A 115,343-nucleotide genomic window follows, 5' to 3' on the forward strand; every position below is an offset into this window, starting at 1 on the left:
AGTGTAATCGGTCCTTCATACACAACGCTGCTTTCTTCAGCTTGCTTCTTCGCCATTTCTTCCATAGCTTGTATAACACGCTCGCGGTCTTCTTGCTGCGTTTGTTCACGAAACTTTTGCATTTCTTCTGTATTTTGCTGTATATGTGTGTCTAACTGAAAACGCGGGAATCCAAAAACTTCGTATTGATCCCCTACTGGTTTCGCAACGTTTTTCTTTAAAGCAGTAGACTCCAACTCGTTATTCACATTTATTAGCAACTTCACTCCATTCACCTGTGGAAGCTGCTTCTTTAAGTATGCGAACATAGGTGAAAATGTAATTCGTTCCGTACAAAGCGGCCAATACGCCCTCACTTCTTCTTCTGTAAATTGTTTATTCTCTGTTTCTAATGCAAATGTTGTTCTTGCAATATGAGAAAATGATTGCTTAAGCTTTGTTTCTAGCAATTCATATAATTCTGTAGGCAAAATACGTGGCACTTGTAAATCAAAATGCCAACTTTTATTCGCTTTATCAATAACGAGCCTTTCAATACCACCGCCTTGTAAATATTGATTTATAAGGTCGTCTGGTATTTGCAACTGCTGGAGCAAAATTTGAAATCGCTCTTGTTGTTCATTTGTTAAAGACATAAGCACTCTCCTTCCATTTGCTATTATAAATTGAAACGTACCACAAAGAAAGATTTCTCACCTCTTCTTTTACAAAATACGTTTACAAAGAAAGAGAAGGTACCCCATTACGAGGTACCTCTTCTTATTTTAAAATATTTGCAATATATGTTTGAAGTTCTTCTACTTTTACTTCTTCAGACTCACCTGTAGCACGTACTTTCACTTCTACAATACCTTCGTCTGCTTTTTTACCAACTGTAATACGAACTGGAAGACCGAATAAATCTGCATCTGCAAATTTAACACCTGCACGTTCTGCACGATCGTCTAATAACACTTCATAGCCTTGTTCTTGTAATGAGTTGTAGATATTTTCACCCATTTCACGTTGTGCATCCGATTTCATATTTACTGGAATTACATGCACATGGAACGGTGCTACAGCTTTTGGCCAAACTAAGCCGTTCTCATCGTTAAACTGCTCTGCAATTGCTGCCACTGTACGAGATACCCCGATACCGTAACAACCCATAATAAGTGGTTGTGTTTTTCCGTTTTCATCCAGGAATGTTGCGTTCATTGCTTCACTATAACGAGTTCCTAATTTGAATACATGACCAACTTCAATTCCGCGTGCAAAAAGAATTGTTCCGTTTCCATCTGGAGATTGGTCTCCTTCTTGGATGAAGCGTAAATCTGTATATTGACTTACTTTAAAGTCACGTTCTGGATTTACATTTACATAATGGAATCCTTCTTCATTCGCTCCTGAACATCCGTTAACAATTGATGCTACAGCATGATCAGCAATAATTTCGATATCACCTGTTACATTAATCGGTCCTAATGAACCAACTTCACAATTTAATAATGCTTTTACTTCTTCATGAGAAGCAAGCTCAACAACTGAAGCGCCGTATACATTTTTCACTTTCACATCGTTTACTTCGTGATCACCACGAACAAGTACCACTACTAATTTCTCATCTACTTTAAACACCATAGACTTAATGCACTTGTCAGCTGCAATGTTTAAGAATGCGGATACTTCTTCAATTGCTTTTTGGTCTGGTGTTGCTACTTTTTCAAGTGCTTTTTCTGCTTCGTCACTCTTCGTATACGTAGCTACAACAGGAGCCATTTCGATGTTTGCTGCATAATCAGATGTGTCAGAGTATGCAATTGTATCTTCACCAACATCAGATAATACCATAAATTCATGTGTATCTTTTCCGCCCATTGCTCCAGAATCAGCAATAACTGCACGGAAATTCAAGCCACAGCGAGCAAAAATGTTAGAGTATGCTTTATATAAACGATCGTATACTTCATCTAAGCTCTCTTGTGTAGCATGGAAAGAGTATGCATCTTTCATTAGAAACTCTCTTCCACGTAATAAGCCGAAACGAGGTCTTTGCTCATCACGAAATTTTGTTTGAATTTGGTATAATGTTAACGGTAATTTTTTATATGATTTCACTTCATCACGCACAAGATCCGTAATTACTTCCTCATGTGTCGCTCCTAATGCGAATTCACGAGCATTACGATCTTTCATACGCATTAATTCAGATCCGTAAGAATACCAACGACCTGATTCTTGCCATAATTCCGCAGCTTGCATAGCTGGCATTAATAATTCTACAGCTCCTGCGCGCTCCATTTCTTCTCGAACGATACGTTCTACTTTGTGTAATACTTTTAATCCAAATGGTAGAAAGCTATAAATACCAGAAGCATTTTGACGCATAAAACCTGCACGAAGTAATAGCTGATGACTCTTAATTTCAGCATCAGCTGGAACTTCACGTAATGTAGGACTGAATACCATACTTTGTTTCATTTATTTGCACCTCTTCATTTTACTCTTACACGCAGTAAAACCCCTCACCTCGAGTTAGGTGAGGGATTTTATTCTACGAGCTCTATTTCATTATAAGTTTCACTTTATTTTACAAGAAAAACTTACGAATGTCATTCCAAGTTACAACTAACATAAGTAACATTAATAATGCAAAACCAATAAAGTGAACCATTCCTTCTTTTTGGCGATCAATTGGTTTCCCTCGTAACGCTTCAATTAAGAAGAAGAATAAACGGCCACCATCTAAAGCAGGAACTGGTAATAAATTAAATAAACCAAGATTAATGCTTAGAACTGCAGCTAAACTTAGTACACGCGTAAACCCATAATCTACAACTTGATCTGTTAGATTATAAATTCCTACTGGACCTGATAACTCATTAATAGAAAATTGACCAGTTACTAATTTAACAAGAGATTCAAAAATTAGTTTCGTCCATTGGTACGTTTGTTCAAATCCTGATTTAATAGAACCCATTACTGTTTTCTCTACAGGAGAATACACACCGATTCTACCAACTTCGTCTTTTCCTTCTTTATCGAGTGTTGGCGTTACTTTCACATTAAACTGTTCATTATCACGCTTTACTTGTAACGTAATTTCTTTATTTGGGTTTTCACGTACAATAGTAACAACATCTTTCCATGTACTTGTGTTTTTCCCATCAATAGCTTGAATTGTATCATTCTCTTTCAATCCAGCTTGCTGTGCTGCACTGTTATCCATCACTTTTCCGACCATTGGTTTGTCAATAGGAACCCCTTGTACAAATCCAAGAATCACAAAAATAACAAATGCTAAAATGAAGTTCATTGCAGGACCCGCAAAGATTGTTAAAGCGCGTTGCCCTAGTTTTTTCGAGCCAAATTGTCTATTATACGGAGCAATTTGAATTTCTTCCCCCGCAGTAATAATACGAGCCTTTTCATTCACTCGGAATGTTTGAAGCTCTTCCTCGTACTCTTCATAGCCCGAAATTGTTAAATTATGCTCCAAATCAGCTTGTTCGACTTCAATAACACGAACATTTGGATACTTTTCATATCCATCAAAAACTAATTTCACAACTTCGTCTTTTTCATTTAATACAAGGCCAACCTTTTTCCCAGGCTTTAACTCAACTGTGTCCGCATCCTCGCCGGCCATTCTTACATAGCCACCAAGGGGCAGTAATCGAATCGTATACACCGTTTCATTCTTTTCAAATGAGAATATTTTCGGACCAAAACCAATCGCAAACTCGCGGCATAAAATACCTGCTCTTTTTGCGAAATATAGATGCCCTAGCTCATGGAAAAATACGAGTGCACCGAAAATTAATATAAAGGCAATCGCTGTATTCAATTCCATAACCACCTTTGCTAAATTTGTTCCATCACAAACCGTCTTGTGGCCGCATCAATTTCCAAAATTTCCTCTAAGCTCGGTCGTGCAATGACATTGTGATGGTTCATTGCTTTTTCAATGAGGTCTTCCACTGTTAAGAAACCAATTCTCTTTTGTAAAAAGGCTTCAACCGCTACTTCATTCGCTGCGTTCATTACAGCTGGCATACTTCCACCTGCTTTTCCAGCTTCATACGCAAAACGTAAACAACGGAATCGTTCTTGGTCCATTTTCTCAAAATGCAACGTCCCTATTTCCCATAAGTTTAACTGTTTTGTGTCTGAAAGAGGCAATCTATCAGGATATGTAAGTGCGTATTGAATTGGTACTCGCATATCAGGTGAACCAAGCTGCGCCATTACACTACGATCTTCAAATTCAACCATAGAATGGATAATACTTTCTTTATGTAAAACAACATCGATTTGCTCATAAGGGATACCAAAAAGCCAATGTGCTTCAATTACTTCTAGTCCCTTATTCATCATTGTAGCAGAATCAATTGTAATTTTCGAACCCATTGACCAGTTTGGATGTCGAAGCGCATCTTCTACGGTCACATGATGCAATTCATCCCTCGTTTTATCACGGAAACTTCCACCAGAAGCCGTTATAATAAGACGAGAAATTCTTTTTTCATTTTCACCATTCAAGCACTGAAAAATAGCCGAATGTTCACTATCTACTGGAAGTAACGAAACATTATGTTTTCGTGCTGCTTCCATTACAAGATGTCCTGCAGTTACTAACGTTTCTTTATTTGCAATTCCAATTGTTTTTTTCGCCTCAATTGCACGAAGTGTTGGTAACAACCCTACGCTACCTACAACAGCATTTACTACAATCTCCGCATCTGGATGTAATGCTACTTCTAAAAGTCCTTCACTACCATATACAATTTTTGTATTACCAGAAACAGATTGTAATTTTAAAACATCTTCCTCTCTTTGCACAGAGACGATTTGCGGAGAAAATTCTTGAATTACCTTTACTGCGTAGTCAATATTTTTCCCTACAGAAAAAGCAACGAGACGGAATTGGTCTGGGTGCGAGCGTAATACATCTAAAGTTTGTGTACCAATTGATCCGCTTGCACCTAATAAACTAATGTTTTTCATGACTCCAACCCCTCGTTCATTTATTAATTGTATTGTAATAAGAAGTAGAGAATTGGTAAAACGAATAACCAACTATCTGTTCGGTCTAATATACCACCATGCCCAGGTAAAATTGTACCTGAATCCTTTACGCCATAATGACGTTTAAAAGCAGATTGTACTAAATCACCAATTTGTCCAAAAATAGAAATGATAATTGTCAGCACAATTAAAATTACTACATTCGATTCGACTGGGAAGAACACGTTGTAAACAAGTGCCACAATAATTCCACAAACGATACCGCCTAATGAACCTTCAATCGTTTTATTCGGACTAATTTCTGGCCACAATTTTCTCTTGCCCAATGCTTTTCCTACGAAATATGCGCCTGAATCAGTAGCCCATATAACAAATAATGCGCAAAATACATATTTAATTCCTAATATTCTCGTTTCATTTAAATATAAGAATCCCATTGCCACATATGTCGTTGCCATCAGTAAAAATGAAGCATTATCAAAAGTAAATGTATTCTTAGAAAGGACTGTATATGATAAAAGTAATAAAACAATCACAAATGTGATTTCCAATTTACCTAATCCAATCCATGTAAACAGTTCTGATGCACTACTTGGAATTAAAAGAATCCACAATAATACTGCAGCTAAAACTGTCGGTACTGAAATAAGCGTAAGCTTATTCATACGAATTAATTCATATAAACCTATAGAAGCAAGTGCATACACTAAAACCGTAAAAGGCACGCCACCGTATATTACGATGGGAATGAATAGCGCGGCAGCAACCACTCCAGTAATAATTCTCTGTTTCACTACCAAACCCTCTCTTTCTACACGCCTCCGAATCTGCGCCCTCTATGTTGAAAGTCAGTAATCGCATTTAGCAAATGTTCTTCTTTGAAGTCTGGCCAATACACGTCTGTAAACCAAAACTCCGAATATGCAATTTGCCATAACATGAAATTACTAATACGTAGCTCTCCGCTTGTTCGGATTAACAACTCTGGATCAGGTAAAGAACTCGTCATTAAGTAGGAGGAAAGCATTTCTTCACTTACCTCTTCAGAACGAATTTTTCCTTCCTCATTATCTTTCATCATATGTTGCACAGCAGAAACGATTTCATCTCGACTTCCATAGTTTAACGCGAAATTAAGAATTAATCCCGTATTCTCTTTCGTATCTTCCATGGCTTTCTCCATCGCTCTGCGTGTATGCGTAGGAAGACGATCTTTTTGCCCTATTACTCGGACTTGTACGTTTTCTTCAATCAATTCTGGTAAAAATGTACCTAGAAATTCTTCTGGAAGCTTCATTAAATAATCAACTTCCTTTTTCGGTCTTTTCCAGTTCTCAGTTGAAAAAGCATAGAGAGTTAACACTTTCACATTAAGTTTACTTGCAAATTTTGTAATTTTCTTTACAACTTGCATACCTTCATGATGTCCCGCAATACGAGGCATTGCTCTCCTCTTTGCCCATCTTCCATTCCCATCCATAATGATGGCAATATGTTCTGGGATATATCCTTTTTTCACTTCTTCAACGAGATGATCAAACGATGTGTCCTTTTTACCTTTAAAAAAAGGAAAGTTTTTAAACATCATTCATACCCTCCAGCAAGCAGACGTATGCCTAAAAGTGTAAAAAGACCCCCTTAAGAAGAGGGTCATATTTGCGAAGTTATCGCTATTACACTTCCATGATTTCTTTTTCTTTGTTTTTTGCGATTTCGTCAACTTTTGCAATATATTTATCTGTTTCTTTTTGGATATCTTCAGTATATCCTCTTAAATCATCTTCTGTAATCTCGCCAGCTTTTTCAAGCTTCTTAAGATCATCATTTCCGTCACGACGTACGTTACGAACAGCAACTTTTGCTTCTTCAGCATATTTTTTCACAACTTTTACAAGATCACGACGACGCTCTTCTGTTAGTGCAGGGAATGCAATACGAATTACAGTTCCATCATTAGAAGGGTTTAAGCCTAAATCTGCTTTTAAAATTGCTTTTTCAATATCACCGATAGAAGTTTTATCATAAGGTTGAATTACTAGTAAACGCGCTTCTGGAACTGTAATGTTCGCTAATTGCACAACTGGTGTTGGTGCACCATAGTAATCAACTTGTACCTTATCTAATACAGACGCGTTTGCACGACCAGCACGAACTGTTGCTAATTCACGAGAATAAGCAGCAACTGCTTTTTCCATTTTTTCATTTGAAGACTTCAATACTTGTTGTCCCATATTTATTTCCCCCTTACCACTGTTCCGATATTTTCGCCTAAAACGGCACGTTTAATATTACCTTTTTCCATAACTGAGAATACAATTAGTGGAATATCATTATCCATACATAGAGAAGAAGCTGTAGAATCCATTACACCTAAACCTTCTTTTAATACATCTAAGTAAGTAAGCGTTTCGTATTTTGTAGCCGTTGGATCAATAGATGGATCCGCATTATATACACCATCTACATTGTTTTTCGCCATTAAAATTACATCTGCTTCAATTTCTGCCGCACGTAATGCTGCTGTTGTATCTGTAGAGAAGTATGGATTACCTGTACCTGCTGCAAAAATAACAACACGTTTTTTCTCTAAGTGACGAACTGCTTTACGACGAATGTAAGGTTCTGCAACTTGACGCATCTCAATTGAAGTTTGTACACGAGTTTGAATTCCGATATTCTCCAAGCTATCTTGAAGAGCTAATGAATTCATAACTGTCGCTAACATGCCCATGTAATCTGCCCCTGCACGATCCATGCCCATTTCACTTCCAATTTTTCCACGCCAAATGTTACCGCCACCAACAACAACAGCAACCTCTACATCAAGTTCTGCAATTTCTTTTACTTGTTCCGCAACTGACTTAATAACAGTTGGGTTAATTCCAAATCCTTGCTCTCCAGCTAAAGCTTCTCCACTTAGCTTTAAAACGACACGATTATATTTCGGTTTACTCATAATGAACCTCCAATTGCTTACATCTTTATTTTAAAAAAGGGAACACAATGTGTTCCCTAATCTGTATTAGTTACTACCTTTTACTTGGTTCATTACTTCTTCAGCAAAGTTGTCTTCGCGTTTTTCGATACCTTCACCAACAGCATAGCGAACGAATCCTTTTAATGTTCCGCCTTTAGACTCAACGAACTGACGAACTTTCATATCAGGGTTTTTAACGAATGCTTGGTCAAGTAAGCAAATCTCTTCGAAGAATTTGCCTAGACGGCCTTCAACCATTTTCGCAACGATTTTCTCAGGCTTGCCTTCGTTTAATGCTTGTTGTGTTAATACTTGACGCTCATGCTCAACTTCTTCAGCTGTTACAGCATCGCGGTCGATGTATTTAGGGTTAACTGCAGCGATGTGCATTGCAACATCTTTAGCAGCAGCTTCATCAGTAGAACCTTCAAGAACTGTTAATACACCAATGCGTCCACCCATGTGTAGGTAAGCGCCGAATGCATCTGCATCAGTTTTTGATACGATTTCGAAACGACGAAGTGTAAGTTTTTCACCAATTTTAGCGATTGCTTCGTTGATGTGCTCTTCAACTTTTTTACCGTTTTCCATTGTTTGAGCCATAGCTTCTTCAACGTTAGCTGGTTTGTTAGTTAATAAGTGAGCAGCTAATTCTTTAATTAGTGTTTGGAAACCTTCGTTTTTCGCAACGAAATCAGTTTCAGAGTTTAATTCTAAGATTAAAGCGTCGTTACCGTTTGTTTCGATGAAAGTTAAACCTTCAGCAGCAATGCGGTCTGCTTTTTTAGCAGCTTTCGCAATACCTTTTTCACGTAAGAAGTCAATTGCCTTCTCCATGTCGCCGTTAGTTTCTGTTAAAGCTTTTTTGCAGTCCATCATACCTGCGCCAGTTTTTTCACGTAATTCTTTTACCATTTGAGCAGTGATTGCCATACTTTTCATCCTCCTAAAATATGTATTTATACCTTTTATAAAGGTGTTTATACCTTAAAAAAGGTGATAAAAGGCCGAACCCCTTATCACCTTTCCAACTTTGTTACGCAGTAACAGTTTCTTCACCTTGTTTTGCTTCAAGGATCGCGTCTGCCATTTTAGATGTAAGAAGTTTTACAGCACGAATTGCATCATCGTTTGCTGGGATAACGTGATCGATTTCGTCTGGATCACAGTTTGTATCAACGATACCGATGATTGGAATGTGTAATTTGCGTGCTTCAGCAACTGCAATACGCTCTTTACGAGGGTCTACTACGAATAATGCACTTGGAAGACCTTTCATATCTTTAATACCGCCTAAGAATTTCTCAAGACGCTCTAACTCTTTTTTAAGTTGAACAACTTCTTTCTTAGGAAGTACTTCGAAAGTACCATCTTCTTGCATTCTTTCGATGTCTTTAAGACGCTTGATACGCTTTTGGATTGTTTGGAAGTTTGTTAAAGTTCCACCTAACCAACGTTGGTTAACGAAGTACATACCAGCACGAGTTGCTTCTTCTTTAATAGCTTCTTGTGCTTGTTTTTTAGTACCTACGAATAAGATGTCTCCGCCTTCAGCAGCGATGTCGCGCATCGTTCTGTAAGCTTCCTCAACTTTTTTCACAGTTTTTTGTAAGTCGATGATGTAGATACCGTTACGCTCTGTGAAAATGTAACGCTTCATTTTTGGGTTCCAACGACGAGTTTGATGTCCGAAATGAACACCAGCTTCAAGCAATTGCTTCATAGAAATTACTGACATAATATAGTTCCTCCTAAATGGTTTTTGATATCCTCCGTTTACTTCATCTCTAAGCGAAACTACAAACGTAGCACCAACACTTAAATCAGTAAACGTGTGTACTTTGTACTGACACCACTGCTTACTATATCATACTGAAATATTACAATCAAGTCGAAAATGCGAACAATGTAAAACTTTCTTTGTTCATACTCGAATTCTAGTATTACCAACCTTCTTTTCTTTTAAGCAAAAAAGTAAATACAATTGATAGTTTTCCCAGAAAACACGCTTATGACACTTTTCACAAGCATCTTCTATCCATTGCACAAAAAAAACTCTCCTCAATTGAGGAGAGTTTTTTATAAATTAGTTTGTTTTTAATTTAGCAAGTTCTTGTAGAAACTTGTCGTTTAGCACTTTAATGTATGTTCCTTTCATACCTAAAGAGCGAGACTCAATAACACCAGCACTTTCTAATTTACGTAGTGCATTTACGATTACAGAGCGAGTAATTCCTACGCGATCAGCAATTTTACTTGCAACAAGTAAACCTTCTGTTCCATTTAATTCTTCGAAGATATGCTCAATTGCTTCTAACTCACTGTAAGATAATGAGCTGATTGCCATTTGAACAACAGCTTTACTACGCGCTTCCTCTTCGATTTCTTCTGCTTTTTCACGTAAGATTTCCATACCTACAACAGTTGAGCTGTACTCAGCAAGGATTAAATCATCATCTAAGAACTCTTGACCAAGACGAGCTAATACTAATGTACCTAGACGCTCACCGCCACCAACGATTGGTACGATTGTAGTTAAACCTTGACCGAATAATTCTCTGTTTTCTACTGGGAATGCTGTGTAAGCACTGTTCACATCTAAGTTTGAAGATGTTTCTGTAATGTTGAATAAGCTTTGTGTATATTCTTCTGGGAATTGACGTTCTGCAAGCATTTGCTTCATGCGTTCGTTTTCGATTTGTTGGTGAATTGCATAACCTAGTAATTTACCACGACGGCTAACTACGAATACGTTTGCTTCGATTACTTCACACATTGTGTCAGACATTTCTCTAAAGTTTACAGGCTTCCCTGCTGCGCTCTGTAATAACGCATTTAATTTTCTCGTTTTTGCTAATAATTCCATTTCAAAAGTTCCTCCTACATGTTACTCACATATTTTTTCATCACTTGGAAACTAGGGCGAGTCACCTGATGACACTATTACAAAATAAACTGGCTCACATCTTTATTTTTAGCAATTGTTGCTAATTTCTCCTCAACGTATTGAGGTGTTATCGTTATTTTCTCTAACGTAATTTCAGATGCTTCAAACGATAAATCTTCAAGGAGCTTCTCCATAATCGTATGAAGTCTTCTTGCTCCAATATTATCTGTATCCTGATTAACTTGATAAGCAATCTCAGCAATCTTACGAATAGCTTCGTCTGAAAATTCAATTTCTATACCTTCAGTCGCTAATAATGCCATATATTGTTTAATTAACGCATTGTCAGGCTCGATTAATATTTTAACAAAATCGTCTGTCGATAATTTTGTTAATTCTACTCGAATCGGAAATCTCCCTTGCAATTCCGGAATTAAATCCGACGGTTTAGACATATGGAACGCTCCAGCTGCAACGAATAAAATATAATCCGTTTTTACTGATCCGTATTTTGTCGCAACATTCGACCCTTCTACAATTGGCAGAATGTCACGTTGCACACCTTCACGTGATACATCTACGCTATTCGACTGCTTACCAGCAATTTTGTCAATTTCATCGATAAAAATAATCCCGAGCTGTTCAGCACGATAAACAGCCTCTTGTGTAACTTCATCCATATCAATTAAGCGCTGTGCCTCTTCATTTGTCAAGAGTTTTCTTGCTTCTTTTACAGAAAGTTTACGTTTTTTCGTTTTTTTCGGCATAAAACTTCCTAGCGCATCTTGGAAATTCATTCCCATTTGTTCCATGCCAGTTCCTTGTAACATATCAAACATGGAAGACTGTTGTTCAGTCACTTCAATCGATACAATTTCTTCTTCAAGAAGCCCTGCAGCAAGCTTTCTCTCCACATCTTGACGTTTCTTTTCGATTTCAACATCTTCTTGTGTATCAGACGTTTGATTCGAATTTTGAGCGCCTCCAAAAAGCATCTCTAATGGATTTTTGAATCCAGATTGCTTCTCCGGACTCGGCACTAAAATTTCAACAAGACGTTGATTCGCTTGCTCTTCTGCTTTATCTTGAACTTTCACTACCATTTCTTCTTTTACGATACGAACCGATGTTTCCACCAAGTCACGTACCATCGACTCTACATCTCTACCCACATATCCAACTTCTGTGAATTTTGTAGCCTCAACCTTAATAAAAGGTGCTCCAACGAGTTTCGCCATTCGTCGTGCTACCTCTGTTTTCCCAACACCTGTCGGTCCAATCATTAAAATATTTTTAGGCGCAATTTCGTCACGTAAATTTTCAGCTAATTTACTGCGGCGATATCGATTTCTCAACGCTACAGCAACCGCTTTCTTTGCGTCTTTTTGACCGATGATGTATTGATCTAATTTTTCCACAATTTGGCGCGGAGTAAAATGTAAATGCATATAAAATGCCTCCCTTACGATTCTACAATTCTTCAACAATTATGTTGTGATTCGTATAAACACAAATATCGCCAGCAATCTCTAAACTCGCTTTCGCAATTTGCTTCGCTGTTAAGTGTTCACTTGCATATTGCTTTAAAGCACGACCTGCAGAAAGTGCATAATTCCCACCAGATCCAATTGCTAAAATACCATCATCCGGTTCAATCACTTCTCCTGTACCTGAAACAAGGAGCATAGTTGTTTTATCCATGACAATGAGCATCGCTTCTAGCTGACGTAACATTTTATCGCCACGCCATTGTTTTGCCATTTCAACAGCAGCACGCTGCAAGTTGCCATTATACTCTTCTAATTTCCCTTCAAACATTTCAAAAAGAGTAAATGCGTCAGCAACTGATCCTGCGAAACCAGCTAAAACTTTACCTTGGAAAAGTTTACGAACTTTACGAGCTGTATGTTTCATTACAACAGCATTTCCCATTGTCACTTGGCCATCTCCAGCCATTGCACATTCTCCATTATGATGAACTGCAAATATCGTTGTAGCGTGGAAATTTCCCATAGAAAAAACTCCTTTATTTGTTTTTATAGCTTTTAAAGCAATTTATGCCCGCGGGTGATGCTTCATGTAAACAGAACGCAATCTTTCTTTAGAGACATGCGTATAAATTTGTGTCGTCGACAAATTTTCATGGCCTAATAGCTCCTGTACAGTACGTAAATCCGCCCCTTCATCTAGCATATGTGTAGCAAATGTATGCCTTAACATATGGGGACTTATCCGCATTGTCAGCGAAGCCTTTTTAATGAGTTCATTTAAAACATAACGAACCCCACGACTTGTTAGCGGTGTACCTTTCGCATTTAAAAATACCATATGAGAATCTTCGTCAGTCTTATTAACTAACTGTTTTCTCCCATTCTCTATATAAGTAATTAAAGAATCTTGCGCATAGCTTCCGAACGGAATATACCTTTGTTTTTTTCCTTTTCCCATTACTAAAATTGTTCCCACCGCAAAGTCAATATCGGTAAGTTGTAAATTGACACATTCACTCACACGGATCCCAGTCGCATACATCAACTCTAATAAAGCTTGATTCCTTTGACCTAATGGCGTTTCCGTGTCAGAAACTTCAAATAATTCCTCTAACTCTTCAGCATATAAAAACTTTGGGATTGACAATTCTTTTTTGGGGAGTGACGCAAGTGCAAACGGATTATCCTTTCGATAACCTTCACGCATCAAAAAACGATATAAACTTCGTAAGCTTGATACTTTTCTTGCGACAGATTTACGGGCTAACTTTTCATCGTGCAACGTCGTTAAGTACAAACGAACATCCGCGTATGTAACGTCTAAAAAAGAGGATATGCCTTCTCGTTCCATAAATTGCACAAAATGTTCTAAATCATTTTGATAACTTGCAATTGTATATTTTGAATAATTTCTTTCAATTTGTAAATATCCAACGAATAATTGTAACAATTTCTTCACATTCACACAACTCACCTCAATAAAGGCTACTAAATCGTATCACAACTTAGTAGCCTTTGCAAGAAATTTAACTAAATATTTACAAAATTTCGAATCGTTTCTAAAGCGCGTGCTGCGTACGCTTCATTTCGTTCTACTTTCTTTTTAATCTTCTTCTCTAACGGTGCAAATAGACCGAAGTTTGCATTCATCGGCTGGAAGTTTTTAGCGTTCGTTGCCGTAATGTAATTTGCCATGCTACCCATCGCAGTTACTGGCGGTAATACAACTGGCTCTTCACCTTGCACAAGACGCGCAGCATTAATTCCTGCTAATAATCCTGATGCTGCTGATTCAACATATCCCTCTACTCCAGTCATTTGACCAGCGAAGAATAAATCATCACGTTGTTTATATTGATATGTTGGACGAAGCAAATTAGGTGAATTAATAAACGTATTACGATGCATTACACCATAACGTACAATCTCTGCATTTTCCAATCCCGGAATTAACTGTAGCACTTCTTTTTGCGGTCCCCACTTTAAATGAGTTTGGAAACCTACGATATTGTATAAAGTTCCCGCTGCATCATCTTGACGTAACTGAACAACAGCATATGGCGTTTTCCCTGTTTTGGGATCTTCCAATCCAACAGGTTTCATAGGTCCAAATACTAACGTCTGTCTCCCTCTACTTGCCATAACTTCTACTGGCATACAACCTTCAAAGAAAATTTCTTTTTCAAACTCTTTTAAAGGCACTGTCTCAGCAGCAATTAGAGCCTCATAAAAACGATCAAACTCTTCTTCTGTCATTGGGCAATTTAAATATGCAGCTTCACCTTTGTCATAACGCGATTTTAAATACACTTTATTCATGTCAATGCTGTCTTTTTCTACGATTGGGGCTGCAGCATCATAGAAGTAGAAATAATCTTCTCCTGTTAATTCTTTCAATTTTGCAGAAAGATCAGGAGATGTTAATGGACCTGTAGCAATAATTGTCGGTCCCTCTGGAATATCTGTAATTTCTTCATTCATTACAGTTACATTTGGATGGTTCTTTACGTATTCTGTTACTTTAGCTGCGAACTCATGACGATCTACAGCTAAAGCACCTCCAGCTGGTACAGAGCACTCATCCGCCGCACGAATAATTACAGAATCCATTAAGCGCATTTCCTCTTTAATAACTCCAACTGCATTTGTTAAAGTGTTTGCACGAAGTGAGTTACTACATACTAATTCAGCGAATTTATCTGTGTGATGAGCTGGCGTTTGCCTTACCGGTCTCATTTCATATAATCTAACTTGGACACCACGTTTTGCAATTTGGTAAGCTGCTTCACTTCCTGCAAGACCTGCGCCAATGACGTTTACTACTTGTGTTGTCATTTATATCACCTTTCCTTTTCTTCCCGAAAAAAATGTGAGCAGTTACGCTCACATTTGTTGTTCTTCTTCATAATCGCACGAAATACATTGTACTTGCACGCCTTTTTTCAACTTTTTCTCTACAAGCATGCCTTCGCACTTCGGACACTTACGACCAATTGGCTTATCCCAAGATACAAAGTCGCATTCCGGATACGTACCGCACCCATAGAAAAGACGTTTCTTTTTATTACTACGGCGTTCAATAATTTGACCCTTATCACACTTTGGACAAGTAACACCGATTTCTTTCACAATCGGCTTTGTATTACGACAATCTGGGAAATTCGAGCAAGCCATAAATTTCCCGTATTTACCCATTTTAAAGACCATTGGGTGATTACATAATTCACAATCTTCCCCAGCTGGTTCATCTTTAATTTCCACTTCACGCATTTCTTTTTCCGCTTTTTCTAAACGCGGTTCAAAACCTACGTAGAAATCATCAACAATTTTTACCCAATTCGCATTTCCTTCTTCTACTTCATCAAGGCTTTGCTCCATATTGGCAGTAAATTCAATGTTAATAATTTCTGGGAAAAACTCTAAAATAAGTTCAATTACTATTTCACCAAGTTCAGTCGGAACGAAGCGTTTATTATCCAAACCTACATACCCACGCTTTTGAATTGTTTCAAGTGTAGGTACATATGTTGACGGTCTTCCAATTCCAAGTTCTTCAAGTGTTCTTACTAGGCGAGCCTCTGTATAACGCGGAGGAGGTTGTGTAAAATGTTGCTTTGGTTCTAAATCCTTTGAAAATACAGTTTCCCCTACTTCTAAAGGTGGCAACATCTTATCCTTTTCTTCAGCACCATCATCTTTTGACTCTACATACACTTTCATAAATCCTGGGAACTTTACAACCGATCCACTTGCACGGAACTGAACATTGTTATTAATGAGTCTCGCTGTCACAGTATCCATTATAGCAGACGCCATTTGACTTGCAACAAATCGCTCCCAAATCAATTTATATAATCGAAGTTGATCACGACCTAAGAAACTTTTTAGTTCCTCTGGCTTTCTCATTACTGAAGTAGGACGAATTGCCTCATGCGCATCTTGTGCATTTGACTTTTTCGTTTCTTTCTTCTTTTCTGTTCCTATGTATTCCGTACCATACGCTTCAGTGATGTAAGTACGAGCCTCTGTTTGAGCTGTTTCTGAGATACGTGTTGAATCAGTTCTCATATACGTAATAAGACCTACAGTTCCTTGTTTTCCAAGATCTATCCCTTCATACAATTGCTGTGCAAGCATCATTGTTTTCTTTGCTCGCATGTTTAACTTACGTGCTGCTTCTTGTTGCAAGGAAGATGTTGTAAACGGTAATGCAGGATTACGTTTTCGCTCTTTGCGCGTTACATTTTCAACTGAAAACGCATTGTCTTTCATCTGTTCAATTATTTCATTCACTTGCGTTTCATTTGTTAATTGAACTTTTTCACCATCTATACCGTAAAAGCTTGCTTCAAATGTGTCTTTTCCTTTTACAAATTCTGTTTTAATTGTCCAGAATTCTTCAGGTTCAAAGTTTTGAATTTCCCTTTCACGCTCGATGATTAAACGAACTGCTACAGATTGTACACGCCCTGCACTTAATCCTTTTTTTACTTTCTTCCATAATAAAGGACTAATATTGTAACCAACAAGACGATCAAGTATACGTCTTGCTTGTTGTGCATCCACTAAATCCATATTAATTGCACGAGGATGTTTAAATGATTCTTTGATTGCATCTTTCGTAATCTCATTAAACACAACCCGACAATCTGATTCAACGTCCACATTTAACGTATTCGCTAAATGCCAAGCAATCGCTTCCCCTTCACGGTCTGGATCGGCCGCGAGATAGACTTTCTTTGCTTTTTTCGCCGCTGATTTTAAGTCTTTTAAGACGGGACCTTTACCACGAATGGTAATATACTTCGGGGTGAAGTTGTTCTTTACTTCTATCCCCATTTGACTTTTTGGCAAATCGCGAACATGTCCCATAGACGCGACAACTTTGTATTTTTTCCCTAAATATTTCTCAATGGTCTTCGCCTTAGAAGGCGACTCCACGATTACGAGGTAATCTGACATGCTAGTGCCTCCTTAAGAGGTGGATTCAAGTCTTCATTAATCTTATTGATTTCTCTTGTTTTTGTCAATCAAGAATGAATATACCATACAGTGCCAATCTACCATTTGTCAATAATTGTTTAATAAAAACATAAAAATATAAGGTTAATTTAAAATCTCTTCCAAGATATCTTCTGCATTTCTTACTAGTTTTGCTCCTTGCTGAATAAGATGATTCGTTCCCGATGCCCCCTCTACAAATATAGGTCCAGGAAGCGCAAACACCTCTCTATTTTGCTCTAACGCAAGGTCTGCAGTAATAAGTGTTCCACTTCTCGATTTCGATTCTACAACTAAAACACCTTTACTTATACCACTAATAATCCGGTTCCTTTTTGGAAAATACCATTTTTTCGGTGCATAGTGCGGCGGATACTCTGTCAATAACAATATATATTCCTTCCACATTTCATATAAATGTCTATTTTCTTTCGGGTACATAAAAGACAATCCATGCCCTAATATCGCAATAGTCGGGCAATGATGCCTTACTGTAATCTCATGAGACATTGTATCTATCCCTTTTGCAAACCCACTGACAATAAGCCACTCTCTTTCTAATAAGGGGTGTAAAATAAACTTCAAACTCTCATAACCATATAATGATGGTTCTCTCGTTCCAACAACTGCTAATTTATTTACTTTATTCAGGAAATCTTTCTCTCCTTTTCCATATAAAACGAAGGGAGGGTCTTGTATTTCACGTAATAATTGCGGATAATCTTCATCCCATATCGTTATATAAAAAATACGATTTCTCTCTAAATAAGATATATATTGCGGAAGATTTGAATTTTGAAGAAATTTTACTAGTTCTGAAGATTTTTTCGAGGATATTCCAGTGTAGTGTTCCATTTGTTTTTCGTTAAAATTATATATGTTCTTTAATTCTGGATCGACATATAGTAGCCTCTCCATCGCTTTCCAATAATCTGCTAGCAAGTAATGAACATGTAATAATCTCTCTCTTTTCATCTTGATTCTACTTACCCATAATTTTTATTATGTAAACAGAAAAAAGTGTAAAAAGACACCCTCAAGTAAGAAGGTGTCTTTCAACAGATTAATAGTTTTTACAAGTCTCAAATAAACCTTTTTCTTTTAAAACAGAGATTAGCGTTTCTCCCATAACTGCTGGAGTTTCAGCTACTTTAATGCCACAAGCTTCCATTGTTTTAATCTTTTCAGCAGCAGTTCCTTTACCGCCAGAAATGATTGCACCAGCATGGCCCATACGTTTGCCAGCAGGCGCTGTTTGACCACCAATGAAGCCTACGACAGGTTTTGTCATATTAGCTTTTACCCATTCAGCTGCCTCTTCTTCTGCTGTACCGCCGATTTCACCAATCATAATTACAGCATGTGTTTCTTCATCTTCATTAAATGCTTTTAACGCATCAATAAAGTCTGTACCGTTAACAGGGTCTCCGCCGATACCTACAGCAGTAGATTGGCCAATACCTTCTTGTGTTAACTGATGTACAGCTTCATAAGTTAATGTACCAGAGCGAGATACGATACCAACATGACCTTTTTTATGAATATATCCTGGCATAATACCAATCTTACATTCATCTGGTGTGATTACACCTGGGCAGTTTGGTCCAAGTAAACGTGTATGTTTACCCGCCATATATCTCTTTACGTTTACCATATCTAATACAGGAATCCCTTCAGTAATACATACTACTAAATCAATTTCTGCATCAACAGCTTCCATAATTGCATCTGCCGCAAAAGCGGGTGGAACGTATACAACTGAAGCGTTTGCGCCTGTTGCTTTCACTGCATCTTCTACTGTATCAAATACTGGTACACCTTCAATATCAGTGCCGCCCTTACCTGGTGTTACACCACCGACAATTTTCGTACCGTATTCAATCATTTGTTTTGTATGGAATAAACCTTGAGAACCTGTAATACCTTGAACAATAACTTTTGTATCTTTATTAACTAATACGCTCATTTTTCTCCCCCGCTTTCTATTAGCCCACTAGTGAAACAATTTTTTGTGCACCGTCTGCCATAGATTCTGCTGCAACAATATTTAAGCCAGACTCATTTAAAATTTTCTTACCTAGTTCTACGTTTGTGCCTTCAAGACGTACAACTAAAGGTAACTCAAGACCTACTTGTTTCGTTGCTTCAATAACACCTTCTGCAATAACATCACACTTCATAATGCCACCAAAAATGTTAACGAAGATACCTTTTACATTTTTGTCAGAAAGGATAATTTTGAATGCTTCTGTAACTTTTTCTGCAGTTGCACCGCCACCAACATCTAAGAAGTTAGCTGGGTCACCGTGGTAATGTTTAATGATATCCATTGTAGCCATCGCTAAACCTGCACCATTAACCATACAACCGATATTTCCATCTAAAGGAATGTAGTTTAAGTCGTATTTTGAAGCTTCAATTTCTTTTGAATCCTCTTCATCAAGATCACGAAGCTCTAAAATGTCTTTATGGCGATATAACGCATTAGAATCAAAGTTTAATTTTGCATCTAATGCCATAACTTTACCTTCGCCTGTTGTAACAAGTGGGTTAATCTCAGCGATAGAGCAATCTTTTTCGATAAACGCACGATATAAGCCCATCATAAACTTCACAGCTTGTCCTACAAGCTCTTTTGGAATATTGATGTTAAATGCAATTCGGCGCGCTTGGAAACCTTGCAAGCCTACTGCTGGATCAATATATTCTTTAAAGATTTTTTCAGGTGTTTTTTCTGCTACTTCTTCAATTTCTGTTCCGCCTTCTTCAGACGCCATTAAAACAACTTGAGAAGTTGCACGATCTAAAACTAGACCTACATAATATTCTTTTTTAATATCGCAACCTTCTTCGATAAGTAAGCGTTTTACTTCCTTACCTTCAGGACCTGTTTGATGTGTCACAAGTGTAGTTCCTAAAATGCTTTCTGCATATGTACGAACTTCATCTAAATTTTTCGCAACTTTTACTCCGCCAGCTTTGCCGCGTCCACCAGCGTGAATTTGTGCTTTCACTACACATACATCTGTTCCTAATTCTTTCGCTGCTTCTACAGCTTCTTCTACTGTAAACGCAACCTTCCCGTTCGGAACGCTAACCCCATAGCTTCTAAGGACTGCCTTACCTTGGTACTCATGGATATTCATGGTCCCATCCTCCCCTGTTTTCCTGTTTTACTCGAAAAGTTTTTTAATGTTTAAAAAACATTACATTGCCATTGTATAAGATGATTGGCACGCTGTCTACAATAAAGTGTCAGAAAACTGAAATCGCTTTATTCTTTTTCGAAAATAGTAATGTTTATATGCCAAAATAAAAAAATAAGCTGTATATTTACAGCTTATTTTTGAATCATATCTTTAATTGGTGCGAATGACTTGCGGTGTTCATCTAGTACTCCATGCACTTCAATTGCCTCTAAATGTTGCTTTGTGCCATATCCCATATGTTGCTCAAATCCATATTCAGGATACTTCTCTCCCAGTTCTTTCATCATACGATCTCTCGTTACTTTTGCTATAATGGATGCTGCTGAAATCGAAACACTTTTCGCATCACCTTTAATAATTGATGTTTGCGGAATTGGTGTAGGAAGCTTCATCGCATCAATTAATAAATGTTGAGGTGTACAAGATAAATTTGCAACTGCATCTAACATCGCTTGTTTCGTTGCTTGGTAAATATTAATGTCATCAATAACTTGCGGTGATACAATTCCTACTCCAATTGCAATTGCTTGTACTTTTATTTCATCATAAAAACGCTCACGTTTCGCTTCACTCAACTTTTTCGAGTCATTTAACCCTGGAATATAAAAATCCTCAGGAAGAACGACAGCTGCCGTCACAACAGGCCCAGCCAATGGCCCGCGCCCTACTTCATCAATACCCGCGATATATGTGACCCCTTTTTCACGCAAAGCATTTTCATACTTGGACATTTCAAAAAACTTCTCTTTTTCTTTCTGTTCTAACTCTTTTTGTTTATACCACTTCAAAACGAGCTTTTGAACACCTTTTCGATCATCTTTCATTAACAGTTGAAAGCGATCATCTTCTTCATTCATAATTTCTTTCAATACATTTTCCGCTTCTTTTATCGTCATAGTTTGCATTTATACAAGCTCCTTTTTAAACATATCCAAAAAGAAAAGACGCACAAACGCACGTCTTATACTTCTTCTATTTTTTCCACATCTTCCACTTGCTCTCCAAACTCTTCCGGTGTTTCAAACGTCATTTTTCCAAGTTTGCCACCACGAAGCTCACGAAGCACAAGCTCAGATGTCTTATCATAATCAATCATTCCGCCGCCCATTAAGCATCCTCTATTTTTTCCAATTGCATCGAATAATTCCACAATATCTTCTGGAATCTCATTTAAATTATAGCGTTCTTTCAAGCGTTCTGGATAATGTTTCTCCATAAAACGTAATGCGTAAACAGCTACATCTTGTAAATTTAAAATTGAATCTTTAATTGCACCCGTTGTCGCTAAACGAAGACCCACTAATTGATCTTCAAATTTAGGCCACAGAATACCTGGTGTATCTAACAATTCCATTTCCTTCCCAACTTTAATCCATTGTTGAGCTGTTGTCACACCTGGACGATCTCCTGTTTTAGCAATATTTTTCTTTGCCAATTTATTAATCAATGTAGATTTACCAACATTTGGTATACCTACAATTAATGCACGAATCGCTCTCGGTCTAATACCTTTTGCAACCATTTTATCAAATTTTTCTTTAACAAGCACTTTACAAGCTGCTGCAATTTCCTTCATACCTTGTCCAGCTTGCGCGTTAATCGAAATTGCCATATGGCCTTTTTCTTTAAAATATGCGATCCATTGTTTTGTTAAACGATCATCCGCCATATCCGCTTTATTTAAAACAACAAGCCTTGGCTTATGTGTAATGATTTCATCAATCATTGGGTTTCGAGATGATAATGGTAATCGAGCATCTACAAGTTCAATTACAACATCAATTAATTTTAATTTCTCCGTTACTTGGCGTCTAGCCTTCGCCATATGCCCTGGAAACCATTGAATTACCATGTTGCCACCTTCTTTTTCATTTATTTCACAATACGTGCGTCTTCTAACGGCCAATATAACATATTAGCTTTACCAATTACTTGATCCATTGAAATCGTACCGATTGAACGGCTATCTTTACTAAAACGACGATTATCACCTAAAACAAATAATTGATCTTTTGGAACGGTTTTCTTGCCTGTCATTTCTTCAAGATTAAAATCATATGTAAGCGGTCCGTCAGCAATTTGCTTTTTCTGCTTGTCTAAATACGGCTCCTCATAAGCCTTTCCGTTAACATACAGTTTATCATTACGATACTCTATTTCATCGCCTGGCAGGCCTATAATGCGCTTAATGTAATCTTTATCTTCTGTTGCTCGAAATACGATAATATCAAAGCGTTTTGGATCTCCAATGTGATAACCAATTTTATTCACAATCATTCGATCACGATCATGTAAAGTAGGTGCCATCGATACCCCGTCTACGAGAATTGGCGCAAAGAAAAACTGTCTAATAACACCAGCTAATACAACAGCAATCAAAATTGCCTTAATCCATTCCCAAAGTGAACTCTTCTCTTTTTTCATGCATTTCCCCTCCACGGTTATGTAAACTGCTCGTATTATACCAAAATTTCATATAGATTGGAAAAAGGGAGCTTGTGCATTTACAAGCTCCCATACATGTCTTATCGAATTTCTTTAATACGTGCTTTTTTACCGCGAAGGTTACGTAAGTAGTATAACTTAGCACGACGTACTTTACCACGGCGAAGTACTTCGATTTTCGCGATTCTTGGCGTGTGAACTGGGAATGTACGCTCAACACCTACACCGTAAGAAATCTTACGAACTGTGAATGTTTCACTGATTCCGCCACCACGACGTTTAATTACAACACCTTCGAAAAGCTGAATTCTTTCACGAGTTCCCTCAACAACTTTTACGTGTACACGTAAAGTGTCACCAGGACGGAATGAAGGAAGGTCAGTTTTTAATTGGCCTTTTGTAATTTCTGCGATTAATTGTTGCATATTAAATTCTCTCCTTTAAACAGATGCTCTTATAAAGTCTTAATAAATTACAGCGGAACATCGTTAATACGGCTACTGATTTCAGTAGCACAAATGTTATAATAGCATATTACTAGGCCTGTTGCAATAGCAAATATATGAAGTTATTACTGCTCTCGCTTTATTTCCTCAAGCCATTTTTTCTCTTGTTTAGATAACTCTCTCTCATCTAACAAATCCGGTCTACGCGTATACGTTCGACGCAAAGATTCCTTATGTCGCCATTCATCAATGTTTTTATGATTCCCTGACATTAATACATCCGGTACCTTCATACCACGAAAATCAGCCGGACGTGTATAATGAGGATGCTCTAATAAACCTGTACTAAACGAATCCTCTACTTGTGAAGCATGATTTCCTAGCACACCTGGCAAGAGACGTACAACACTATCAGTAATAACCATAGAGGCTAATTCTCCGCCCGTTAATACATAGTCACCAATAGAAATCTCATCCGTTACGAGATGCTCACGAATTCGTTCGTCATACCCTTCATAATGCCCACATACGAAGATCAAATGTTCTTCCCCTGCAAGCTCTTCCGCTTTCTTCTGCGTAAATCTTTCGCCCTGCGGACACATTAAGACAACTCTAGGCTTACGCTCTGTCTCTTTCGTCAAATCTTCTACAGCATCAAAAATAGGCTGAGGAGTAAGCACCATACCAGCTCCTCCGCCGTAAGGATAATCGTCTACACTATTATGCTTACTTGTTGTATAATCACGAAAGTTAACAACACGAAGGTTTACCGCTTCTTTTTCTTGTGCCTTCTTTAATATAGAAGATCCAAATACACCGGTAAACATGTCTGGGAACAACGTTAAAATATCAATTTTCATTATAGCAGCCCTTCCATTACATGAATGGTTACTAATTTATTTTCAATATTAACTTGAAGTACAACGTCATCGATATAAGGAATTAAGAGATCTTGACCCTTCGGGCGTTTAATTACCCAAACATCATTTGCACCAGGAGATAGAATCTCTTTGATTGTCCCTAGCGCTTCTCCTTCTTCCGTTACAACACTGCAACCAATAATTTCATGATAGTAGTATTCACCTTCAGCAAGTTCACCTAACTGCTCTTCTGGTACTTTTATTAAAGAACCTTTAAACTTCTCTACTTCATCTACATTGTTATATCCTTCAAATGTTAATAAATCGAATGTCTTATGTTGGCGATGAGAAGTTACCTTCACCGGAAGGTAGTCTGTGCCTTTCTCATTCGATATGTATAACGTGTTTCCTACTTTATATCGCTCTTCTGGAAAATCAGTACGAGAAATAACACGGATTTCTCCTCTTACGCCATGAGTATTTACAATTTTCCCTACGTTAAACCATTTTGTCATAAATAGTATGTCACCCCTGGTTTCTATATAAATTAAGCATCTCCATTTCACAGATGGAACATGCACTCTCTATTTAAATGTTAAAAAAGGGAGAGGAATAACTCCTCGCCCTTTTTTACGTTTATTGAATTTCCAGTGTTACTTTTTCATCATTATGATGTCCCACTGAATACAAGAGCATTCGAATCGCTTTCGCAACTCTCCCTTGCTTTCCAATGACTTTTCCAACATCCTCAGGATGTACAGTTAATCGATACTTTATCTCTCCGTTGCAAAGTTCCTGTGTAACTTTTACATCTTCAGGATAATCGACAAGAGGCTTGACAATCGTCTCGACTAACTTCTTCATAGTCATTACCTCAATTACTTACCTTGTTTAGATAAGTGGAATTTCTCCATGATACCTTGGTTAGAGAATAAGTTACGAACTGTATCAGATGGTTTAGCACCATTTCCTAACCATTTTAATGCTGCTTCTTCGTTGATCTTAACTTCAGCTGGTTGAGCAACTGGATTGTAAGTTCCGATTTCCTCAATGAAACGTCCGTCACGAGGAGAACGAGAATCTGCAACAACTACACGATAGAAAGGAGTTTTTTTAGCTCCCATACGTTTTAAACGAATTTTAACTGCCATTTATAAAGCACCTCCGAATTTATTTCACACAGATAATTATATTAGCAAAAAGACTATTGCTTTGTAAAGTATTTTTTCTTAACAGAGCCATCTTTTTTTCCTTACATGAATGGAAACTTCAATCCACCTAGTCCTTTTTTCTTACCTTTTTGCATTCCCGTCATCGTCTTCATCATTTTTTTCATGTCATCGAATTGTTTAATTAGACGATTGATTTCTTGTACAGTTGTACCGCTACCTTTGGCAATGCGCTTTTTGCGACTAGCATTGATTATTTCCGGTTGTTCTCGTTCTAATTTAGTCATAGAACGAATAATTGCCTCAATATGCCCAATTTGTTTTTCATCAACTTGTGCATTTTTCAGCCCTTTAATTTTATTTGCACCAGGAAGCATTCCTAACAATTCATCAAGCGGCCCAAGTTGACGCACTTGTCCAAGTTGTTCTAGGAAATCGTCAAGCGTAAACGAAAGCGTACGCATTTTTTGCTCAAGTTCTTTCGCTTTCTCTTCATCAACTGTAGCTTGCGCTTTTTCAATCAATGTTAAGACATCGCCCATCCCTAAAATACGGGATGCCATACGCTCTGGATGGAACGCTTCAATTGCATCTAGTTTTTCACCCATACCAGCAAATTTAATCGGCGTGTTTGTTACAGCCTTAATAGATAATGCAGCACCACCGCGCGTATCACCATCTAATTTCGTTAATACAACACCTGTTAAACCTAACTGTTCATGGAAACTTTGCGCAACATTTACCGCGTCTTGTCCCGTCATCGCATCGACAACAAGGAAAATTTCATCCGGTTTCGCAACTTCTTTAACTTTCGCTAATTCATCCATTAGTTCTTCATCAATATGCAGGCGACCCGCTGTATCGATTAAAACATAATCGTGATGATCTTCTTTTGCTTTTGCAATCGCTTGTTTCGCAATTTCAACAGGACTTACTTGATCTCCTAAAGAGAATACAGGCATGTCCAATTGCTTCCCTAATGTTTCAAGCTGTTTAATCGCTGCTGGACGGTAAATATCCGCTGCAACAAGCATCGGTTTACGGTTATGCTTTTTACGAAGCAAATTCGCAAGCTTACCTGTCGTCGTTGTTTTACCCGCACCTTGCAGACCAACCATCATAATAACAGTCGGTGGCTTATTAGCAACAGCAATTTTGCTTTGCTCTCCGCCCATAAGTTCTGTAAGTTCTTCCTGTACAACTTTAATTACTTGTTGTCCAGGTGTCAAACTTTTCATTACATCTTGTCCGACAGCACGTTCAGACACACGCTTCACAAAATCTTTTACTACTTTAAAGTTAACATCTGCTTCTAAAAGAGCTAGACGAACTTCTCTCATCATTTCTTTCACATCGGCTTCAGAAACTTTTCCTTTGCCGCGGATTTTTTGCATTGTCTGTTGAAGTCGGTCGGCTAATCCTTCAAATGCCATATTGCCGCCCTCCTAATCTAATTTTTCGATAGCTTCAACAACTTGTTTCATTTCTTCATTTACATGCTCTTCTTCGCTGATTAGCTGTTTTAGCTTTGCAACAAGTCGCTGTCGCTCTTGAAACTTTTGAAGTAATACTAATTTTTCTTCATATTCTTCAAGCATCGCTTCAGTCCGTTTAATGTTATCATACACGGCTTGGCGACTTACATCAAATTCTTCCGCAATTTCACCAAGAGATAAATCATCTAGATAATAAAGCGACATATAACTTCTTTGTTTTTGCGTTAACAACGATTGATAAAAATCAAATAAATAGTTCATTCTCGTTGTTTTTTCGAGCATGTTGGATCATCCTTTGTTAAGTGATTTCCCTTTACATGAATTAGTTTACATGTAGTCCAAAAGAGTGTCAAGTTTTTTTCTTAACATCATATATTTTTTATAGAAAAAGAAGCGGAAATACCGCTCCTTTCACTTATACTTCTTCTGTTTCTACTAAGTTCGCAAATAAACCATACACATATTGTTCTGGATCAAACTGTTGCAAGTCATCCATTTGCTCTCCTAATCCAACAAACTTCACTGGTACATCCATTTCGTTACGAATCGCTAATACAATACCACCTTTAGCAGTTCCATCTAACTTCGTTAAAACAATACCAGTTACATTCGTTGCTTCACGGAATGTTTTCGCTTGGCTTAAACCGTTTTGTCCTGTTGTTGCATCAATAACAAGTAATACTTCATGAGGAGCACCTGGTACTTCACGCTCAATTACACGCTTCACCTTCTCTAATTCTTTCATTAAATTTACTTTATTTTGCAAGCGTCCTGCTGTGTCACATAGTAATACATCTACCTTACGTGCTTTCGCAGCTTGTACAGCGTCATACATAACCGCCGCTGGATCAGATCCAGATCCTTGTTTAATCACTTCTACACCAACGCGATCGCCCCATACTTCTAATTGTTCAATCGCTCCAGCACGGAATGTGTCTCCTGCCGCTAATAGGACTGACTTACCTTCTGATTTAAACTTATGCGCCAGTTTACCAATTGTCGTCGTTTTTCCTACACCATTAACACCAACAAATAAAACAACCGTTAATTGGTCCTCTTGCATATTAATTTCGTTACTAAAATCGCTGTCGCCTTTGTAAATTCCTACTAGTTTTTCTGAAATAACAGCTTGTACTTCTTTTGGATCTTGAATGTTACGACGTTGTACTTCTTCTTTCAATTGGTCAATTAATTCCATTACCGTCGCAACGCCAACGTCTGCACCGATTAAGATTTCTTCTAACTCTTCGAAAAAATCTTCGTCCACTTTACGGTAACGATAAACTAAATCATTCACTTTATCCGCAAATGAATTTCTCGTTTTTTCTAATCCTTGTTTAAATTTCTCTGTAACTGTATCCGTTTGTTTTGAAATTTTTTCTTTTAGTTTTTTAAAAAAACTCATACTTTCCCATCCTTCCTATTCACTTGCAATAAGTTCTTCTCCGGCGTCTAAACGAACCGAAACAAGTTTAGATACCCCTGATTCTTGCATTGTTACACCGTACAACACATCAGACTCTTCCATTGTACCTTTTCTATGTGTAATTACAATAAACTGCGTCTCATTACTGAATTTCTTTAAATACTGTGCAAAACGAGCTACATTCGCCTCATCAAGGGCTGCCTCTACCTCATCTAGTACACAGAATGGTACTGGGCGTACTTTTAAAATACCAAATAAAAGCGCAATTGCTGTTAAAGCACGCTCTCCACCTGAAAGTAAACCTAAGTTCTGCAGTTTCTTCCCTGGCGGTTGTGCTACAATATCAATACCCGTATTTAGTAAATCCTCTGGATTAGTCATTACTAAATCCGCTCTACCGCCTCCAAATAATTCAGAGAATACCGATTGAAACTCCATTCTAATGCCTTCAAACGTAGTAGAAAAGCGTTTTTTCATTTCTTCATCCATTTCGGTAATAAGCTGGTGCAATGTCGCTTTCGCTTCTTCTAGGTCGTCTCTCTGTTCTAGTAAGAATGTATGACGCTCCGCTACACGTTCATATTCATCAATTGCCCCTAGGTTCACTGTACCTAACTCTTCTATAGATAATTTGATTAATTTTACTTTCTTACGCGCATCTTCTGCAGGCATTGTCATTGTATATTTTAGTTTTGCCGCTTCAAATGAAATCGTATATGTTTCACGTAAATGTTGTAATCTATTTTCCAACTCTACATCAAGTCGATTTATTCTCACTTCTTGATCTTTCAACATTTCAAGAATATATTTATGTTTACCTGTCGTTTCTTTCAAATTGCGCTCTAAATGTTCTACCCTCTCTTGCAACGATACACGTTGTTCACGACGAGAGCGAATTAATTCTGAAGTTTGATTACGATCATATGCTTTCTTCTCAATCATATTCGTAATTTGCTCTTCACCACTTGAATTAGATGTCATTTCTTGTTTTAAGAACGCTAAATCCTCTTTCGTTTTTACAAGTGTCGCATCCGTTTCTTCTTTTTCCTTCGTCAATCGTTCAACTTTTTCTTTTTGATTAAATAAGCGTTGTTGCTTTTCAGCTACCAGCACTTTTAACTCCGTCATTTCTTTTTGAACTTTTTCTTTCGAAGAATGTTGCTCACTTTTTTGTTTTGTTAAAGCTACAATTTTACTATCTAACTTAGTGATATCAGCTTGAAGATTCGTTAAAATCCCTTCTAACTCCTCTTTACGCCCTTGCATTTTTACTCGATCTTGTAAAAACCCTTCAATCTCTAAATCATAAATAGACAATCTATCATTAATACGATGTTCTTCTAATTCTAGACGATTAATCTCTTCTCTTAATTTCTGCTCATCTACACGATCTACTTCTACAGTTTGCCTTAGTTCGCGTATTTTCACTTCTTTTTCTTGAATCTCTTGTTTTACTGCTTTAACAAAGTTTTCTAACTTCATTGTTTTTTCTTCCATATCAGTTAACTTGCGAGTCCACTCTTCCAGTTCACGTTGGCGTCCTAATAAAGAAGATTTCGCTTGCTTTACCGCCCCACCAGTCATAGAACCGCCAGGATTCACTACATCACCTTCGATTGTTACAATGCGATAACGGTATTGCAGTTGTTTCGCCAACTCATTTGCTCCGCGTAAATCTTTCGCAACAATAACCGTACCTAATAAATTTGAAACTACATTTTCATATTTATTGTTGTACTGCACAAGTTCTGCCGCCACACCTACAAACGATGGGTGTTGATTTGCAATGCGTAATTGCTCAAATGATAAAGACCTGCTTTTAATAACAGCTTGCGGTAAAAACGTTGCACGTCCATGTTTATTTTGCTTTAAAAATGCTATCGCATTACGAGCATGCTCCTCTGTTTGTACAACAATATGCTGCATCGCTGCACCTAGAGCAATTTCCATTGCAACTTCGTATTCTTTCGGTACCGTTAACAGTTCCGCAACAGCACCCTCGATACCTTGCAACCTATTTTCTCTAGCTTTCAATACTTCACGTACACCTTGATAGAATCCAGAATAATCTTCTTGCATCTCTTCAAGCATTTCTTTTCGAGAACGTGCCTGTTGCACAAATTGATATGCTTGATACAGTTTTGTTTCATTTTCACTATACTGCGTCTTACATTTCCCAAGCGCCGCCTCTGTCTTCTGTATGTTTGAGAGTATGCCAGCTACTTTTTCTTTCGCTTGTTCGTAACTTTCTACAAGTTTCGTCTTTTTCGCTGTAATTTCCATACGCATTTCTACATATTTCGCATTCTCTTCATCTAGACGCTCGTTTTTAGACGTTTGCTGTTTAGATTGTTCTTCAATCATAGATAATTCATTACGATGACTAGCTTGTTGATTTAAAAGCTCAATATAGTCACCTTTTAAATTCTCAATCTGTTCCTCTAAATTGTCAGCAAAAGTAGCAAGCAGTTGCTCATTATCATGCAATTTTTGCTCCAACTCTTTTACTTCATTCACAAATTGCATTAAAGCTTCTGTACTTGACTCAATCTCACCATCGTAACTTTTAGCTTTCTCTGTTAATTCAACAATTAACTGCTCAAGTTGCGCACAATGCGTCGTAGCATTTTGCTTTCTCTCTTTTAACAACTCGCGCTGCCCTTCAAGTTTTTCTAGCTCTTTACTAGAAAGAAGAAGTACTTCTTGCAACGAGTCTACAGACTCATCTACCGCTTGTAATTGTCCTCGTAATTCCTCAAGCTCTTCTTCACTTTTTTGTAAATTCGTTGACATTTTAGCTTCTTCGTTTTTATTATGCCCAAACTGATTTCGAAGCGCTTCCCATTTCTCGTGCAATTCTTCAATTTCATGGACAATAAGCGCAGCTTCTACTTTCTCTAATTCTTCTTTATTCTCAAGATAATCTTTCGCAATAGAAGCTTGTCTTTCTAAAGGTTCTACTTGACTACTTAATTCATGAATTATATCTTGTACACGATTTAAGTTTTCTTGTGTTTCTGCTAATTTCCCTTCAGCTTTCTTTTTGCGAAGTTTGTATTTTAGTACGCCTGCCGCTTCTTCAAATACACCTCGACGCTCTTCTGACTTACTACTTAAAATCTCTTCCACTTTCCCCTGGCTAATAATTGAAAAAGCTTCTCTTCCCATACCAGAGTCCATAAATAAATCGATAATATCTTTCAATCTACATGATTGTTTATTAATATAAAAATCACTATCACCTGAACGAGATACACGACGTGTTACACACACCTCATTGTATTCAATTGGTAAACGTTGATCTTCATTATTTAAAGTTATTGTTACTTCAGCAACATTAACCGCTCTCCTCGTATCACTGCCTGCAAAAATAATATCCTCCATCTTTGCACCACGTAATGATTTTGCAGATTGTTCACCAAGTACCCAGCGAATTGCATCAGTAATATTACTTTTCCCGCTTCCATTAGGTCCTACTACAGAAGTTACACCTGGGACAAAATCAACAGATACACGCTCAGCAAAAGACTTAAACCCTGCTATTTCTAATCTTTTTAAAAACACGAAAGGCCTTCCTCCTATTCTCCGTCGTTATAAATGTTCTCTATACAAAAACAAGTATTATACGGATTTACCTTCTTTTTCATTATAAACAAAAAGAAAGTTTCATTCTATGCACAAGGAATCCCCCTCATTCAAAGGGGGATTCCTTATAGTTGTTCTTTTAATTTTTTCAATGCTTCTGCAGCAGCTTGTTGCTCTGCTTCTTTTTTCGACTTACCACTACCAAGACCTAAAGCTACGTTATTTAACGTAACACGTGACACAAATTCTCGATTGTGAGCTGGTCCTTTTTCTTGCAAAATTTGATACTCAACATTGCCACTGCCATCACGCTGAATCAATTCTTGCAACTGACTCTTATAATCCATCACATGAGAAAAAGCACCCTCATTAATTTTCGGATATACAATTTCTTTTAAGAATTCCCAAACTGTTTCTAGCCCTTGATCAAGATAAAGGGCACCAATAAACGCTTCAAAGACATCCGCTAATAAAGCTGGTCGTTCACGTCCACCTGTCATTTCTTCACCTTTTCCTAATAAAACAAGGCTACCAAATGACAATTCGTTCGCAAAACGAACAAGAGATGGCTCACATACAATAGCTGCACGTAGTTTTGTTAACTCTCCTTCGCTCATTGTCGGATATTTTTGAAACAGATACTGCGATACAGTCAGTTCCAATACTGCATCTCCAAGAAATTCAAGACGCTCATTATCTTCATGCGGTTTTTTTCGATGCTCATTCACATACGATGAATGCGTAAATGCTTGAATCAATAATTTTTCATCTGTAAACGTAATACCTATCTTTTCTTGAAACACTTTAAATGCTTCACGATATTTTGTTTCGTATTTTTTTTCTCTATATTTTCGGTACGGCATAGGTCCCTCCAGATATAAGCCAGAAAGCCCCGCTAAAAAACGGGACTTCACTTAAGCATTATAGATGACTCTCTATGTAAGTCACAGCATCGCCAACAGTAGCAATCTTTTCAGCATCTTCATCAGAAATTTCCATTTCGAATTCATCTTCTAATTGCATTACAAGTTCTACTACATCTAGGGAGTCTGCTCCTAAATCTTCCTTGAAGCTTGCAGCTGGTACTACCTCAGTCTCTTCTACTCCTAAACGATCAACGATGATTTTTGTTACGCGCTCTAAAACATCTGCCATTCCATTCACCTCCCCTCAAATATTATATTAAATATTGACCAAAAAAACTAGGTGAAATCGATTCTTTTATTACATTACCATACCGCCATCAACATTTAACGTTTGACCTGTAACATATTTGCTTTGATCAGAAGCAAAAAACGTTACAGCATTCGCGATATCTTTCGCTTCACCAAATTGAGCAGCTGGAATAACTTTTAACATTTCGGCTTTAATATTCTCATCTAGTACATCCGTCATATCAGTCGCAATAAATCCCGGCGCAATTGCATTCACTGTAATATTTCGACTTGCTAACTCTTTTGCAGATGTTTTTGTTAATCCAATAACACCCGCTTTAGCAGCAACATAGTTAGCTTGTCCTGGGTTTCCTATAACACCAACAACCGAAGCGATGTTTATAATTCTACCGTGACGTTGACGCATCATATAACGAGATACTGCTTTTGTACATAAGAATACACCTTTTAAGTTTGTATTAATAACTGTATCCCATTCTTCTTCTTTCATACGCATTAATAAATTATCTTTCGTTACACCAGCATTATTTACAAGAATATCAACTTGTCCAAATGTATCTACTGTTTGTTTCACCATATTTGTAACATCATCAGCATTTGCAACATCTGCTCTTACCGCAATTGCATCAGAACCTAATTTTTTAATTTCATCTACTACTTCATTTGCTTTTTGTTCATTACCAGCATAATTTACTACTACATTTGCCCCTTGTTTCGCTAAATCAATCGCAATCGCGCGACCAATTCCACGTGAAGCGCCAGTTACTAATGCTACCTTCCCTTTTAACATCAGTTTTCTCCTCTCAAATTTGAAATGGTATCTTTTAATGTCTCTTCATCGTATATCGCATATGCTTTTACTGATGAATCAATTGACTTCATAAGTCCAGCAAGTACTTTTCCAGGTCCAATTTCAATAAATGTATCTACTCCCTGGTTCACCATATATTCAATAGACGGGTACCATAATACAGGCGAATAAAGCTGTTCGATTAACTTTTCTTGAATGTCTGCACCACGTGTAATAACTTCCGCCGTAACATTTGCAATAACAGGAATATTCGTGTCATGAATTGTAATTTCATTTAAAACACTTTGGAACTTCTCAGCTGCCGGCTTCATAAGTGAAGAATGGAATGGCCCACTTACTTTTAGTGGAATCGCTCTCTTTGCACCATTTTCCTTCGCTCTTTGAGAAGCAACCTCTACGCCTTGCTTCGTTCCAGAAATCACAATTTGCTTCGTACTATTCATATTAGCGATTTGCACTGCATATCCTTCACTTGTTACTTCTTCTGTAACTTGTTTCAGCATATGTGGGTCAGCACCTAATATAGCTGCCATTGCGCCTTCCCCGCCCGGAACAGCTTCTTCCATATATTCGCCACGTTTCCTTACAGCATATACAGCATCTTCAAAAGTTAATGCACCAGCTGCTACAAGAGCACTATATTCACCTAAACTATGACCAGCGACAAAGTCAGGTGTAATGTCATACTCTTTCAAAGCTGTCAAAATAGCAAAACTCGTTGTTAATAATGCAGGCTGCGCATTTGTTGTTAATGTAAGCTTTTCCTGCGGTCCTTCAAAAATCACTTCTGAAAGTGAATCTTCCAACACCTCATCTGCTTTTGCAAACACTTTTGCAACCTCTTTATTATTCTCTGCTAATTGTTTACCCATTCCAACTGCCTGTGAACCTTGGCCCGGAAAAAGAAATGCTATTTTTCCCATTTCAAATCCTCCTCTTATTGGAGTGACTCTTTCTCCATTACGCTTGAAATCGTAGGAATTACTTCTTTCGCTACCATTTCTCTCGTTTGACGAATCGCACTAAATATCGACTGATCATTAGAAGAACCGTGAGCCTTAATGACAGGTGCTTTCAATCCAAATAATGCAGCTCCTCCATACTCCGAATAATCCATTTTATCTTTTAATACCATAAGTTTTGGCTTTAATACCGCCGCTGCTAATTTGCTCGTAAATGAACTCATTAACTGTTCTTTCAACATAGAGAATAGCGCAAGTGCTGTTCCCTCTAATGATTTCAACGCTACATTCCCTGTAAAACCATCACATACAACAACATCTGCTACACCTTGCAATAAATCTCTTGATTCAACGTTCCCCACGAAATTAATTGGCGCATCTTTAAGCATTGCAAATACTTGCTTTGAAAGCTCGTTTCCTTTTCCATCCTCTGTTCCAACGTTTAATAGTCCAACGCGAGGATTTTCAATTCCTCTTACCTTCTCAGCATAAACAGATCCCATTACTGCATATTGATATAAATGAATTGGTTTTGCATCAACATTTGCTCCAACATCTAACATAACAAAACCTTTTCCATCTACAGTTGGCATTGTAGGCGATAAAGCTGGTCTCTCAATTCCTTCCATACGACCGACTACAAATAATCCAGCTGCCATTAAAGCTCCTGTACTACCTGCGGATATACAAGCGTCTGCTTCTCCATCCTTTACTTGTTGTGCCGCAAGCACCATTGAAGCTTGTTTTTTTCGACGAACCGCTCTTACTGGTTCCTCCGTTGATTCTATTTTTTCGTCTGTATGAAGAATAGTAATTCGTTCATCACTCGTTAAGTATTGACGAATTTCCTCTTCTTTCCCTACTAACGTAATATGTAAATCAGAATATTCCTTAATAGCTTTCATTGCCCCTAATACTACAGCCTTTGGAGCGTGATCTCCGCCCATTGCATCTATTGCGATTTTCATAAGTTGTTACCTTCCTCACTATAATTACTAGATCGATACATTTCAAAAGTGCCTGTAAAAACAAGTTCTTCTCCAACGAAGCTACGCACTTTGACAACCGTCCGTCCTTTATCATTCTCTACATCTTCAACGCGCGCTTTTGCAACAACACGCTCTCCTAATTTTACAGGGCGAATGTATCGAATGGTAGACTTTGCAGTTAAAGCTAATTCTTCATCAATAACCGCAACAGCTAGTGAGTTTGCTTGCGCAAACAGATGATGCCCACGAGCGATTTGATTTCTTTTAAATACATGTTCTATCTTTACTTCAAAGATAGAGATTGCATGTCTATCTAATTCAATATCAATAATTTCTCCAACAACCTCTTCTAACGGTAAAGATTTCACATCTTCTTCATGTTGCTTTGTAGCTACATGTTTAATTCTCTCTCTTAATTCAGGAATAGACAATTCCATACGATCAAGTCGTACCGTTTGTATACTCACTTGAAATTTTTCCGCTAAATCTTCATCCGTAATAAAAGGATTTGATTCGATTGTTTGTTGTAATAACTCTTGTCTTTCTTTTTTACTTCTTCTTTTTTTCATACCGCACCATCCATTTTTATGACTAGGTACTAACAGTAGTATATAATCATTAAAAGTAGAATGCAACAAAAACTTTTGTTGACTCCCTTTAATCGAGCTTCTCTCCTTGGAACACACCTGTCCCATCAAGATACGTACGCAAGGCAGCATACTGATCATTGTGCCAAAACGCTTCTGAATCTACTAGTATCGCCGCATCTTGCCTTGCCGTTTCTAACGCTCGATAATCATGTACCATGTCAGCAACCTTAAATTCTGGTAAGCCACTTTGCTTACTCCCAAAGAAATCTCCAGGACCTCGTAATTCTAAATCTTTTTCTGACAATACAAATCCATCATTTGTTTCAGTCATTATGCGCATTCTTTCTTTCCCTGTTTCTGATTTAGGGTCTGCTATTAATAAACAATATGATTGTTCACTACCACGGCCGACACGCCCTCTAAGCTGATGAAGCTGCGATAAACCGAAACGTTCTGCATCATAAATAACCATTACAGTCGCATTCGGTACGTTCACACCTACTTCAACAACTGTTGTCGATACAAGAATTTGTACTTTATTTTCACTAAACTGTCCCATTATCTCTTCTTTTTCCTGAGACGATAATCTCCCATGCATCAATCCAACTTGGCATTTCCCTTGGTAATGATGCGTCAGCATACTATGTAAATCGATAGCATTTTGCACATCAAGTTTCTCAGATTCTTCAATTAGAGGACAAATAACGTATGCCTGTCTTCCTTTTTTTATCTCCTTTTCAACGAAACCGAGAACGCGATCTAACATATCATGTTTTGCCCAGTATGTTTCAATCACCTTTCTACCTGCTGGCATCTCATCGATTATCGAAACATCCATCTCTCCAAATGCAGTAATTGCAAGCGTACGCGGAATTGGTGTCGCTGTCATAAATAATACATCTGGACTTTCACCTTTCTCCCGTAAAACTCGGCGCTGCGCTACACCAAATCGATGCTGTTCATCTGTAATAACGAGACCCAACCTATGAAATATAACTTCATCTTGAATTAAGGCATGCGTTCCAACAAGAATATCTATTTCTCCTTGTTCTAACTTCGCTAAAATTTCTCGACGTCTCGCCCCTTTAACAGAACTTGTTAACAGTTCCACCTTCATACCAAAATGCGAAAACGTTTCAGCAAGCGACTGATAATGTTGCTCAGCTAAAATTTCTGTAGGAACCATTAAAGCACCTTGATAATGAGCTAATTTCGATGCATAAAGACCAATCGCAGCAACAACTGTTTTCCCAGAACCAACATCACCTTGCAATAGTCGGTTCATCCGATAAGGAGATGTCATATCTTTCAAAATTTCATCTACAACTCGGCGCTGCGCACCCGTTAATGGAAACGGCAGTGCATCGATAAATTCTTGTAATTCTGCTGACGGAATCTCTTTCTTCGTCCCTTTTGAATTTTCCCTCTCCATTTTCCGGAGCGTTTGCATTTTCAGCTGAAATAAGAAAAATTCTTCATATACAAAACGGCGACGCGCTTGCTTCAAATCTTCCTGTCCTACCGGAAAATGCAATGCCCTGAGCGCTTCATATCTTGGTAATAATTTATATCGCCCTAACAAACCATCCGGTAACACTTCGACTATAGAATCTCCATATTCCTTTAACGCTTGAGCAATAAAACGACGCATCTGTTTTACTGTAAGTTTCCCCTTTACTGAATAAACAGGTTCCACTTCTTGTTGACGTACAACCGGTCCAAAATGAAGTTCTGATACAGCAATTGTTTGACGATGTTGATCCCATTTACCAGTAATCGTTATCGTTTCATCTAACTTTAATTTTTGCTTATAGTAAGGCCTATTAAAACATACCGCCGTAATTAAATAACGACCGACGAGAACACGAACTGTTAAACGCGATTTCTTCTTACCATAATATTGCAGCAAAGGAGCACTATGAACCTTCCCTTCAACCGTTACACGTTCATCATGCTTTACTTCAGCAAGATCTTTCATCGCATAATCTTCATAACGGTACGGAAAATGTTCTAATAGATGAGAAACTGTATAAATACCCATCTCATGTAGTAACTCAGATGTTTCTCCTCCGATCCCCTTTACATCCGTAACAGGAACTTGTACAACATCATTCAAGATTCTCACACCCCGTCACATTATTTTCTTTATTGCATTTTATTTGAGTACCAATTAGCATCTGTAATCGCTCTCTTTCACCTTATATATTCTATCATAGGCATTCTAAGAGAAACTACTCAAATCCCTTATATAAAACAAGTAAAAAAGAGCCTCACTATTAGCAGCAAGGCTCTTTTCTCTCTTCAATATGCTAGCCTTTTGAATAAAAACTAGTAATAAACTTCATATTACTACTTCTTATCCATTAGCAAGTAAGTAATCCATTTATTTTCAAAACGAATCTTATCTTATTCTACAGAGAAGATGAAAGAATACACTGGTTGGTTTCCAGCATGTACTTCTACTTCTGCATCTTCAAATTTCTCTTCTACAAATTCAACTAACTCCGCTACTTCTTCATCAGTTGCATCTTCCCCTTGTAGAATCGTTACGATTTCAGAATCTTCATCAATAAGCGCTTCTAGTAATTGCTTCGCAGCTCCTACTTTTTCAGCATTTGTAGATACAATTTTCCCATCTGCAATACACATGAAATCATCTTTTTGAATTGCTACACCATCAATTTCCGTATCACGTACAGCATACGTAATTTGACCTGTTTTCACATGAGATAAAGCTTCTTGCATGTTTTCTTCATTCTCTTCTAACGTTCCAACTGGGTTAAATGCTAACATTGCTGCCATACCTTGAGGAACTGTTTTCGAACGAACAACAATAACTTCTTGATCTACAACTGATGCCGCTTGTTCTGCTGCCATTACAATATTTCCGTTATTCGGTAAAATAATGATTTTTTCAGCATTTGCTTCTTCAATTGCCTTCACGATATCCTCCGTACTTGGATTCATCGTTTGACCACCTTCGATAACTTTCGTTGCGCCGATGCTCTCAAATAAAGTTTTAATACCAGATCCCATAGCTACAGTTACGATACCATATGGTTGTTTTTCTTTCGATTGAGCTGGTTGCTCAGGAACCATAGTAGGTTCATCTAACAAAGCAGTATGCTGTTCACGCATATTTTCTACTTTAATCTTAATTAAACTACCGTATTTTTGCCCGTAGTTCATAGCGTCTCCAGGATGTTCTGCATGGATATGAACTTTTACAATTTCATCATCAGACACAACTAGTAGAGAATCACCATATACACTAATATCTTCACGGAATTTTTGTTCAGAGAAATTATGCTCTTTCACCTTTTCAGCCTCTAATTTCACCATGAACTCCGTACAATATCCATACTTAATATCTTCTGTACTCAATTGGCTTTGTACACTACGGTGATGTTCTGCGCGTACCATTTCATTCATAGATGGTTGCGTCGGTGCATCAGAAGAAATCGTTTCTCCTTTTAAGTCAGCTAAAAACCCTTCGTATACCACTACAAGACCTTTACCACCGCTATCTACAACGCCAACTTGTTTTAATACAGGTAATAAATCTGGCGTACGATTTAACGATGCGTTTGCTTCTTTCACAACGTCTTCCATAAACAAAACAAAGTCGCGCTGTTTTTTCGCAACTGTTACTGCATATTTACCCGTTTCTCTTGCAACCGTTAAAATCGTTCCTTCAATCGGTTTCATAACCGCTTTATAAGCCGCCTCTACTCCAGCTTCTAGTGCTGCAGCAAAATCAACTGTTGTTAATTCTTCTTTTTGTTCAATGGATTTAGAGAAACCACGGAACAACTGAGATAAAATAACTCCAGAGTTACCACGAGCTCCCATTAATAATCCTTTGGCTAAACTTACGCCGACTTTACCAGCATGCTGTGAAGGATTTGCTTTCACTTCACGCGCACCTGAAGTCATAGATAAGTTCATGTTTGTACCGGTATCGCCATCTGGAACTGGAAATACGTTTAATGCATCAACAAGCTGAACATTATTTGTTAAATTATTCGCTCCTTGCATGATCATTTGTGATAAACGTTTTCCATCAATTTTTTGAATTGACACAGATTTTCCTCCTTAATGCACATTACAAGTTTATTACTTTAACTCCTTGTACGTAGATGTTTACAGAATCTACTGCTAGTCCTACAGTTTGATCTAATGTATATTTCACTTTCGTCTGCACATTATGTGCCACTTCTGAAATTTTCGTACCATAGCTCACAATAATATACATATCAATATGTACTTCATCTTCATCTTTACGAACAATAACACCTCTAGTGAAGTTTTCTTTTCGTAAAATGTCTGTTAATCCATCTTTTAACTGATTTTTTGATGCCATACCTACGATACCGTAGCAATCTACCGCGGCACCTCCAGCAATTGTTGCAATTACATCTGTACTAATATCAATTTGACCGTACTTCGTTTTAATTTCAATTGACATCTCGTTTCCCCCTTCATAAATGGTGAAAGTGAGCTAGACTACTTTAGTTACTATCATATAATCTTTTTAAAGAAAATTCCATCGTTCTTTCTTTTCACTCTCATATTTTATGTTTTAAATTACACTTTTTTATGATGAGCAAAATAGTCCATTGTTATTATACAACATGTACCACTATAATATGTCAAGCAATTTTTATGGATTTCAACTTTTCTTCATTGACATATAGTGTCAAGTAAATTTTCTTGATTTCTTTTTTCTACGGTGTTGCATTCTCTTTTTAGTTGTGTTAAATTATAGTAGTGTTTTTAGCATCGCATAAAAGACTAACATTGAAAAATTACGTATGGTAAGGTATCAAGGGAGGGAAATATAAATGGCTCGTGTTTGTGCTATTACTGGAAGAAAAGCTCGTTCTGGTAACTCTCGTTCTCACGCAATGAACGCTACAAAACGTAAGTGGGGCGCTAACCTTCAAAAAGTTCGCGTACGCATCGACGGAAAAGTTCAACGTGTTTACGTTTCTGCTAGAGCATTAAAATCTGGCAAAATCGAACGTGTTTAATAATAAAAAAAAGAGCCGATAGGCTCTTTTTTTACTATAACAATGGAAAAAGCACCGGTGATAGGTGCTTTTTTTAATCTTTTTTGAAGGTATTTAACATTGCACGAACAATTCCACCAAGAAATTTAGGTAACTTAATTGTATAAAATCTCATGGTTTCCCTCCTAATCCCCATTACTCCACTTGGTCACTATATGATGTAAGGAGCAAAATTGTTTCTTCAATCAGTGCTTCTTATCAACATTAATATGCCAGAAGTAAATGAAAAAGTACCTTTTTCCTCAACGAGTTCGTTACTAATACAAAGTGTTGATCCCCACTCTATTGTTTTATTAGTAAGCGGGTACTTAAAACCAAACAATGTAATCCCTTCCACTATTTCAGTAACTGGTACAAAAGATACATAAGGAAAATTTTTATTTTCTTCAATTATATGTGTACCCACTTTTTTAACTGTTATTTCATTTTTATTGTCCACAATACACATTTCTATCTCTACTTCTAACCCTTTTAAAAGCATCTGTATATTTGCCAAACCGTGATCAAGCCTTCCACCGGTAGCACCAAAAATACGAATTAGTGCCGGCTTCTGTCCTAATGCCCAGTTAATTGCAATTTCTAAATCCGTTTGATCTTTTTCTCGTGGAACAATATGTAATTCGTTCGTTTGCTGTCCCATCCATACTAATTCTTCTTCGGTAACTGAATCGTAATCTCCAAACGCAACAGCCGGTGTAATCCCTTTCTTTAATAGACGGTATACTCCCCTATCAACCGCTGCCCACACTACTTCCTCATCCTCATATCGAGCAAAATCTGCACAATATTCCGAAGGTCCTCCTGCCAAAATATGAATAATCATTTTTTCTTCCCCTTCCATTGTAAAAAGGCAATCTGCCATTCGGTAGATTGCCTTTTTACATATTTTTACGCTATCCTATGAATACCTTACTAGGATAAAGTTCATCACTACCCACGAATTACGCGAATTGCTTCACCGCGGTCTTTTTGATTGTATACTGCTGATCCAGCTACAAGTACATTTGCTCCTGCTTCCACACAAAGTCTTGCTGTTTCAGCATTTACACCACCATCAACTTCAATTTCTACTTCTAGATTGCGCTCTTTCACCATGTCTGCAACTTGTTTAATTTTCGGTAATACAGAATGGATAAACTTCTGTCCACCAAATCCAGGGTTTACTGTCATAAGTAATACCATATCTATATCTTCTAATACATGCTCAATTACTGAAACTGGCGTATGTGGATTTAATACAACGCCCGCTTTAATACCATGAGATTTAATTAACTGAATTGTACGATGTAGATGTGGACACGCCTCTACGTGAACAGTAATAATATCCGCTCCCGCTTGTGCGAAAGTCGGGATATAGTTATCAGGATTTTCAATCATTAAATGTACATCTAATGGTAATGATGTAATTGGACGGATAGCTTCTACAATTAACGGTCCAATCGTAATATTTGGTACGAAATGTCCATCCATTACGTCAACGTGAATGTAATCCGCTCCGCCCTTTTCTACATCTTTAATCTCTTCCCCTAATTTTGAAAAATCTGCTGATAAAATCGATGGTGCAATTTTAATCATAACTAATACCTCGGCTTTCTCTCTCTAATTTCTTCTACGAATTGTTTATAGTTCTTATAGCGATATTCTGTAATCTTCCCTTCTTCAACCGCAGCTTTCACCGCACATTTCGGTTCAGAAAGATGTGTACACCCTCTAAATTTACAGTATTGGCTCGCTTCTTTCAACTCTGGAAAACAATATGTAAGATCTTCTACTTCTATATCAATGAAATCTAGTGAACTAAAACCCGGTGTATCTGCTACTAGTCCACTCCCAATTGCAATTAATTCTACATGTCTTGTCGTATGCTTCCCGCGTCCTAAATGGGAGGAAATATCATTTGTTTTCAGCTCTAATTCTGGACGTAGCACATTAAGCATTGAAGATTTCCCCACACCAGATTGACCCGCAACGACAGAAACACAATTTTCTAAGTATGGTTTTAATATATCAATACTTTCTGACGTATTAATAGAAGTAAATAAAACATCATAACCCATCTCACGATAATCATTCGCATAAGCTTCAACAGTTGCTTTCATCTTTTCATCTACTAAATCCATCTTGCTAATACAAATAATTGGCTTAATGTTATGATATTCAATCAGCACTAAAAATCGATCTAACAGTCCAGGATTAAAATCTGGTTCTACTGCAGAGAACACAAGGATCGCTTGATCGACATTAGCAATAGGAGGTCTAACAAGTTCATTTTTTCGATCAAACACTTCAAGCACATAACCTTCAGTTGGATTATCTGCCTGAAAAACAACTTGGTCTCCTACAAGTGGTGTAATTTTATTTTTTCTAAATACACCTCGTCCACGACATTGCGTAACCCCTTCTTCATGCTGCACGTAATAAAACCCACTTAAAGCTTTTATAATTTTTCCTTCTGGCATAGAATTCTCCTTTTTTGTATAAGGTGATGCTGAATTTAAAAATGAATGGATTTAAATTTTCTAAATAACGATTTCAAAACCTACCATATATACTTTCGCTAATATACATTAAATTTCCCATTAAATGCAAAAAAATATTTACAGCTGCATCACGTTACTAGCTTTTTGAATCATATATTTTTGCCTGCTATACCGTCCACTTTGTAGACAGCATAACAGGCAATAATAATAAGTAGACTTTCACTATTATTGAGTTGGATATGGTACTTCTTTATCAATAATCGTTACTCCATCTCGTACAATTTTATAGTGTCCCTTTGAACCTTCTTGAATTACAAATTCTAAAGAAATAGTCGCTGATTCAGTAATTGTTCTCGTTTCAACCGGTCTATCCATTTTTTGCTGCATGTCTTCTTTATAAATTTCTATTGTTTGCGGCTTTTTTTCACCTGTTACAGCAGGCTCATATGGGATAGAGATATTGTCCAATTTTACCGTTTTAGTCACTTTAGGCTTTTGACCATCAGAGATAATAATAGTTACTTTATCTCCCTCTTTTAATGGTGTACCTGGTTTTGGAAATTGCGAAATTACAAGTCCTTTTTCGACTGTATCTGAATACTCTCGTTTTATATCTGACGTTAGTTTTCTCTCATTCAAATAACCAGTTACACTATTTTCAGTCCACCCCGAAAAGTCACCTGGTCTAATTTGATAAGGACCTTTACTTACCCAGATTTTCAGTTCTTGCTCCGCTTCTATAACCATTTGATCAGGCGTCGGAATTTGCTCTACAATTTCACCTTTCGGCTTATCATTTTCAATATAATTTACTGTAACTTGTTTATATTTTTCTTCTAACTCAGCTTTTACACTCTCAAAGTTTTGCCCTGTGAAATTCGCCATCTTACTTTTCTTTTTCCCACCTGATTGATAGATAGTAATTTTAGCGTTTTCTTTTACGACTCTTCCTGCTACAGGGTCCGTTTTTATTACATCCCCAACTTCAACATCATCTGTATATACAATATTAGGCTCCGTCACCTCAAAGCCCTTTTCTACTAATGTATTTACAGCTGTCGTGTATTTCATACCAGCCACATCAGGAACTTTCACATCTTTCGGAATAAATAATCCTGGAATAACCGTAAGCGCTAATGTTATTCCTATTGCTAAAAATAAAAATGTTGAAATTAAAACTTTAAGCCACTTGTTACTCCGTTTTTTCTTCTTATCTAACTCAGCTGCTTCTGCTCTTATCGGTTCTTCCACCTTACTCCCTTTTAAAACAATCGTTTCATCACTTACATTTTCAAATAATTGTTCTTGTTGAATAATCGGAATCGCTTTCGTCGCTTCCATATCTTCTGGTATGTAAAACGGTTGCTCATTTATCCTCTCTGGATATAGCGCAGTTTCAATATCTCGCTTCATCGCATTGGCAGATTGATATCGATGGAACGGATCTTTTGCAGTTGCTTTTAATATAATATTTTCAACACTTTGCGGAATATTTTCATTCCATCTTTTTGGTGATGGGATTTCACTTTGTAAATGTTTTAAAGCTATAGCAACAGCAGATTCGCCAGAAAACGGTTGTCTTCCTGTTAACAATTCAAACATAACTATCCCAAGAGAATAGATATCTGATTGTTTATTTGCTATTCCGCCACGTGCCTGTTCTGGTGATAAATAATGGACTGAACCGAGCACTGAATTTGTATGTGTAATTGTTGTTGCACTTGTAGCTGTCGCAATTCCAAAATCTGTTACTTTTATTATTCCATCAGCTCGAATTAAAATATTGTGCGGCTTTATATCACGATGCACAATTTCAAAATGATGGGCGTGTGCCATAGCGGATGTTAACTGCTCCATAATATCAAGAGCTTCTCCTATAGGTAACATCCCTCGCTCAATTATGTATTGCTTCAATGTTTGTCCTGGTACATATTCCATGACAAGATAGTATATACCATCTTCTTCTCCGACATCATACATATTCACAATATTTGGATGCGACAACGTTGTAACAGACTGCGCTTCTCGATGGAAACGTTTAATAAACTCTTCGTTATTTGAGTAGTCGAGTCTTAATATTTTTACCGCTACATCTCGGCCAAGTATATCATCATGAGCTAAATATACATTGGCCATTCCGCCACCACCAATCATTTTCAGCAGCTTATAACGGTCATTTAAGCGTTTTCCAATCAGCACGTTGCACTTCACCTACTTTCGTTTGTCGAACCCGCATAATCAATAAGAACAAGTGTGATATTATCTTCTCCACCGCGATCATTTGCCAATTGAATGAGACACTGCCCTTTACCTTCAAGCTGTTCATTTAACTGTAAAATTTGTCGCATATCATCAATAGAAACTTTGTTTGATAACCCATCAGAGCAAAGAAGTAATTGATCATCTTCCTCAATCACCAACGTTTTAACATCTAACCCAACTTTTTCTTCTGTTCCTAATGCTCTTAATAACACATTCTTTTTCGGATGATACTCTGCGTCTTCCTTTGAAATTTCACCATGTTTCACAAGCTCATTTACAAGCGAATGATCTTCCGTTACTAGCGTCATTTCTCCTTCTGATACCATATAGCAACGACTATCTCCTATATGCCCTATTGTCACAAAGCTTGGTGTACAAACAGCTATTATAAGCGTTGTTCCCATACCATTACATTCTGCATTTTGCTGAGCATATTCATATATACGCTCATTAATAATCCCAACACTAGTATGTAACCATTGTTCTACTTTTTTCGGCTCATTCATATTATGTGTTTGCTTCCAATAATCATGGAATAATTGAATGGCCATCGAGCTAGCTACATCACCAGCTCGATGACCTCCCATTCCATCTGCTACTACCGCTAATACATTTCCATCTAAATTGTGAAAAACTCCTGCACTATCTTCATTATGTTGACGAACTTTTCCTTTATCCGATAGAAATACGGCTTTCATCTCGTCACCTCGTCTCTTCTTTGCGCTCCTTCGCACGCAACTGACCGCAGGCTGCATCAATATCATGACCTTGTTCACGGCGAATCGTTACATTCACTCCACGATCTTTTAACGTTTTTTCGAACAAGAAAATTTGTTCACGTGGCGTACGTACATAATCACGTTCAGGTACGTAGTTTACCGGAATCAAGTTCACATGACATTTTACACCTTTTAAGAGCGCAGCAAGCTCTTCAGCATGCTCTACTTGGTCATTTTCTCCTCCAAATAATCCATATTCAAAAGTAATACGACGCCCTGTTCTATTTACATAGTATTTAATAGCTTCCATTAAATCTGGTAATTTATAAGCACGGTTAATCGGCATTAACTTTGAACGTAATTCTGAGTTTGGAGCATGCAATGAAATCGCAAAATTAATTTGTAGATCTTCTTCAGCAAACTTATAAATTTTCGGGATAATTCCACTCGTCGAAACAGTCATATGTCTCGCACCAATATGAAGTCCTTTTTCATGGTTAATGATGCGTAAGAATCCCATTAAATTATCATAGTTATCAAATGGTTCTCCAATCCCCATAACAACAAGAGAACTTACACGTTCTTCTGTTTCATCAAGCGCACGCTGAACTTCTACTACTTGCGCTACGATTTCTCCAGCTTCTAGGTTTCGCTTTAATCCACCAAGTGTCGAAGCACAGAACGTACACCCAATACGACAACCAACTTGCGTTGTTACACAAATGGAATTTCCATATTCGTGTCGCATTAATACCGTTTCAATAGAATATCCGTCATATAATTGGAATAAGAATTTAATTGTTCCATCCGAAGACGTTTGTTTTACTAACGTTTTTAAAGTAGTAATATCAAAGGAATTCGACAATTTATCACGCAATCCTTTAGAAAGGTTTGACATATCCTCATAATTTTTTACACGTTTTTTATATAACCAATCAAAAATTTGTCCAGCACGGAACTTCGGTTCTCCTTGTTCCTTTAACCAATCTTGCATTTCATGAAGTTGTAAAGAGTAAATTGATGGTTTCTTCGTTTCTAAATTTTTCTTTTGTTTTCTTACAGTCGTTTCCATGATGCTACACCTTCTTCCTTAAACAAGCAATATAAAAGCCATCCGTCGCAAAATAATGCGGTAAAATTTGCACTTGACCTTCATCAATATACGGAGTTAATTTTTCTGGCATACGCTCTTTAAGCGTAGTATCCCATTCAAATTCAGGATGTTCTTGTAAAAATTTCTCTATTACTTGTTCATTTTCTATTTTCTCAATTGTGCACGTACTATAAACAAGACGACCGCCTTGTTTTAATAATGGTGCTATTTTTTCTAGTATTGCAATTTGAATCGTCGATAATCTTTCACTATCGCCTTTATCTTTTCCTAACTTAATATCAGGTTTACGTCTAATTACACCAAATCCAGAACACGGTGCATCTACCAATATTTTATCAAACGTTTCATTTGCAAAGTGCTCTTGCACTTTTCTAGCATCTAGCGCTTTAGTTTCGACATTTTCTAGACCAAGTCGCTCTGCTTGCTGTTTAATTAAACGTACTTTGTGTGCATGTAAATCAAGGGACATGACCTTACCAGTTCCCTTTAATCGTTCCGCGATATGCGTTGTTTTTCCGCCTGGAGCAGCACAACTATCAAGAACTGCATCTCCCGTATTCGGTTCTAAAGCGCGTGCTACAAGCATAGAACTTTCATCTTGAATAGAAAGAAATCCTTTTTTAAACGCTTCTGTATGCGCTACATTTCCTCTTTCAATCTGAATAGCATCATCTGATAAGTCACCACGTTTTGCTTCTATACCTTCACTTGCCAACAACTCAATCGCTTCTTCTACAGTTACCTTATCAACATTCACACGCGCTGTTGGTACAGGGGGTAACATGTTTACTTCGCACATTTTTTCTGCAGTTTCTAAACCGTATTCTGAAGTCCACTCTTGGACAAGCCAAACTGGATGACTTGTTGTAATTGCAAGACGTTCTACTGGATCCTTGATTTCATCTACAGAAGGTACACCTTCTCTCTGAATCGAACGTAATACACCGTTCACCATACCAGCAATTCCTTTATGCCCGCGACGCTTTGCAATCTCAACCGCTTCATGAATAGCCGCTCTTTCTGGCACTCGGTCTAAATAAATCATTTGATATAAAGATAAGCGAAGCAATACTCTTACCCACGCCTCAACCTTCTTTTTTAAAAAAGGCTGTAAATAATAATCTAATGTGTCACGACGTTGAATCGTTCCATATACAATTTCAGTTAATAAACCAATATCTTTTCTATCAATTGCACTTTTTTCAATTAGATTATTTAAAAGTAAGTTGCTATATGCACCACTTTTTTCCACTTGAATTAAACCATCAAGAGCTAATTCACGAACATTTTGTCTCATGCATTTTCTCCTAACTTCGTTCCAATTTCAGGTTTTGTTCCACGTAAAAATTGTGAACAACTCATACGCTTTTTACCAGAAGGTTGCAATTCAGTAATTTTAACACCTGTTTCATTACTCGTTGCTACAACAAAACCATCTTCTTCGATTGCAACAATCGTACCTGCTTCAGCCGGTTCAGTTATAGGCACTTTTTCCCCCCACCATACTTTAACAACTTGTCCTGCTAAAGTTGTATAAGCAACTGGCCATGGATTCAATCCGCGAATGTGATTGTATACTTCTTCACCTGTTTTTGTCCAATCAATTTTCTCTTGCTCACGTTTTATATTGTACGCAAACGTTACTTCTTCTTCGTTTTGTTTAATCGGTTCTAACTTACCTTGAATTAATAAAGGCACTGTTTTAGATAGAAGGTGTGCTCCTGCTTCACTTAATTTATCAAATAATGAGCCTGTCGTTTCACGCTCTTCAATTTCAACTTCCACTTGCGTTAAGATATCACCAGCATCCAATTTTTCTACCATATACATAATTGTAATACCTGTTTTTTCTTTACCTTCCATAATTGCATAATGAATTGGTGCACCACCACGAAGTTCAGGAAGTAAAGAAGCGTGAACATTAATACACCCATACTTTGGTGCTTCTAAAATTTCATTTGGTACAATCTGCCCAAATGCAGCTGTTACAATTAAATCTGGCTCTAATGCCAATACTTTTTCATATTCATCTTTTTCACGAATTTTTAACGGCTGTAACACAGGGATACCATGTTTTTCCGCTTCAACTTTAACAGGTGTAGGTGTTAATACTTTTTTTCTACCTACTGGACGATCAGGTTGCGTCACAACACCTACTACCTCATAGCCATCTTCAATAAGACGACGAAGCACCGGCACTGAAAAGTCCGGTGTTCCCATAAACACTACTTTTATCATTTAAAAACCGCTCCTTTTAACACCTATTCTAGTTCGTTTTCTTCATAATATCTTGTCACTTTCGATGTAAATAAAACACCGTGTAAATGATCAATTTCATGTTGAATTGCACGCGCTAAAAATCCTTCCGCTTCTAATAAGAATACTTTCCCACGGCGATTTTGCGCTCTTACTTTAATATAATCGGCACGTTCTACTTCACCATAAAGTCCCGGGAAGCTTAAACAGCCTTCGGGACCTACTTGTTCACCACGTTTTTCTAATATTGATGGATTGATTAACTCGATTTTCCCAGTATCATCATCGACATCAACAACCGCTACTTGCAAGCTTACACCTACTTGAGGCGCAGCTAAACCGACTCCGTCCGCAATTAACATTGTTTCATGCATATCTTTCAACAATTTCACTAACTTTTTATCAAAGTTAATTACTCTTTCGCATGGTGTTTCTAACACTTCATTTGGATGCTTTATTATTTCTAAAACTGCCATATTTCCCTCCGCTACATTAACATTGTTGGATTAAAATCAATTGAGATTTGTAGCTCTTTTTGCATTTCTGCTTGATAATGTTCATTTACCATTTTGAGCACGTTCTTTAAGTTTGGTTCCCGTTTGTATTTTATCATGCATTGATAACGATATCTATCTTTTATCCTTGGAATCGCTGAAGCAACTGGTCCTAGCACCATTGTTTGCTGTGAGCAATGCGTTCGTAAATACGAGGCAATTTTTTCCGTCACTTGTACCGCTTTTAATAATTCTGGATGAGATACAGTTACGAGTACAACATAGTAATATGGGGGATATTGTCTTGTTCGTCTCATTTGCATTTCTTGGTCAAAAAACACATCATATTGTTGGTTCTTCGCTAACTCTATACTGTAATGTTCTGGCGTATACGTTTGAATCACAACTTCCCCTGGCAATTCATGTCTACCCGCTCGTCCACTTACTTGCGTCAATAACTGATATGTCTTTTCACTCGCCCGAAAATCAGGTAAGTGAAGCATCGTATCTGCAGTTAAAACCCCAACGAGCGTTACTTTCGGAAAATCTAATCCTTTAGCAATCATTTGTGTTCCAAGTAATATATCTGCTTTTTCTTCCCCAAACGCCTTTAATAATTTTTCATGCATTCCTTTTCGACTTGTCGTATCTACATCCATTCGAATGACTCGCGCCTCTGGAAATAGTTTTGTAATTTCTTCTTCTACCTTTTGTGTACCTGTACCAAAGAAACGAATGTATGTACTTTGACAAGCTGGACACTCAGTTGGCATATTCTCTTCGTAACTACAATAATGACATTTTAAACGATGATTCATTTTATGATATGTCAATGAAATATCACAATGCGGACATTGGACAACATACCCACAATCACGGCACATAACAAATGTAGAATGACCTCTTCTATTTAAAAAGAGTACCATTTGTTCTTTCTTTTCTAATCGATCTGCTATTTTTTCATGCAGCGCCTTAGAAAACATTGATCGATTCCCGTCACGAAGTTCTTCTCGCATGTCAACAATCTCTACCGTTGGTAAAGCTTGTTCATTCATACGTTTTTCCATTGTTAATAGTTCATAAACACCTTTTTTCGCCCTTGCAAACGATTCAAGTGTTGGTGTCGCACTACCAAGAACGATAGGACATTTATGATATTGTCCTCTCCAGACAGCTACATCTCTTGCATGATACCTCGGATTATCTTCTTGTTTGTAACTTGATTCATGCTCTTCATCAATAATAATAATCCCTAAATTCTCAAAAGGCGCAAAAACAGCTGAACGCGCACCAACTACAACTTTCACTTCTTTTCTTAAAATCTTACGCCACTCGTCATACTTTTCTCCAACAGACAACGCACTATGAAGAACTGCAACTTGCGAGCCAAACCTACCTTTAAAACGATCCACCATTTGGGGCGTTAGTGCAATTTCAGGAACAAGAACGATAGCTTCTTTTCCTTTCTTGAGCACTGCTGCTATAGATTGTAAATATACTTCTGTCTTTCCACTTCCTGTAACACCATATAGCAAAAATGGATTATAAGTTTCATTTGTAATTGATGATAAAATCGGTGTAATAACTTGTTTTTGTTCCTCCGTAAGTGGAAATGGTTTTGTTTGTTCAAAATCATCATCGTCATACGGATTTCGGTATACTTCCACATACTTTTCTGAAATGAATCCCTTTTTAACAAGTGCTTTTATTGGAGCATCTGTTATTTGTAACTCTTCTGTAATTACTTTCAACGGTGTACTTTTATAATTTTCCACAAAATAACAAAGTACATCTTGTTGTTTTTTACTTTTCAGTTCAAATGCCGCTAATTCCAATTTATCTTCTGGCAACTCCGGCTGAACCACTCTTTGCTTCTTCTTTTGTACTTTATCTTTCACTTGATAAACGACTTCAACCGTACCATTTTTAATTTCTTGCTGAATAGTTCGGTATAAATGTGGCTGTTGCTCGATTACTTCAAAATCAATTGCTTCTTTATCCTGAAATAAATATAGTATTTCTGGTGCTATTTCTTCTTGTTTACAAAGTTGTAGACGTTTTTTATACGTTGCTTTTATCGCAGTTGGAAGCATCACTTGAAAAGCTGAAATCATGTAGCATAACGTTTCACTTGTAAGCCAATATCCAAGCTTTAATAATTCATCATTTAAAACCGGTGTTACATCTAATATTTCATGGATTGTCTTTAACTTCTTACTTTCTACATCCACCGAATCTTTAATCCCAATAATAAAACCTTGCAATTTTCTTGGCCCAAACGGAACTACCACACGCATTCCTGTCTGTACAATATCTTCCCATTTTTTAGGAATAATGTAATCAAATGGTCGATCTGTCTGACGGGCAGGTACATCAACAATTACACTTGCAAATTTCATAAACGATCATCTTCTAACATCATTTCAATTTGCTTCAATATTTCACGAGCTACCTCTTTTTTCATTAAAAGTGGCAACTCAATAACTTTTCCATCTTTTCTATACATTGTTACAATATTCGTATCCGTGCCAAATCCAGCTCCTTGCGCTTTTACGTCATTCGCGACAATCATATCTGCATTTTTCTCACGTAGTTTTTTCGTTGCATATTCCTCTACATTTGTCGTTTCAGCAGCAAAACCGATAAGTAACTGTTTATCCTTTTTCTGACCTAATGTTTTTAAAATATCCACCGTTCTTTCAAGTTCAATGACAGCATCACCATTTTGCTTTTTCATTTTATTCTCATGCACATATTTCGGACGATAATCTGCAACTGCTGCTGTTTTAATGACAACGTCTACGTTTTGATAATGTTGAAGAACTGCTTCTAACATATCTTGTGCAGATTCCACTTGCACTGTCGTTACATGTAACGGTGGATTTAATGCTGTCGGTCCTGAAACGAGTATAACATCAGCGCCTAAATTCGCTGCCACTTCCGCAATCGCATACCCCATTTTCCCAGAAGAAAAATTCGTCATAAAACGAACTGGATCAACCTTTTCACGTGTTGGGCCAGCAGTTATTAATATTCTTTTTCCCTGCAATGGTTTGTGTTCTGAGAAAGCTTCCTCTAACCGTGCAATAATTGCTTCAGGTTCTTCTAGTCGTCCCTTCGCTACATATCCACATGCTAAAAAGCCTTCCCCAGGCTCAATAAATGTATATCCTAGCGTTTTCAATGTCATCATATTTTTTTGAACTATTTTATTTTCATACATATGCACATTCATAGCAGGCGCAATCCATACCGGAGCTGTAGTAGCTAACAAAGTAGTTGTAATCATATCATCTGCAATACCACCAGCTAACTTTCCAATACAATTGGCAGTAGCAGGTGCGACAAGTACAACATCCGCCCAATCTGCTAAATCAATATGAGCAATAACAGCTGAGTCTTTCTCATCGAATGTATCCGTATATACATCATGGCGAGAAAGCGCTTGGAATGTAAGAGGCGTAACAAACTTCATTGCCGACTCACTCATCATTACTTTGACAATCGCGCCAGATTGTGTCAATTTACTCGTTAACGCAGCTGCTTTAAAAACCGCAATGCCTCCTGTTACACATAAAAGTATCTTTTTCCCTTTTAGCATATGACTCGTCCTCTTTCTTTTTCAAACTTATAATACTGAAATAGAATTCTCAGCTCGTCAGTACCGATATTTCATTCCTTTCGTAAAAAAATAACAACCTACTTGTAAATAGGTTGTTACCGTTACATAGAAAATTATAAAGTCTATGTTTTATTTTGTCGAAGGCAAAGGCTTATTCAGCTACTTTATCTTCACTTGGTACGTAGCTTAATGCTTCTGCATCGATTTCTTCTAATGCTTTACCTACACATTTATGAGAAACAGGTTTTTCTACAACACAGTTATTAGCAAGTTGCATTTCACGTGCGCGTTTTGCAGCCACTGTTACTAAAGTGTACTTAGAATCGATTTTTTGTAGTAATGAGTCAATTGATGGATTTAACATAATTATAGACCCTCCGTCATTTCTTTATAATATTTTGCTACCCTTTCGCGGCGGCAATGTTCGCCAACCACAATTGCTTTAATTCTATCACAAGCTAATTCAACTTGATCGTTTTCTACTACATAGTCGTAAGCGTCCATCATCTCGATTTCTTCTTTCGCTACAGTTAAACGATTTTCAATAACATCTTCAGTCTCTGTACCACGTCCGACAATACGGCTCTTTAGTTCAGATAAACTTGGAGGTGCTAAGAAAATAAATACACCTTCTGGGAAAGCTTTCTTAACTTGAATTGCTCCTTGCACTTCAATTTCTAAGAATACATCTTTTCCTTCTTGTAATGTTTTTTCAACATAGTCAATCGGTGTTCCGTAATAATTACCTACGAACTCAGCCCACTCAAGTAATTTTTCATTACGAATCATTTCCTCGAATTCTTCTCTTTCTTTAAAGAAATAATCCACACCATCTACTTCACCTTCACGCGGCTTACGTGTCGTTACTGAAATAGAGTACTGAAAACGTGTATCCTCATGGCTAAACAGCTCTTTACGAACCGTCCCTTTTCCAACCCCAGAAGGCCCTGAAAGAACGATGAGCAATCCTCTTCTACTTCTCATAAATATGTAAAACCTACCCTTCCTCACTTAAATCTTCTTTATTATTCAAACGATGTGCAATCGTCTCTGGTTGAATTGGACTTAATACAACATGCCCATCATCCATAACAATAACCGCCCTTGTTTTTCTCCCATACGTAGCATCAAGCAAAGCATTATGTTCGCGTGCTTCTTGTACTGTTCGTTTAATAGGAGCTGACTCCGGACTTACAATAGCAATAATTCGATGAGCAGATACAATATTTCCGTATCCAATATTTAAAAACCGCATGGCCATAGTTTGCGCCTCCTAGTAAGTCTATCCGATTTCTCCACCACGTATAACTTTATATATTTTTTGAAAGCTACTCAATATTTTGTACTTGTTCACGAATTTTTTCAAGGTTATTTTTCATTTCTACAACATATTTTGAAATTGTTAAGTCATTTGCCTTAGAACCAATCGTATTAATTTCTCTATGCATCTCTTGCACGATGAAATCCATTTTCCTTCCAACAGGCTCTTCAATCTGCAATGTTTCACGAAATTGCTCTAAATGACTTTGCAAACGAACTAACTCTTCATGAATATCACAACGCTCTGCAAAGATTGCGACTTCTGTTAGCAATCTTTGTTCATCTAGATCTTGATTATGTAATTCTTTTAAGCGATTTTCTAATCGTTCACGATATTTTTGTGTAACAATTGGTGCATGTGGAATAATCGCATTTACACAATTGCTAATCTCTTGTAAACGATACGCTATATCTTTATGTAATCGTTCTCCTTCGCCATCTCTCATCGTTTTCAACATATGAGCAGCTTGACGAACAGCCTCATATAAACTGTTCTCAAAATGTTCATTTACATTTTCTATTTCTTCAATTGCTGTTACTTCTGGCATTGCCATTAATTGCTGAAGTGTAATAGAATCTTGTAATTGAAATTTCCCTTTTATATCTTCCATCATCGATTGGTACTGCTCAAGAAGTGACCAATTCACACTTAATTTTCTTTCAACAAGTCCTTCACCTGCTATACTAATAGACACTTCGATGCGCCCACGTCGAACTTGCTGTGCAATTATTTTACGAATTTTGTCCTCAAATACCATCATTTGCTTAGGAAGTCGAATACTCATCTCTAAAAAACGGTGGTTCACCGATTTCATTTCTACTGTAATTTGAAAAGTATCACTTTCTACTTTCGATCTTCCAAACCCTGTCATACTAGAAATCATTTTTATCACATCCAAGCCATAAAATAACTCAATGAAAAAGGTAATAGAGACAAGGCTCTACTACCTTCTGTAAATTATATCACATTTTCATAACATTGACTATTTCAAGTTTAATCCCTTCTTATATAACATCGGCTTTTTCTTCTTAGCCTTTTTCCCTGTTAATAAAGAACCTACTAGTAAGAAAGTCGGAATTGATGACAAACCTCCAATTAATAACCAATCTCTTGCTTGTATCGGCATTGTGCTAAAGATCGGTTGTAACGGTGGATAATATATAACCACTAGCATAAGTAGTAACGAAATAATAACCGCCCCTACTAAATACACGTTCCCAAATGGATTACGGTGAAAGACAGAATGCTCACTACGACAATCAAATACATGAATAAGCTGTGCAAGTACCAACGTCGCGAACGCTACAGTTTGTGCATATTTCAGTTCATTTGGATGTTGGTTATACGCAATAATAAACGCCACTAACGTCACTGCTCCAATTAAAAACCCTCGACTTATTATTTTCCACGCAAGCCCTCTAGCGAATACCCCTTCTTTCGGGTGACGCGGTGTTCTCTTCATCACATCTCCTTCAGCCTTATCCAAACCTAATGCCATCGCTGGTAAACCATCAGTAACTAAGTTCACCCATAAAATTTGAATAGGAACCATCGGCAGTGGTAATGCAAGTAACATCGCAAATAACATAACTAAAATTTCTCCAACATTTGACGCCAATAAGTAGCGAATGAACTTACGTATGTTCTCGTATATATTTCTTCCTTCTTTAATCGCTGACTTAATTGTAGCAAAATTATCATCTAGTAAAACAAGTGAAGAGGCTTCTTTTGCAACATCTGTCCCTGTAATCCCCATCGCTATCCCAATATCCGCTGTTTTTATAGCTGGAGCATCGTTCACTCCATCACCTGTCATCGCTACTATATGTCCTTGATTTTGCAATGCTTTAACAATTTTCAATTTATGCTCAGGTGATACACGAGCGAATACATACGTATCTTCTACAACATTTTCTAATTCCTCCACATCCATATTCGCGAGTTCTACTCCTTCAACAACGCGTCCATCTGGTGGTAAAACTCCTAATTGTTCAGCAATCGCCATTGCTGTCACTTTATGATCACCTGTAATCATTACTGTTCGAATACCAGCTTCTTTACACTCTTTTACCGCCTGCGCGACTTCTGGCCTTGGCGGGTCAATCATACCTTGTATCCCAACCAACATAAAATCTTTTTCAACGTCTCTTTCATGTTCAATAGAATCCGTGACTTTTAAAGGTTTAAACGCAACTGCAATTGTTCGAAGCGCTTGACTACCTAAGCTATGAATAGCCGCTTGTACTTCTTTTCTATATAGCTCACTTAACGGCTGCTGCTTATCCCCCCATAAGATTGTTTGACTCATTTGCAAAAGAACATCCGGTGCTCCTTTCGTAACAATAAACTTTTTCCCCTCTCGATCTCGTACAATAACACTCATCATTTTTCGAGTTGAATCAAATGGAAATTCACGAATAATTTCAAATTTCCCTTTCAATGCCTCACGTGTTATCCCAGCTTTCATTGCTGCAGCTACAAGCGCTCCCTCTGTTGGATCCCCATCTAATACGTACGCCTTTTTCTTTTGAATAATATTTGCATTGTTACATAGTGAACCAAATGTAAGTAGCTGATAAAGTGATTTTGTCTTAGCTGGATTCACTTCTTTTTCACCTTTCATAAAAGAGCCATTAGGTTCATATCCTTGCCCTGTCACTTTCCACAATTCTCCGCCTGACCACATATGTGTTACCATCATTTTGTTTTGTGTCATTGTTCCCGTTTTATCAGAGCATATAACAGAAGCGCAGCCTAACGTTTCTACGGCCGGTAACTTCCTTACAATTGCTCTCTTTTTTATCATACGCTGTACACCAAGTGATAAAGCTACTGTAACAATTGCTGGCAATCCTTCTGGAATAGCCGCAACAGCTAGCGATACGCCAGCTAAAAACATATGATATACTTCATTCCCTTGATACACACCAGCCAATACAACGAGCGCTGTCAAAATAAGAGCTACAATAATTAATATTTTTCCGAGCTGTTCTAACCTTCTTTGCAGTGGCGTTTCCATTTGCTCTGCATTTTGCAACATATTTGCAATTTGCCCCATCGCTGTATTCATACCAGTTGCTACAACGACTCCTGTACCAGATCCTCGCGTAATCATTGTCCCCATAAAAGCCATATTTTTTTGATCCCCAATTGCAACATCTTGCCCTTGCAGTGCTTCTACCTTCTTTTGTACAGGTACGGACTCCCCTGTCAAAGCAGACTCTTCAATATATAAACTTGATGCCTCAACAAGACGCACATCAGCCCCAATACGATCACCACTGGAAAACTTAATAATATCACCTAAAACAAGTGCTTTAGATGGTGCTTTTACCCACTTTCCATTCCGCATTACAGTAACTTGCGGGGCAGCTAGTTCCTTTAAAGCTTCCAATGATTTTTCAGCTTTTCTTTCTTGAAAAAAGCCGAGAATACCATTGATAATAACAATGGCAACAATAGCAATAGAATCAATGTATTCACCTAAAAACGCAGAAACAATTGTTGCTCCAAACAAAACGAGTACCATGAAATCTTTAAACTGTGCTAAAAATACCATTAGTGCAGAAGGCCTTTTTGCTTCTTCTAATTCATTAGTACCAAATTTCTTTACTCGCCCTTCTGCTTCTTTCTCTGTAAGTCCAACCTTTACATTCGTATTCGTTCTCTCTTCCACTTCATGTGCTCGCATTCCATACCAGTTCATCCTGCTATCGACCTCCTGATTCCAGACATACTCTATTGAAAGCTTATTCAGCCTCGTCCAAAAAAATGCTATAATTAACTTTTAGTTAGAAAGGAGTGTTCATTTATGGCATTCGATGGATTATTTACAAGAGCGATTACACATGAAATTGCAAATTCTCTTTACACGGGAAGAATTTCAAAAATATATCAACCTTCAAAATACGAGATTTTATTACATATTCGAGCAAACGGAAAAAATCAAAAACTGATTCTTTCCGCTCATCCGACATATGCACGTTTACACTTAACAAATCAAAATTATGATTCACCTGCACTTCCGCCAATGTTCTGTATGCTTCTTCGTAAGCATTTAGAAGGTGGATTCATTGAAAAAATTGAACAAATTGATTTAGAGCGTATTATTCAAATTACCGTTCGTAGCAGAAATGAAATTGGTGATGAATCGCTAAAAACATTAGTAATTGAAATTATGGGACGACATAGTAACATCATTTTAGTAGACACAAAAACAAACAATATTTTAGATAGCTTAAAACACGTTTCTTTAGCAGTAAACCGACATCGAACTGTATACGCTGGGGCTGAATATATTGCACCACCAGCACAACATAAAATTAACCCACTTCAGATCGAAACAAATGATGAATTTATTAGACCGCTAGACTTTCTATCTGGAAACATGGATAAACAGCTAGTCGGAACTTTTACTGGAATATCACCATTATTCGCAAAAGAAGTCGTGAAAAAAGCAGGTATGGTAAATGAAAAAGCATTAGCTGACGCATTTTTCTCCATACAAAAACCATTATTAACTCATACATATTCACCAACAATGACTACTTCAAATGGGAAAGAATTTTTCTACCTTTTCCCTCTTGCACATTTGCAAGGGGAAAACAAGACGTTCTCATCTGTTAGTGAATTGCTAGACCGTTTCTTTTTCGGAAAAGCAGAGCGCGACCGTGTAAAACAGCAAGCTCATGATTTAGAGCGCTTTATGCAAAACGAAAAAAATAAAAATGAGAAAAAACTCATTAAACTAGAAAAAACATTACAAGATGCTGGAAAAGCAGATAAATATCAACTATTTGGAGAACTACTTACAGCCAATATGTACGCTTTGAAAAAAGGCGATAAAGATATTGAAGTCGTGAACTATTACGATGAAAATGGCGGAACTGTAAAGATCGCATTAGATCCTTTAAAAACACCATCTGAAAATGCACAACGCTATTTCCAAAAGTACCAAAAAGCGAAAAATTCAGTTGTTGTTGTAGAAGAACAAATCGAAAAAACAAAGGAAGAAATTCTTTATTTCGATAGCTTACTTCAACAAATGGAAGCTGCTTCTTCAAAAGATATTGAAGAAATTCGTGAGGAATTAGCTGAAGAAGGTTATATGCGCAATCGTAAAACGAAAAACGGAAAGAAAAAGCCTACTAAACCAGTATTAGATAAATATTTGGCTACTGATGGTACAGAAATTTTCGTCGGTAAAAACAATAAACAAAATGATTATTTAACAACGAAATTTGCCCGCCGTGATGAAATTTGGTTACATACGAAAGACATACCTGGTTCTCACGTTGTCATTCGTTCTTTAGAACCTGCTGAAGAAACTTTACTAGAAGCTGCCAAAATTGCTGCCTATTACAGTAAAGCGAAAGAGTCTAGTTCTGTACCTGTTGATTTCACAAAAATACGCCATGTGAAAAAACCGAGTGGTGCAAAACTTGGTTTTGTTACGTACGACAATCAGCAAACTGTTTATGTAACACCAGATGCTGATACTGTAATGAAATTAAAAGCGTAAATATAAAAAATGCGTTGCTTATAAGCAACGCATTTTTTATATTTTTTCAATTGAATTGCTATATCCATTCAATATTGTCAAAAAAATTGACAGTGTCATTTCACATTTGTATAAATTTTTTTACAGCATATAAATAAAGTACAAGTGTAACTCCAATCAATATTTTTTCATGCCTTGCTATTTCTTGAAGCGATCTGGATTTTATGAACAAACCTTCTCCCACAAATTGCGGGCTATTTTTTTATCTCCCCTAAAATATATGTTTTCCCTACTATCCTTTCTTCAAATATACATTTTGGCACACTATTTGCTTTATTCAATACTGTGAATAGGGGGAATTAACATGACTTTAAAAATTAATAAAATCCAAAATCAACTACAAAACTATGAAATTGACGGATTACTGATTACAAAAAAAGAAAATCGCCAATATGCAACAGGCTTTACAGGTAGTGCCGGCGTCGTCTTAATCTCTGCGGATAAAGCTGTTTTTATAACTGATTTTCGCTATGTAGATCAAGCGAAATCACAAATAAAAGATGCTGAAATTATTATGCATAAAGGAAATTTAGAAAAAGAAATTGCAAATCAAGTATCAAAATTAAACATTCAAAAACTCGGAATTGAAGAAAACAACATGACATTGCAACAATATAAAAACTTACAAAAATACGTACATGTGGAAATGGTTCAAGTGTGCGAAATCATCGAAAATATTCGTATTATTAAAGACACGTCTGAAATAGAAACAATGAAAATTGCTGCTAATATTGCTGACGAAGCATTTCACCACATCATTACGTTTCTAAAGCCTGGAATAAGTGAAAATAATGTACGAGATGAGTTAGAATTTTTCATGCGAAAAAAAGGGGCTACATCCTCATCATTTCAAATTATTGTAGCTTCAGGCGTTCGTTCTTCACTTCCTCATGGAGTTGCATCAAATAAAATAATCGAACGAGGCGACGTTGTTACATTAGATTTCGGTGCACTTTACGACGGGTATTGTTCCGATATTACACGTACTGTAGCAATCGGGGAACCATCAGAAGAATTCAAAAAGATATACAATGTTGTACGAGAAGCATTAAAACGTGGGACTGAAGCAATTAAGCCTGGAGAAACTGCAAAAAGTATCGATGATATAACGAGAGATTACATTACAGAACATGGATACGGTCAATATTTTGGACACTCTACTGGTCATGGTCTTGGATTAGAGATACATGAACCTCTTCGCCTATCCCAAGAAAGTAAGGCTACTTTAGAAGAAGGTATGGTTGTTACAGTTGAACCTGGTATTTACATTCCGAACTGGGGCGGTTGTAGAATTGAAGACGATATCGTCATTACAAAAGACGGATATGAAGTTATTACAAAATCAAATCGAGAACTCATTGTTATTCCTTGTTAAAATTATGACCTTTTTTAAAAGGAGTTTTTCTCTGCACATAGAATTCTTTCTCTGGAGTAATTGTTTTAAAAGGGGGAATTTCAATTGAACTTTGTAATCGACAAGATAGATGGTTTACAGCCTGAATTTTCCAAACTTGTTTCCATGATGAATTACGCTCGCTATACAACAATACAAGCGGTGGAAGGCTTAACAATTGGAGAACTTGATTATTTATATGATGAGGAAGCAAATTCAATTGGCATGCTTTTGTATCATATGGCCGCTATTGAATTTTACTACCAGATTCATACTTTTGAAGACCGTGAACCAACGGAGGCTGAATTAGAACGCTGGTTACCTGGAATTGAATTAGGCGATCTTGGGCGTGAGAAAATAAAAGGAAACGCTATAGAATTTTACATCAATACATTACAAGAAGTACGTTCCAAAACGATTGCAATATTTCAATCATTACCTGATGAATGGTTATTTAAAACGACAGACTTTTGGTATGACAAACCAGCAAATAACTATTTTAAGTGGTTTCACGTTTTTGAAGATGAAATCAATCATCGTGGACAAATTCGTTTAATTAAAAAGATGCAAAAAACTCATGCAGTAAAATGAGGAAATGCCACCGAATAAGGTGGCATTTTCTTTTATTCATTAACGAATAGCTTTTCGTTTACTATTTTAGTGACTACCACTACCAACATTAAAATGCATATTAAATATAGCATTTTCGCAATAAACAACCACCCTTGAAACATTACAATTCCATCTATTATCTCATTTCCTTTCCATAACAAAAACGGAATTGTGCTGATTATAATGACAAATTCGATGCTGAAAACCATTTTCTTTTTTCGACTATATGCTTTCCATTCATTCCAGCGATACATAGGAGCAAAAATCAATACTCCTATACATAATATAACTGGTACCCATTCACTGTTAAGAAATTGTCCTGAAATAATTGATAATAGTAAACAAACTAGCACACCATAATATCCTATTTTTTCTCTCATTCGTACTCCCCCATTCTACTTCTCCTTTAATATGTAACTTGCTATACTTATAACAATTCTTAGAAAAATAACAACTATAATTACAAGATAAAGACCGTTTGCAGAAGACATCCATTCTTGAAAAATAGACATTTTCTCCATTTGTTTCTGACCCTCTATTAAAATAACCCCTGCGAACAATGAGCAAACAACGATGATACCTATCATAATTCCGATACTTTTTACTGTATTGTTTCATACCATCCCAGTTATATAAAAGTATAAATACAAACCCGAAAACAGGTATAATACTTATCCATTCATTGTTTGTAAATAGCTTTAAAATGATTAATAGACTACAAGATATGATAAATCCCAAAAATCCAATTTTTTTGTGCATAAGCCCTCCTTGAATTCCATTTTTAGGATTAATTGTATTGTAACATCCATTTTTTATCCTTACCATTGCAGTACATGAAATTTTACCTTTTTTTCTGTTTCTTATACTCACATACTTTCCCTACTTTCATACAATAAACTACACGATTGCCTAAGGATGTGAATGTTATGGGAGTTGAATTAACGCTATTACACGCTCTCTATGTTATTTGTTTACTCACTATTATTACCTTTTTTATTCTCCGGAAAGATACTACAATTATTTGTATCGTTTTTATCTTTTTATTAGCATTAACTGCTACAAGTTCTATCCCTCTTGCCGTTAGCGGCATTTTTCAAAGTTTTATTTACGCCATTACTGAGCTATTACCAACTATATTAATCATTTCTATTATTGTATCCATGAGCAATTTACTCGTTCATACCGGTATAAATGATACAATGATTTCACCATTTACAAAGATGATCCGTACCCCTACCCTCGCCTACTGGATTATTGGCCTTTTGATGATGACAATTTCTTTCTTCTTTTGGCCTTCTCCCGCTGTCGCCTTAATGGGAGCTATTTTATTACCGGTTGCTGTACGCGTCGGTCTCCCCCCAATTGGAGTAGCAATTGCTATGAACTTATTCGGTCATGGGATTGCTTTATCCGGCGACTTCGTTATACAAGGCGCACCAAAATTAACCGCAGACGCTGCTGGTCTCCCTGTTTCCAGCGTCGTATCTGCAAGTGTTCCACTCGTTATCGTTATGGGCGTTGTGACAACTTCCGTCGCTTTTTTCTTCTTACGAAAAGAGTTTCATACAGGCTTATCTATACAAGAATCTATCCCATCAACTGATTCTTCTAAAACGCTCACTTCATTATCTCCTCGCATAAAAAAATGGCTCGCTATATGTATTCCTATCGTATATATCATTGATATCCTTTGCATGATTCAATTTAAACTACAAGGAAGCGACGCAACTGCACTTATCGGCGGAACGACTGTTATTATGATTATCATCATTTCACTCATCGCCTACAAAGGTAATGGACTAAATAAAACAACCGATTATTTTATAGAAGGGCTCCAATTTGGATTTAAAATCTTTGGTCCAGTTATTCCAATTGCTGCACTCTTTTATTTAGGAGATAGCGGCTTTGTGAAAATTATCGGAGACTATTTACCGAAAGGTTCACATGGAATCATTAACGACTTAGGGATTGCCTTATCTCAAACGGTCCCTTTAAACCAATACGTATCAGCGGGAACATTAACTATCGTTGGTGTCATAACAGGCTTAGATGGATCTGGTTTTTCCGGTATATCGCTTGCTGGTTCCATTGCAAACCTTTTCGGAACAGCTTTAGGTCATGGAACAGCTACATTAACAGCACTCGGACAAATTGCGGCTATATGGACCGGGGGCGGGACGTTAATTCCTTGGGCGCTTATTCCTGCTGCTGCAATTTGCAAGGTAGATCCATTTGAACTGGCACGCCGAAACTTTTTACCGGTTGTTATCGGTTTAATTGTCACCACTATCTTTGCGATGTTTATTTTATAACGTAAGCAAGTGTTCTCTTGCTTACGTTTTTTCTTGTAAAATTCATCATGAATTACTGGTTTTCAACAGGGATTCGTTATCCCTTAGCGAAATTATATTAGGAGAGTAATTTTTTCAAAACGTTTACGAGAAACAGATTACTGCAATTAGAAAAGGGGACATAACTATGAATGAATTGATTTTCGTCTTATTAATTTTTCCGTTACTTATCTTTATCGTTTCTGTTATTGGAACGCGCAAGACGAAAACGTATTACGTAATGCCGATTGTAACGTTTGCTAGTTTTTTAATAATAGGTGTTATCGCCTTTACTCCAAAATTTTTCTTTTGGGTCGGCATGTATAGCATTTTCTCATTTATTGTTTCTTATGTGACTCTATTGTTTGTAAAAGGATATAAGCTTGCAGAAAGCACTAAGTAGTTAAGGAGATTGTAATATGATTTTCTTTGATATTGATGGAACTTTACTTGAATTTTTAACAATAATATAAAAAAACGACCGCGTTCCCCCGCAGTCGTTTTTTTCATGTTACGCTGTGATCCAAGCTTCGTTAGCTGGATTTTTACGCCACTCTTGTAATTTTTTCGTTTCAGCTTGTCCAATCATACCTTTTTCTGCTGCAACTTCAGTTAATGCACTGTAATCACTTAAAGAATATGATGCTACGTTAGCTGCTTCTAGTTTTTCTTTTCCTGCTTCTAACTCATATGTGAAGATTGATACGATTCCTAATACTTCACATCCAGCTTCGCGAAGTGCTTCTACACATGTAATTGCACTACCGCCAGTTGAAATTAAGTCTTCTACTACTACGACTTTTTGACCTTTTTCAGCTTTTCCTTCGATTTGGTTCCCTTTACCGTGACCTTTTGCTTTACTACGTACGTAGCACATTGGTAAATCCATACGATCGCTTACCCATGCAGCGTGCGCAATACCAGCAGTTGCTGTTCCTGCAATAATTTCTACAGTTGGGAAGTGCTCTTTAATTAACTCTTCTAATCCAGCTGCAATCGCTTGACGTACTTTTGGATAAGATAAAGTTAAACGGTTATCACAATAAATTGGTGATTTCATACCTGAAGACCAAGTGAATGGATCATTCGGTTGTAAAAATACTGCTCCAATTTCTAATAAATGCGATGCGATTTCTTTTTTCATACTGTTACACCTTCCCACTGTTGTTTTACTGTTTTATACGCTTCAAGCGGATTTTCTGCTTTTGTAATACTACGTCCCACTACGATGTAGCTTGAGCCAAGTTCCCTCGCACGTTTCGGTGTTGCTACGCGCACTTGGTCATTTACATCATCGCTTGCAAGACGAATCCCCGGTGTTACTGTTACAAATTCATTTCCGCATACTTCACGTAATTTTGGAACTTCAAGTGTTGAACAAACAACGCCATCAAGTCCACTTTCTTTCGTTAATTTTGCATAATGAGCAACCGCTTCTTCTAACGTTTTCTCAATGCCGATCTCTTTTTTCATCATAGCTTCCGAAGTGCTTGTTAGTTGTGTAACTGCAATACAAATCGGTCTCTCTTTTCCTTCTTGCTTACCTTCCTCTAATCCCTCAATCGCAGCTTTCATCATGCTGCTTCCCCCAGCAGCATGAACATTTACCATATCAACATCTAGACTAGCTAGGCTACGCATAGCGCTTTTTACTGTATTCGGAATATCATGAAGTTTTAAATCTAAGAAGATCTTATGTCCCTTTTCTTTTAAGTACGTAATAATCGCAGGGCCTTCTTTGTAAAATAACTCCATACCTACTTTGACAAATAACTCTTCCCCTTCAAAGTGGTGTAAGAATTGTTCTACTTCTTGTTTCCCTGGAAAATCTAGTGCAACGATTAACGACTGTGACATGTTTGCTTCCAGCTCCTTCCTTGACATTCCGAAATGTGATCAAATCCTAATTCATCTAATAATGCTGGTAACTCTTCAATAATTGTCGGACATACGAACGGATCGATAAAGTTCGCTGTACCTACTGCAACTGCGCTTGCGCCAGCATAGAAGAATTCAATTACATCTTCAGCTGTTTCAATACCACCCATTCCGATAATTGGAATGTTAACCGCTTGGCTTACTTCATGTACCATGCGAATTGCTACTGGCTTAATCGCAGGACCTGATAATCCGCCTGTACGGTTTGCTAAAATTGGTTTAGCTGTTTTTAAATCTAGACGCATACCAAGCAATGTATTAATCATCGTTAAACCATCTGCACCTGCATTTTCAATCGCTTTTGCAATTTCTACTATGTTTGCCACGTTCGGTGACAATTTCACGTATACAGGTACTTCAGAAACCTCTTTTACTCGCTTCGTTAAATCAGCAGCAATTTCAGGATTTGTACCAAAGGCGATACCACCTGTTTTTACGTTCGGACAAGAAATGTTTAATTCTAGTGCATGGACATTAGGCGCTTTAGAAATTTCCTTCGCAACCGCTACGTAATCCTCAGCTTTTGAGCCTGCAACGTTTGCAATAATTGGAAGGTCAAATTGTTCTAACCATGGTAATTCCGAATTCATTACTTTGTCTAATCCCGGGTTTTGAAGTCCGATTGCATTTAGCATGCCCCCTGGTGTTTCAGCAACACGAGGCGTTGGATTTCCATAACGTGGTTGTTCTGTCGTCGCTTTAATCATGATTGATCCTAGTACACTTAAATCGTAAAACTGTGCATATTCACGACCAAACCCAAAGCATCCAGATGCCGGTATAATTGGATTTTTTAATGATAATCCTGGTAATTCAACTTGCAATCTGTTCATAGTACAACCTCCCCGATTGGAAATACTGGTCCGTCGCTACACACCTTCTTGTAAGAATGTCCACTTGGATCTTCTTGTAAGTGGCATACACATGCGAAACAAGCTCCAATACCACAGCCCATACGTTCTTCTAATGAAATATAGGCTTTTTTCTCTTTGTAACGTCCTTCTAATGCACGAAGCATCGCTAGCGGACCACATGAATAAAGAATATCAAAGTCAATTCCGTAATTATCAATTACATCTGTGACAAATCCTTTTGTACCGTGTGTACCGTCTACTGTCGCAACGTACGTATCACCAAGTTCTGCAAATTTTTCTTCATAGAAAACTACATCTTTCGTTTGAAAGCCTAAGATGTGAATAACACGTACACCTTTTGCAACGAGGCGCTGTGATAATTCATAAAGTGGTGGTACACCAATTCCCCCACCTACTAGTAAAGCTGTTTGACCAGCTTCTGCTTCTTCTACAGGAAAACCGTGTCCTAATGGTCCTAGTACATCTACCATTTCACCTTGTTTTCTAGTTGCTAATGTTTTTGTCCCTTGTCCTTCGGCACGATATAGCATTGTAAATTCGTTCTTCTCTTGATCTACATTACAAATACTAATTGGGCGGCGCAGAAGGGGCGCAATGCCCTCTGCTACCTTAATGTGTACAAACTGCCCTGGTTCGTTCATTTGCTGTACTAACGTTCCTTGAAGCACTAATTCGTAAATATTTTTTGCGATTTCTTTTTGGTTAACGACGATCATATTTTGCTTTTGCATCATGCATGTACCACCTCGTGACGCTTTGTTTGCGTAATTTCTTTCATTGAATGAGCTGAGAATGTCATAGATTCTAATACTCGTAAGATTGCTCTTGTTGTATCAAGTGATGTTAAGCAAGCCACACCATTTTCTACTGATTCACGGCGAATGCGGAAACCATCACGCGCTGGTTGTTTACCTTTTGTTAATGTGTTAATTACAAACTGTGCTTTTCCTTGACGGATAATATCTAGTAAGTTGTAGTCTTCAGAATCAATTTTGTTTACAACTTGTACTGGGATATTTTGCTCTTCTAATGATTGTGCTGTTCCAGCTGTTGCTAATAAGTTATAGCCGATTTCGTGGAAACGTTTTGCAATTTCCATCGCCTCTTCTTTATCTTTATCCGCTACAGTAATGATTACTGAGCCGTGCGTTGGGATGTTAATTCCAGAAGCAACTAATCCTTTATATAATGCTTTTTCAAGCGTTAAGTCTTTACCCATTACTTCCCCTGTTGATTTCATTTCAGGTCCTAATGTTGTATCAACTGAGCGTAGTTTCGCGAATGAGAATACCGGAGCTTTTACATATACTTCTTTCTCTTCTGGGTGATAGCCAGTTCCGTATCCTTGCTCTACTAGGTCTTGCCCTAAAATAACTTTCGTTGCAACATTCGCCATCGGTACGCCTGTAATTTTACTTAAGAACGGTACTGTACGGCTTGCACGTGGATTTACTTCAATTACGTACACTTGATCTTTGAATACTACAAACTGGATATTTAGTAATCCAACAATGTTTAATCCTTTTCCAAGTGCAATTGTATGTTCAATGATTTGTTCTTTTAGTTTTTCAGATAAACTTTGTGGTGGATATACTCCAATTGAGTCACCAGAGTGAACTCCAGCGCGTTCAATATGTTCCATAATACCTGGAATGAATACATTCTCACCATCGGAAATTGCATCTACTTCAATTTCTTTACCAACCATGTAACGGTCGATTAATACTGGGTGATCTGCATGAACTTTAACTGCATTTTTCATGTAGTGCAGTAGTTCTTCTTGACGATATACGATTTCCATCGCACGTCCACCTAGTACGTAAGATGGTCTTACTAATACTGGGTAACCAATTTCTTCTGCGATTGCTACCGCTTGTTCTACAGTCGTTGCTGTTTTACCAACTGGTTGCGGGATGCCAAGTTTTGTTAAAGCAGCTTCGAATTTATCACGATCTTCTGCACGGTCTAAGTCTTCAAGTGATGTTCCTAAAATTTTCACACCGTGTTCTTCTAGTTTCGCTGCTAAGTTAATTGCCGTTTGTCCACCGAACTGAACGATAACACCTTCTGGTTTTTCTAAATCGATAATATGCATTACATCTTCAATCGTTAATGGTTCAAAGTATAATTTGTCAGAAATACTGAAGTCTGTTGAAACTGTTTCTGGGTTGTTGTTAATGATAATTGCTTCATATCCAGCTTCTTTAATTGCCCATACTGAGTGAACTGTTGCGTAATCAAACTCAACACCTTGACCAATACGGATCGGACCAGATCCTAGAACTACTACACTCTTACGATCTGTTACAATCGATTCATTTTCGTCCGCATATGTGCTGTAGTAATATGGCGTTGCAGATTCAAACTCTGCCGCACAAGTATCTACCATTTTGAATACTGGCATCATATTATTTTCTTTACGCATATCGTAAATTTCGCGCTCCGTTTTGTTCCAAGCTGCTGCAATGTAGTGATCGCTGAAGCCCATTTCTTTTGCAGTTTGTAGTACTTCCATATTTCCTACATTCGCTTTTACTTCACGTTCCATATTTACGATGTTTTCAACTTTTTGTAAGAAGAAGAAGTCCATTTCACACCATTCATTGATTTCTTCTTTCGTTACACCTTGGCGAATTGCTTCTGCTACAATAAACAGTCGTTCATCATCCGCTTTAATGATACGTTTTTTCATCGTTTCTTTATCAAGTTCTTTTAAGTGGTCTAATTCTAAGTGATAAATGCCAAGCTCTAAAGAACGAACTGCTTTTAGTAATGATTCTTCTAAGTTACGTCCGATTGACATAACTTCACCAGTTGCTTTCATTTGTGTTCCAAGCGTTCTGTTCGCTGATTCAAACTTATCAAACGGCCAACGTGGAATTTTTGAAACAACATAGTCTAACGCTGGCTCGAAGCAAGCGTAAGTTTTTTGTGTTACTGGGTTTACGATTTCATCTAACGTTAAGCCGACTGCAATTTTTGCTGCTAATTTCGCAATTGGATATCCAGTTGCTTTAGATGCTAGTGCAGATGAACGACTTACACGTGGATTTACTTCGATTACATAGTATTGGAAGCTATATGGATCTAGTGCAAGCTGAACGTTACATCCACCTTCAATTCCTAGTGCACGAATAATTCGTAATGACGTGTTACGTAACATTTGGTATTCACGGTCGCTTAGCGTTTGGCTCGGTGCTACAACGATTGAATCACCTGTATGAACACCAACTGGATCGATATTTTCCATGTTACACACTACAATCGCGTTATCATTTGAATCACGCATTACTTCGTATTCAATTTCTTTACAGCCAGCAATACTTTTCTCTAATAAACATTGTGTTACTGGGCTATGTTTTAAACCACTTGTTACGATTTCAATTAGCTCTTCTTCGTTATGACAAATTCCACCGCCCGTTCCTCCTAATGTGAACGCTGGTCGAACGATTACTGGGTAACCAATTTCGTTTACAAATCCATATGCTTCATCAAGGTTATGAATAATTTCACTTGGTGGTGTTGGTTCATTTAAATCTTGCATTAATGTACGGAATAAATCACGATCTTCCGCTTGCTCGATTGCTGATAATTTTGTTCCTAAAATTTCAACTCCGCACTCGTCAAGTACGCCTGATTTTGCAAGTTCAACAGCCATGTTTAAACCTGTTTGACCACCTAATGTTGGTAGGATTGCATCAGGACGTTCTTTACGAATAATACGGCTTACGAATTCTAATGTTAATGGCTCGATGTATACTTTATCTGCTGTTGCAGTATCCGTCATAATTGTTGCTGGGTTAGAGTTAACAAGGATTACTTTGTAACCTTCCTCTTTAAGAGATTGACAAGCTTGTGTACCAGAGTAGTCAAACTCCGCTGCTTGCCCAATTACAATTGGTCCTGATCCGATTACTAAAATTGTGTTAATGTCTAGGCGTTTTGGCATAACTCTTCCCCTTCTTTCTTGAAGTTTTCAATCATTGTTAAGAAATCTTCGAATAAATCATTTGCATCTTCTGGTCCCGCTGAAGCTTCTGGATGGTATTGTACTGTAAATGCCGGGAACTTCTTATGACGAAGACCTTCTACCGTTCCATCGTTTAAAGCAACATGTGTAATTTCAAGATCTGTATTTTCAACTGATTCTTCTTCTACTGCGTATCCGTGGTTTTGAGATGTAATTGCTACTTTTCCAGTTGCAAGATTTTTTACTGGATGGTTTAAACCACGGTGACCAAATTTCAACTTACTTGTATTTGCACCTGATGCTAGAGCGAACAATTGATGTCCTAGGCAAATTCCGAATAAAGGAACTTTACCGATAATGTCTTTTAACATTTCAATTGCTTCTGGTACATCTTTCGGATCTCCAGGTCCATTACTTAACATAATTCCATCTGGGCTAAGGCGTAAAATTTCTTCCGCTGTTGTGTTGTAAGGAACTACAATTACATCACAGTCACGCTTATTTAATTCTCGTAAAATACCATGTTTCATACCGAAGTCTACTAGTACAACTCGGTGACCACGACCTGGGCTTGGGTATGGATCTTTCGTTGATACGCGTTTTACATGATCTGTAAATACTGTCGCTTTTAATTGGCTTACAATGTACTCTACATCTGCATCCATGTTACAAAGGCGTCCACGTAATGTACCGTATTGACGAATTTTTCTCGTTAATTTTCTCGTATCAATCCCTGCTAATCCTGGGATATTTCTTTCTTTCAAGTAATCATTTAACGAAATTTCATTACGGAAGTTTGATGGGTGATCACAAATTTCGTTTACGATTAAACCATTTACAGATGGGTGAATGGATTCAAAATCGTCACGGTTAATGCCATAGTTTCCGATTAATGGGTACGTGAATGTTACGATTTGACCGCAATATGATGGATCAGATAATGTTTCTTGATATCCAGTCATTCCTGTTGTAAATACAACCTCACCTGACTTTTCGATTTCGCCTCCGAAACCTGTTCCAATTAATACTGTTCCATCTTCTAAGATAAGTTGTCTTTTCATACTAATGCACTCTCCTTTTGCCATGCGATCTTACCACCAACGATTGTCATTACCGGCCATCCTTGGCATTTCCAACCTGCGAATGGTGTATTTTTTCCTTTTGATAAGAATGTTGTTGGGTCAATCTCTTCTTCTTGTTCTAAATCAATGATTGTAATATCAGCTGCTCTACCTTCTTTTAGGCGACCTGCTTCTAAGCCGAATGTATCAGCTGGCTTTTCTGTTAAGAATTGAATTAACTGTTCTAGCGTAATAACTCCCTTTTTCACAAGGTTTGTGTATAGAAGCGGGAATGCTGTTTCAAAACCAGTAATTCCAAACGGTGCTCTTTCAATTCCTTGTGCTTTCTCTTCCGCTGTATGCGGTGCATGGTCAGTTGCGATCATATCGATCGTTCCATCTAATAAACCTTCAATTAATGCTGCATGGTCTTCTTTTCCACGAAGCGGTGGGTTCATTTTAAAGTTAGGATCAGCTGATGGGATATCATCTTCACATAACACTAGGTGATGCGGTGTTACTTCTGCTGTTACTTTAATTCCAGCGCGTTTCGCATCACGGATTACACGTACAGAACCTTTCGTACTTACATGACATACGTGATAGTGGCAATCTGCTGCTTCAGCAAGCAGTATATCCCTTGCAATATGTACAGATTCACATACTGATGGGATACCGTTTAATCCGTGTTTCTCAGAAAACTTCCCTTCATGTACACAACCTTTATTAATAAGCGTATTCTCTTCACAGTGCGCAACTACTGCCATATCTAATTTTGCTGCACGTTTCATAGCCGCTAACATCATGCTCGCATCTTGTACGCCTACGCCGTCATCTGTGAAAGCAAATGCTCCAAGTTCTTTTAATGTTTCGAAATCTGTCATTTCAGAACCAGCTTGACGTACTGTAATTGCTCCGTATGGTAGTACGTTAACATGAGCTTTTTCTTCAATACGTTTTTGCAAGTCTTCCATATGTTCTCTGCAATCTGGTACCGGGCGTGTATTTGGCATTGCACAAATTGTAGTGAATCCACCTTTTGCCGCTGCTAGTGTACCTGTTTCAATTGTTTCTTTATGTTCACCACCTGGTTCACGAAGATGTACGTGTACATCTACTAATCCAGGTGCGATTAACTTTCCGTTCACATCGATTACTTCAGCATTATCTGCCGTAATATTTTCTGCTACCTTAGCGATTTTACCGTCTTGTACGAGAAGATCCGTTGCTACGATTTTTCCTTCTTCATTCATATAACGACCATTTTTAAACAAATAATTCATGTTTCATTCCTCCTAATACATTTGGTAAGGCGCGTTTTAGTACAGCCATTCTTACGTAAACTCCATTTTCCATTTGTTTAAATATACGTGAACGCTCACACTCAACAAGTTCACTTGCAATTTCAACATCACGGTTTACAGGAGCTGGATGCATAATAATGCTTCCTTCTTTCATACGCTTTTCTCTTTCTACTGTTAATCCGTGTTTCTCATGATATTCTTTCATAATGTCTGTTTCATAATGATCATGACGCTCATGTTGTACACGGAGTAACATCATTACATCAACTTCTGGAACAAGTTCATCTAATGGTTTGTATGTTCCAAATGTGTTGTCTTCATCTTTCCACTCTTCTGGACTTGCAAAGTAAATTGTTGCACCAAGCTTCGTTAATGCTTCTGCATTAGAACGTGCTACTCGGCTATGACGAACATCTCCTACTATTGCAATCTTCAAACCTTCAAATCTTCCAAACTCTTGTTTAATTGTAAGAAGGTCCAGTAGGCACTGTGTTGGGTGGTTTCCGCATCCATCTCCAGCATTTAAGATTGGAATATTCACCTGATCTTTTAGTTCATCGAAGTAGCGATCTTGCTCGTGGCGGATGACCACTGCTTTTGTTCCGATTGATTCTAGTGTTCTTATCGTATCGTATAGAGTTTCTCCTTTTTGTACGCTAGATGCATCAGCTGAAAAGTTTAAAACATCAAGTCCTAATCTCTTCTCAGCAACTTCAAAGCTAAATCTCGTTCTCGTACTATTCTCAAAGAACAAGTTCGCAACAAAAGTTTGCTCTGTCGTTTTGCTCTCTTTTCCATTCGCAAAATCTTCTGCATCTTTTAGGATTTCTGAAATTTCTACTTCCGATAATTCACTCATCGTTAACAAATGGCTCATCGTCATCCCTCATCTTTCTGATTTTTATGTTACCACTTTTGAATTTTTATAACAACCTTTGCATAAAAATACCCTAATCGTGTGAGACTAGGGTGCAAGAAAGAAGCCACCCTTTCCGGTCTCACAGGACTGAATTAAAAGGTTATTATTATGAAGCAATCTGCTTAGATTGTTTTATTTGTTTCGTTTCCGGTAGTAGTAGATTTAACAGTACACCTACAATTGCTGCTAGTGCCATTCCTTCTACTTGGAATGATTCTCCTACGTGAAGTACCGCTCCACCAATACCGATTACTAATATTACTGATGCAATCATTAAGTTTCGTTTGTCACTTAAATCTGTTTTATCATCTACCATCATGCGTAATCCGCTTGATGCGATTACACCGAATAGTAAGATTGATACACCACCCATAACTGGTGTTGGGATCGAATGAATCAGTGCAGAAATCTTACCGATAAATCCGAACATGATTGCGAATACTGCTGAACCGATGAATAAGTATACACTGTATGCTCTCGTAATTGCTAGCACACCGATGTTTTCACCATACGTTGTATTCGGTGGCCCACCGATTAGTGACGCGATTAATGTTGCTACTCCGTCACCGAAGATTGAACGGTGTAAACCTGGTTTTTCAATTAAATCTCTTTTAATAACATTTCCAAGAACAATTTGATGTCCGATATGTTCTGATATTGTTACTAGTGCAACTGGTACCATCAAGAGTACAATCTTCCATGAAAACTCTGGTGTGTATGTTACAAATGGTACTGTGAAATCTGGTACAACAAACCATTTTGCCTCAGCTACCGGCTTTAAGTCTACTAGCCCTTGGAAGTAAGCGAAGATATATCCGCCGATAATGCCAAGTAACACTGGTATGATACTGAAAAATCCTCTTCCAAATATCGAGCATATAATTGTAATTGCTAATGTTACTAACGCTACTGAAAAGTGTGTAAAGCTATATTTGCCATCCGCACCGTTCATCGCCATGTTAACTGCTGTATGTGCTAAAGCTAGACCGATTACCATTACTACTGGACCAACTACGATTGGTGGTAGTAATTTCATAATCCACTCTGATCCTGATTTCTTAATTCCGAGTGAGATTAAGATGTACACAAGTCCTGCTAGCAAACCACCAAGCATTGCCGCTCCCGGTCCACCTGCCGTTTTCGCTGTTATAATCGGTGCGATAAAGGCGAATGATGATCCTAGATAAGCAGGTACTTGACCTTTCGTTATAAGAAGGAATGCTAACGTTCCTAATCCACTTGATATTAATGCTACTGATGGATTCAATCCTGTTAAAAACGGAACAAGCACTGTTGATCCAAACATCGCGAACAAATGTTGTATACTTAAAAATAACCATTTTCCCGGTTTCGGTACTTCATTAACGTCTAACACTGGCTTTTGTTCCATTGTTACATCCTCCTTCAGTTTAAATCTTTACAATAAAAAAACTCTTTGTGCCTGTGCACAAAGAGTCCTACACTTTCGTATGCCAAATTTGACATATGAAAGCCAAGACCCTTTGGCAGCCTCACAGGACTACATTTAAAAGGGCTTTACTTATCGTATATGCTTACTCGATCTTGTTGATCTGTCTCTTGCAAATCAACTTCGATACGCTCTTCACTTGATGTTGGAATATTCTTCCCTACATAATCAGCGCGAATTGGTAATTCGCGATGACCTCTATCAACAAGAACCGCCAATTGGATTTGAGATGGTCTACCTAAATCCATAAGAGCATCCATTGCTGCTCGAACTGTTCTTCCTGTATATAATACGTCATCCACAAGGATAACTTTTTTCTTCGTAATATCTACAGGGATATCAGAACCTTTTACAAGTGGTTCTTTATTTTTCGATTGTAGTGTTAAATCATCACGATATAACGTAATGTCTAACTCTCCAACTTCCATTTCTTTTCCTTCAATTTGACCAATTCGTTCTGCCAAACGTTGTGCAATAAAAATTCCACGAGTTTTAATTCCGACAAGAACACAATTATCGACACCTTTATTTCGTTCCACGATTTCATGACTAATTCGTGTTAAAGCGCGGCGAATCATTTGGTCATCTAAAACGACAGCTTTCTCTTGCATGCTCTACACCTCCAAGCTTTTTTCTTGCGTGAGAGTAATGGTATAAAAAAAGTCCTCTCAGCGTGTGCGAGAGGACTTTTGAAAAAAGGGTACAACATACCCTAAGTATTTCAAACCGTTACCTTCTCAACCTCACGGGGCTGTGTTAAAGGATCATTATTTAACTGTTGTCAGTATCTCAATTTTCTTATGATTTGTCAATACTATTTTCGTAAAATATTTAATGCGTCTTCAAACACTTCTGGAATCGGTGCCTCAAACTGAATATATTCACCCGTACGAGGATGATCAAAGCCTAAAATACCCGCATGAAGTGCTTGTCCATTCATATCTAACGTTTTCTTCGGACCATACTTCGGATCTCCTGCAAGTGGATAGCCAATATATTTCATATGAACACGAATTTGGTGCGTACGTCCCGTTTCTAAGCGACATTCTACAAGTGTAAAGTCTTTAAAGCGTTCTAACACTTGGAAGTGCGTAACAGCGTTCTTACCATTTTCATCAACTGTCATACTTTGACGCTCTTTCTTATCACGAGCAATCGGAGCATCAATCGTTCCCTTATCATGCGGAATCACACCGTGTACAATCGCTTTGTAACGTCTCGTTACTGTTTTTGCTACAAGCTGATTCACAAGCGATTCATGTGCCATATCATTTTTAGCAACCATTAATAGTCCAGATGTATCTTTATCAATACGATGCACGATACCTGGACGCATTACACCGTTAATGCCTGATAAGTCTGTACAATGATGCATAAGGCCATTTACAAGTGTACCACTTGTATGCCCTGGTGCTGGATGTACAACCATACCACGTGGCTTATTTACAACAAGCACATCTGCATCTTCATAATAAATTTCTAAATTTAAATCCTCTGGTTGAATATCTAACTCTTCTGGTTCAGGAATTGTTACTGTAATTTCATCTTCTTCTTTTACTTTATAATTCCCTTTTACCGCTTTCCCGTTTACTGTCACAACGTCATCTTTAATCCATTGCTGCACTTGCGTACGTGACCATTCGTTATTTATCCCTGCAACGAATTTATCAATTCGCTCATTTTTTTGCTCTGCTGCAACTGTTACTTGTACTACTTCACTCATTCAATTACTCCTTCGCTTTCTTGCCTTCTAATAATGTTTGAATAATAATTAATACAACACCAATACATAATGCTGAATCAGCTATATTGAATACTGGATAGTTGTACGAGAAAATATACACGTGAATGAAATCCACTACTTCTTGTCTAAATACACGATCAATAAAGTTACCAATTGCCCCGCCCAAAATTAGGCCTAACGAAATACCTAGAAGTTTGTCTGTTTTCGCATACTTTTTCATATAAAATACAATAAACACTACAAAAACAACTGTAATAATGTAGAAGAACCACATTTTATTTTCTAAAATACCCCAAGCAGCGCCTCTATTTCGATGTGATGTTATGTATAATACATTGTCGATAATCGGAATACTCGTACCCAATTCCATGTTCTTTACAATTAACCACTTCGATATTTGATCGATAGCAATGACGAATAACGCTATTACATAATATATCATTTTCATTTCCCCCACAAAGACAGTGTACCTCAAAATTTTAGCATAGCTGCTACCTTTTCACAATGAACCTTTATAGAAGAATAAAATAAATTAAAAAAAGGTAATATAATATCGTTGTGCGTATTCATACATTTACCTTTTCATAAAAGAATTCATGAATCGTACGGGCAGTCGGCATTGTCTTCATTTGCTTTGTCGAAATTAATCTCCCCGTCTCTTCACAAATACCATACATGTCTATTTCCATTTTAAATAATGCGCGTTCTACATCCTTTAAATCCTCTTTTATATCATGTAATAGCAATTTTTTCTTTATCTCTTCCTTAATTTCATATCCAAGCTCTTGGCTGAACTCGACATCATATTTGTGCATTACTTCTTTAGCTAGTCTCTCTTGCAACTCTTTTCTCATCAATTGCAATTCTTCTTTTATTTCCATGTAAATTTCATTCACGTGTACATTCCTCCTAGCTGTAATGTACAGTTAGTGTGTCCGAAATTTATTTGCTTACCTCACACACATTTTTCCTTCACAGGAAAGAGTCTGAAAGTGATTTTGATATGCCATAAACAAAAAAACTGACTGCATCAATAGCAGTCAGCTTTTTTTATTATTTTACATAGTTTTCTTTAACAACTGTTGCACAACGCTCACATAATGTTTCATGTTCAGCATCTTTACCAATTGTTTCTGAAACTACCCAACAACGTTCACATGTTTCACCAGTTGCTTGAGCAACAACAACCGCTGTATGTTCATACTTCGGTGCATCTGCTGGCGCTTCATCCATCATACCACCAAGTTTATACTCAGAAACGATGAATAATTGCTTTAAGTCTTCGCTAATAGACTCTAACATAGCTTTCATTTCTGCAGTTGGATATAGCGTAATGCTTGCATTTAATGACTTACCGATTACTTTTTCATTACGAGCTACTTCTAGTGCTTTTAACACGTCATCACGTAATGTCATAAATGCATCCCATTTTGTTTTTAACGCTTCCGCATCATCTAATTGTACAGCTTCTGGCATATCAGTTAATTGTACACTTTCTTCTGTTACGCCTGGAATGTATGGCCATACTTCATCAGCTGTATGCGGTAAGATTGGTGTTACAAGTTTCGTTAACGCAACAAGAACATCATATAATACAGTTTGAATCGCACGACGATCTTCGTGGTTTGCACCTTCAATATATAAAATGTCTTTTGCAAAGTCTAAATAGAATGAACTTAAATCAATTGTACAGAAGTTATGAATTGCATGATACACAGCAGCGAAGTCGTATGTCTCATATGCTTCTTTAACTTTTGTAATTAAGTCATTTAATTTCACTAACATGTAACGATCTACTTCACGAAGTTCAGCTACAGCTACTGCATTTTCACTTGGCTTAAAGTCGTCTAAGTTTCCTAATAAGAAACGGAATGTGTTACGGATTTTACGATACACTTCTGCTACTTGTTTTAAAATATCATCTGAAATACGTACGTCAGATTGATAGTCAACAGAAGATACCCATAAGCGTAAAATGTCTCCGCCTAATTGATCCATAATTTTCTTCGGTACGACAATGTTTCCAATCGACTTACTCATCTTACGTCCTTCACCATCTAGTACGAAACCGTGACTTAGTACGCCTTTATATGGAGCTTTACCTGTTACAGCAACTGCTGTTGATAATGAAGAGTTAAACCAACCACGATACTGGTCAGATCCTTCTAAATATAAATCAGCTGGACGCTGTAAATCTTCGCGCTCTTCTAATACCGCTTGGTGAGAAGAACCTGAATCGAACCATACATCCATGATGTCTGTTTCTTTACGGAATTCGCCATTTGGGCTACCTGGATGTGTAAATCCTTCTGGTAATAGATCTTTCGCTTCACGCTCGAACCATACGTTAGAACCGTGTTCACGGAATAAATCTGCTACATGGTTAATTGTTTCATCCGTAATAATTGGATCACCATTCTCAGCATAGAATACCGGAATTGGCACACCCCATGCACGCTGACGAGAAATACACCAGTCACCACGGTCACGAACCATATTATGAAGACGAGTTTCTCCCCATGCTGGTACCCATTTTGTTTCTGCTACAGCTTCTATTAATTCTTTACGGAATGCTTCAATAGATGCAAACCACTGTGCTGTCGCACGGAAAATAATTGGTTTTTTCGTTCTCCAATCATGTGGGTATGAATGTGTAATGAATGTTAGTTTCAGTAACGCGCCTACTTCTTCTAATTTTTCTGTAATTGGTTTATTAGCTTTATCATAGAATAAGCCTTCAAATCCAGGTGCCTCATTTGTTAATACACCTTTATCATCGACTGGGCAAAGTACTTCTAATCCATACTTTTTACCAACAACGAAGTCATCTTCCCCGTGTCCTGGTGCTGTATGAACACAACCTGTACCTGCATCTGTTGTTACGTGGTCTCCTAGCATAACTAATGAATCACGATCGTAGAATGGATGTTTTGCAACTGTGTACTCAAGTTCGCTACCTTTTACTGTTTTCACAACTTCAGCATTTTCCCACTCTAACGTTTTTGCAACTGTCTCAAACAGCTCAGAAGCAATGATATATTTCTCATCGTTTACTTTTACAATGCTATATTCAAGCTCTGGGTGAACAGAAATACCTAAGTTTGCAGGTAATGTCCAAGGTGTCGTTGTCCAAATGATGTACTTTTCATCACCTTCTAATACGTTCTTTCCATCTTTTACAGGGAATGCTACGTAAATAGATGCTGATTTTTTATCTTGATATTCAATTTCAGCTTCCGCTAAAGCAGATTCACTCGTTGGAGACCAGTAAACTGGTTTTTGACCTTTATAGATATAACCTTTTTTCGCCATGTCACCAAACACTTTGATTTGTTGTGCTTCATAAGCTGGCTCTAAAGTAATATATGGATTATCCCAATCTGCACGTACACCTAGACGCTTAAATTGTTCACGTTGACGTTCTACTTGTTCATATGCATACTCTGCACATAACTTACGGAACTCAGCAACTGTCATTTCTTTACGTTTTACACCTTTATTTGTTAAAGCTTGTTCAATTGGTAAACCGTGCGTATCCCATCCTGGAACATATGGCGCACTAAAACCAGTCATTGATTTATAACGAACAATAAAGTCTTTTAATACTTTATTTAATGCATGTCCCATATGAATGTCACCATTCGCATATGGAGGTCCATCATGCAATACAAATAAAGGACGTCCTTTTGTATGTTCTTGTACTTTTTCGTAAATATTCATTTCAGCCCATTTTTCTTGCATTGCAGGCTCACGTTTTGGTAAATTCCCACGCATTGGGAACTCTGTTTTTGGCATCAGTAATGTATTTTTGTACTCCATGCTCAATTCCTCCTTACATGTATAAAAGAAACACTTAAAAAACGGAATAAAAAAGAGACCTTCTCATCCCAAAAAGGGACGAGAAAGTCTCCCGCGGTACCACCCTAGTAGATCATATACATATGTATAGAATCCTCTTTATATTCTTAACGCGAATACACGCCTACGCTTACTCTATTTGTTCAGCGCGGAACTCCAGGGTGATATTCCCACTATCTCCTTATCCTGAGCTTACACCATCCTCAGTTCGCTATATAAGGTTTGAAAAGGTACTTATCCCTATCTTCGTTTTTCTTAATAAATATGTTGTTTAAAATTATATGTAATAATGAGAAAAACGTCAAGCTTACACTGTTTCTTCTTTTTTCAACAGTTCATCTACTTCGTCTTCTAATTCAATTAGTTTATCCCAATCATCGTTGTTTAACATCTCAAGCTGTGTTTCTAATAACATACGGAAACGAGTTCGGAATACTTTCGCTTGTTTCTTTAGCTCTTCAATATCAAAAGCAACTTTTCTTGATTTTACTAATGCTTCGTTAATAATACGATCAGCATTCTTTTCAGCTTCACGCACAATTAATTTCGCTTCTTTTTGCGCATTACGTTTTACTTCTTCCGCTGCTTCTTGTGCAACGACGATAGATTTGTTTAACGTATCTTCAATATTAGAGAAATGATCTAACTTCCCTTCTAACTGCGCAACTTTTTCTTCTAAAGCTTTTTTCTCACGAATGACCAATTCATAATCTTTGATAATTTGATCAAGAAACTCATTTACTTGATCTTCATCATAGCCACGGAATCCGCGACCAAATTCTTTGTTATGAATATCTAATGGTGTTAACGGCACAACGCCACCTCCAAGTAGTTATCTAAATTTCCTCTTTCAATTATATCTTTTCTTCGACAAAATAGGAGGATTTCCTTCTAAAAAACCAATCATTTTAGTATACCATACAAAATTCTCCATTTGTCGCGTTTTGTTCTACCTTCTACAGAAAATAATTTACTTCGGCCATATCCTCTAACAGAAAAAACATCTCCTGGATAGCATTCATAAGAAGTTTGCTCCACTGTTTTCCAATTGACTTTTACTAAACCATTTTTTATGAAAGGTTTTACTTTCTGTCTAGATAAATGTAACATTTCAGCTAACATAACATCTAAACGAAGTGAAGAAACCGTTCCAGATTTCTCTCCCCACGTTTCATCTATCTGTAGAATTTGTTCTCCTTGCACTGACGCTAAAGAGACTTTTACTTTCCCTATTGATTGTAAGTTCATCTCAATATACGATACAATTTCTTTCGCAACTACAATTTGGGCACGATTTTCTTGCAGCAAAATATCACCACATTTTTCTCTTGTTAAACCAAGAGACATAAATGTACCTAATATTTGCCTATGTTCTAGCGTATAAAACTTGGAAGGATAGTCAATTTCTAATACTTCTACTTGAAATTCTTCTTCATTTAATTCTAGATAGTCTGGATAAATAAGTGCTCTTTTACGCTCTGCATTAGGCGTTGCACCACCAAATTGTACAGCAACATCACCTTGTCCTATTACCATAGAAACAATTTGTTGTTGCCTAGGATCAAGAAAATCCGTTAACTTCACTTGATGGTACTCCGCCGCTCGCTTCCACTCTAGCACTTTATCCACAAAGACCTCCTCATCAGGCCTAAAATGTTCGTAGATGCTCATGTATTTACCTTCTTACTATAAGAAATAGCTTAATAAACTGAACAAACCAGTTTTAGCAAGTTTCAACGCAAAGATCGCAACGATTGGAGAAATATCAATCATTCCAAGCGGCGGAATAAAGCGGCGGAATGGTTCTAAATACGGTTCACAAATACGTGCCAGGAACTCTCCAAAAGATGATTCCTTTGCACCAGGAAACCATGATAGGAGAATGTAAATAATAAGTGCCCACGAGTAAATCTCGATAGCATAACTTAACACTATAAAAACTGTTGTCATGGCGTATTACCACCTCTTTATATTTGTTTCTTCTTCTTCACCGAATAACTCTGAAATCGCACCAACAATATCTACATTTTCAGGTGTACACATAAATGTTTTCGGCCCTATTTTTTGAATGTCCCCGCCTATAGCGTATACAGTACCACTTAAAAAGTCAACGATACGTACCGCTTGATCAGTAGACATTCTCTGCAAATTAATTACAACAGCTCGTCTACCTTTTAAGTGGTCCGCAATCCCTTGTGCTTCCGAATATGTGCGTGGTTCTAATAAAACAACTTTTGAAGATTGTTTTGCTGTTTCAATACTCACAACATTTTGCTTCGGTTGCGCTTTCGGAAACGTAACGTCTTGTTGTTCTGGTGGATCTTGCTGCTTTTTCATGTCTGTTTGCTCCTTTTCATAACCATATTGAGCTGCTTCTTTTTCTTCCGGTGTATCAAAAAAGAAGTATTTTACTTTTGACCAACTCATAATAAGATTCTCCTTCCTTTTACGCTTTTCCTACTAAAATCGTTCCCAAACGAATATATGTAGCCCCTTCTTCAATTGCAATTGTATAATCGTTGGACATTCCCATTGATAATTCTTTACATGGCGCATGTAATAACTCTAGCTCCTGCACCTCTGTTTGCAGCATACGTAATTCCTTAAAACAGCGTCTGATTTCTTCCTCTTCTTCTGTAAATGGAGCCATCGTCATTAGTCCAACCACTTCAATTTTATCGAATTCTTGCAAACTTTGAATAAAAGAAACAACCTCTTCTATTGCCAATCCTTGCTTCGATTCTTCAGATGAGGTTTTCACTTGAATAAAGCATTTCACTTTCTTATCAGCACGTTTCTGAATTTCTTTCGCCAGCGAAAGACGATCTAACGAATGTAAATAATCAATTTCATTAATGATTTCTTTTACTTTTCTCGTTTGTAATGAGCCAATAAAGTGCCAATTAACTTTTGAACCGAAATGCTCGTATTTCTGTAAGAAACCTTCATTTCTATTTTCACCTAAATCGATAATTCCAGCTTCAATTACTTCGTTTGTTTTTTCAATCCCTACAGTTTTTGTAACTGCAACAAGTTTAATATCTTGCAACGAACGTCCAGCTCGAGCGCAAGATTCTTTAATAGCTTCATTTACAATTACTAAATTTTCTTGTACTGTCACTTGCTTCCTTCCTCCTTAAAACCTATGAAACTCAACATTCTTCCTGTCTTACCTTGATCACGACGATGAGAGAAAAATAGTTGCTCTTCACAGCTTGTACAAAGAGATGACATTACAATATGCTCTTCTTTTATGCCTGCTTGTACACATAATATACGATTAATTTCTTTTAAATTAATTGCGTACTGCCCGTCAGAAATTTTTTGATGAGGAACAGCACCGCTAACTACTTCCTGTGCTGCTGTTAATACACGATCATCCACAACATAACAACAAGATCCGATCGACGGCCCAATTGCAACATGAATTTCATCACTTGAAATACCTTCTGCATTCCACTTTTGAATCATTTCCTTTGCAATCTCTTGTACAGTGCCTTTCCATCCAGCATGCGCAAGTCCTATCATACCATGTGATGGTGCATAAAAATAGAGCGGAACACAATCCGCGTAACAAGACGTTAACAGAACATCTTCATTACTCGTATAAATGCCATCTGTTTTTGAAATGCCGTCCTCATATGAATAGACACCACTTCCCTTTTCCTGTTGCCCTACTTTTTCAACATGATGAGCATGAACTTGTTCAGAGCAAATCCAGTTTTCTAATGGTTTTTGTAACTTATTTGCTAAAATGCGTCTGTTTTCATGAACGTTCTCCACGATATCATTCACATGTAATCCTAAATTCATCGCATGAAAGGAGCCCGTACTTATCCCACCATCTTTTGTCGTAAATCCAGCAGTAATGTTTCCAAGTTCTTTCCACGCTTGTAAATACAGTATACCGTCCACATATTTAAATGGTTCTCTCATAATAAAGCGGCTCCTTTTAATTAAAATAACAGAAAAAAGCATGGTACTTCCTGTCTATTTTACCATACTTTTATTTTTTCATAATCCTAACAGAAAAAAAAGAGGAATTTGTAATATTCTTTATGAAATTGTCGGTGTTTGTATTGATTCTGTTACAGAATTAACAGGATTTACTCTTACAAGTATGACATCTTCCCCAATTTTCACAATTTCCTTCCAAGGAATTACAATCTCAACATCTTTTCCAAAAATACCTAGCATACGTGTCTGTTTGGAAATAATAACAGAACAAATTTTCCCTGTGTTCATATCAATTTCAATATCTCCAATATTCCCAATCCTTTTTCCATCTGAAATATTTATAACATCCTTCATCTGTAACTCTGAAATTCGTATCACCATTTTTATCCTCTCCCTTATATGACAAATTGGAAACTGTTTCTCATATTTACAGGAAGCCACCTATACGAAACACCATGCTAGTTTCATTATATGAACACTAATCCCCTACTATGAGCACAAACCATATTACATATAAAAAGGTCTCACCATAATTGGTGAGACCTTATCCTTGAATCGTTTTATTCATTTGTTTAATGGCTGACTTCTCTAAACGTGATACTTGCGCTTGGGAAATCCCAATTTCTTCTGCAACTTCCATCTGTGTCTTTCCTTGGAAGAAACGTTTTCTAATAATCATTTTCTCTCTATCATTTAAACGCTTCATTCCTTCTTTCAATGCTAATTCTTCAACCCACTGCTCGTCCTTTTGTTTTTCATCACTTAACTGATCCATAACAAAGATAGGATCTCCCCCATCATTATAAATCGGTTCAAATAATGAAACTGGATCTTGAATCGCATCTAAAGCAAATACTATCTCTTCATGAGTTACTTCTAGCACTTTTGCAATATCCATTGCTGTTGGTTCTTTTGAATTTTCTGCAATCAATTTTTCTCTTACTTGCAAAGCTTTATACGCAATATCTCGCAATGAGCGCGATACGCGAATCGGATTATTATCACGCAAATATCTGCGTATTTCCCCAATAATCATCGGCACAGCATACGTTGAAAATTTTACATTTTGGCCTAAATCAAAATTATCAATTGATTTCATAAGTCCGATGCAACCAACTTGAAATAAATCGTCAACATATTCTCCTCTGTTATTAAATCTTTGGATGACGCTCAGTACAAGACGTAAGTTTCCATTCACTAATTTTTCTCTTGCGCTTATCTCTCCACTTTGCATTTCACGAAATAATTTACGCATCTCTTCATTTTTTAATACTGGAAGTTTAGCTGTATCAACACCGCAAATTTCTACTTTGTTTCTCGTCAAAGTGTTCCCTCCTATCGGGAGTTGCTGTACAGTGTAAAGTATTTCCTTTGAAGGGGATTTTATGCATGTGGTTTTTTCACGATTTATTATTTAAATTATCTTTCCTAATACAACTAAATAGAATAAGACCAGCCTACATAACGGCTGGTCTTATTCTTTACACCATTTTATTAAATTCTTTTCGTAATCTTTTTATAATTCTTTTTTCTAAACGCGAAATGTATGACTGTGAAATCCCAAGCATATCAGCCACATCTTTTTGCGTCTTTTCCTCTCCTCCAGCAAGCCCAAACCGAAGTTCCATAATTTGTTTTTCACGATCATTTAATTGGTGTAATGCTTTCATTAAAAGGTGACGATCTACAGTAGCTTCTAAATCTTTTGTAATAATATCATCATCTGTACCTAACACGTCAGACAATAACAGTTCATTCCCATCCCAATCAATGTTTAGTGGTTCATCAAAAGAAACTTCCGAACGATTTTTGTTATTTCGACGTAAATGCATTAAAATTTCATTTTCTATACAACGCGATGCATATGTTGCTAATTTTATTTTCTTTTCTGGATTAAATGTATTTACCGCTTTAATAAGGCCGATTGTTCCTATACTAATCAAATCTTCAATATTTATCCCTGTATTTTCAAACTTTCTTGCTATATATACAACGAGCCTTAAGTTACGTTCAATAAGTAATGACCTTGCTGCCTGATCTCCTTTTGGCAATTTATTCAAAAGAACTTCCTCTTCTTCTTTTGTTAACGGTGGTGGCAACGCTTCACTTCCACCAATATAATAAATTTCATCGGTCTTAATTCCTAATTTCAGCAATACTTTATACCAAAGGTATACTAAATAAAATTTTAATTTCATCATATTATCCCGCCTCTCATTTATTAAGCGATTACCATTTTTTGCGAAATCAACATTTTTGGATGCACGATACATTGATACTCCCCATTAGTAGACAGCTGTTGTGTATTTAATCCAATTAATACTTTGTTTACAACAATAGAACTACCTTCATGGTCAACTTGCACACTGTCAGGCTTAATTGCCCACAAAAATTGACTCTCTACTCCTACTGCACGGAAAGGAATTAAGCGTAATTTGGTCGCCCAACCAGAATCATTTTCTGGTATTTGAGGAATTTCTGTTTTGGAATAAATTTGTTCTGTTAACCAAGATGGTAAGCAATGTTCTAATGAGGAAACATGCATAATCATAACAGGTGTTTTTGTTAATGGGTCATAAAGTTGGTTCCCACTGTCAATAAGACCTGCGAGTTCTAGTTCTTCTTCGGCTAATTGAATTTTTACTTTCACAATTTGATCATAGTGTATTTTCGTGACCTCTACGCTTTCAATACGCTTTTTAGAAAAATAATAAATTACTGGAAAACCAAAAATAACAAATAACCAACTAATTGGATCACCGTAAGAAATTGACTGAGATTGAACCAATCCATTTACCATTTCATTCGTTTGCAAAAAGAAATGGGTTCCAATTAATCCTCCGCCAACCATAAAGGTTACAAAGTAAAAAGTAAAAACAGTTTGTGCATAATTTCTAAATGTCGTAAACCCAAATGCTGTATACACAATAAGTAACGAGTACAGTAGTTTCATAATTGGATGTGTCATCATAGAAGCAAAAGGAGTAAAGGCAAAAATAACAATAGTTGAACCTATAAATGCCCCTAACACAAGCCTCCATCTTTTGATTTTCTTTTTTAACACGGTAGCTGTTAATAAAAGCAAAAGAAAATCAATGCAGGCGTTTAACAACCAAACAACGTCGGCGTAAACAACCAAACAATTCACCTCTTTTTTCAAGTTGAGACTAGTATAATGCATATCCAATAGGAAAGTGTGTCAATTTGCGGAGGTGTTTTTTTGTTATTTTGTGATTTCTAGACATAATCTGTCGGTAAAAAATAAAAGTACAAATTCATAGAATGATATACTCTTATTTTCACAAACAAAATATATTGAAATATACGAAATAAAAAAAGACCTGCTTAGCAGGTCTTTTCCATAAAAAATAAAAAGGAGCATGAAAGCTCCTTTTTTTATCGTCTACGACGGTTACGTAAAAATGCTGGAATATCGATATCATCTGAATCTGAATGACGCTCATGTACAACTGGCTCTTCACGCTTCATTTCACGTTTTACTTCACGCTGTTTTGAAGGTTGAGCTACTGGTTGTTGCTGTTGTTGCGTGTGGTTCGCATTCGGACGAATAATTGGTTTTGGTGGTTGAGTTGCAATGCTATCATCAAAACCAGTTGCAATTACAGTTACAACGATATCATCTTTTAATCCTTCGTTAATAACAGAACCGAAGATCATATTTACTTCTGGATCTGAAGCTGAAGCTACGATGTCTGCCGCTTCTTGTACTTCATATAAGCTTAAGTTAGCGCCACCCGTAATGTTCATGATAACACCTTGAGCTCCATCAATAGATGTTTCTAGTAATGGGCTAGAAATCGCTTTTTTCGCAGCTTCTGCAGCACGATTTTCCCCATTACCAGAACCAATACCCATTAAAGCAGAACCTCTATTAGACATAATTGTCTTTACGTCTGCAAAGTCTAAGTTAATTAAACCTGGCGTTGCAATTAAATCCGAAATACCTTGAACACCTTGACGTAATACGTTATCAGCTTCACGGAATGCTTCTAACATTGGCGTATTTTTATCAACAATCTCTAATAAGCGATCGTTTGGAATTACAATAAGAGTATCTACATTTTCTTTAAATGCTGCAATACCAGATGCTGCTTGCGTCGCACGCTTACGTCCTTCAAAAGTAAATGGACGTGTTACAACACCTACTGTTAAAGCACCTAATTCTTTTGCAACTTGAGCAACAACTGGAGCTGCACCAGTTCCAGTTCCACCGCCCATACCGGCAGTTACGAAGACCATATCCGCACCACGAAGTGCTTCTTGGATCTGTTCTTTACTTTCTTCTGCAGCTTTTTTCCCTACTTCAGGGTTTGCGCCTGCACCAAGTCCACGCGTTAATTTTCCACCAATTTGCATTTTTGTTTCAGCTTTTGATAGATTTAATGCTTGTGCATCAGTGTTCACAGCGATAAAGTCTACACCTTGTACACCGTGTTCAATCATACGGTTTACAGCATTGTTTCCGCCACCGCCGACACCGATAACTTTTATATTCGCTAATTGATCTTGAGTAGTATCAAACTCTAACATGTCGAAATCCCCCTAGAACCTCATTTTTCGTGTCCAATTTTAATCCCATAAATAACGGAATACACGTTTTACTTTTGACATCATGCGGTCATCATTTTGATTATTATTGTTTTGATTACGAGTTTTTTGTTTCGTGGGTTGCTGTTGTACCGGCGTTGGTGCTGGTGCTGGTACTGGTTCAAAATGCTCTTGCTTTTCCTGCACATTTTTCCCACGTAATTTAGCTTTTTGATAAGAATGTTTAATTAATCCAACTCCACTTGTATATTGGGGCTCACGCACACCAATATAATCAGGAGTTGCTACACGAACATTTTCATGTAAAATATCATATGCAAGATCAAGAACACCTGGCATAGAAGCAATTCCGCCAGTTAGTACATAACCAGAAGCCACTTGCTTTACTCCTAACTTACGCACTTCATCTTGAACAAACATTAAAATTTCCTCTACACGAGCCTCTATTATATCCGATAATTCCAACTGAGAATATTGTTCTGTTTGATCACTTCCCATAATAGGAACCGTAAACATCTCTTCTTCAGATGCTGTATCATAAAAAGCATGTCCATATTTCAACTTAATTTGATCTGCATTTTCTGTTGAAGTTTTCAACCCAATCGCAATATCTTTCGTTATATGGTCTCCACCTAATGGTAATACGCTTGTCGCTTGTAACTCTCCATCTTTAAAAATAGATAAAGTTGTAGATCCTCCCCCCATATCAACAAGGGCTACTCCTCTATTTTTTTCATCTGAAGATATTGCAACTGTTGCAGCCGCTAAAGGTTGAAGACAAATATCAACAATTTCAAGACCTGCTTTTTCTACACAACGAAGTAGGTTATGTAGTAAAGTTCTCGAGCCTGTAATAAGTGTACCTTCCATTTCTAATCTTACACCGATCATCCCGCGTGGATCGTTAATCTCGTCAAGACCGTCTACGATGAACTGTCGAGGTACCACATCAATAAACTCACGTTCTGGAGCAATTGACACAACTTGTGCTGCATCTAGAACGCGTAAGACATCTTCATTCCCGATTTCACGATCTTCATTTGAAACAGCGACTACTCCGTGACAAGGAAGTAGCTGTACCTGGTTTGCATTGACACCTACTACAACTTGCTCAATGTGGATTCCCACCATGCGCTCAGCTTGTTCAATTGCTTTTTTAATTGATCGAACAGTCTCGTCTATATCAACTATCGATCCCTTCTTTAAACCATTTGATTTTACATTTCCAACACCAATAATGTTTAAGCTGTCATTAACCATTTCACCAATGATGACTTTAACATTGGATGTACCGATGTCAAGACTAACATATATTTCATTGCTGTTCATTCTTTGGCACCTCCTTCTTTATTTATACCATACAACTCAATATATGGAACAACAATCGCAACTTTACTATTTATAAGAAAAATATTCAACGTCTTTATACGTTTCCCTTTTTTAACCCTATATTTTTCTTATTTTTATTTAGCATTCAATTAAGAATATCGCAGTAAACTATGAATAACTGCTTATCTTGAAATAATTCTATTTCGAGTGTAAAGTTTACCGCCAAGTATAAGTCTACACTAAGATGTACTCATAGAAAAGTGAAACTTGTACCAATACTAGTATGAATCTAAGAATTTTTACATATTTTTCATCAAATGAACCATTCTTCTAAATTCGTATACACATAATAGAACATTCGTTTCGTTTTTTCTGCTATAAGTAACGAAAACTACCATTCTATTCTTTTTTTTCTTCCGCACCTAATTCTTTCGTATATGCACCTACTTCTAAGTCAATTAATACCTTCTTACCTGGCTCAATTGTTTTTAAAATAAGCGGATAGGCTTCCATACGTTTTGCGAAATTTTGAATTGTAGTGCTCACTTCATAACCTTCATTCATATATAAAGTAAGATGATCTTCATTCGCATTCGTTGGTGAATAGCGAATCTCCGAAATAGATTTTAAAATAGCTGGTGTTAATTTTTCTAGTTCAGCGATTAACTCCTTCATTTTCTCTTCTTTAAAAGGTTCGAAAATCGGTGCTGCAACAGGAAGTTTTCCATTAGGTAGTACATCAAGCGTTTTTCCATTCTCTAATAACGGTTGTAATTTTCCCTCTTTATTTATATAACCAATCGTTAAATATTCTTCGATATGAATATCAATATTGTTTGGAAAACGTTTTTTTACATTTACTGCTTTAATTTCTTTTCGCTTCGTTAAGTTTTCTTCAGCTTTATGTGCTGTCACTCGGAAATAACTTGTATCATATGTCACGCCTGAATCCTTCATTACTTGTTCATCCGTCATATAGTGATTTCCAAACACACTAATCTTTTTTATATTACTAAGCGGAGACCGAAAATAAATTAAAAAGAGCACTAATAAAAATAAAATTGATATGTATAAAATCAATCGATGATTAACATTTTTTTTGTTTTTTTTCTTTTGATTTTTCAATTTTGGTACACGATCTTGTAGTTTAATCACTTTACTATTATTCATGTACGATCCCCCTATGTAACATAAAGAACGGCATGTTCCTCATGCCGTTCTTATCTTCTTATTATAACATAAATGATAATGAGCGGAACGAATAACCGTTATCTTCCAATGATTTCTACTTCTGTGTGCATATCTACATCAAATTTATCCTTAATTGTATGTTTTATTAATTCAATTAAAGACAATACATCTTGCGCTGAAGCTCCCCCAGTATTAACAATAAAATTGCCATGCATTTCAGAAATTTGAGCTCCACCAATCCTATAGCCACGAAGCCCTGCTTTTTCTACTAAATCTCCTGCAAAATGTGGGATTGGATTCCGAAATACACTTCCTGCACACGGGTGATTCCATGGTTGCGTTTCACGGCGGTAATCTTTATTATTTTGCATGCTACGTACAATTTCTTCACGTTTCCCCGCCTGTAATTGAAACACCGCCTCTAAAACAATACCAGGACGTTTCGTTTGCAATACAGATGCCCGATAAGAAAACTCCAGTTCTTTATTCGTTAACCAGTCAATTGCACCGTCTTCAAACAGAATGAGAGCCTTCGATAATACACTCGATATATCCGATTTATGTGCACCTGCATTCATATATACTGCACCACCGACACTTCCTGGAATACCGCTTGCAAACTCCAATCCAGCTAACCCTTGACGACTAAGTAAAGTTGACAATTTAATAAGAGGATACCCACTACCAACTCTTACCTTATGTTTTTCGACCTCTAAGTGATCTAATCCTTCTCCTAAACGAATAACAACACCTTCTATGCCTTGATCAGATACAAGAAGGTTTGAACCGCGACCAATTACAGTCCACTTCGTTTTGTATTGCTTTACTAACTGTAATGTTTTTTCAATACCGGCTACATGCTTTGGTACAATTAAAATATCCGCTGGGCCACCTATTTTCATAGTTGTATAACGTGCTAACGGCTCGTTAGCCAAAACACGACCAACGTCTGCTTCTATAAGCTCATTTACTAATTGTTCCATAGACAATCTCCCCCATATTAAGTCTCCTTATGACAATAATATGCAGGGCGTTCACCTAACGTTATCCCTCTATTTACGAGCAGTACAGCTCCTAAATCAAAATTAGGTGATAACAAAGAAATTAGGCGGAATGAGGATACCAGTAAACATCCGATTAGTGAAAGGTAATAATCAAAGAGAGAGAATCACTCCCCACTGATTAAAGCCTCACTTTATTTTTTTACAAGTTTATTCATTACTTCATACAGCTTATTTGCTGCATCTGGAATACCTAGTTGCTTAGCAGCTAGCTTCATATTTTGTAATGTTTGTGCATCTAATAAAATCTCATCAATATCACGAATAAGCGTTTCAGCTGTTAAATCTTTTTCAAGTAACATTTTTGCCGCTCCTTTATCAACAACTGAACGTGCATTCTTTTCCTGATGATTATTTGTTACATACGGACTCGGTATTAACACACTTGGTTTTCCTAACGCTGTTAATTCTGCAAGTGTTGTTGCCCCAGCCCTTGAAACAACAAGGTCTACACCAGTTAGTACCTCTGGCATATTATGAATGAACGGCTTAATAATAACATTGCTTGGGTTCCCTTTTTGCTTCACGGCTTCCATCACTTTGTCATAATGTACTTCACCTGTTACATATAGTATTTCGTAGCTTTTGTTCCCAAACTGTTCAATTGCTTCAACGAAGGCATCGTTAATCGGCCTAGCCCCACGACTTCCACCAAATATAAGTACAGACTTTTTAGGAAGAGAAAGCCCAACTGAACGTTTCCCCTTCATTCCATTTTGTTCCATTACCTCTGATGCTCGTGGATTACCTGTCATTACCACTTTTGACTCCGGAAAATGCTCTATAGCTGCTTCAAAACAAACAGCAACTTTATCAACATAACGGCTTAAAAACTTGTTCGTTACACCTGGTACACTATTTTGTTCATGTACAATAGTTGGAATACCTAATTTGGCTGCAGCGTATACAACTGGTCCACATACATATCCACCCGTTCCAATTACGATATCCGGATTAAAACGACGAATATATCGTTTACTATCCTGTACACCTTTTAGAAAACGCATTACTGTTTTCACATTATCTAATGATATTTTTCGTTTAAATCCACTTATAACAATAGATTGAAATGGTATACCTGCTTTTGGAACGATTGTACTCTCTAGTCCATTTTCCGTACCAATATATAAAAATCTTGCTTCTGGATTTAACTTTTTTATTTCTCTAATTAAAGCAAGAGCTGGATAAATATGACCACCAGTACCCCCACCACTCACTAATACACGCACTACTAACTCCTCCGCTTCTCTTTTCTTATTTCCATTATATTTATTTCTATATACATATTGCATTTTTACACACATACGAAAAACCCTGTCTTATAAACAGGGTTTAGTAGCGAGAATGGCGACTTATATTTAATAATACACCTACTGCCATTAACATTAATGTCAAACTTGATCCACCATAACTTAAAAACGGCAAGGTAATACCCGTAACAGGCATTAGTCCTGTTACAACACCAACATTAATCATTACTTGAATCGCAATCATCGCCACAATACCTACTGCTAAAAACGTACCATATAAATCTGGCGCTCCTAATGCGATACGAATCCCGCGCCATAATAATAGACTAAATAATAATAACACAAATGAACCACCAATAAAACCTAATTCCTCGGATAAGATCGCAAATATAAAGTCAGTTTGTGGTTCAGGTAAATAAAGAAATTTTTGTCTACTTTGTCCAAGTCCAAGCCCAAATAATCCACCAGGTCCAATTGCAAGTAATGATTGGATAATTTGAAATCCACTCCCGAGCGGATCTGACCACGGATCTAAATATGATGTAATGCGTTTCATTCGATACGGTGCTGATGCAATTAACCCTACAAATCCTGCTACACCAATCAAACCAAACATTGCAAAGTGAAAAACTCTCGCTCCCGAAATGAATATCATAATGATACATGTCCCAACCATTACCGTTCCTGTCCCAAGGTCTGGCTGTAACATAATCATCCCAAAAGCAAGAAACACAAAACTAAGAGCCGGTAATAAACCACGTTTAAAAGATGTAATCAATTTTTGCCGTTCTGCTAAAAACTTTGCCAAGAAAATAATCATCGCAAACTTCATAAATTCTGACGGCTGAATCGAAAATGCCCCGATTCCAATCCAACTTCGTGCTCCTCCTCGAACAAGACCTACTCCAGGAATAAGAACGAGAATAAGAAGAATGAAGCAAACTAGCAAAATCACTTTTGAATACGTACGCCACACCCAATAATCAATTTTCATAATAAAAAACATAGCTACTACACCAAGACCCGCAAACAGTAATTGTCTTTTTGCAAAAAAGAATGAGTCCCCCATTTTATAAGAGGCCCAAACTGCACTCGCACTATAAACCATAATCATTCCGATTGTCAACAATGAAAGTGTTACGATGATGAGAATAAAATCAGGCGTTTTCTTCATTACCCACAAACACCACCTCTTTAGGCACAACCTTTTGCCCTATGTAACAAAACATCAGTAGGTGTTAGCCTACTGATGTTTTGATTTACTTTATATAAGTTTATGCACAGCTTGTATAAAAATGTCTCCTCTTTCTTCAAATGTTTTAAATTGATCCCAGCTTGCACACGCTGGAGAAAGAAGAACGACATCACCATCTTTAGAATGAGCATAAGCTTTCACCACTGCTTCATCTAAAGTATCGACACTTTCAATTATATCTAATCCCGCTTTTTCTGCCGCTCTTACTAGTTTAGGAGCTGTTTGTCCAAATGTTACAATCGCTTTTACATTTTTGAAATACGGAATTAAATCATCGAATTCATTTCCGCGATCAAGCCCACCTGCTAGTAACACAATCGGTTGTGTAAACGCAGATAGTGCTTTCTCAGTCGCTAACATATTCGTTGCTTTTGAATCATTATAAAACTTACGGTTGTTAATCGTTGTTACATATTCTAAACGATGTTTTACACCCGTAAAACGTTTTAACACGACCGTAATTGCTTCATTAGAAGTACCTAATAATTTCGCAATACTCATCGCAGCTAAAATATTTTCTAGATTATGTTGACCAGGTAAAACGATATCGCTTACTTCAATAACTTTTTCACCTTTGAAATAAAGAGCGTTATCTTTTATACACGCACCATCTTCAATTTCTTTCGTTGTCGAAAACAGGATTTTTTGACCTTTAGAATACGCAGACAAAGCCATCACATCTGCATCATCCGCATTTATTACACTATAATCATTTTCTGTTTGGTTTTTAAAAATATTTGCTTTTGCTAAACCATATTCTTTCTTCGTCCCATGATAGTCTAAGTGGGCCTCAAATAAATTTAAAAACGCAGCAATTTTAGGTTGGAACAATTCTACTCCCATCAATTGAAACGATGAAAGTTCTGTAACTACAACTTCATTTTCTTTTGCATCCTGTGCTACTTCACACGCTACAGTTCCAATGTTCCCTGCAATTACAGGATGCTTTTGTCCTTCTTTTAGCATTTCAAATGTCAGCATTGTCGTCGTCGTTTTACCGTTAGACCCCGTAATCCCAACAAATGGTGCTTCTGAAATACGATATGCTAATTCAACTTCCGTAACAATCGGAATTTGCTTTTCTTTCGCAGCAACTAATATTGGATTAGAATACGGGATTCCTGGATTTTTTACTACAAGAGAAATATTTCTCTCTAATAATTCTAAAGGATGACCACCGCATACAACGTCCATTCCTTTTGCTTGTAATTCTGCAGCAAGTACATTCTCTGCTAAAGGCTTTCCGTCATTTACAATAACATTTGCCCCTAACTTTTGTAACAATGTAGCTGCCGCATAACCACTTTTTGCAATGCCCAATACAAGAATATTCTTATTTTGAAATTCAGTTACAGTTTTCAATTACATCCACACCCCGATATAAATTCCTAACACAGCTAATAAAAATCCTGCAGACCAAAACGTCACAACAACACGCCACTCTGACCAACCACATAATTCATAGTGATGGTGTAATGGACTCATTTTAAAGACACGTTTTCCTGTTGTTTTAAATGAAATAACCTGAATGATAACCGATAAAGTTTCCATTACGAATACTCCGCCAATAATTACAAGTAGCAATTCTTGTTTTAATAAAATCGCTACAGCTGCAATGGCTCCACCTAAAGCTAATGAACCTGTATCTCCCATAAACACTTTTGCTGGATTCGCATTGAATACTAAAAATCCAAGTACAGCTCCTACAACTGCCATACAGAATATCGCTACTCCAAATTGCTCTTGTGCCACAGCAATAATACTAAATGCTCCAAATGCAATAGCAGCTGTTCCTGATAATAAACCATCTAAACCGTCAGTTAAGTTAACTGCATTTGATCCACCAATAAGCATAAATAGTACAAGTACGAAATACGCCCAACCTAATTCAAACTTAACATCCGTTCCCGGAATCATGATGTATGTGTGGAACGCTTGCCCTTTTCCAATTAAAAAGAATGCAATAGCAATAACAAGCTGACCTACTAATTTTTGCTTTGATGTTAAACCAAGATTTCTCTTCTTAACTACCTTTATGTAGTCATCTAAAAATCCAATCAATCCGTAACCAAACGTCACTAATAGTAATAACGAAACCTCTGCACCTAAATAATTAAACTTAATCGCCATAATAAGTGAAGTTACCATCATAGATACGTATATGACGATACCACCCATTGTCGGTGTCCCTGATTTTTTTTGATGTGACTTTGGTCCCTCATCACGAATACTCTGTCCGAACTTTAATTTTCTTAAAAATGGAATAAACAATGGCGAAAGGGCAACAGAAATTAAGAATGCTACCCCAGCCGTTACTAATAAACCTTGCTCAAGCACATGTAGTCCTCCTCTCACGTTGTTACTCTTCGTTGTTTAAACGCCCTGTAATTGCTTCTTTAGCAACTTCACGATCATCGAAATGATGAACTTCTTTACCAATAATTTGATACGTTTCATGCCCCTTACCAGCAATAATAATGATATCATCTGCTTTCGCTTTAGCGATTGCATGGTGTATTGCTTCTTTTCTATCAATGATCATTTCATAATTTTTCCCGCTTGCACCATGTACCATATCATCTAAAATAGCCGCTGGATCTTCACTTCTTGGATTATCTGATGTATAAATTGCATGAGTTGCATATTTTGTTGCAACACTTGCCATTATCGGTCTCTTCGTTCGGTCCCTATCGCCACCACAACCAACGATACAATACACATCACCTTTTGCAAATTGTTTTGCAGTTTTTAATACATTTTCTAAACTATCTGGCGTATGTGCGTAATCAACAATAACTGTATAATTTTGCCCTCCATCAACAACTTCAAAACGTCCTGGAACCCCAGCTAAATCCTTTATAACAGCAATGATTGTTTCTAATTTCACACCCGAAACAAGTCCTGCTGCTGTTGCTGCAAGTACGTTATATACATTAAATTTACCTATTAATTTCATCGTAACATTTACACTTTCATATGGTGTGACAAGCGTAAATGTAGTCCCGCCACTCGTCATAACGATATTTTTTGCCATAATATCACTTGTTGTATCAATACCATATGTTACAACTGTTGCTGCAGTACTTCTCATATACTCTTCTGTTACATTATCATCGCTATTCAGCACAGCGTACTTTTCACGATTATGATTATAACTATTGCCAAGCTGTGCAAATAGTAACCCTTTTGCATGTTTATATTCTTCCATCGTTTTATGATAGTCTAAATGATCTTGTGTTAAATTCGTAAACACCGCTACATCGTAATCACATCCGTGTACACGACCAAGATCTAACGCATGTGACGAAACTTCCATTACCGTGCTGTCCACACCTTGTTCAACCATTTTTGAAAACGTCTGTTGAAGTGTTAGTGCATCTGGTGTTGTATTTTTCACCTCAAATGTTTCATCACCGATTTTCATATTAATCGTTCCAATTAGCCCTGTTTTATGACCATGTGCTCGCATAATCTCATCCATAATATGCGATGTTGTTGTCTTTCCATTTGTACCTGTAATTCCGATTAAATGTAACTTGTGTGTCGGTTGACCATAAAAATAATCAGCTAAAACCGCTAACGAACGAAAAGTATTTTTCACAAGTACAACTGGAACGTCAACATCAATTGGTCTTTCCGCAACAATAGCAGCCGCTCCTTGTGCCGCTGCTTGCTTAGCAAAATCATGGCTATCAACCGTATATCCTTTCATACATACAAATAAGCTTCCCTCTTTCACTTTACGTGAATCAGCTTCTATAGATGTGATTTCTGGATTTTCTTTTGGAACAACTGGAAAATCATGCAAACATGATACAAGTGTATGCAACTTCATTTCACTAAACCCTCTCTACATTGTTTATTTATCTTTTTTCAGTAAGCAACACATTACCTCCTATATAAGGAGGTAAGTGCTACTGACCTATTTATGAATGAGACACTTACTGTCTCAAATTAAGTAACTGTTCTATAAAGAACTCACTTCCACCAATTGTACCATAAAACGTACTATGTTACCTTTAATTCCCGAAGTAAATTCTAATTTTTGAGCCTTCTTTTACTTTAGCTCCCGCTTCTGGTGATTGTTTAATTACTTTCTCTCCATCTCCACTTATATCAAGCTTCAAATCGACGAGTTGTGTTTGTAAGTCTTTCTTTTTCATTCCAATTAAATTCGGAACTTCCACAGTTGGTGTATCGCCCCATTTATATTCTTTCTCAACTTGTTCTTTTCTCGGTTTCACTCCCATAACAGGAAGCGCATCTCGAAGGATATTCCCGACAATCGGAGCTGCTACCACTCCACCAAACTGTGTAACCCCTTTTGGATTATCAACAGCAACATACACAACAATCTCTGGATCATCCGCTGGAGCAAATCCGATAAAAGATACTATATAATTATTCTCTAAATATTTACCATCTTTCACCTTTTGAGCAGTACCCGTTTTTCCACCTACACGATATCCATCAATATAAGCACCTTTACCAGAACCTTTCGCTACAACATTCTCTAATGCATAACGAACTTTTTCTGAAGTTTCCTTGGAAATAACTTTTCTTTTCTCAACAGGTGTCTTTTTACTAACAACTTGATTATTTTTCGGATCAATAAACTCCTTAGCTATATACGGCTGATACAATGTTCCACCATTTACAGCCGCCGCTACAGCTGCTACTTGTTGAATCGGTGTAACAGAAACCCCTTGGCCGAATGAAGTTGTTGCTTGCTCTACTGGACCAACTTTATCTAAATTAAATAAAATCCCACTGCCTTCACCTTGCAAGTCAATTCCAGTCTTCTGCCCAAAACCAAAATTACGAATGTATTTAAATAATCGGTCTTTACCAAGGCGATCACCAAGTTCAATAAATCCCGGGTTACATGAGTTTTGAACGACTTCTAAAAACGTTTGACTGCCATGACCTCCTGCTTTCCAGCATTTCAATCTAGCTCCACCTACTTCAGCTGCTCCATCATCATAAAACGTATCCTTCTCTAAGTCTACTAAATTTTCATTCAATGCTGCAGCTAATGTAATGATCTTAAATGTTGAACCAGGCTCATACGTACTCCATACAGGTAGATTTCTGTTATACACTTCTGGAGAGACACTTTGAAAATCCGCTGGGTCAAAACTCGGTCGACTAGACATACCTAAAATTTCACCATTTTTAGGATTCATTGCAATCGCAATCATACCGTCAGGATTATAAGTTGACTCCGCAATATTCATTTCTCTTTCCATAATCCTTGTAATACGCGCATCGATTGTTAATCCTAAATTTAAACCAGCTTCTGGCTTTTTGAAATCATCACCAACATTAGGCATCCTTTGTCCTTTCGCATCTGCAAAAAAACGCACATGACCTTTGTCCCCATTTAGCTCTTTATCATAATATTTTTCTAGTCCCATAAGACCTTGGTTATCGCTACCTGCAAAACCTAATACATGTGATAAAAAGTTTCCAAATGGATAGTACCGGATAGAATCCTCTGCGATATACACGCCCTTCAAACTTAATCCTCGTACTTCTTTCGCTTTGTCATGTGATATTTTCCTTCCGCCTTTATCTAACCTTACAATCGATTCTTTTTTTGTAATCCTTTTATAAATCTCATCTTTTTCCACACCTAATACTGCAGCTAACTTCTCTGCAGTCTCTGCTGGTTTTTCAATTTGCCTCGGTACAACAAAGACAGTTGGAGCACTTTTATTCGTGGCAAGTTCCACACCATTTCGGTCTAAAATTTTCCCACGTTCGGGTTCAAAAGTAATATTACGACTCCATGAATCTTTCGCACGATCCGTTAACATATTCCCAAGAAAAAATTGCACATATCCAAGACGAATATCGATAATAGTGAAAATAAGTATACCTGATATAAGTATAAAAATAAGTCGTTTTCTAACTGTTACATTTGATACACGCATATCGGAACAAGCCTCCCTTACGCCTAGCTTGTTCCAATATATGCTTGTACTTATTTAATTAGAACTTATTCTCTTTTACCATTACGGCTTTTCTGCTTCTTGCTGTGGTTCGAGTGGCGGTACGAGTGTTACACCTAATTCTGTACCAGGTTGTAATAATGTTCCTTCCGCCACACTTTGTTCTGTTACGTATCCTGTACCAGAAGGTTTCAAGTTAAGCTGTAATGTCTTCGCTAAATTCATAACATCACGCAGTGCCCATCCTTGTATATTTGGCATTGTAGGCTTATCTCCTACCAAGAAGACTCGGTCGCCTTTTAATGTTTGTTCAGTCGCTTTTGGTACTTGTTGCTGTACTTTCCCTTCACCTAGTACGATTGGACGAAGTTTTGCTTTATCAATCGCTTTCCCCGCTTCAGCCATCGTTTTACCAGTTACATCTGGAACAGTAGTTTGTTGTTCTTTCAGATGTTTTTTCGGATCTTTCACTTCATTTGGCTTAATCTTTAAATACTCTAAACTATTTTTTGTTACATATTTAAAAATATCAGCTAAAGGTTGTGCGCCGTTCTCATCATCTTTTAATTTCGGCTGTTTAACAGCTACATACACGACAAGTTGTGGATCGTCCATTGGTGCCATACCTAAGAATGAGAATATATAATTCTGTCTTCCTGTCATATAGCCGCCTTTTCCATCCGGAATTTGCGCTGTACCTGTTTTACCACCAACTGAATATCCATCAATTTTATAAGCTGTCCCTGTACCTTTCGGAGATGTAACAACACGTTCTAATAACTGTCTTACTTGCGCTGCTGTTTCCTTTGTAACAGGTTTTCCTACTTCTTCTGGCTTATGTTCTAATTTTACTTTGTCTGTTATCGGATCTACAATTTTATCAATTGCATAAGGTTTCATCATTTTCCCATCATTTGCAATGGCCGTTGCAGCTTGTACAAGCTGAATTGGTGTTACAGTGGAACCTTGTCCAAAAGCTGTTGTCACTTGTTGTATTTGCTGATCAAATAAAATTGTATTCGATCCTTCACCTGATAAATCAATGTTCGTTTTTTCATCTAATCCAAAACTATGAATATATTTTCGGAAACGTTCTGGACCAAGTTTTTGATCTCCTAAAATTGCAAACGCTACGTTTGAAGAACGCTCTACCCCTTCATCAAACGTGATAGAGCCCCAACCAGCACCGCCATTATGATCTTTTATTTTCCTATTTCCGACTTGATATGTCCCGGATTGATAATAATCTTGTCCTTTGTACACACCTTCATTAATAGCTGCCGCTAACGTAAAAATTTTCATTGTTGATCCAGGTTCAAATGCATTGGCAATCGCGTCATTGAAGAAATATTTAATTTGGCGATCATTAGGATCATAACTAGGTTTAGTAGACATCGCTAATATTTTCCCAGTTTTCGGATCTGCAACAATCCCTATTAAACTTTCTGGCTCATATTGCTTACTTGCTGCTTTCATCGCGTCTTCTAAATAACTTTGGACACGTTGATCAATTGTTAAATAAGCATTATCTCCATTTTTAGGTGCCTTTACATTAACTTTCCCCCCATCAAGGGACACACCTTTACGATCACCTGTATATGCTACTTCTCCGTTCGAAGCACTTAAGTATTTATCCAAGCTTTTCTCTATGCCAAATTGACCTACCGAGGTTCCATTCTCATTTGGTTTTGCATGACCTATAACGTAAGATGCAAAATCACCGTTTGGATACACCCTTGCATTTTCTGTAATAAAAGATATTCCCGGCAACTTCAACGCTTCTATTTGTTCCTTCTTTTCTTTCGTCAAATCCTTGCCTAACGTTCCAAATTCGACTTGACTTCTACCTTCCTTGTTTAAAGAAGCTAAAATATCCTCTTCGCCTTTTCCAAGTACTCCTGCAATTTTCTTTGCAGTATCTTCTTTATTCTCAACTGAGTTAGCACCTTTTAGTGCAGCTACCATTTTGTAAGAGTTTGCGTCTTGCGCTAACACATGACCGTTTTGATCATAAATGGTTCCTCGGTTCGCTTCAAGAACTCCTTTTTTACTATGCTTTTGTTTAGCAAGTGCATCTAAATCCTGATTATGAACGGTTCCTGTTGATTGTATGTAAAAAAATCGGGCTAATAACAGCAAAAAGAGCAGGAGGAAAAATATCATAAAATAACCTGCTCCCTTATTGGTATGAAATTTAGTCATATTCTTCTTCATCGTTCCTTCACACCTATTGCCTTATTTGAGGCCTTTCACATTATTCGCATTAATTTCTAGCCCATGTTTTTTTGCAACTTCAGCGATTCGTTCATAGCGACTTAACTTCTCTACTTCAGCTTGTAATTCTTGATTTTCTTTTTGCTGCTGTACAATTTTTTCTTCTATCGTCGCTGCTTCTACATTAACTTGATAAAGGCCTGCTTTATTTCCAATAAACGCGACACAGGCATACAATAAAAAGCCAATAAACGCTACATACAACAGTTTTTCGATTCTTGTAATTTTCGCTTTAACCTTCGGCTTAGCCATCTGCTGTGGGGGCGTTTGAATTTGCACCTCTTCTTGCGCTTGTTGTTTGTACTTTACAGCTAAATTAGTCATACCTCTCTCTCCCTTTTATCGTTTTTCAGCGATTCTCAACTTCGCAGAACGCGCACGATTATTTTCTTCTAGCTCTATATCAGAAGGTAAAATCGGTTTTCTTGTAATAAGCTTTAATTTCGGCTTAAATTCATCAGGAATAATCGGTAATCCTGGCGGCAATTGTGGCGTTGTACTATTTCGCTTAAACGTTGTTTTACAAATACGATCTTCTAATGAATGGAATGTTATAACACTAACCCTTCCACCTGGCTTAACCATCTCAATAGCAGATTCCAATGCTTCTTCAAATACTTTTAATTCATCGTTTACAGCTATACGAATTGCCTGAAACACTCGCTTAGCAGGATGCCCACCCGTTCTACGAGCAGGAGCCGGAATACCTTCTTTAATTAGCTCTACTAATTCTCCTGTCGTTTCAATAGCTTTATTCTCACGATAAGCTTCAATTTTTCTTGCAATTTGTTTTGAAAATTTCTCTTCACCGTATTGGAAGAAAATCCTTACAAGTTGTTCATATGACCAGCTATTTACAACATCGTACGCTGTTAATGGGGCATCTTGATCCATCCGCATATCTAGCGGTGCATCATGATGATAACTAAAGCCTCGTTCTGGTGTATCTAATTGTGGGGATGAAACACCTAAATCAAATAAAATACCGTCTACTTCTGTTATACCTATTTCCTGCAGTTTTTCAGCTAAATAACGGAAGTTACTCTTTACTGTTATAAACTGTTCACCGTATGAAGAGAACTTTTCTTTCGCGTTTTGAATCGCTATCTCATCTTGATCAAACGCTATTAATTTTCCACCTTCAGTTAATTGGGATAATAAATAAGAACTATGTCCTCCTCCCCCCAGTGTACAATCTACATATGTACCATCTGGCTTTATATCTAAGCCGTCTACTGTTTCCTTTAAAAGCACTGTTACGTGTTTAAACATTGTTGCACCTACTCTTTTTCCAATTAATTATGTTGAATGTATCCCTTCCTCTAAACACATATTTCACGCTTAGAGAATGAAATAATACGAAAGAACGACTCATTTAACTTACCAACAAAGGCAACATACTATACAAATCGCTATTTTCTTTTATTATATACTAAATTTTATCATCTTTTGCGGGAATTTAAATAAAAAACTGTCGAAAAAGCGAATAATACGTTTACATTTTGTGCTATTTTGTCATATATTTAAGTATCCAACACAATTGCCATATTTAACACTTTTTGATTGATAATTCAGAAAAAAATCACTTCACAGTAAATTCAACGGAATAAAAATAAAATCCTGCTCCAAAGAGCAAGATTTTATAGTTTTATAACATGATGTTTTCCGTCCCAAGAAAAAGGGTTTTCCATTACACGATCAACGAAATCCAAACCAAACTGATTTAAATAATAACATACATTCCACACACGTTCTTGCGGTGCACCTAATGGACGAAGTGCGAATTGTATACGGCGGAATTTATTTAGCTGAACCTCATACTTTTTCTCAACATTTCTTTTCAACATTCTTTCCAGCAGTTCAATTTGTTCATTAATTTTCAATTCGTTTTTCCCTGCAAACGCACCTAACCCTGGCTCTATTTTCTTTACAAATTGCTGTAAAGATGTATGAATATCGGCAATTTCTTTTTTCGCCTTTTCAAAATGATCATCAATCGGTTCCTCTATTTGATTAGACAACCAGTTTTCACGCAATTTATCGACATCATTTAAAAACGGATCACTTTCTCTCAATTGCAAATCAAATAAATCCGTCGCTATATCTCTCTCCACATAAGTAATTGTAAGACGAGGAACGACAGGTGGCATTTGAAAACCGACAGTATGGAATACTTGTTGTAATTCACTCCAATAAGCTAATTCTCCTGGACCTCCAATAAATGCGAGCGTAGGAAATACATACTCTTGCATAAGAGGACGTGTTACAACATTATTACTAAAACGTGCCGGATTTCTCTCCATCTCTTCAATCAACTCTTCGTATGAAAAGGAATGCGCCCCATCCTTTCCAACAAACTTACCTTGTTGATCTTCAAGCAATACTCGTTCATCATCTATTTCCATGAATATATGCACTGCATGAGACTTCGTTTCAATAATCGGTTTGTATCCTAGTTCTTTAATTACTTCTTGCTGATTACGAAGCCCCTCTTGTACCTCTTTATACTTACTTATAATTCGCTTGAAAAATGGAATTTCTAACTTTCTTAATTCAGAATGATGTGAATCAACAAGGATTAAACCAGAATTAGCAAAGATTTTCGTAATAAGATGAGCAAAGAAATCTACATACGTATTCGATTTTTTCAAAGCATCATCAACAAATTTTAATACATCCTTTGTAAAATTTGTTTCTGGGTATGTTTTAAAAATCTCTTCAATCCAATTTCTACAATCTTCAACAGAAAGTTCAGACTCAGAAGCACTCGCCTTTTTCGGATTACGGTCATAAAAAATAGTTTTTTTCATCTTTTTATTTTTCGCTACAAAAGTATGGTTAATCTCATCCATATCATGGTCTTCACCCGCAATCCAGAAGACAGGGACAACTTTAACTCCTAAACTTTCTTCCTTTTCCTTTGCAAGCTGTAAAATTGAAATAACTTTATGAATTGTATAAAGCGGTCCAGTTAATAACCCTGCTTGTTGTCCAGCTATAACAACATATGTATTTTCATCTCCAAGCGCTTTTACATTTTGAAGTGTAGATTCTCCCGCTTGTAATTTTGTATTATATTCTAATAAATGCGCTACTAAATCTTGGCGGAAAAACTCCCTTTCACGCAAATCATGTAAACGTTGTTTAAAAGCATCTTCTGTTAACATATAATCAAAACATGACTGTATCTCTTTTTTACCGTTCATATAGTCCGCTACAACACCTTGTTGCGGAACAGAGATTTCTTTTATCTCCATATAATTCTTCCTTTCGTATCCAGTTCTCTCACCAATCCACATTGTAGTCAATGTTTCACGTAAAAGCAAAGAATAACACTTATACTCTTGTTTCTAACCCTTTTATTGCATCGAACAAAAATTGAAGTGTCGGAACTGGTAGTTGCTGTTTCTTAGCTTCTTCTAATACATATCCAACAATCGCATTAATTTCCGTCTGTCTATTCGCTCTTACATCCGCTAACATAGAGGATGTATTACGAGACGTTCCTTCACACACATTTCGTACCATTTGCCATACCATTTCTTTTTCTCCTCTAATAAGAAATGCGACCTCCTGAAACACTTGCTCCATCATTTGATAAAAAAAACGATTCGTGATTAATTCACCATTCTTAACTCCCAATAGTGCTGTCAATGGATTGATACATACATTTACTACTAATTTTTTGTGCATAATCTCTTCCCAATCCGTTTCTATTTGAACTGGAAAATAAGTAACAGGAAAATAACGGAATATTTTCTTGAAATGTATAGATTGACCACAAACCACTCCAAATTTTGTTACCCCTATCCCAGTATGATGAACGATATGCCCTCCCTCTTTTTTCGCACCATGTTCTACAATACCAACAGCTATATTTTCACTCCCTATTTTCAGCATCTTTTGAAGATGCGACATTCCGTTTTGCAAAAAGATTAATGATGATGCCCCTTCCACAAACGGTAGTACGTCATCTATATGATATTGCTTCACAGAAATAAATATATAATCTAAATTTTGTGCTACCATACTTTCTATCGGTAAAACAGATGGATATACTGTTTCACATCTTCCATCTCTAATACAAGTTACACCTGTTTCATTCAACTCTTCAGCCTGCTTAGCCGTTCTTGTAAACAACGTAACATCTTGGTTACTTTTTTGTAAATAAAATGTATACAATAGACCAATAGCACCTGGTCCGACAATTCCAATTTTCATTTTCACACAAGGGATTCACATTAAGCGCCCTTGCCTCCCCTCCTTTTTATATCTTTTTAAAGTACATGAGCACGCCCTATAATTTCGTTGTCCTCTGTCAAACAAATACACTCTCTTTTTTCGCTATGTATAATACTGCCTATTAATACACTTATACTCTTAGTTTAGCAAATCCTCAAAAAAATAATAAAAGAAATATACTATCTTCTTCATAAAAATAAAAAAATGAGTTATAATATTATTGTAAATATTTTTACTTTTCTGCATTCAACAAGATAACAAAAGGATGTGATGTAATGGGATTCCCAAAAGTTGAGCGCTTGCTCATCAATTATAAAACGTTAGATGAATTCAAAAAATTTAAAGGGTGCGGAGCCCAGGAACTATCTATGCTGGAAGAATTGCAAGCAAACATTATTGAAAACGACAGTGAATCTCCATTTTATGGCATTTATTATGGTGGATCACTAATCGCACGTATGAGTCTATATATGAAAAGAAACGGCGGAGAACCATTCGAAATTACAGGTCCTTACCTAGAACTTTATAAACTTGAAGTATTACCAACTTTTCAAAAACAAGGATTCGGGCAAATGCTTGTAAATCATGCGAAACAAATGCAATTTCCTATTAAAACAATAGCACGTATTCATTCAGCTGGTTTTTGGGATAAATTAAATTTCAACCCCGTATCAGTAACTGATGGTGATTTTTATATTTGGCATCCAGAAACAAATTTGAATGCGGTTACAAACGAAGAATCGGCTTAAAAAATAAAAAAACAGCTGTATAACAGCTGTTTTTTATTTCTTAAGCTTCTCTAACTTCTCATTCGAGCGAGCATTGTTTCTTTCCGCTACCATTACACTTCTTTTTTGATCGATATAATCAAGTAATGTTCTATACTCTTCTTCATATACTGATAATCGCTCCAGAAGGCGCTCTCTTTCTGTTTGTAATGATTCAACTTGTTGTTGCAACACCGTTAAAGAGTTTTCATCTTTATAATTTTGCAAGAAATCAATAACATCATTCAACGTAATTGACGTAGGTTCTAACACCTTTGTCTCTTTCACTTCATAATGTTCTACTTTACGAAGTTGCTTTGCTTCCTCAATACGTTCTTTATATTGCTTTCTTACGTAAGAATTCCATCTAAACCCACATGCTGCTGGTGTACGAGATAAATTTTTTCCCACTTCCTTAAAGGCAGAAAGTTGTGTTCCACCTTCTCGAATATGCCGGAGTACTACTTCTGCCAGAAGCAAATCTTCATCATCAGTCCAAGCATCTTGTCTTGTTGTCGCCATCTCTCTAGTCCTCCCTATGCATTTTTTATTAAGCATATGCAGTTACTAGAAAAGATAGAATACAACAACTAAAGATTAAGACAAAAAAAAATAAACACAGAAGATATCTTCTGCGTTTATTTTCCCGCAATTACTTGCTGATTACTTCTTTACCTTTGTAAGTACCGCATGCTTTACATACACGGTGAGCTAATTTCGCTTCACCACAGCTTGGGCACTCTACCATACCAGGTACTGATAATTTGAAATGCGTACGACGCTTTCTTTTTACTGTTTTAGAAGTTCTTCTAAAAGGTACAGCCATTCTTCCCACCTCCTTAAAAGAAATAGTTATTTTCATATGAAGGCCTGAACCAGTCTTCCGATTATTTGTCAAAAAACTTTGCAAGTCCTGCCAATCTTGGATCAACAGTCTTTTCTTTGTCTTCTTCCGAAATCACTTGCCAGTCTTGACCTTGCGTCGGTGCTCCACCAGAAACATCATCACTGAAAATTTGCATTGGAATCTCCAAAAGTATATTTTCCTTGATTACGGGCAGTAAGTCAAGTACTTCTCCTTCTAAAGAATGAATTTCAGCTTCAGTTTCAAATTCTTCTTGTGAAGTTTGGAACACCTCAGTTGTTTTAATGTCAAATGGTAATGTCACATCTACTAAAGAGCGAGAACATGGTAAAACCATGCTTCCAGTTATATGTAGATGAAACGTAAACTTACCGGAGCCAAAATCAACTCTTCCCGTTACATGAACAGGATTAATTTCACGAATATCTTTCTCGACCTCTTTTAGCTCACTTACATCTACCATCTCATCCAATGTCAATCCTTTATTTCTCAATTTATTCAATTGATGGATGGACCATTTCATATCATATCACCTCAAGGCAACAAACAAAATTATAGCTAGCCATTTTATATTTGTCAATGTTTTTTCTTTACACTATAATGAAGTCATCATAGTAAATAATATATAGAGTATCACGTTTTTCAAAAAGATGCTACATCGAAAGGAGAGATTACCATAAAAGCTGGTGGTATTGTTGTTGAATATAACCCTTTTCATAACGGTCATCTTTATCATGTGCAACAGACAAAAAAGTTAACACAATCCGATATAATAATTGCCGTTATGAGTGGTCCTTTTTTACAGCGTGGTGAGCCCGCACTCATTTCCAAATGGTATCGCACTAAAATGGCCTTAGCAAACGGCGTAGACCTTGTTGTAGAGCTTCCATACGTCTTTGCAACACAAAAGGCTGAAACCTTCGCAAATGGTGCTATTTCCATTTTAAATGCCCTACGTGTTTCCGAAATTTGTTTCGGTAGTGAGGATGGACAAATCGAAAATTTTTATAATACCATCTCCATACAAAAAAACGAAGAAGAGACTTTTAACTGCCTTGTAAAACAATTCATGGACGCTGGTAATAGTTATGCAAAAGCAACATCGGATGCTTTCTCACACATTTTAACATCTGAAAAAAACATAGATATGTCACAACCAAATAATATTTTAGGCTTCCAATATATGAAAGCAATTCTGTCACAAAATAGCTCTATACAAGCTCAAACTATAAAAAGATTTGCCTCTCATTATCATGATGAAACATTTAATGACCAACATATTGCAAGCGCGACAAGCATCCGAAAACAACTCTTTAGCGAAGAAGGATTATTTACAACAATTGAACCTTTTCTCCCACAGGCAACCACTTCGCTTTTAGCAAATTACAAACAAAACTACGGGATATTACATAATTGGGAACAATACTTTTCATTTTTTAAATATAGACTCATGACGATGTCTCCAGGGGACTTACGACATATATATGAAATAGAAGAAGGTTTAGAGCATCGTATTTTATCAAAAATACAAAACAGTTCCTCCTTCTATTCATTCATGGAAGCATTAAAAACAAAACGTTATACATGGACTAGATTACAAAGAGCTTGTACACACATTTTAACAAACACAACAAAAGAGGATATACGTAGCGCAAATATAGAACAACACGCACCATATATTCGCCTGCTAGGCATGTCACAAAAAGGACAAACTTACCTTTCAAAAAATAAGAAAAAAATCGAACTTCCAATCCTTACTCATACAAAAACATTCGACCATGCCGCTTTAGATATAGAGAAAAAAGCAAACTCTGTATATTTCTCCATCATGCACGAACCGTTACGCACACAACTATTAAAACAGGATATAACACACCATCCTATTCGCTATGATGAAACAACTACAAAATTCCTATAAAAAACCTCTCTATTTCAGAGAGGTTTTTTCCTTATCCATCTTTTCTAAATATGTTAACGCATCATCCAGCGTATCCACTGGTACAATTTTCATTTTTGTTTTAATATCCTTTGCAGTCTCAAGTGCATCTTTATAGTTCGATTTCTCCGCACCTTTTTCATTTGGCGCAAAGAACACTTCAGCCCCAGCATCGCTAGCAGCCACCACTTTTTGATTTATACCACCAATCGGGCCCACTTCTCCTTTTTCATTAATTGTACCTGTTCCAGCTATTTCATGTCCTTTCGTTAAGTCTTCTTCCACAAGTTGATTATATATTTCTAATGTGAACATTAAACCTGCGGATGGTCCACCAATTTCATTAGAATTAATTTTCACTTTCGGATCGACCACTAGTTCTCTTTCCGTAACGATAGAAACACCTATACCGACACGTCCATTCCCATTAGGAATCGCCTTTACATTTAAATTCTCTTTCAATTGTTTTCCATTTCTCATGTACTCAATACTTACAGCATCATTTTCTTTTTTCCCTGTCATATATTCAATAAATTGCTCCGTCTTTTCAAATGTTTTTCCGTCAACAGCTATAATAACATCACCAAGCTTAAGCTTTCCTTCTGACGGCATTCCTTTTGCCACACCAGCAACTAATACACCTTTATTTTCAAAAGATACTGAGCGATTTGCACGTTTATATGCATTATAAATCGCTGCATTTTGTGAATCTTTCATCGCATAATTTTGGCGAAATTGATATTCTTCATCACTCTCACCTTTTTGCAATATTTCTTCCGCTTTCGAAATATGTGTATATTTATTAAACTGTGCCGCTATTAAATTCACCACATTTGCTGGTCCCATTGAAACCGTAACAAGCATAAAATCACCAGATTCTTTCGTTCCACCCTCAACTTGAACATAAGGCTCTAATTTGGCAGCCATTCCTGGTTTTGTTATATAATACGGTAAACGTACGTAAACAAGTAACATCGCCAATATAACCCCTATTAAGATTGCATATATAAACCGAAAACGCTTAAACATTATGTTTCTCCTTCCACTGCTCAATTAATAAATAAATATTTGAAATATGTTTTTCTGCTTCTACTTCTCCAACTCGAATAATGTCTTCAATGTTTGTAAAAGCACGTGAACTAAATTGCTCTACAGCTGGTCGCATCATTAAATCCGATGCAATTTGCCGATTCATTACAAGCTCATGCTGCATAATTTCAATACTTTGCATGATTACGTCATAAATGGACGTAACATCGCCATTTACCTTAATTGGAGATACATCAACAGCGATAACAATATCGGCCCCTAACTCTTTCACAACCGATACTGGGATGCGATCAATGACTCCACCATCCACTAATAATCTTCCATCTATTTTTTCTGGTACAAACACTCCAGGAACAGATATGCTAGCCCTCACCGCATCTGCAACTGGCCCACTTGTAAAAACCACTTTTTCCCCCTTCAATATGTCAGTAGCCACAACAGCCGTCGGGATATCTAACTCTTCTAAATTTTTATTATATGTAAACATTTTAATCATATCTTTGACACGTTTTCCAGCAATAAATCCCATTTTCGGTACCGTGAAATCTAAATAATACTTCCGCTTAAAAACAGATGCTAATTTATACAATCTTTCAACGTTACTACTTGCCGCATAAAACGTACCTATTAGCGCCCCCATACTACTTCCTGCAATCATGTGAATAGGGATACCCGCTTCCCTTAAAACCTTTATTACACCAATATGAGCAAACCCTTTCGCTCCTCCAGACCCAAGTGCTAAACCA

Annotated in this window: 110 protein-coding genes, 1 pseudogene and 1 other annotated feature (2 of these 112 cut by a window edge); of the genes and pseudogenes, 8 read left to right on the plus strand and 103 right to left on the minus strand. The window is 37.0% G+C overall.

Annotation, left to right across the window (positions count from 1 at the left end; genetic code table 11):
- From DN401_RS17900 to DN401_RS18095, 40 genes are all read right to left on the minus strand, one after another.
- Nucleotides 1-635, minus strand: the beginning of a protein-coding gene (locus tag DN401_RS17900) for a PolC-type DNA polymerase III (protein ID WP_000060005.1). It extends 3,667 nt beyond the left edge of the window; the window shows 635 of its 4,302 coding nt (coding positions 1-635); the start codon lies at nucleotides 633-635; its stop codon lies beyond the left edge, outside the window.
- 124 nt (nucleotides 636-759) lie between these two features.
- On the minus strand, nucleotides 760-2,460 hold the full coding sequence (locus tag DN401_RS17905; RefSeq protein ID WP_000814298.1) for a proline--tRNA ligase: 1,701 nt from the start codon (nucleotides 2,458-2,460) through the stop codon (nucleotides 760-762).
- A 109-nt stretch (nucleotides 2,461-2,569) separates the two neighbouring features.
- A complete protein-coding gene (gene rseP, locus DN401_RS17910; RefSeq protein ID WP_001090243.1) occupies nucleotides 2,570-3,826 on the minus strand; it encodes an RIP metalloprotease RseP in 1,257 nt (418 codons plus the stop codon).
- Between the two features lie 17 nt (nucleotides 3,827-3,843).
- Entirely contained in the window at nucleotides 3,844-4,986 is a 1,143-nt protein-coding gene (dxr, locus tag DN401_RS17915) for a 1-deoxy-D-xylulose-5-phosphate reductoisomerase (protein WP_000790373.1), read from the minus strand.
- A gap of 23 nt (nucleotides 4,987-5,009) precedes the next feature.
- The gene (cdsA, locus tag DN401_RS17920) at nucleotides 5,010-5,801 is read right to left on the minus strand and encodes a phosphatidate cytidylyltransferase (protein WP_000813592.1); all 792 of its coding nucleotides are present in this window, start codon (nucleotides 5,799-5,801) and stop codon (nucleotides 5,010-5,012) included.
- A gap of 17 nt (nucleotides 5,802-5,818) precedes the next feature.
- Nucleotides 5,819-6,595: an isoprenyl transferase gene (uppS, locus tag DN401_RS17925; protein WP_000971296.1), complete on the minus strand. Its 777-nt coding sequence runs from the start codon at nucleotides 6,593-6,595 to the stop codon at nucleotides 5,819-5,821.
- A gap of 85 nt (nucleotides 6,596-6,680) precedes the next feature.
- Nucleotides 6,681-7,238, minus strand: coding sequence for a ribosome recycling factor (frr, locus tag DN401_RS17930; protein WP_000531501.1), 558 nt, complete (start codon nucleotides 7,236-7,238; stop codon nucleotides 6,681-6,683).
- Nucleotides 7,239-7,240: 2 nt separating this feature from the next.
- Nucleotides 7,241-7,963 (minus strand): UMP kinase, encoded by a 723-nt coding sequence (pyrH, locus tag DN401_RS17935; protein WP_000042668.1) that lies wholly within the window; start codon nucleotides 7,961-7,963, stop codon nucleotides 7,241-7,243.
- A gap of 66 nt (nucleotides 7,964-8,029) precedes the next feature.
- Nucleotides 8,030-8,917 carry a translation elongation factor Ts gene (tsf, locus tag DN401_RS17940; RefSeq protein WP_001018578.1) on the minus strand — a complete coding sequence of 296 codons (888 nt, stop codon included), beginning with the start codon at nucleotides 8,915-8,917 and terminating at the stop codon, nucleotides 8,030-8,032.
- Nucleotides 8,918-9,020: 103 nt separating this feature from the next.
- Nucleotides 9,021-9,722, minus strand: coding sequence for a 30S ribosomal protein S2 (gene rpsB / locus DN401_RS17945; RefSeq protein ID WP_000111485.1), 702 nt, complete (start codon nucleotides 9,720-9,722; stop codon nucleotides 9,021-9,023).
- 348 nt (nucleotides 9,723-10,070) lie between these two features.
- Nucleotides 10,071-10,850 carry a GTP-sensing pleiotropic transcriptional regulator CodY gene (gene codY, locus DN401_RS17950; protein WP_000421290.1) on the minus strand — a complete coding sequence of 260 codons (780 nt, stop codon included), beginning with the start codon at nucleotides 10,848-10,850 and terminating at the stop codon, nucleotides 10,071-10,073.
- A 77-nt stretch (nucleotides 10,851-10,927) separates the two neighbouring features.
- Nucleotides 10,928-12,319 (minus strand): ATP-dependent protease ATPase subunit HslU, encoded by a 1,392-nt coding sequence (gene hslU / locus DN401_RS17955; RefSeq protein ID WP_000550078.1) that lies wholly within the window; start codon nucleotides 12,317-12,319, stop codon nucleotides 10,928-10,930.
- Nucleotides 12,320-12,341: 22 nt separating this feature from the next.
- Nucleotides 12,342-12,884 carry an ATP-dependent protease proteolytic subunit HslV gene (gene hslV, locus DN401_RS17960; RefSeq protein WP_000526272.1) on the minus strand — a complete coding sequence of 181 codons (543 nt, stop codon included), beginning with the start codon at nucleotides 12,882-12,884 and terminating at the stop codon, nucleotides 12,342-12,344.
- A 42-nt stretch (nucleotides 12,885-12,926) separates the two neighbouring features.
- Nucleotides 12,927-13,826, minus strand: a complete 900-nt coding sequence (xerC, locus tag DN401_RS17965; RefSeq protein WP_001101243.1) for a tyrosine recombinase XerC — start codon at nucleotides 13,824-13,826, stop codon at nucleotides 12,927-12,929.
- 65 nt (nucleotides 13,827-13,891) lie between these two features.
- Nucleotides 13,892-15,196: an FADH(2)-oxidizing methylenetetrahydrofolate--tRNA-(uracil(54)-C(5))-methyltransferase TrmFO gene (gene trmFO / locus DN401_RS17970; protein ID WP_000213003.1), complete on the minus strand. Its 1,305-nt coding sequence runs from the start codon at nucleotides 15,194-15,196 to the stop codon at nucleotides 13,892-13,894.
- A 48-nt stretch (nucleotides 15,197-15,244) separates the two neighbouring features.
- Nucleotides 15,245-17,323, minus strand: coding sequence for a type I DNA topoisomerase (gene topA / locus DN401_RS17975; RefSeq protein WP_100655014.1), 2,079 nt, complete (start codon nucleotides 17,321-17,323; stop codon nucleotides 15,245-15,247).
- Between the two features lie 144 nt (nucleotides 17,324-17,467).
- Nucleotides 17,468-18,337 carry a DNA-processing protein DprA gene (gene dprA, locus DN401_RS17980; RefSeq protein ID WP_149287896.1) on the minus strand — a complete coding sequence of 290 codons (870 nt, stop codon included), beginning with the start codon at nucleotides 18,335-18,337 and terminating at the stop codon, nucleotides 17,468-17,470.
- An 88-nt stretch (nucleotides 18,338-18,425) separates the two neighbouring features.
- Nucleotides 18,426-19,328 (minus strand): succinate--CoA ligase subunit alpha, encoded by a 903-nt coding sequence (gene sucD / locus DN401_RS17985; RefSeq protein ID WP_000115178.1) that lies wholly within the window; start codon nucleotides 19,326-19,328, stop codon nucleotides 18,426-18,428.
- A 19-nt stretch (nucleotides 19,329-19,347) separates the two neighbouring features.
- Nucleotides 19,348-20,508 (minus strand): ADP-forming succinate--CoA ligase subunit beta, encoded by a 1,161-nt coding sequence (gene sucC / locus DN401_RS17990; RefSeq protein ID WP_001020791.1) that lies wholly within the window; start codon nucleotides 20,506-20,508, stop codon nucleotides 19,348-19,350.
- Between the two features lie 194 nt (nucleotides 20,509-20,702).
- Nucleotides 20,703-21,476 carry a ribonuclease HII gene (locus DN401_RS17995; protein ID WP_001194265.1) on the minus strand — a complete coding sequence of 258 codons (774 nt, stop codon included), beginning with the start codon at nucleotides 21,474-21,476 and terminating at the stop codon, nucleotides 20,703-20,705.
- A 56-nt stretch (nucleotides 21,477-21,532) separates the two neighbouring features.
- Nucleotides 21,533-22,423, minus strand: a complete 891-nt coding sequence (gene ylqF, locus DN401_RS18000) for a ribosome biogenesis GTPase YlqF (protein WP_000236704.1) — start codon at nucleotides 22,421-22,423, stop codon at nucleotides 21,533-21,535.
- Nucleotides 22,424-22,443: 20 nt separating this feature from the next.
- Nucleotides 22,444-22,995 carry a signal peptidase I gene (gene lepB / locus DN401_RS18005; RefSeq protein ID WP_000711853.1) on the minus strand — a complete coding sequence of 184 codons (552 nt, stop codon included), beginning with the start codon at nucleotides 22,993-22,995 and terminating at the stop codon, nucleotides 22,444-22,446.
- A 101-nt stretch (nucleotides 22,996-23,096) separates the two neighbouring features.
- A complete protein-coding gene (rplS, locus tag DN401_RS18010) occupies nucleotides 23,097-23,441 on the minus strand; it encodes a 50S ribosomal protein L19 (protein ID WP_001186516.1) in 345 nt (114 codons plus the stop codon).
- A 146-nt stretch (nucleotides 23,442-23,587) separates the two neighbouring features.
- Nucleotides 23,588-24,322 carry a tRNA (guanosine(37)-N1)-methyltransferase TrmD gene (gene trmD, locus DN401_RS18015; protein ID WP_000686903.1) on the minus strand — a complete coding sequence of 245 codons (735 nt, stop codon included), beginning with the start codon at nucleotides 24,320-24,322 and terminating at the stop codon, nucleotides 23,588-23,590.
- Nucleotides 24,322-24,837 carry a ribosome maturation factor RimM gene (gene rimM, locus DN401_RS18020; RefSeq protein WP_000170278.1) on the minus strand — a complete coding sequence of 172 codons (516 nt, stop codon included), beginning with the start codon at nucleotides 24,835-24,837 and terminating at the stop codon, nucleotides 24,322-24,324. The genes trmD and rimM overlap by 1 nt, the downstream gene beginning before the upstream one ends.
- A gap of 121 nt (nucleotides 24,838-24,958) precedes the next feature.
- Entirely contained in the window at nucleotides 24,959-25,186 is a 228-nt protein-coding gene (locus DN401_RS18025) for a KH domain-containing protein (RefSeq protein WP_000737401.1), read from the minus strand.
- Between the two features lie 14 nt (nucleotides 25,187-25,200).
- Entirely contained in the window at nucleotides 25,201-25,473 is a 273-nt protein-coding gene (gene rpsP, locus DN401_RS18030; protein WP_000268750.1) for a 30S ribosomal protein S16, read from the minus strand.
- A 101-nt stretch (nucleotides 25,474-25,574) separates the two neighbouring features.
- Nucleotides 25,575-26,924: a signal recognition particle protein gene (gene ffh / locus DN401_RS18035; RefSeq protein ID WP_000863460.1), complete on the minus strand. Its 1,350-nt coding sequence runs from the start codon at nucleotides 26,922-26,924 to the stop codon at nucleotides 25,575-25,577.
- Between the two features lie 12 nt (nucleotides 26,925-26,936).
- A complete protein-coding gene (locus tag DN401_RS18040) occupies nucleotides 26,937-27,269 on the minus strand; it encodes a putative DNA-binding protein (protein ID WP_000891062.1) in 333 nt (110 codons plus the stop codon).
- 133 nt (nucleotides 27,270-27,402) lie between these two features.
- A complete protein-coding gene (ftsY, locus tag DN401_RS18045; protein WP_000007655.1) occupies nucleotides 27,403-28,392 on the minus strand; it encodes a signal recognition particle-docking protein FtsY in 990 nt (329 codons plus the stop codon).
- 15 nt (nucleotides 28,393-28,407) lie between these two features.
- The gene (gene smc / locus DN401_RS18050) at nucleotides 28,408-31,977 is read right to left on the minus strand and encodes a chromosome segregation protein SMC (RefSeq protein ID WP_000478973.1); all 3,570 of its coding nucleotides are present in this window, start codon (nucleotides 31,975-31,977) and stop codon (nucleotides 28,408-28,410) included.
- 146 nt (nucleotides 31,978-32,123) lie between these two features.
- Entirely contained in the window at nucleotides 32,124-32,861 is a 738-nt protein-coding gene (gene rncS / locus DN401_RS18055; RefSeq protein WP_001146875.1) for a ribonuclease III, read from the minus strand.
- Nucleotides 32,862-32,919: 58 nt separating this feature from the next.
- On the minus strand, nucleotides 32,920-33,153 hold the full coding sequence (gene acpP / locus DN401_RS18060; RefSeq protein WP_000786062.1) for an acyl carrier protein: 234 nt from the start codon (nucleotides 33,151-33,153) through the stop codon (nucleotides 32,920-32,922).
- Between the two features lie 69 nt (nucleotides 33,154-33,222).
- Nucleotides 33,223-33,963 carry a 3-oxoacyl-[acyl-carrier-protein] reductase gene (fabG, locus tag DN401_RS18065; protein WP_000911773.1) on the minus strand — a complete coding sequence of 247 codons (741 nt, stop codon included), beginning with the start codon at nucleotides 33,961-33,963 and terminating at the stop codon, nucleotides 33,223-33,225.
- Nucleotides 33,963-34,907, minus strand: a complete 945-nt coding sequence (fabD, locus tag DN401_RS18070; RefSeq protein ID WP_000515899.1) for an ACP S-malonyltransferase — start codon at nucleotides 34,905-34,907, stop codon at nucleotides 33,963-33,965. Before fabD ends, fabG begins: the two co-directional genes overlap by 1 nt.
- Before the next feature lie 14 nt (nucleotides 34,908-34,921).
- A complete protein-coding gene (gene plsX, locus DN401_RS18075) occupies nucleotides 34,922-35,914 on the minus strand; it encodes a phosphate acyltransferase PlsX (RefSeq protein WP_000684100.1) in 993 nt (330 codons plus the stop codon).
- The gene (fapR, locus tag DN401_RS18080) at nucleotides 35,911-36,504 is read right to left on the minus strand and encodes a transcription factor FapR (protein WP_000747348.1); all 594 of its coding nucleotides are present in this window, start codon (nucleotides 36,502-36,504) and stop codon (nucleotides 35,911-35,913) included. Before fapR ends, plsX begins: the two co-directional genes overlap by 4 nt.
- Nucleotides 36,505-36,592: 88 nt before the next feature.
- A complete protein-coding gene (gene recG, locus DN401_RS18085) occupies nucleotides 36,593-38,641 on the minus strand; it encodes an ATP-dependent DNA helicase RecG (protein ID WP_001000816.1) in 2,049 nt (682 codons plus the stop codon).
- A 290-nt stretch (nucleotides 38,642-38,931) separates the two neighbouring features.
- Nucleotides 38,932-40,608, minus strand: a complete 1,677-nt coding sequence (locus DN401_RS18090) for a DAK2 domain-containing protein (protein ID WP_000027129.1) — start codon at nucleotides 40,606-40,608, stop codon at nucleotides 38,932-38,934.
- Between the two features lie 22 nt (nucleotides 40,609-40,630).
- Complete coding sequence (locus DN401_RS18095; RefSeq protein WP_000021109.1) at nucleotides 40,631-40,993, minus strand: Asp23/Gls24 family envelope stress response protein; 363 nt, start codon at nucleotides 40,991-40,993, stop codon at nucleotides 40,631-40,633.
- A gap of 376 nt (nucleotides 40,994-41,369) precedes the next feature.
- On the opposite strand from DN401_RS18095, the gene rpmB reads away from it, so the two are divergent.
- Nucleotides 41,370-41,558 carry a 50S ribosomal protein L28 gene (rpmB, locus tag DN401_RS18100; protein ID WP_000124776.1) on the plus strand — a complete coding sequence of 63 codons (189 nt, stop codon included), beginning with the start codon at nucleotides 41,370-41,372 and terminating at the stop codon, nucleotides 41,556-41,558.
- A 73-nt stretch (nucleotides 41,559-41,631) separates the two neighbouring features.
- Here the strand turns inward: rpmB and spoVM are convergent, their stop codons facing one another.
- The 17 genes from spoVM to DN401_RS18185 form a co-directional block, all read right to left on the minus strand.
- A complete protein-coding gene (gene spoVM / locus DN401_RS18105) occupies nucleotides 41,632-41,712 on the minus strand; it encodes a stage V sporulation protein SpoVM (protein ID WP_001213599.1) in 81 nt (26 codons plus the stop codon).
- A gap of 66 nt (nucleotides 41,713-41,778) precedes the next feature.
- Nucleotides 41,779-42,459: a thiamine diphosphokinase gene (locus DN401_RS18110; RefSeq protein WP_002026234.1), complete on the minus strand. Its 681-nt coding sequence runs from the start codon at nucleotides 42,457-42,459 to the stop codon at nucleotides 41,779-41,781.
- A 68-nt stretch (nucleotides 42,460-42,527) separates the two neighbouring features.
- Nucleotides 42,528-43,172 carry a ribulose-phosphate 3-epimerase gene (gene rpe / locus DN401_RS18115; protein WP_000589974.1) on the minus strand — a complete coding sequence of 215 codons (645 nt, stop codon included), beginning with the start codon at nucleotides 43,170-43,172 and terminating at the stop codon, nucleotides 42,528-42,530.
- Between the two features lie 2 nt (nucleotides 43,173-43,174).
- Nucleotides 43,175-44,056: a ribosome small subunit-dependent GTPase A gene (gene rsgA / locus DN401_RS18120; RefSeq protein WP_001113932.1), complete on the minus strand. Its 882-nt coding sequence runs from the start codon at nucleotides 44,054-44,056 to the stop codon at nucleotides 43,175-43,177.
- A gap of 246 nt (nucleotides 44,057-44,302) precedes the next feature.
- Nucleotides 44,303-46,276, minus strand: a complete 1,974-nt coding sequence (gene pknB, locus DN401_RS18125; protein WP_000904747.1) for a Stk1 family PASTA domain-containing Ser/Thr kinase — start codon at nucleotides 46,274-46,276, stop codon at nucleotides 44,303-44,305.
- A gap of 8 nt (nucleotides 46,277-46,284) precedes the next feature.
- Nucleotides 46,285-47,037, minus strand: a complete 753-nt coding sequence (locus tag DN401_RS18130) for a Stp1/IreP family PP2C-type Ser/Thr phosphatase (RefSeq protein ID WP_000648703.1) — start codon at nucleotides 47,035-47,037, stop codon at nucleotides 46,285-46,287.
- Between the two features lie 4 nt (nucleotides 47,038-47,041).
- Complete coding sequence (rlmN, locus tag DN401_RS18135; protein ID WP_000450540.1) at nucleotides 47,042-48,130, minus strand: dual-specificity RNA methyltransferase RlmN; 1,089 nt, start codon at nucleotides 48,128-48,130, stop codon at nucleotides 47,042-47,044.
- Between the two features lie 4 nt (nucleotides 48,131-48,134).
- Nucleotides 48,135-49,469 (minus strand): 16S rRNA (cytosine(967)-C(5))-methyltransferase RsmB, encoded by a 1,335-nt coding sequence (gene rsmB, locus DN401_RS18140; RefSeq protein WP_001249666.1) that lies wholly within the window; start codon nucleotides 49,467-49,469, stop codon nucleotides 48,135-48,137.
- Nucleotides 49,466-50,410 carry a methionyl-tRNA formyltransferase gene (fmt, locus tag DN401_RS18145; protein WP_000598804.1) on the minus strand — a complete coding sequence of 315 codons (945 nt, stop codon included), beginning with the start codon at nucleotides 50,408-50,410 and terminating at the stop codon, nucleotides 49,466-49,468. The genes rsmB and fmt overlap by 4 nt, the downstream gene beginning before the upstream one ends.
- 23 nt (nucleotides 50,411-50,433) lie before the next feature.
- Entirely contained in the window at nucleotides 50,434-50,904 is a 471-nt protein-coding gene (def, locus tag DN401_RS18150; protein WP_000279455.1) for a peptide deformylase, read from the minus strand.
- Between the two features lie 11 nt (nucleotides 50,905-50,915).
- The gene (gene priA / locus DN401_RS18155) at nucleotides 50,916-53,321 is read right to left on the minus strand and encodes a primosomal protein N' (RefSeq protein ID WP_000666714.1); all 2,406 of its coding nucleotides are present in this window, start codon (nucleotides 53,319-53,321) and stop codon (nucleotides 50,916-50,918) included.
- Nucleotides 53,318-54,523: a bifunctional phosphopantothenoylcysteine decarboxylase/phosphopantothenate--cysteine ligase CoaBC gene (coaBC, locus tag DN401_RS18160; protein ID WP_000911750.1), complete on the minus strand. Its 1,206-nt coding sequence runs from the start codon at nucleotides 54,521-54,523 to the stop codon at nucleotides 53,318-53,320. Before coaBC ends, priA begins: the two co-directional genes overlap by 4 nt.
- Before the next feature lie 172 nt (nucleotides 54,524-54,695).
- On the minus strand, nucleotides 54,696-54,908 hold the full coding sequence (gene rpoZ, locus DN401_RS18165; protein WP_000933960.1) for a DNA-directed RNA polymerase subunit omega: 213 nt from the start codon (nucleotides 54,906-54,908) through the stop codon (nucleotides 54,696-54,698).
- A 2-nt stretch (nucleotides 54,909-54,910) separates the two neighbouring features.
- Nucleotides 54,911-55,528, minus strand: a complete 618-nt coding sequence (gene gmk, locus DN401_RS18170) for a guanylate kinase (RefSeq protein WP_001257741.1) — start codon at nucleotides 55,526-55,528, stop codon at nucleotides 54,911-54,913.
- Between the two features lie 13 nt (nucleotides 55,529-55,541).
- Entirely contained in the window at nucleotides 55,542-55,805 is a 264-nt protein-coding gene (gene remA / locus DN401_RS18175) for an extracellular matrix/biofilm regulator RemA (protein WP_001251456.1), read from the minus strand.
- Between the two features lie 67 nt (nucleotides 55,806-55,872).
- Entirely contained in the window at nucleotides 55,873-56,748 is an 876-nt protein-coding gene (locus DN401_RS18180) for a YicC/YloC family endoribonuclease (RefSeq protein ID WP_000625869.1), read from the minus strand.
- Nucleotides 56,749-56,847: 99 nt separating this feature from the next.
- Nucleotides 56,848-59,571, minus strand: coding sequence for a calcium-translocating P-type ATPase, SERCA-type (locus DN401_RS18185; RefSeq protein ID WP_001104778.1), 2,724 nt, complete (start codon nucleotides 59,569-59,571; stop codon nucleotides 56,848-56,850).
- Between the two features lie 105 nt (nucleotides 59,572-59,676).
- Here DN401_RS18185 and DN401_RS18190 point away from each other — a divergent pair, with 105 nt between their 5' ends.
- The 3 genes from DN401_RS18190 (at nucleotide 59,677) to DN401_RS18200 (ending at nucleotide 63,409) form a co-directional block, all read left to right on the plus strand.
- Complete coding sequence (locus DN401_RS18190) at nucleotides 59,677-61,386, plus strand: Rqc2 family fibronectin-binding protein (RefSeq protein WP_000863261.1); 1,710 nt, start codon at nucleotides 59,677-59,679, stop codon at nucleotides 61,384-61,386.
- Between the two features lie 343 nt (nucleotides 61,387-61,729).
- Nucleotides 61,730-62,800, plus strand: coding sequence for a M24 family metallopeptidase (locus DN401_RS18195; RefSeq protein WP_059303487.1), 1,071 nt, complete (start codon nucleotides 61,730-61,732; stop codon nucleotides 62,798-62,800).
- Between the two features lie 84 nt (nucleotides 62,801-62,884).
- On the plus strand, nucleotides 62,885-63,409 hold the full coding sequence (locus DN401_RS18200; RefSeq protein ID WP_001012035.1) for a DinB family protein: 525 nt from the start codon (nucleotides 62,885-62,887) through the stop codon (nucleotides 63,407-63,409).
- 32 nt (nucleotides 63,410-63,441) lie between these two features.
- Here the strand turns inward: DN401_RS18200 and DN401_RS18205 are convergent, their stop codons facing one another.
- Together DN401_RS18205 and DN401_RS18210 are read right to left on the minus strand one after the other, a co-directional pair.
- On the minus strand, nucleotides 63,442-63,810 hold the full coding sequence (locus tag DN401_RS18205; RefSeq protein ID WP_001208250.1) for a YoqO family protein: 369 nt from the start codon (nucleotides 63,808-63,810) through the stop codon (nucleotides 63,442-63,444).
- Nucleotides 63,811-63,825: 15 nt separating this feature from the next.
- Nucleotides 63,826-64,189 (minus strand): annotated as a pseudogene (locus DN401_RS18210) (YoqO family protein).
- Nucleotides 64,190-64,356: 167 nt separating this feature from the next.
- Here DN401_RS18210 and DN401_RS18215 point away from each other — a divergent pair.
- Together DN401_RS18215 and DN401_RS18220 are read left to right on the plus strand one after the other, a co-directional pair.
- Entirely contained in the window at nucleotides 64,357-65,742 is a 1,386-nt protein-coding gene (locus tag DN401_RS18215; protein WP_149287897.1) for a hypothetical protein, read from the plus strand.
- Nucleotides 65,743-65,908: 166 nt separating this feature from the next.
- Entirely contained in the window at nucleotides 65,909-66,163 is a 255-nt protein-coding gene (locus tag DN401_RS18220) for a YbeF family protein (RefSeq protein ID WP_001003946.1), read from the plus strand.
- 108 nt (nucleotides 66,164-66,271) lie between these two features.
- On the opposite strand, the gene pyrE is transcribed toward DN401_RS18220, so the two are convergent.
- From pyrE to panE, 39 genes are all read right to left on the minus strand, one after another.
- Nucleotides 66,272-66,904 carry an orotate phosphoribosyltransferase gene (pyrE, locus tag DN401_RS18225; protein ID WP_000711440.1) on the minus strand — a complete coding sequence of 211 codons (633 nt, stop codon included), beginning with the start codon at nucleotides 66,902-66,904 and terminating at the stop codon, nucleotides 66,272-66,274.
- Nucleotides 66,901-67,617, minus strand: a complete 717-nt coding sequence (gene pyrF, locus DN401_RS18230; RefSeq protein WP_000083510.1) for an orotidine-5'-phosphate decarboxylase — start codon at nucleotides 67,615-67,617, stop codon at nucleotides 66,901-66,903. The genes pyrE and pyrF overlap by 4 nt, the downstream gene beginning before the upstream one ends.
- On the minus strand, nucleotides 67,602-68,531 hold the full coding sequence (pyrD, locus tag DN401_RS18235; RefSeq protein ID WP_001081047.1) for a dihydroorotate oxidase B catalytic subunit: 930 nt from the start codon (nucleotides 68,529-68,531) through the stop codon (nucleotides 67,602-67,604). Before pyrD ends, pyrF begins: the two co-directional genes overlap by 16 nt.
- Nucleotides 68,528-69,307 (minus strand): dihydroorotate oxidase B electron transfer subunit, encoded by a 780-nt coding sequence (gene pyrK / locus DN401_RS18240; protein WP_000983359.1) that lies wholly within the window; start codon nucleotides 69,305-69,307, stop codon nucleotides 68,528-68,530. The genes pyrD and pyrK overlap by 4 nt, the downstream gene beginning before the upstream one ends.
- Nucleotides 69,304-72,522 (minus strand): carbamoyl-phosphate synthase large subunit, encoded by a 3,219-nt coding sequence (carB, locus tag DN401_RS18245; RefSeq protein WP_001126101.1) that lies wholly within the window; start codon nucleotides 72,520-72,522, stop codon nucleotides 69,304-69,306. Before carB ends, pyrK begins: the two co-directional genes overlap by 4 nt.
- Nucleotides 72,507-73,604 carry a carbamoyl phosphate synthase small subunit gene (locus tag DN401_RS18250; RefSeq protein WP_000828680.1) on the minus strand — a complete coding sequence of 366 codons (1,098 nt, stop codon included), beginning with the start codon at nucleotides 73,602-73,604 and terminating at the stop codon, nucleotides 72,507-72,509. Before DN401_RS18250 ends, carB begins: the two co-directional genes overlap by 16 nt.
- Nucleotides 73,601-74,887: a dihydroorotase gene (pyrC, locus tag DN401_RS18255; RefSeq protein ID WP_001108367.1), complete on the minus strand. Its 1,287-nt coding sequence runs from the start codon at nucleotides 74,885-74,887 to the stop codon at nucleotides 73,601-73,603. Before pyrC ends, DN401_RS18250 begins: the two co-directional genes overlap by 4 nt.
- Nucleotides 74,871-75,785: an aspartate carbamoyltransferase gene (gene pyrB, locus DN401_RS18260; protein WP_000018849.1), complete on the minus strand. Its 915-nt coding sequence runs from the start codon at nucleotides 75,783-75,785 to the stop codon at nucleotides 74,871-74,873. Before pyrB ends, pyrC begins: the two co-directional genes overlap by 17 nt.
- Nucleotides 75,786-75,933: 148 nt before the next feature.
- A complete protein-coding gene (gene uraA / locus DN401_RS18265; protein ID WP_000435928.1) occupies nucleotides 75,934-77,217 on the minus strand; it encodes a uracil permease in 1,284 nt (427 codons plus the stop codon).
- A 146-nt stretch (nucleotides 77,218-77,363) separates the two neighbouring features.
- Nucleotides 77,364-77,906, minus strand: a complete 543-nt coding sequence (gene pyrR, locus DN401_RS18270) for a bifunctional pyrimidine operon transcriptional regulator/uracil phosphoribosyltransferase (RefSeq protein ID WP_001156491.1) — start codon at nucleotides 77,904-77,906, stop codon at nucleotides 77,364-77,366.
- A 203-nt stretch (nucleotides 77,907-78,109) separates the two neighbouring features.
- A complete protein-coding gene (locus DN401_RS18275; protein WP_000005829.1) occupies nucleotides 78,110-79,018 on the minus strand; it encodes an RluA family pseudouridine synthase in 909 nt (302 codons plus the stop codon).
- A gap of 4 nt (nucleotides 79,019-79,022) precedes the next feature.
- Nucleotides 79,023-79,481, minus strand: a complete 459-nt coding sequence (lspA, locus tag DN401_RS18280) for a lipoprotein signal peptidase LspA (RefSeq protein WP_000642180.1) — start codon at nucleotides 79,479-79,481, stop codon at nucleotides 79,023-79,025.
- Nucleotides 79,482-79,605: 124 nt separating this feature from the next.
- Nucleotides 79,606-79,935 carry a TraR/DksA C4-type zinc finger protein gene (locus DN401_RS18285; RefSeq protein ID WP_001002956.1) on the minus strand — a complete coding sequence of 110 codons (330 nt, stop codon included), beginning with the start codon at nucleotides 79,933-79,935 and terminating at the stop codon, nucleotides 79,606-79,608.
- Between the two features lie 157 nt (nucleotides 79,936-80,092).
- Entirely contained in the window at nucleotides 80,093-82,858 is a 2,766-nt protein-coding gene (ileS2, locus tag DN401_RS18290; RefSeq protein WP_000455951.1) for an isoleucine--tRNA ligase, read from the minus strand.
- A 71-nt stretch (nucleotides 82,859-82,929) separates the two neighbouring features.
- Nucleotides 82,930-83,153, minus strand: a binding site (T-box leader).
- A 51-nt stretch (nucleotides 83,154-83,204) separates the two neighbouring features.
- Nucleotides 83,205-83,711: a septum site-determining protein DivIVA gene (divIVA, locus tag DN401_RS18295; RefSeq protein WP_001131611.1), complete on the minus strand. Its 507-nt coding sequence runs from the start codon at nucleotides 83,709-83,711 to the stop codon at nucleotides 83,205-83,207.
- Nucleotides 83,712-83,800: 89 nt separating this feature from the next.
- Nucleotides 83,801-84,568: a YlmH family RNA-binding protein gene (locus DN401_RS18300; protein ID WP_149287898.1), complete on the minus strand. Its 768-nt coding sequence runs from the start codon at nucleotides 84,566-84,568 to the stop codon at nucleotides 83,801-83,803.
- A gap of 15 nt (nucleotides 84,569-84,583) precedes the next feature.
- Nucleotides 84,584-84,847, minus strand: coding sequence for a YggT family protein (locus DN401_RS18305; RefSeq protein WP_000214233.1), 264 nt, complete (start codon nucleotides 84,845-84,847; stop codon nucleotides 84,584-84,586).
- 6 nt (nucleotides 84,848-84,853) lie between these two features.
- Nucleotides 84,854-85,324, minus strand: a complete 471-nt coding sequence (locus tag DN401_RS18310) for a cell division protein SepF (RefSeq protein WP_000119129.1) — start codon at nucleotides 85,322-85,324, stop codon at nucleotides 84,854-84,856.
- Nucleotides 85,325-85,343: 19 nt separating this feature from the next.
- The gene (locus DN401_RS18315; protein WP_000218005.1) at nucleotides 85,344-86,018 is read right to left on the minus strand and encodes a YggS family pyridoxal phosphate-dependent enzyme; all 675 of its coding nucleotides are present in this window, start codon (nucleotides 86,016-86,018) and stop codon (nucleotides 85,344-85,346) included.
- Nucleotides 86,015-86,833, minus strand: coding sequence for a peptidoglycan editing factor PgeF (gene pgeF / locus DN401_RS18320; RefSeq protein WP_001209008.1), 819 nt, complete (start codon nucleotides 86,831-86,833; stop codon nucleotides 86,015-86,017). The genes DN401_RS18315 and pgeF overlap by 4 nt, the downstream gene beginning before the upstream one ends.
- A 120-nt stretch (nucleotides 86,834-86,953) precedes the next feature.
- Entirely contained in the window at nucleotides 86,954-87,235 is a 282-nt protein-coding gene (locus DN401_RS18325; protein ID WP_000236745.1) for a YlmC/YmxH family sporulation protein, read from the minus strand.
- 163 nt (nucleotides 87,236-87,398) lie between these two features.
- Nucleotides 87,399-88,178: an RNA polymerase sporulation sigma factor SigG gene (gene sigG / locus DN401_RS18330; RefSeq protein ID WP_000197755.1), complete on the minus strand. Its 780-nt coding sequence runs from the start codon at nucleotides 88,176-88,178 to the stop codon at nucleotides 87,399-87,401.
- Nucleotides 88,179-88,335: 157 nt separating this feature from the next.
- Entirely contained in the window at nucleotides 88,336-89,055 is a 720-nt protein-coding gene (gene sigE / locus DN401_RS18335) for an RNA polymerase sporulation sigma factor SigE (protein ID WP_000976948.1), read from the minus strand.
- Between the two features lie 20 nt (nucleotides 89,056-89,075).
- Nucleotides 89,076-89,993 carry a sigma-E processing peptidase SpoIIGA gene (gene spoIIGA / locus DN401_RS18340; protein WP_000261975.1) on the minus strand — a complete coding sequence of 306 codons (918 nt, stop codon included), beginning with the start codon at nucleotides 89,991-89,993 and terminating at the stop codon, nucleotides 89,076-89,078.
- Between the two features lie 257 nt (nucleotides 89,994-90,250).
- Nucleotides 90,251-91,405, minus strand: a complete 1,155-nt coding sequence (gene ftsZ, locus DN401_RS18345) for a cell division protein FtsZ (RefSeq protein ID WP_000888984.1) — start codon at nucleotides 91,403-91,405, stop codon at nucleotides 90,251-90,253.
- A 39-nt stretch (nucleotides 91,406-91,444) separates the two neighbouring features.
- Nucleotides 91,445-92,752: a cell division protein FtsA gene (gene ftsA, locus DN401_RS18350; protein WP_001087558.1), complete on the minus strand. Its 1,308-nt coding sequence runs from the start codon at nucleotides 92,750-92,752 to the stop codon at nucleotides 91,445-91,447.
- A gap of 399 nt (nucleotides 92,753-93,151) precedes the next feature.
- Nucleotides 93,152-93,922 (minus strand): cell division protein DivIB, encoded by a 771-nt coding sequence (gene divIB / locus DN401_RS18355; protein ID WP_001065793.1) that lies wholly within the window; start codon nucleotides 93,920-93,922, stop codon nucleotides 93,152-93,154.
- Nucleotides 93,923-94,020: 98 nt separating this feature from the next.
- Nucleotides 94,021-94,926: a UDP-N-acetylmuramate dehydrogenase gene (murB, locus tag DN401_RS18360; RefSeq protein ID WP_000437018.1), complete on the minus strand. Its 906-nt coding sequence runs from the start codon at nucleotides 94,924-94,926 to the stop codon at nucleotides 94,021-94,023.
- 212 nt (nucleotides 94,927-95,138) lie between these two features.
- Nucleotides 95,139-96,233, minus strand: a complete 1,095-nt coding sequence (murG, locus tag DN401_RS18365; protein WP_025689214.1) for an undecaprenyldiphospho-muramoylpentapeptide beta-N-acetylglucosaminyltransferase — start codon at nucleotides 96,231-96,233, stop codon at nucleotides 95,139-95,141.
- 103 nt (nucleotides 96,234-96,336) lie between these two features.
- Nucleotides 96,337-97,428, minus strand: a complete 1,092-nt coding sequence (gene spoVE / locus DN401_RS18370; RefSeq protein ID WP_000753520.1) for a stage V sporulation protein E — start codon at nucleotides 97,426-97,428, stop codon at nucleotides 96,337-96,339.
- 90 nt (nucleotides 97,429-97,518) lie between these two features.
- Nucleotides 97,519-98,871, minus strand: coding sequence for a UDP-N-acetylmuramoyl-L-alanine--D-glutamate ligase (gene murD / locus DN401_RS18375; protein WP_000860115.1), 1,353 nt, complete (start codon nucleotides 98,869-98,871; stop codon nucleotides 97,519-97,521).
- On the minus strand, nucleotides 98,872-99,846 hold the full coding sequence (gene mraY, locus DN401_RS18380; RefSeq protein WP_000893060.1) for a phospho-N-acetylmuramoyl-pentapeptide-transferase: 975 nt from the start codon (nucleotides 99,844-99,846) through the stop codon (nucleotides 98,872-98,874).
- Between the two features lie 22 nt (nucleotides 99,847-99,868).
- On the minus strand, nucleotides 99,869-101,344 hold the full coding sequence (gene murE, locus DN401_RS18385; protein WP_000766313.1) for a UDP-N-acetylmuramoyl-L-alanyl-D-glutamate--2,6-diaminopimelate ligase: 1,476 nt from the start codon (nucleotides 101,342-101,344) through the stop codon (nucleotides 99,869-99,871).
- A 184-nt stretch (nucleotides 101,345-101,528) separates the two neighbouring features.
- Nucleotides 101,529-103,445 (minus strand): stage V sporulation protein D, encoded by a 1,917-nt coding sequence (locus DN401_RS18390; RefSeq protein ID WP_001266234.1) that lies wholly within the window; start codon nucleotides 103,443-103,445, stop codon nucleotides 101,529-101,531.
- Nucleotides 103,446-103,526: 81 nt separating this feature from the next.
- The gene (locus tag DN401_RS18395) at nucleotides 103,527-105,677 is read right to left on the minus strand and encodes a penicillin-binding protein (RefSeq protein ID WP_000739960.1); all 2,151 of its coding nucleotides are present in this window, start codon (nucleotides 105,675-105,677) and stop codon (nucleotides 103,527-103,529) included.
- Between the two features lie 21 nt (nucleotides 105,678-105,698).
- On the minus strand, nucleotides 105,699-106,061 hold the full coding sequence (gene ftsL / locus DN401_RS18400; RefSeq protein WP_000182804.1) for a cell division protein FtsL: 363 nt from the start codon (nucleotides 106,059-106,061) through the stop codon (nucleotides 105,699-105,701).
- A gap of 15 nt (nucleotides 106,062-106,076) precedes the next feature.
- Nucleotides 106,077-107,009: a 16S rRNA (cytosine(1402)-N(4))-methyltransferase RsmH gene (rsmH, locus tag DN401_RS18405; protein ID WP_000472508.1), complete on the minus strand. Its 933-nt coding sequence runs from the start codon at nucleotides 107,007-107,009 to the stop codon at nucleotides 106,077-106,079.
- Between the two features lie 368 nt (nucleotides 107,010-107,377).
- On the minus strand, nucleotides 107,378-108,994 hold the full coding sequence (bshC, locus tag DN401_RS18410; RefSeq protein WP_000403040.1) for a bacillithiol biosynthesis cysteine-adding enzyme BshC: 1,617 nt from the start codon (nucleotides 108,992-108,994) through the stop codon (nucleotides 107,378-107,380).
- A gap of 79 nt (nucleotides 108,995-109,073) precedes the next feature.
- Nucleotides 109,074-109,958: a 2-dehydropantoate 2-reductase gene (gene panE, locus DN401_RS18415; protein ID WP_002182931.1), complete on the minus strand. Its 885-nt coding sequence runs from the start codon at nucleotides 109,956-109,958 to the stop codon at nucleotides 109,074-109,076.
- A 296-nt stretch (nucleotides 109,959-110,254) separates the two neighbouring features.
- Between panE and DN401_RS18420 the strand changes: the two genes are divergently transcribed.
- Nucleotides 110,255-110,728 carry an N-acetyltransferase gene (locus tag DN401_RS18420; protein ID WP_000506694.1) on the plus strand — a complete coding sequence of 158 codons (474 nt, stop codon included), beginning with the start codon at nucleotides 110,255-110,257 and terminating at the stop codon, nucleotides 110,726-110,728.
- A gap of 33 nt (nucleotides 110,729-110,761) precedes the next feature.
- Here the strand turns inward: DN401_RS18420 and DN401_RS18425 are convergent, their stop codons facing one another.
- The 3 genes from DN401_RS18425 to DN401_RS18435 all read right to left on the minus strand — a co-directional run bounded on the left by DN401_RS18425 (nucleotide 110,762) and on the right by DN401_RS18435 (nucleotide 112,134).
- Nucleotides 110,762-111,268: an RsfA family transcriptional regulator gene (locus DN401_RS18425; RefSeq protein ID WP_000246467.1), complete on the minus strand. Its 507-nt coding sequence runs from the start codon at nucleotides 111,266-111,268 to the stop codon at nucleotides 110,762-110,764.
- A 130-nt stretch (nucleotides 111,269-111,398) separates the two neighbouring features.
- Nucleotides 111,399-111,572, minus strand: coding sequence for a 50S ribosomal protein L32 (gene rpmF, locus DN401_RS18430; RefSeq protein WP_001984764.1), 174 nt, complete (start codon nucleotides 111,570-111,572; stop codon nucleotides 111,399-111,401).
- Between the two features lie 61 nt (nucleotides 111,573-111,633).
- Nucleotides 111,634-112,134: a YceD family protein gene (locus tag DN401_RS18435; protein ID WP_000872149.1), complete on the minus strand. Its 501-nt coding sequence runs from the start codon at nucleotides 112,132-112,134 to the stop codon at nucleotides 111,634-111,636.
- Between the two features lie 213 nt (nucleotides 112,135-112,347).
- On the opposite strand from DN401_RS18435, the gene DN401_RS18440 reads away from it, so the two are divergent.
- A complete protein-coding gene (locus DN401_RS18440; RefSeq protein ID WP_002164444.1) occupies nucleotides 112,348-113,529 on the plus strand; it encodes a nucleotidyltransferase in 1,182 nt (393 codons plus the stop codon).
- 9 nt (nucleotides 113,530-113,538) lie between these two features.
- On the opposite strand, the gene DN401_RS18445 is transcribed toward DN401_RS18440, so the two are convergent.
- The gene (locus tag DN401_RS18445) at nucleotides 113,539-114,576 is read right to left on the minus strand and encodes a SepM family pheromone-processing serine protease (RefSeq protein ID WP_149287899.1); all 1,038 of its coding nucleotides are present in this window, start codon (nucleotides 114,574-114,576) and stop codon (nucleotides 113,539-113,541) included.
- On the minus strand, nucleotides 114,569-115,343 hold the 3' portion of the coding sequence (locus DN401_RS18450) for a patatin-like phospholipase family protein (protein ID WP_000662588.1). It continues 17 nt past the right edge of the window; 775 of the gene's 792 nt are visible here — the last part of the coding sequence; its start codon lies off the right edge, out of view — the gene reads right to left on this strand; it ends in the stop codon at nucleotides 114,569-114,571. The genes DN401_RS18445 and DN401_RS18450 overlap by 8 nt, the downstream gene beginning before the upstream one ends.

It is taken from the genome of Bacillus sp. BF2-3 (assembly GCF_008368795.1).
GTDB lineage: Bacteria > Bacillota > Bacilli > Bacillales > Bacillaceae_G > Bacillus_A > Bacillus_A cereus.

Coding starts and splice junctions, on each gene's coding strand:
- DN401_RS18390 (WP_001266234.1), bottom strand. CDS start 103,445: ATGCGTGTATCAAATGTAACAGTTAGAAAACGACTTATTTTTATACTT.
- uraA (WP_000435928.1), bottom strand. CDS start 77,217: ATGGAACAAAAGCCAGTGTTAGACGTTAATGAAGTACCGAAACCGGGA.
- pyrE (WP_000711440.1), bottom strand. CDS start 66,904: ATGAAAAAAGAAATCGCATCGCATTTATTAGAAATTGGAGCAGTATTT.
- def (WP_000279455.1), bottom strand. CDS start 50,904: ATGGCAGTTTTAGAAATAATAAAGCATCCAAATGAAGTGTTAGAAACA.
- DN401_RS18325 (WP_000236745.1), bottom strand. CDS start 87,235: ATGGTGATACGAATTTCAGAGTTACAGATGAAGGATGTTATAAATATT.
- acpP (WP_000786062.1), bottom strand. CDS start 33,153: ATGGCAGATGTTTTAGAGCGCGTAACAAAAATCATCGTTGATCGTTTA.
- DN401_RS18095 (WP_000021109.1), bottom strand. CDS start 40,993: ATGTCAATTGAAATTAAAACGAAGTACGGTCAAATTGATATTAGTACA.
- pyrF (WP_000083510.1), bottom strand. CDS start 67,617: ATGTCACAGTCGTTAATCGTTGCACTAGATTTTCCAGGGAAACAAGAA.
- DN401_RS18300 (WP_149287898.1), bottom strand. CDS start 84,568: ATGAGCATCTACGAACATTTTAGGCCTGATGAGGAGGTCTTTGTGGAT.
- rpe (WP_000589974.1), bottom strand. CDS start 43,172: ATGATTAAAATTGCACCATCGATTTTATCAGCAGATTTTTCAAAATTA.
- rimM (WP_000170278.1), bottom strand. CDS start 24,837: ATGACAAAATGGTTTAACGTAGGGAAAATTGTAAATACTCATGGCGTA.
- rpmB (WP_000124776.1), top strand. CDS start 41,370: ATGGCTCGTGTTTGTGCTATTACTGGAAGAAAAGCTCGTTCTGGTAAC.
- DN401_RS18130 (WP_000648703.1), bottom strand. CDS start 47,037: ATGAAAGCCGTATTTCTATCGGATAAAGGAAAAGTTCGTCAACATAAT.
- fabG (WP_000911773.1), bottom strand. CDS start 33,963: ATGTTAAAAGGGAAGGTAGCATTAGTAACTGGCGCTTCACGTGGAATT.
- sucD (WP_000115178.1), bottom strand. CDS start 19,328: ATGAGCGTATTAGTTAATAAAGATACAAAAGTTATTGTTCAAGGTATT.
- lspA (WP_000642180.1), bottom strand. CDS start 79,481: ATGATATATTATGTAATAGCGTTATTCGTCATTGCTATCGATCAAATA.
- fapR (WP_000747348.1), bottom strand. CDS start 36,504: ATGAAAAAAAGAAGAAGTAAAAAAGAAAGACAAGAGTTATTACAACAA.
- pyrK (WP_000983359.1), bottom strand. CDS start 69,307: ATGATGCAAAAGCAAAATATGATCGTCGTTAACCAAAAAGAAATCGCA.
- panE (WP_002182931.1), bottom strand. CDS start 109,958: ATGAAAATTGGAATTGTCGGACCAGGTGCTATTGGTCTATTGTATACA.
- spoVM (WP_001213599.1), bottom strand. CDS start 41,712: ATGAGATTTTATACAATTAAGTTACCTAAATTTCTTGGTGGAATTGTT.
- sucC (WP_001020791.1), bottom strand. CDS start 20,508: ATGAATATCCATGAGTACCAAGGTAAGGCAGTCCTTAGAAGCTATGGG.
- hslU (WP_000550078.1), bottom strand. CDS start 12,319: ATGCATTTACATTTTACTCCGCGCCAAATTGTGGAAAAATTAGATCAA.
- bshC (WP_000403040.1), bottom strand. CDS start 108,994: ATGGAGATAAAAGAAATCTCTGTTCCGCAACAAGGTGTTGTAGCGGAC.
- DN401_RS18180 (WP_000625869.1), bottom strand. CDS start 56,748: ATGATTTCTAGTATGACAGGGTTTGGAAGATCGAAAGTAGAAAGTGAT.
- remA (WP_001251456.1), bottom strand. CDS start 55,805: ATGGCCATGCGGTTTTTAAATATTGGATACGGAAATATTGTATCTGCT.
- DN401_RS18425 (WP_000246467.1), bottom strand. CDS start 111,268: ATGGCGACAACAAGACAAGATGCTTGGACTGATGATGAAGATTTGCTT.
- DN401_RS18395 (WP_000739960.1), bottom strand. CDS start 105,677: ATGAAGAAGAATATGACTAAATTTCATACCAATAAGGGAGCAGGTTAT.
- uppS (WP_000971296.1), bottom strand. CDS start 6,595: ATGATGTTTAAAAACTTTCCTTTTTTTAAAGGTAAAAAGGACACATCG.
- frr (WP_000531501.1), bottom strand. CDS start 7,238: ATGGGACAACAAGTATTGAAGTCTTCAAATGAAAAAATGGAAAAAGCA.
- hslV (WP_000526272.1), bottom strand. CDS start 12,884: ATGGGAAATTTCCACGCTACAACGATATTTGCAGTTCATCATAATGGA.
- rpoZ (WP_000933960.1), bottom strand. CDS start 54,908: ATGTTAAATCCATCAATTGACTCATTACTACAAAAAATCGATTCTAAG.
- fmt (WP_000598804.1), bottom strand. CDS start 50,410: ATGATAAAAGTAGTGTTTATGGGAACACCGGACTTTTCAGTGCCGGTG.
- DN401_RS18310 (WP_000119129.1), bottom strand. CDS start 85,324: ATGAGTTGGTCAAAAGTAAAATACTTCTTTTTTGATACACCGGAAGAA.
- rpsB (WP_000111485.1), bottom strand. CDS start 9,722: ATGTCAGTAATTTCTATGAAGCAATTGCTTGAAGCTGGTGTTCATTTC.
- dxr (WP_000790373.1), bottom strand. CDS start 4,986: ATGAAAAACATTAGTTTATTAGGTGCAAGCGGATCAATTGGTACACAA.
- sigE (WP_000976948.1), bottom strand. CDS start 89,055: ATGATGAAATTAAAATTTTATTTAGTATACCTTTGGTATAAAGTATTG.
- murE (WP_000766313.1), bottom strand. CDS start 101,344: ATGAAGTTGCATACACTTGTATCATGTTTGCATGATTTTCCAGTTGTT.
- DN401_RS18205 (WP_001208250.1), bottom strand. CDS start 63,810: ATGAGAGAAAAAATAGGATATTATGGTGTGCTAGTTTGTTTACTATTA.
- rplS (WP_001186516.1), bottom strand. CDS start 23,441: ATGCAACAATTAATCGCAGAAATTACAAAAGGCCAATTAAAAACTGAC.
- dprA (WP_149287896.1), bottom strand. CDS start 18,337: ATGAAAAGAGAGAGATTATTACATGTTCATTACTTGCTAGCAGATTAT.
- ftsY (WP_000007655.1), bottom strand. CDS start 28,392: ATGAGTTTTTTTAAAAAACTAAAAGAAAAAATTTCAAAACAAACGGAT.
- tsf (WP_001018578.1), bottom strand. CDS start 8,917: ATGGCAATCACTGCTCAAATGGTAAAAGAATTACGTGAAAAAACTGGC.
- divIB (WP_001065793.1), bottom strand. CDS start 93,922: ATGAATAATAGTAAAGTGATTAAACTACAAGATCGTGTACCAAAATTG.
- DN401_RS18040 (WP_000891062.1), bottom strand. CDS start 27,269: ATGCTCGAAAAAACAACGAGAATGAACTATTTATTTGATTTTTATCAA.
- rncS (WP_001146875.1), bottom strand. CDS start 32,861: ATGCCGTACCGAAAATATAGAGAAAAAAAATACGAAACAAAATATCGT.
- DN401_RS17905 (WP_000814298.1), bottom strand. CDS start 2,460: ATGAAACAAAGTATGGTATTCAGTCCTACATTACGTGAAGTTCCAGCT.
- carB (WP_001126101.1), bottom strand. CDS start 72,522: ATGCCAAAACGCCTAGACATTAACACAATTTTAGTAATCGGATCAGGA.
- DN401_RS18025 (WP_000737401.1), bottom strand. CDS start 25,186: ATGAAGAAGTTAGTCGAGACGATTGTCAAGCCTCTTGTCGATTATCCT.
- DN401_RS18215 (WP_149287897.1), top strand. CDS start 64,357: ATGGGAGTTGAATTAACGCTATTACACGCTCTCTATGTTATTTGTTTA.
- trmD (WP_000686903.1), bottom strand. CDS start 24,322: ATGAAAATTGATATTTTAACGTTGTTCCCAGACATGTTTACCGGTGTA.
- pyrH (WP_000042668.1), bottom strand. CDS start 7,963: ATGAGTAAACCGAAATATAATCGTGTCGTTTTAAAGCTAAGTGGAGAA.
- DN401_RS18110 (WP_002026234.1), bottom strand. CDS start 42,459: ATGGCAGATTGCCTTTTTACAATGGAAGGGGAAGAAAAAATGATTATT.
- DN401_RS18305 (WP_000214233.1), bottom strand. CDS start 84,847: ATGACAACAGTTTTTATAGTGTTAAGTTATGCTATCGAGATTTACTCG.
- pyrC (WP_001108367.1), bottom strand. CDS start 74,887: ATGAATTATTTGTTTAAAAATGGTCGTTATATGAATGAAGAAGGAAAA.
- DN401_RS18185 (WP_001104778.1), bottom strand. CDS start 59,571: ATGAACTGGTATGGAATGCGAGCACATGAAGTGGAAGAGAGAACGAAT.
- DN401_RS17995 (WP_001194265.1), bottom strand. CDS start 21,476: ATGCAAACTATGACGATAAAAGAAGCGGAAAATGTATTGAAAGAAATT.
- DN401_RS18275 (WP_000005829.1), bottom strand. CDS start 79,018: ATGAGTGAAGTAGTACAAGTAACAGTTGCAGCAGAGCAAAAAAATGAG.
- DN401_RS18435 (WP_000872149.1), bottom strand. CDS start 112,134: ATGAAATGGTCCATCCATCAATTGAATAAATTGAGAAATAAAGGATTG.
- DN401_RS18250 (WP_000828680.1), bottom strand. CDS start 73,604: ATGAAAAGACAACTTATCTTAGAAGATGGAACAGTATTAATTGGAACA.
- DN401_RS18445 (WP_149287899.1), bottom strand. CDS start 114,576: ATGTTTAAGCGTTTTCGGTTTATATATGCAATCTTAATAGGGGTTATA.
- pyrR (WP_001156491.1), bottom strand. CDS start 77,906: ATGCAAGAGAAAGCTGTCGTTTTAGATGACCAAATGATTCGCCGCGCT.
- DN401_RS18190 (WP_000863261.1), top strand. CDS start 59,677: ATGGCATTCGATGGATTATTTACAAGAGCGATTACACATGAAATTGCA.
- rsmH (WP_000472508.1), bottom strand. CDS start 107,009: ATGTTTAAACACGTAACAGTGCTTTTAAAGGAAACAGTAGACGGCTTA.
- lepB (WP_000711853.1), bottom strand. CDS start 22,995: ATGAAAAAAGAGAAGAGTTCACTTTGGGAATGGATTAAGGCAATTTTG.
- rsmB (WP_001249666.1), bottom strand. CDS start 49,469: ATGAGACAAAATGTTCGTGAATTAGCTCTTGATGGTTTAATTCAAGTG.
- rsgA (WP_001113932.1), bottom strand. CDS start 44,056: ATGCCAGAAGGAAAAATTATAAAAGCTTTAAGTGGGTTTTATTACGTG.
- murB (WP_000437018.1), bottom strand. CDS start 94,926: ATGGAACAATTAGTAAATGAGCTTATAGAAGCAGACGTTGGTCGTGTT.
- pyrB (WP_000018849.1), bottom strand. CDS start 75,785: ATGAGCCATTTGTTAACGATGAGTGAATTATCGGAAGTAGAAATTTCA.
- topA (WP_100655014.1), bottom strand. CDS start 17,323: ATGTCAGATTACCTCGTAATCGTGGAGTCGCCTTCTAAGGCGAAGACC.
- pgeF (WP_001209008.1), bottom strand. CDS start 86,833: ATGAGAGAACCATTTAAATATGTGGACGGTATACTGTATTTACAAGCG.
- ftsA (WP_001087558.1), bottom strand. CDS start 92,752: ATGAACAGCAATGAAATATATGTTAGTCTTGACATCGGTACATCCAAT.
- gmk (WP_001257741.1), bottom strand. CDS start 55,528: ATGAGAAGTAGAAGAGGATTGCTCATCGTTCTTTCAGGGCCTTCTGGG.
- fabD (WP_000515899.1), bottom strand. CDS start 34,907: ATGGGAAAAATAGCATTTCTTTTTCCGGGCCAAGGTTCACAGGCAGTT.
- rpmF (WP_001984764.1), bottom strand. CDS start 111,572: ATGGCTGTACCTTTTAGAAGAACTTCTAAAACAGTAAAAAGAAAGCGT.
- DN401_RS18420 (WP_000506694.1), top strand. CDS start 110,255: ATGGGATTCCCAAAAGTTGAGCGCTTGCTCATCAATTATAAAACGTTA.
- priA (WP_000666714.1), bottom strand. CDS start 53,321: ATGAAATTTGCAAGTGTAATTGTTGATGTACCTGCCCGTCAGACAGAT.
- ftsL (WP_000182804.1), bottom strand. CDS start 106,061: ATGACTAATTTAGCTGTAAAGTACAAACAACAAGCGCAAGAAGAGGTG.
- codY (WP_000421290.1), bottom strand. CDS start 10,850: ATGGAATTATTAGCAAAAACGAGAAAATTAAATGCGTTATTACAGAGC.
- ffh (WP_000863460.1), bottom strand. CDS start 26,924: ATGGCATTTGAAGGATTAGCCGACCGACTTCAACAGACAATGCAAAAA.
- ylqF (WP_000236704.1), bottom strand. CDS start 22,423: ATGGTAATTCAATGGTTTCCAGGGCATATGGCGAAGGCTAGACGCCAA.
- plsX (WP_000684100.1), bottom strand. CDS start 35,914: ATGAAAATCGCAATAGATGCAATGGGCGGAGATCACGCTCCAAAGGCT.
- rpsP (WP_000268750.1), bottom strand. CDS start 25,473: ATGGCAGTTAAAATTCGTTTAAAACGTATGGGAGCTAAAAAAACTCCT.
- pyrD (WP_001081047.1), bottom strand. CDS start 68,531: ATGAACAGATTGCAAGTTGAATTACCAGGATTATCATTAAAAAATCCA.
- DN401_RS18195 (WP_059303487.1), top strand. CDS start 61,730: ATGACTTTAAAAATTAATAAAATCCAAAATCAACTACAAAACTATGAA.
- ftsZ (WP_000888984.1), bottom strand. CDS start 91,405: ATGTTAGAGTTTGATACTACTCAAGATCAATTAGCGAATATAAAAGTT.
- coaBC (WP_000911750.1), bottom strand. CDS start 54,523: ATGCTAAAAGGGAAAAAGATACTTTTATGTGTAACAGGAGGCATTGCG.
- trmFO (WP_000213003.1), bottom strand. CDS start 15,196: ATGACAACACAAGTAGTAAACGTCATTGGCGCAGGTCTTGCAGGAAGT.
- rlmN (WP_000450540.1), bottom strand. CDS start 48,130: ATGGAAACGACTGTAAGAAAACAAAAGAAAAATTTAGAAACGAAGAAA.
- ileS2 (WP_000455951.1), bottom strand. CDS start 82,858: ATGGAGTACAAAAATACATTACTGATGCCAAAAACAGAGTTCCCAATG.
- spoVE (WP_000753520.1), bottom strand. CDS start 97,428: ATGAAGAAAACGCCTGATTTTATTCTCATCATCGTAACACTTTCATTG.
- DN401_RS18220 (WP_001003946.1), top strand. CDS start 65,909: ATGAATGAATTGATTTTCGTCTTATTAATTTTTCCGTTACTTATCTTT.